Genomic DNA, 98,177 nt, shown 5'->3' with positions numbered 1-98,177 from the left:
CTATAGTGTGCAACTGAAAAAGTTCTCCACAGGCTTTCCTGAGAAAAACTTGCGTTGTGGTGCGGATTCGGTACTATGGCGCGCCCGCGCGAGGCACCCTCATGGTGGGCGGAAAAACTACGGCCCGGCGGCCTGCAGAAGACCGCCGGGCGGATACGGATCTAGATGGACGCGACGGAGTCGGAGCCGTCAATGAACGCCAGCGGCGACTCCGGGAATGAGTCGCGGGAAACGACCTCCGTGACGACGTCGGCGACAAGCTCGCGCGAGGTGTGCGTGTCCTTGGCGCCGGAAGCCTCGTCCGGCACGACCTTTAGGCCGCCGGCGGGTTCCTCGGTGAGCGCGGAGGGGCCGAGAATGAGGTAGTCGAGCGAAGAGATGTTAAGGCGGGCATCGACAGTCTTCTTCGCCGAAACGTAGGCGTCCCAGGAGTTGCCCTCCAGCGACGGGGAATTCTGAGTCGCCCCGATGTAGGAAATCATGACCAACTTAGGGACAGCGCGGTCCGAGGCGGCGAGAGCCTCCAAGGCGTCGATGACGGTGAGCGCACCATCGCGGTCCACGGCGGTGGTCAGCTCAGCGCCGCCGCGGCCGCCGTTGCCGGCGCCCCAGACCACGACGTCGACGCCGTCGAAGAGCTTCTCCCAGTCCGTCTGCGTCAGCGAAGTAATGTCGCCGAGTACCGGCTGCGCCCCCAACTCCCGCAGCTCGTCGAAGTATTCTTTCTTGCGCACGAGCGAGCGCACGGTGTGACCCGCGGAGACGAGCTTCGGTGTGGAAAGTAGCCCGATCTTGCCGTGGCCGCCGATGTACATGACAGTTTTAGTAGTAGAGGGCATGCCGCCCCACCGTACCACCGACGTAGGAGCGCAGCCGTATAGAATACACAGACATGTATGCCATCATGACTGTCACCGGTGCAGACTCCACCGGCATTATCGCCGCCGTCACCACCGCGATCGCGGAGAAGAACGTCAACGTCGTCGACGTCTCGCAGACCCTCATGTCGGGTTTCTTCACCATGATCCTGCGCGTCGAGTTCGACGAGAAGGAAACGACCATCGCGGACCTCCAGACGCACATGGCTCCGGTCGCCGAGGCCACCGGCCAGGCCATTCGCCTGCAATCCGAGGCCATCTTCACCGCTATGCACGAGGTCTAAGCAGCCATGTCGACACGTTTTAATACCTCCGGTGTCATCGACACCATCGAGATGATCGACAAGTACCGTCTCGATATCCGCACCGTGACCATGGGCATCTCCCTGCTCAGCTGCGCGCGTTCCACCATGGCGGAGACCGCGCAGGCCATCTACGACCACGTCACCCGCCAGGCTTCCCGCCTCGTCGAGGTGTGCGAAGGCATCGAGGCCGAGCTTGGCATCCCCATCGTCAACAAGCGCATCTCCGTCACGCCCATCGCGCTCGTCACCGCCGGCGTGGACGGCAGCCCGGTTGAGGCCGCCAAGGCGCTCGACAAGGCGGCCAAGGAAGTCGGCGTCAATTTCGTCGGCGGCTACTCCGCCCTCGTCGAGAAGGGCGCGACCACTGCGGACAAGCGTCTCATCAACTCCATCCCGGAGGCCCTCGCCAACACGGACGTCGTCTGCTCGTCGGTCAATATCGCGTCGTCGCGCGCCGGCATCAATATGAACGCCGCCAAGCGTCTCGGCGAGATTATCAAGGAGTCCGCGGAGCTTACCAAGGACGATTCCGCCATCGCGTGCGCGAAGCTCGTCGTCTTCGCCAACTCCGTAGGCGATAACCCGTTTATGGCCGGCGCCTTCCACGGCATCGAGGAGCCGGATTGCGTCGTCTCCGTCGGTGTCTCCGGCCCTGGCGTCGTCGACCGCGCGCTCGGCTCGCTCGAGGGCGCCACCCTCGACCAAGTCGCCGAGGAAATCAAAAAGGCCGCCTTTAAGATCACCCGCGCCGGCCAGCTCGTGGGCAACCTCGCGGCGGAGCGTCTCGGCGTGCCGTTCGGCATCATCGACCTCTCGCTTGCCCCCACCGCCGAGCTCGGCGACTCGGTAGCGCACATTCTCGAACACATGGGCCTGGACCAGGTCGGCACGCACGGCACCACCGCGGCGCTCGCGCTGCTCAACGACGCGGTGAAGAAGGGCGGCATGATGGCCTGCTCCCGCGTAGGTGGCCTCTCCGGCTCCTTCATCCCGGTCTCTGAAGACAAGGGCATGATCGACGCCGTGCGCTCCGGCAGCATGAAAATCGAGAAGCTCGAGGCCATGACGGCCATCTGCTCGGTGGGCCTCGACATGATTGCGATCCCGGGCGACACCTCGGCCGAGCTTATCGCCGGCATGATTGCGGATGAGGCAGCCATCGGCGTCATGAACCATAAGACGACCGCCGTGCGCGTCATCCCGGTTCCGGGTACGCAGCCCGGCGACGAAGTCAACTTCGGCGGACTCCTCGGCTACGCCCCGGTCATTCCGGTCAACCAGGTGGGCAATTCCACCTTCATTCACCGCGGCGGCTTCATCCCTGCCCCGGTCCACGGTTTCCGCAACTAGCTTGCCGATGCCCCCTTCTCCCCGCCGCCGCAGCCCAGCGCGAGCCCAAGGACGGTCACACGGTGTTGATGCTGCACTCGCGCACCGTGGCATAGGCCGTGATCTCTGCGACGAATGCTGGGTCATGGCACGTGATGATAAGCGCGGAGCCGGCGCTGAGCGCGCGGTGCAGGAGAGAGTGCAGGGCGGTGCGGCCGGTGGCATCGGCAAGCGTGTCGGGCTCGTCGAAGACCACGACTTCGCGGCCCTGCGCTACGGTGGCCGCGACCTGGGCTACGCGCAACTGCGAGGCCGACGCGTCGAGGGGATGCTCGTCCGGCGGAAGCCCTAGCTCTGCGGTGAGCGCGGCGTCGCCCACGAGCTGCGCGAGCGTTGGGGTAATCGCCTGGTCCATGGGCGATTGAAGGGCCATGCCGAGCGAGGAGTGCGCGGGCTCGTGGCCGTCGAGTCCCGCGGCAGCGCGCAGAAGCGTCGTCTTGCCCGAGCCGTTGCCACCGCGCAGCCACGTGACACCGCCATGCTGCACCGGGATGGTGACGGGGCCGACGGCAAACTCGGCGTGCTCGGGGGCTTTGAGCTTCCACCAGCGTCGGCGCTGCGTGCCGCGGGTGGCGCTGAGCGGCCCGAGGGTGAATCCGTCGCCGGGCGCGACGGGCGTGAGGTCGGGTCGGGTGGAACGGGTGTCCGCCTGGACGAGGACGACGGCGGTCTCCCCCAGCCCGTGGAGCAACAGTTCGACTTGGGCGCGCGAGTTGGGATCGAGGCCGGCGTAGGGCTCGACGACGATAAGCACCTTGGGATGTGCGATGGCGACGGCCGCGCAAACAAGGCGGCGGGTCTGGCCGCCGGAGAGCCGGGCCGGGTCGCGTTCGGCCAGCTCGGTGAGACCGACGGCGGCGAGCATGTCTTCGACGCGTGCGGCCATCTCGGCGCGCGGGGTTCCGCGGTGCTCGAGGGCCAGGGCGAGTTCTTCGCGGACGGTGGCGCGCAGGAGCGAGACGTGGGCAGAGGCGTCGGCGCCGATGACGGTGTCGACGCCCCACTGCGTCGCGAGCTGGTGGGCGACCTCGTCGGCGTTTTCGTCGAAACCGACCGTGACGGTCGTGACCTCGCCGGGAATGGGTTCTAGAACCATGCGATAACCACCGTAGCGAGAACGAGGAAGCAGCGCAGCGCGCGTTGTGCTGCAGAGTCTGGGACCGGTTGAAGGAGGGTGCGCGGGCCGGGCTCGTCGAAGCCGATGGCGGCGAGAGCGTGGCCTCGCTGGGCGCCCTGCGTGAGCAGTCGCGCGATGACCGGGATGATGACGCGCGGACCGACGTTGCGCAGGCCGATCTTCACACCGGCGAGGCGATTGGCGTCGCGGACTGCGGACATGGCCTGGCGGCCCTGCGGCAGGGACTGCAGGGACGCACCGACGACGTAGGCGGCCTTATATCCGACGCGAGAGACCTGCATCCACTTGGAGACCTCGGAGACAGACAGCGCGGCGGCCGCGGCGAGGACGCAGCCCATAAGGGCGGCGAAGCGCAGGGACAGCGAGCCTGCGAGCGCCAGGCCATCGCTGGTGAGGAGGGGTGCGATGCGGTGCTCGCCGTAGGGGGCGTGGATGAGCACCATGGACAGCGCCGCCGGCACGGTAAGCGCCAGCGTCGTGGCGATGACGGCGACCGAGCGCGCAGCCCAGGTGCCGAGCACGAGTGAGAGGGAAAGGATAAGCGCCGAGGATAGCGGCGTATTAACCGCCACCACGAGGAACCAGCCGCACGCGGCGGCGAGCAAGACGGTGGCGGGGTGTGGGGACATGGGGCTAGGCGGCATCGGCAGGCTGGGGGCGCAGGGAGGCCAGCGTGCGCTTGGGCAGGGCCTTGAGCGCGGCCCAGACGATGAGGAAGACGATGGCCTTATCCAGCGGATCCGAGATGAAGGACTGCATGGTCACCGAGGCGAGCAGCGAATTGCCGAGCTCGCGGAAGAGCGAGACCACGGCGCCGGTACCTACGCCGGCGGTGCCGCCGTAGACGAAGGCCGCGACGGGGGCGGCGATGGCGCCGGTGATAATGCCGATGATGGCGCCGGAGACGATGACAGACCACCAGTGCTTGAACGCGCCAGACTTGACGGCCAAGCCGGCGAGCCAACCGGTGGCGGCGGCGCCTGCGGCGAATGGGAGGGCCGCGGGGTTAATGAGGCCCCAGACGACGGACGAGAGCGTGCCGGTAGCCAGGCCCGCAATGGGGCCGGCGAGCGCGGAGACGAGGACCGTGCCCACGGAGTCGAGGTAGAGCGGCAGGCCGATGGTACCGACGATCTCGCCGACTACGATGTTGAGCACGAGCGCGACGGGGATGACGGCGATGGTGCGTGCGGGCAGCGACGGCAGGGAACCAGCGAGGAGCAGGATGGCGCCTCCGACGTAGCCGCCGAGCGTAATGAGTGCGGAGCTCGAGCCCGCCACGGATTCCCAATCGGTGGGTCGGGCGAGGACGAGGTACAGCCAGGTGAAGAGAACGAGCAAGCCGCCGATAACGACGAGCGTCCGGCGCGCGGGAGTAAGCGAGAGTTGTGACATGTGTTCCTTAAGAGGTCGGCCGCGCGGGGCGCGGTACACGAATGGAGCACGTGCGCGTTCCTATGTCACCTCGGACGCGGCGTGCAAACAGCCCATAGTTTACGACGCGAGCGCGGTGGCACAAACTTGAGGCACGCGGGGGTGACGAGAAAGGCCGAAGGCCTGCCGCTGGTTGTGCTGGCGGCAGGCCTTCTTGGAGTTGAGCTTCTTCTTGTCCGGTATCCGTGTTGCGCGGGCACGCAGGACAAGATGCTCCTGGAGTTGCTCGGGGTTCATCTTCCACATGGAGCGGTCTTTCTTTTGCGCCATCACACCTCCTTTCGCGGTCAGAGTCTTCAGAGACGTGGCTTAGTCTAGCGTCTGCGACGTGTCCGCGATGTACAGGTCAAGCGCCTTCCAGACTTTTCCTGCCGAAGAGGATGATGCAGAACAGCTCGGGAAGCCCAATGGTCATGGTCTTTCGCAGAAAGGGGTGGACTCCCCGACCCTAACACCCGCTACTCGGCGAGGAAACGGGCTGCGCGGAGAAGTTCGGTGTGGGCGGCGTCGATGTCGGCGGCCGTGACCAGACGGGCGTTGTGCGGGGCGTCCCAGTGACTGCGGAGGTCGGCGACGGAGGTGCCGCGCAGGAGCGGCGAGTCGGCCTCGACGGCGATGGTGGTATCGACGGCGTCGAAGGTGATGCGGTCGAGCGCGATCATCGTCGTGAGGAGATCGTGAATCTGGGCTTGGTAGCCCTCGCCTTGGGCCTCGTGGAATTCGAAGTAGAAACGCAGCAGTTCGGGCAGGACGGTCGCGATGGGCGCGTCGCCTAGGACGTCAATGAGTTTGTCGAGACGCGGCGAGTCTATGAGGAATTGTTCGGTGACCTCGAGCGAACACAGCGTGGCTAGGTGGCCGGAGTGCCCTAGTTTCTCAAAGAAGCGCGCGGCTGCGTGCGGATCCACATGGAAATTCCACTCCGCCGTGGGCGTCGTGTTGCCGCGGTAGTTCACGGCGCCGCCCATGACGGTGAGCGACGCGAAGTCGTCGAAGCTGCGGCCGGCGGCCCACGTCGCGGCGTTCGTAAGCGGCCCCGTGATAATGAGGTGCGCGCCGACTGCTTGCGCACGCCTCCAGATGGCCCGCCAATCCGCTGCAAACTCATAGGAGTCCGGCGGCGAGAGATAGCCCACGCCGTGCGGGCCGTGGGTCTCCGGCGTCGTGACAAGCGGGACGGCGAGGGGGCTGGGCTGGCCGGGAGCAACGGGGACTTGGCTGAGGCCGAGAGTTTCCAACGCCCACGCGGCGTTGCGCGCGGTCTCCCCCACGCTCACATTGCCAGCAGACGTGGTCACGCCCACGAGCTCAATCTCGCCGACGTGATGGAGCGCGGCGAGGTAGGCCAACGCGAGGGTGTCGTCGATGCCCGGGTCACAGTCGAGAAGAACGCGCTGCATTAGGCGAGCTCCACGATCTCCATGTACTCATCGTTCCACAGGTCCTCGTCGCCGTCGGGCATGATGATGACGCGCTCAGGCTTGAGGGCTTTGACCGCGCCCGGGTCGTGGGTGACGAGGACGACGGCGCCGGTGTAGGTGCCCAGCGCCTCGAGGACCTGTTCGCGCGATTGCGGGTCGAGGTTATTGGTGGGCTCGTCGAGGAGCAGCACGTTGGCACGGGACGACACGAGCGTGGCCAGGGCCAGACGCGTTTTCTCACCGCCGGAGAGCGTGCCTGCGGGCTGTTCCAGCTTGTCGCCGGAGAACATGAATGCGCCGAGCAAGCCGCGCAGGTCCTGCTGGCCGGCGTCGGGGCAGGCCTCGATGGTGTTTTCCCACACCGTCTTGTCCGGGTCGATGGTGTCGTGTTCCTGCGCGAAGTAGCCAATGCGCAGGCCGTGGCCCGTAACAATGCCGCCCTCGCCGTCCGTGCGCTCGACGCCCGCGAGGAGTTTGAGCAGCGTGGTCTTTCCGGCACCGTTATAGCCGAGCACGACGACGCGGGAGCCCTTGTCGATAGCGAGATCGACGCCCGCGAACACCTCGAGGGAGCCGTACATCTTGGTAAGCCCGTGCGCGTTCATAGGGGTTTTGCCGCAGGGCGCCGGCTCCGGGAATTCGATGTGCGCGACCTTGTCGGCGACGCGGACGTCGTCAAGCTGGTTCATCATGCGGTCGGCGCGCGCGAGCATCTGCTTGGCGGCGGCGGCCTTCGTGGCCTTGGCACCCAGCTTGGCGGCCTGCTTTTTCAAGGCCGAGGCCTTCTTCTCCGCGTTGGCGCGCTCGCGGCGACGGCGGGCCTCGTCCGTGGCGCGGGCGTCGAGGTACTTCTTAAAGCCCATGTTGTAGACGTCCGCCTCGCCGCGCACGGCGTCGAGGAACCACACCTTGTTCACAACGGCTTCGAGCAGCTCGACATCGTGGGAAATCATGACGAGCCCGCCCTCGTGCTTAGCGAGGAAGCCGCGCAGCCACGTGATCGAGTCCGCGTCCAGGTGGTTGGTGGGCTCGTCAAGGAGCAAGGTGGTCTGGGACTTGCCTTCGCCTGACGATGCCGCGAACAAAATCTGCGCCAGCTCCACGCGACGGCGTTGGCCGCCTGACAGGATCTTTAACTGCTGGTCGAGGATGCGCTGCGGCAGGCCTAGATTGTCGCAGATCTGTGCGCACTCCGCGTCAGCTTCGTAACCGCCGAGGCCGTGGTACTCCTCCTCGAGGCGGGAGAACTTGCGGATGGCCTTGTCACGGTGCTTATCGTCCGTGGCGGTTTCCATGATCTCCTGTTGCTTGGCCATGCGGCGTTTGATGTCGTCGAGGCCGCGGGCGGAGAGCACGCGCTCGCGCGCGGTCTGCTCGATATTGCCCTCGCGGGAGTCCTGCGGGAGGTAACCAATGGGGCCCGAGCGGGTCACGGAGCCGCCGTAGGGCTCCGTCTCCCCTGCCAGGATGCGCATGGTCGTCGTCTTGCCCGCTCCGTTGCGGCCGACCAGGCCGATACGATCCCCAGGCTGGACGCGTAGGTGCTGGCCCGGGGCGTCGAGCAGGGTACGGGCGCCGACGCGCACTTCGAAATCATTGGTCACAATCACAAGGAGCCAGTCTATCAACCCGGATTTCTAGGTGGAACTCGCCACCAACTCGCTAGCACAGCTATATTGTGCGGCTATCGCGCACAGCGGCACGGCGGCCCACCGCCGGCTGGCACCGAGTAGACACAGACGTTTCCCTTTGGACATGCGCGTCCCCCAATCTGCCTAGTGCGCTGCGTCCCATCGCTGCCGATGAACAGGATGTGTTCACGACGGCGGGACACGAAGCCTTTCAACGAGGACTCGAAGATGCCGTCGGCCCTATCGACGAGCCTGGCCGTCGCGGCCGCGCATCATAATCGGGGAATCGAGGAACGCTTCCCGGAAGTCGCCGTATGTGGATAAGCGGAACGTCCACTTCTACGTCAACCGCCTGGGGTTTCACATCGTCGAGTTCTACAACCCGCACCATCCGGAACCTCACGCGCCGACTGACGGTCATCGCGAGGACTGCGAGAAGCGCGAAACTCCCCTCCTCCACAGCATCGATGACTACTTCTTCCGGTTCGAAAAGCGGCGCGGTGAGGCCCCCGATACGCGACAACCCGCGCTCACGCGTAGGTGCGCAAGTGCGAGTTGGTGCGTTCGGACTGCTTAGACCGCGAAGCCGAGGGCCTGGAGCATTTCGCGGCCCTCCTCGGTGATCATGTTCGGGCCCCACGGCGGCATCCAGACCCAGTTAATCTGGACGGCTTCGGCCAGCTTGTTGCCGACCACGGCGTCTTCGACCTGTTCGCCGATGACGTCCGTGAGCGGGCAAGCTGGCGACGTGAGCGTCATATTGATCATGACAGTCTCCTTGCCGTCGACCTCTTCGAACCAGAGGTCGTAGACGAGGCCGAGATCGACCACGTTGATGCCGAGCTCGGGGTCGATGACGTCACGCATATATTCGGTGACGTCAAAAGCCTTGGAAATCTGTTCCTCGGTCTGCGGCGGGCGCTGGCCGCCGCCGTCAAAGTTCGAGCTTTCGTTCTGGTACGGATCGATGAGTTCGTCGCTCATTGTTTATTCTCCAGTTCGTTGAGGGCGTCCGCAGTGGCGGCCTGGAAGGCCTTCCAGCCGAGGAGTGCGCATTTCACACGGGCTGCATATTTCGCCACGCCGGCAAAGGCAATGCCGTCGCCGATGAGGTCCTCGTCGCCTTCGTACTCGCCACGCGAGGTGACCATGTGGTCGAAGTCCTCGAGTTTCTTCATGGCTTCCTCAACGGGCAGGCCGACGACTTCTTCTGCCATGACGGACGTGGAGGCTTGCGAGATGGAGCAGCCTTCGCCGTGGTACGAAACGTCCTCGACGGTCGTGCCGTCGTCCGAGAGCTGCACGCGGAGGGTGAGCTCGTCGCCACAGGACGGGTTGACGTGGTGCACCTCGGCCTGGAACGGGTCGCGCAGGCCAGCATGATGCGGGTGCTTGTAATGATCCAGGATGACGTCCTGGTACATGGAATCAAGGTTCATGGTGCACTTCCCTACTTTGCGTCGTCTTCGTCGACGCCATCGACGCGGAAGAACTTACGTGCGTAGTGGATGGCCGCGACGAGCGCGTCCACTTCCTCGCGGGTGTTGTACAGGTAGAAGCTCGCGCGGGTCGTCGACTGAGCGTCGAGAGCGCGGTGCACAGGCCACGCGCAGTGGTGGCCGGTGCGCACGCACACGCCCTGATCGTCGAGGACCTGGCCGAGGTCGTGCGGGTGGATGCCCTCTACGCTGAAGGACACGGCGGAACCGCGGTTTTCCGGGGTGGTCGGGCCGTAGATGCGCAGGCCCGGAATCTTCTGCAGCTCCTCAAGCGCGTAGGCGGTGAGTTCCTGCTCGTGCGCATGGATCTTGTCCATTCCGATCTCACTGAGGAACTCGACGGCGGCGCCGAGGCCGACGACCTGCGAGGTCATCTGGGTGCCGGCCTCGAAGCGCTGCGGCGGCTCGGCGAAGGTGGTGCCTTCCATCTTCACGATCTGAATCATGGAGCCACCGGTGAGGAAGGGCGGGAGCTGATCCAACAGTTCGCGCTTGCCGTACAGGACGCCGACGCCGGACGGGCCGCACATCTTGTGGCCGGAGAACGCAGCGAAGTCGACGTCGAGCGCGTGAAAGTCGACCGGCATGTGCGGCACGGACTGGCACGCGTCGAGGACCACCATGGCACCCACGGCGTGGGCGCGGCGAACGAGCTCCTCGACGGGAGCTTGGGCTCCGGTAACGTTCGACTGGTGGGTAAACGCGACAACCTTGACAGAGTCGTCGAGCTCGAGCGAGTCGAGATCAATGCGGCCATCGGCGGTCGCCGAGTACCACTTAAGGGTCGCGCCAGTCCGGGCGGCGAGCTCCTGCCAGGGCACTAGGTTCGCGTGGTGCTCGACCTCGGTGATGACGATGGTGTCGCCTTCGCCGACGTAGAGGTCGCCCGCACGCTTATCGCCAAGCACGAAGGCGACCTCGTTGAGGGCCTCGGTGGCGTTCTTGGTAAAGGCGATCTCGTCGCCGTCGGCGCCGACGAACTTCGCGATGTTCTCGCGCGCGGTCTCGTAGGCATCCGTGGCTTCCTCCGCGAGCTGGTACGAGCCGCGGTGCACGGGAGCGTTGGTATGGAGGACAAAGTTCTCCTCAGCCTTCCACACCGACAGCGGGCGCTGCGAGGTGGCACCCGAGTCGAGGTAGACCAAGGGCTTATCCTCGCGCACGGTGCGCGAGAGGATCGGGAACTGTTCCCGGATGGCGGTCACGTCTAGGTCAGACATGACACCTCCTTGTTGAAAATCACGTCTAAGTTTGTGTCTAAATATTCGGTTATGCCGCCATGCGGCGGTGGGACGCGAAGGCCCGCCGGGAATGGTCCTGGCGGGCCGGGCGCGGGTGCTACTTGATGAACTTCTCGTAGCCCTCAGCTTCAAGCTGGTCTGCCAGTTCGGCACCGCCCGTCGTGATGATGTGGCCGTTGGCGAAGACGTGGACAAAGTCCGGCTTCACATAGTTGAGGATGCGCTTGTAGTGCGTAATCATGAGAATGCCGCCGCCGGTCTCCTCCTGGTAGCGGTTAATGCCCTCGGAGACGATGCGCAGGGCGTCGACGTCAAGGCCGGAGTCGGTCTCGTCCATGATGGCGAACTTCGGCTTGAGCAGGTCGAGCTGCATGACCTCGTGGCGCTTCTTCTCGCCGCCAGAGAAGCCCTCGTTGACGGAACGGTGTGCAAACGACTTATCGATGTCGAGCTTCTCGCGGGCGGAGGTGAGCTCCTTGTTCCACTCACGAAGCTTCGGGGCCTCGCCGCGGACGGCGGAGACGGCGGAGCGCATGAACTGTGCCATCTTCACGCCGGGGACCTCGGTCGGGTACTGCATAGCGAGGAAGAGGCCGGCGCGAGCACGCTCGTCGACGGACATCTCGAGGACGTTCTCGCCGTCGAGGAGGATCTCGCCGGAGGTGACCTCGTACTTGGGGTGACCAGCGATGACGTAGGACAGCGTGGACTTGCCGGAGCCGTTGGGGCCCATGACGGCGTGGGTCTCGCCGGAGTTAATGGTGAGGTTGACGCCCTTGAGAATCTCCTTGGGAGTCTCATTCTCATCGGACGGAACGACCTGCGCGTGGAGGTCTTTGATTTCCAGGGTAGACATATAAGTTTTCCTGCTTTCGCTAAAAGGCGTGTGGGTGCGTGACGCGGGGTGTTTTAGGCGTTGATCTTGGCAAGCTCAGCAACGACGCGAGCCTCGAGGTCCTCGCGGAGGGACTCGACCGGAATGCGGCCGATGACCTCGGAGAAGAAGCCGTGGATGATGAGGCGGCGGGCCTCAGCCTCCGGAATACCGCGAGACATAAGGTAGAACAGCTCGAGGTCGTCGAAGCGGCCGACGGTGGCGGCGTGGCCGGCACCGACGATCTCGCCGGTCTGGATCTCCAAGTTCGGGATGGCGTCTGCACGCGCGCCCTCGGTGAGGATGAGGTTGTTATTGGTCTCGTAGGTGTCGGTGTTCGTGGCAGACGAACGGATGAGCACGTCGCCCACCCAGCAAGTGCGAGCTTCGTTGCGGTTCGAGGCGCCCATCGCGGCGACGGGGTTCGCGTCGTCTTGGCCGGCGACACCCTGGAGCGCGCCCTTGTAGAACACACGGGAACGGCAGTTCGGCACGTCGTGGTCCACGAGCAGGCGGTTCTCGAAGTACTGGCCGGAGTCCGCGAAGTAGACGCCGAGCATTTCGGCATCGGCACCCGGGGCGTCGAAGACGACGCGCGGGACGAGACGGACGATCTCGCCGCCGAAGACCGCAGTGTTGTGGCGGAAGACGGCGTCGCGGCCGAGCTTGACCACCTGGTGGCCGAGGTGGACCGCGTCATCTTCCCAGTCCGCGTCGACGACGACGGTGACGTTTGCGCCATCACCGAGGATGAACTCGACGTTATCCGCGTGCGTGCCGGAGCCAACGTACTTGAGCACGACGGTGGCCTGCGCGTGGTGGCCGACCTGGATGGAGGTCGCGCCAAAGGAGGTCACTCCCTCGCCAGCACCCGTGATGGTGATTTCCACCGGCTCGGCCGGGGTGGCCTCAGCGTCGATGGTCACAAGCTGAGCCTCGGGCATGGAGGTCCATGCCTGCGCCGCGACACGGTCGGCGGGGGCACCGGCAGTGCCCAAGCGGGCATCGGAAGGCTCAAGCCTCTCCGTGGAGACGCCAGCCGGCGTGGTGACCTGAATCTTCTGCGCGACAACCGGGGCGAACTGGCCGTTGTGCAGGCCGCGGAGCTTGCGCAGCGCGATAAAGCGCCAGACCTCGTCGCGGCCGTGCGGGACCGGGAAGTCCTCGACGTTGAAGGAAGTAAACTGATCGCCCTTCGTGACGTCAGCCGGGTTGAATTCGTTGGAGGCGACCACTGTCTAGCCCACCGATCCTTCCATCTGCAGTTCAATAAGGCGGTTGAGCTCGAGGGCGTATTCCATCGGGAGCTCCTTGGCAATCGGCTCGACGAAGCCGCGGACGATCATCGCCATGGCTTCCTCTTCCTCGAGGCCGCGGGACATGAGGTAGAACAGCTGCTCCTCAGAGACCTGGGAGACCGTTGCCTCGTGGCCGAGCGTGACGTACTCGTTGCGGATGTCGTTGTACGGGTACGTGTCCGAACGCGAGGTGTTATCCACGAGCAGGGCGTCACACTCGACGTTGGCCGTGGAGTGGTACGCGTTCGTGTTGACCTGGACCAGGCCGCGGTAGGCGGCGCGGCCACCGTTGCGGGCCACGGACTTAGAAATGATGTTGGACGACGTGCGCGGTGCCATGTGAACCATCTTGGAGCCGGTGTCTTGCACCTGGCCTTCACCTGCGAACGCCAGGGAGAGGACTTCGCCTTTGGCGTGCTCGCCGGTCATCCACACGGACGGGTACTTCATGGTGACCTTGGAGCCGATGTTGCCGTCGACCCATTCCATGGTGCCGCCCTCTTCGACCTTGGCGCGCTGGGTCACGAGGTTGTAGACGTTGGTGGACCAGTTCTGAATGGTGGTGTAGCGGCAGCGTCCGCCCTTCTTCACCACGATCTCGATGACACCGGTGTGCAGGGAGTCCGAGTTATAAATCGGGGCGGTGCAGCCCTCGATGTAGTGCACGTACGCGTCCTCTTCGACGATGATGAGGGTGCGCTCAAACTGACCCATGTTTTCGGTGTTGATGCGGAAGTAGGCCTGGAGCGGGATGTCCACGTGCACGCCCTTGGGGACGTAGACGAAAGAGCCGCCGGACCAGCAGGCGTTGTTCAGGGCGGAGAACTTGTTGTCGCCGGCCGGGATAACGGTGCCGAAGTACTCTTGGAGGATTTCCGGGTACTCGCGCACGGCGGTATCGGTATCGACGAAGATAACGCCCTGGGCCTCAAGATCCTCGCGGATCTTGTGGTAGACAACCTCGGACTCGTACTGTGCGGCGACGCCGGAGACGAGACGCTTCTTTTCTGCGTCCGGAATACCCAGCTTGTCGTAGGTTTCCTTAATGTCAGACGGGAGATCGTCCCAGGTCTGCGCCTGCTTCTCGGTGGAGCGAACGAAGTACTTAATGTTGTCGAAGTCGATGTCCGAAAGATCGGGGCCCCAGGTCGGGACCGGCTTCTTGTTAAAGATGCGCAGCGCCTTGAGACGGGACTCCAGCATCCATTCCGGCTCGTTCTTCTTCGCCGAGATGTCACGGACGACGTCTTCGCTCAGGCCGCGGTGTGCAGCCTGGCCAGCCTCGTCCGAGTCATGCCAGCCGTAGTCGTAACCACCGATGGAGGAGATGATCTCGTCATCACTCATCTTGGTTTCAAGCCCCGGTGCCGGTTGTGTTTGAGTCACAGCCCGCTCCTTTCACTTACTTTTTATCGATTACTGTCAGGGGGATATTTACGGGGATATTCGTGGTGCAGATGCCGTGACCGTCCGCAATAGAGGCCAAGGGCTGCACGTGTGTGCCTAATAGGGCGGAAAAGACTTCCTGCTCCGCCTCGCACAGCTCCGGGTGCTCCGCCGCGACGTGCACGACCGGGCAATGGTGCTGGCAGATCTGGATGCCGTGACCCGCGTTCGTCACCGTCGCGGCATAACCGTGGGCATCGAGCGCCTCGGCCAGCTTGCGGGCGGTGTCTTCCACGTCCTCGCCGGCGTCCGTCAACGGAGCGACGTCGTCGAGAAGACGCTGGAAGCGCGCCTTGGCGAAGAGCTTGACGGCCTCGGGTCCGCCCACGGCGCGCAGCGCGTCGAGGGCATCGGAAGCCAGCTCATCGTAGGCGTGGCCGAAATGGGCACGGCCCTGATCCGTGAGGCGGAAGTGTTTGGCCGGACGTCCACGCCCACCGGACCCGAGCTTGCCGGGGCGATGGACGATTTCGGTAAGGCCGTCTTCCACCAGAATGTCTAGATGCCGGCGCACGCCGGCGGCGGAAAGCCCAAGCTTCTTTCCCAGGTGGGATGCCGTCACAGGACCGTCTTTGAGCATGAGAAGCATAATCTGGCGGCGGGTGTCCCCCTCCGTCGACCGGGTTTCTTTCTGCACGTCTGCCTCGCGGGACGGCTGCGCGTGTTTCTTTTCTGCGCGTGCGGTGCGCGTGGAGCGCGTGCCGCGCGTAGCAGTTGTCTTCGAGGCGTTGCTGCTCGCCGAAACGGAGCGGGTCATCTCCTCGTCCACCTCCTGCTGGTTGTGGCGCCGTGTAGCGCGGCGCCGACATGAATAGAGAATCCTCATTCTGAGAAGTCCAAAGGGGCTTTACGCCTTTAGACAACACTAGTGTTCCCTAATTCATTCCCAAATGCCACCAGGGCTGCTCGACGGCGTGTCGTTGGTGCCCCCATTCCCCGTGTCGACCGGTATTCGGGCCCAAGTCGGCCTGCCCGCTAAAGTAGGGCGGGTGAAGGAGAACAACGCGGACCACGCGAGCACGACGGATACGTCGGCCCTGCGCGACGCTCTTCCGCGCCTCGGCGCCCCGGGCTCGCGTTCGGCGCTGCTCCATGCAGACGGCGCCACCGGAACCGAGTCTGACGCGCGCTTCGACCTCCTGCCTGTCGATGCCCCCGTGACGGAGCGCTCCACCATCAATCAGCTGCGCCGCTTCTTTGCGCTGCGCTGGATGGGTACGGCAGGCTCCCTGCTCATTGCATTCGGCGGCCTGGGTGCCGGCGCTTTGCCCGTGGTGGGCAATCCGTACGATAACGTGCCCTCGGGCGCGCTCATGTCGCGGCTGTTGCAGAGTTCCTCGGCGCTCGTCTTCGTCGGGATCGGCCTGCTCGTCGTGGCATGGGTAGGCATGGCGCCGTTTGTAGGCCACCGGATCCATCTGCCGCGCTACCGCTGGCGCGCGAGCGAGAAGGACCCGCGGGGTTGGTACCTCGTGCGTCCCGCCACGCCGCGCCGTGTACAACGGCTCGTCACCGAAGGTCAGATGTGGCGCACGTGGGCCGGCTGGGTCGTCCCGCTCATTTTCACTGCACCGTTGTTTACACAGGACATTTACTCGTACCTCGCCAACGGGTCCATCGTTCACCAGGGGCTCGACCCATACGCAGGCGGTCCGGTGGAGATCCTGGGCGCGGATAACCGGCTCGCGCGCTCTGTGCCCTTCATCTGGGCCAACTCTCCCTCGCCCTATGGGCCGGTCTCGCTCGGGCTCGCGGCTGCCATCAGCGTACTCACCCACGACTCGATTATGGCCGGGGTCATCGCGCACCGCCTCCTCTCGCTTGCAGGCATCGTCGCCGCGGGCTGGGCCACGGGACGCCTCGCCCGCCGCTGCCGCGTCTCCCCCGCCGCCGCCCTCTGGCTCGGCGTCCTCAATCCGCTCGCCATCCTCCATCTCGTGGGCGGCATCCACAACGAGTCCATCCTCTTGGGCCTCGTCCTCGTGGGCGTCGAGCTGGCGTTACGGGGCATCGATAAGCTGGGCCGCCTGGGTGACTGGCGCTGGCTGGGCTGGCTTATCGCCTCGGGCGTGCTCATAAGCTGCGCGGGCATGGTCAAGGTCACCGGCTTTATTGGGCTCGGTTTTACGGGCATGGCGCTTGCGCGCTGCCTCGCCCTGCGCCGCGGCTACTCGACGGCCCGGGCACTCGCGACCGCGGTCGCGGTCCAAGTCGTGACCCTGGCTGCATCCATTCTCGCGGTCTCGGCCATCACGGGGATCGGCCTCGGCTGGGTCACCGGTCAAGGTGGCGCTGCGACCATTCGTTCCTGGATTTCCATCTCCACGGACATCGGCGTCATCACCGGCTTCCTGGGCATGCTCCTGGGCCTGGGCGACCACACGGACGCCATCCTGTCTGTCACGCGCGCGGCCGGCGTGTTGCTCGCTGGCGCGTTTATGCTCCGCATGCTCTGGGCCACGTACCGCGGCGCCATCCATCCCGTGGGCGGCCTTGGCGTGGCCACCGCCGTCCTCGTCGCGCTCTTTCCCGTCGTGCACCCCTGGTACATCCTGTGGGCTGTCTTTCCCCTGGCAGCGTGGGCAAACCGCCATTTCTTTCGCACCATCGTCGTGGCGTATTCGGTGCCCATGAGCTTCTTCGTGCTGCCCCGCGGCTTGGGCCTGCCGCCGGGCACGGTGCTCGTCATCTACCTTGCAGCGCTGGGCGCCTTCGCGGTTGTTGCTGGGACATGGGCGCTTCTTTTGCGTCGCGCGGGGCTTCATGACTTAGACTGAGTGTCCGTGAATACAACTTTTGACGGACACGAGGCAGCGCTCATCGTCGACTCTGTGGTCAAGGCTTTCGGCGCCACCCGCGCCGTCGACGGCCTGAGCTTCCACGTGAGCCGCGGCGAGCTGCTGTGCTTCCTCGGTCCCAATGGCGCCGGCAAGACGACGACCATCGAAATGTGCGAGGGCTTTGCCGCCCCCACCTCGGGCTCCATCCGCGTGCTGGGCCTTGACCCAGCGACGAATCCGGACGGCGTCCGCGAGCGCATCGGCATCATGCTCCAAGGCGGCGGCTCCTACTCCGGCATTCGCGTCCGCGAGATGCTTGAACTAACCGCGCGCTACTCCCGCAACCCGCTTGACCCGGACTGGCTCATCGAGGTTCTCGGGCTCGAAGGCGTGGCGAAGAATACCTACCGGCGCCTCTCCGGCGGCCAGCAGCAGCGCCTCTCACTCGCGCTCGCGCTCATCGGCCGCCCCGAGCTCGTCTTTCTCGACGAGCCCACCGCCGGCATGGACGCGCAGTCGCGCCTCGCGGTGTGGGAACTCATTCGCGCTCTCAAGCGCGACGGCGTGACCGTCGTACTCACCACCCACCTCATGGACGAGGCCGAGGCCCTCGCGGACCGCGTCATCATCATCGACCATGGCCGCAAGGTCGCTGAGGGTACCCCCGCGGAGCTCATGGACGACAACCGCGGCGCGCAGCTCACCTTTGAGACCGATTGCGAGGTTGACCTCGCCGCACTTCCAGTCAAGGCCGTCGCGCAGCGCCCCTTGCACTACGCGCTTGCCGATGCCCCCACTCCTGCCACCATCGCCGCCCTCACCGCCGCACTCGCCGACCAGGGCGTGCTCCTGCGCCGCCTCGACGCGGCACACGCAACGCTCGAGGACGTCTTCCTCGAACTCACCGGCCGCGAACTGCGCAGCTAACTCACGTTCAAGTTTTGGAGACACCATGACGACATATCAACCCGGCACCTTCACGCCAGCGCCCCAGCGCGCCGGCGTGGGCGCCATCCTCAAGGCGCAGGGCGCCATCGAGTCGAAACTCTTGCTGCGCCACGGTGAGCAACAGCTGCTCAGCATCGTCATCCCCATCATGCTGCTCATCGGCGGCGCGCGTCTCGGCGACGCTGTCTCGCTGCCCGGCAGCGCCCAGGCCAACGGACTCGACGAGCTCTTCCCCATGGTCCTCGCCGTCGCGGCGACCTCGGCGGGCTTTACGGGCCAGGCCATCTCGCTCGCCTTCGACCGCCGCTACGGCGCGCTCAAGCGCACCGGCGCCTCGGGCGTGCCCGCGTGGGCCATCATCGGCGGCAAGATCATCGGCGTGGCCTCGATGGTCCTTGTCCAAGTGGTCGTGCTGGGCCTGACGGCTTATCTCGTGGGCTTTCGCACCTCACCGGGCGGCGTGCTGCTCGCGGCCGTCACACTCGTCTTCGGCGTCGCGGCGTTTACCGCGCTCGGCCTCATCCTAGGCGGCACGATGTCGAGCGAGCTCGTCCTCGCTCTCGCCAACCTCGTCTGGTTCCTGCTGCTCGGCGTCGTGGGCTGGGCCATGTACTCTACGGGCCTGGGCCACAACGGCGTATTCACGCTCGTGCCCACGGTGGCACTCGCCGGCGGGCTCACTGACGCCTTCCGCGGCGAGATTCCACTCTTCCAGATCCTCGTCCTCGTGGGTTGGGCGGTCGCCGCGTCGGCTATCGCGGTGAAATGGTTCCGGTTCGACGGCTAAAACCTGCTGAATGTGACTTTTATCTTGAATAGGTCCGGTACGGCCCTAATTGTTACGGGAAGTTCCGTGAAGAAAGGTAACCTCAAGAATCGTGAACATCTCTGAACGTATTCGTCTCTTCTTCCGCGAGGCCGTGCCCACCTTGCACCAGCAGCGCGTTATCGCGATGATCCTGCTGCTGTGCCAGGGCGGGATCACAGTGAGCGGTTCCATCGTCCGCGTCACCGGATCCGGCCTGGGCTGCGATACGTGGCCCAATTGCCAACAAGGCTCTCTCGTGCCCGTGCAGGGCGCGGCGCCTGCCATTCACCAGGCCATCGAGTTCGGCAACCGCCTCCTCACCTTCGTCGACGCCGCGGCCGCTGCCGCCGCTGTCATCGCCATGTACATGGCCTGCCGCCGCACCGAACTCAAGGTCTACGCCTGGCTCAACGTAGCCGGTATCGTGCTGCAAGCGGTCATCGGTGGCATCTCCGTCCACCTTGACCTGCGTTGGTGGGCCGTGGCGCTCCACTTCCTGCCGTCCATGGTCCTCGTCTGGCTCGCCGCGATGCTCTACAACCGTATCCTCCAGCCGGATGACGGCACCCCGGAGCACACCTTCCCGCAGTTCATCCGCTCGCTGGCCGTCGTGGCCACCGTTGCACTGTCCGTCGTCCTCATCACGGGCACGATGGTCACCGGCTCGGGCGTCCACTCCGGCGACGACGGCGTGGGCATGGAAGGCCGCCTCGAGGTCGACACCGAGTGGATGGCACTCACGCACGCGTTCTGCATGTACATCTACCTCATTCTCACCGTGGTCACCGTCATCATGCTCTACCGCCACCGCGCACCGCAGGTGGCGAAGAAGGCGGGCCTGGTGCTCATCCTGGCGATTGTGATTCAGTGGGCCATCGGCGTCATTCAGTTCCGCCTCGGCATTCCGCGGTGGACCGTCCCCGTCCACATCGCCATGTCGTCTGTGGTCACTGCCTTTACCGCACTGCTGTGGTCGAACGGCATGATCCGCTCCTACGGCACGCTGGATCTCATCACCGGCTCACCGCGCGGTGACGAAAAGTATGCCCTGCGCCGCGAATCTCTAGCGGCACGTGTCTAGGGTTCGGTAGCCTAAGTAGCATGTTTGCTATTCAGGTTTCCCGCCCCGGCGGCCCAGAAGTCCTCGAGTACGTCGAGGTCAACGCCCCCACTCCCACCGACGATCAGGTCTTGGTCGCCGTGGACGTGGCGGGCGTTAACTATATCGACACCTACTATCGCGAGGGCATTTATCACGCGAAGACCCCCTTCGTCCCCGGGTTTGAGGGCACCGGCCGTGTGCTCAAAGACCCGCGCGGCGAGATTGCCGAGGGCACCAAGGTGGCCTGGGACCAGTCCTTCGGCTCCTACGCGGAGCAGGTCTGCGTCGACCGCAACCGCCTCGTCGCCGTGCCCGATGATTTCTCCGACGAGGTTGCAGCCTCCATGCTCCTCCAGGGCATCACGGCGCACTACCTCACGCACGGCGTCTACCAGCTCGGTGAGGGCGCGTCCTGCCTCATCACCGCCGGCGCCGGCGGCGTAGGCCTCATCGCCACCCAGATGGCCAAGACGCTCGGCGCGACCGTCTACACGGTCGTCTCCTCCGACGAGAAGGAGCAGCTGTCCTACGACGCTGGCGCCGACCATGTCTTCCGCTACTCCGAGGGCCTGGCCGAGGAAGTCCGCCGCTTCAACGGCGGCCGCGGCGTCGACGTTGTCTACGACGGCGTGGGTAAGGACACCTTCCAGGAATCCCTCGAGGTCGTTCGCCCTCGCGGCACGGTCTGTCTCTTCGGCGCTGCATCTGGCCCCGTCCCGCCGGTCGACCCGCAGGTGCTCAACACGCACGGCTCTGTCTTCCTCACCCGCCCGTCCATCGGCGCGTGGACGTCCCAGGAAGGTGAGTTCCAGATGCGCGCCCAGGCCGTCGTCCAAGCGGTCGCCGACGGTCACCTCTCGTTCCGAGTCGCAGCGAGCTACCCACTCAAGGACGCAGCCCAGGCGCACCGCGACCTCCAGGACCGCAAGACCACCGGCTCCATCGTCCTGCGCGTCCACGACTAAGCATCGACAACCCAGAAGGGATCCGCCAGACGGGTTCTAGCCAGTTCCAATACTCGCTCGATACCCTCTGCGGATCCCTTTTTTGTGCGGAAGCCCCTAGAAGAGCACCGCCGACCAGCCGAGCATGCGGCCGATGGGCTCCCAGCCCACCACGGCGTCGATGGACAAGCCAATGAAGAGCACGGACAGGTAATTGTTCGAGTAGATGAACAAGCGCATGGGCTTGACCTTCTCGCCCTTCTTCACGCCTTGGTGCAGGCGCACGGCCATCCACAGGAAGACCGCGCCCGAGAGAATCGAAGCGACCAGGTAAATCCAGCTTGCCGCCGGAATGATGAGGAAGGACACGATGAGCGTGCCAATCGTATACCAGATGATTTGGCGGGTGACGACGACCTCGGGGGCGACCACGGGGAGCATCGGCACGCCCGCCGCCTTGTAGTCCTCGCGGTACTTCATGGCCAAGGCCCACGTGTGCGGCGGGGTCCAGAAAAAGATGATGAGGAAGAGCACGATGGCCTGCCACCAGCGGTCGGGCTCGGCGTCGGGCGCGTTATCGCGGATGACGGCCCAACCGACCATGGCGGGCATGCAGCCGGCGAGGCCGCCCCACACGATGTTCTGGCTGTTGCGCATCTTCAAAAACTTCGTGTACACGATGGCATAGAAAAAGTTCGTGAGGATGACGAAGAAGGCCGCGAGCCACGAGTGAGCGAGCACGCCCAGCCACAGCACGGACAGCGCCAGCATGATCCACGCGAAGATGGCGGCGTTGCGGCGCGTCACGGTGTGGCGGACTAGGGGACGTGCGCGGGTGCGCTGCATCTTCTGGTCGAGCTCGAACTCAAGCACGTTGTTAAAGGTGTGCGCGGCGGCCGCGCCCATCCAGCCGCCGAAGATGGTGGACACGATGAGCCACAGGTTGTCGGCTACGGCGTCGACGCCGCGCTGCGCCTGGAGCATGGCCGGGATGGCGGCGACGAGAAGGAGCTCGATGATCCTCGGCTTCGTCAGCGCAATATAGGCCTTGATTGTCTCCAAGGGATAGCCCTCCAGCTTTCCAATTCGCATGTGTATCCAGCGCCGCGGCCTGTACCCCGGCGGGAAGGTGCGCAGCCCCACAAGGCGCGCATTCTAAGTAGTCGCATGTGCTTATTCAAAAGTTCCCGTGGTCCGCGCGCTGATTTTCTACAGGTTGCCTCCGCAGGTCGGCCAGCGCGCAGCGCGAAAGGTGCGCCAACAGCACCCCACAGACTACCGGTAAGTGGGCAGAGATCCCGAATCTGGCGCGCGGAGGAATTATTGGTGGGGGTAAGCGGCGTGGCCGTCTACACTAAAAGGGGTCAGTTAATAGATATGTATACGAGAAGAGTGAGTGAGGTTTAAAGACTCTTATGTCGACGTCCCCCTCGAATTCCACCGCCCCAGCGCTGACCCCAGAGCTGGAAGCCAAGACGGTCCGCAACTATCCCGCCGACTGGAGCGATCTGGACACCAAGGCGATCGACACCGTGCGCGTGCTCGCTGCCGATGCCGTCCAGAACTGCGGCTCCGGCCACCCCGGCACCGCCATGTCCCTGGCTCCCCTGGCGTACACGCTCTACCAGCGTGTCCTTAACCACGATCCGAAGGACCCCGAGTGGGCTGGCCGTGACCGCTTCGTGCTGTCGGTCGGGCACTCCTCGCTCACCCAGTACATTCAGCTCTTCCTCGGCGGCTTCGGTCTCGAAATGGACGACCTTAAGGCACTGCGCACATGGGGCTCGCTCACGCCGGGCCACCCGGAGGTCCACCACACCAAGGGCGTCGAAATCACCACGGGCCCGCTGGGCCAGGGCCTCGCGTCGTCTGTGGGTATGGCGATGGCCGCCCGCAAGGAGCGCGGTCTATTCGACCCGGAGGCTCCCGCCGGCGAGTCCCCGTTCGACCACTTCATCTACACTATCTGCTCCGACGGCGATGTCCAGGAGGGCGTAACCTCTGAGGCCTCCTCGCTGGCTGGCACGCAGAAGCTGGGCAACCTCATCGTCTTCTGGGACGACAACAACATCTCTATCGAGGACGACACCAACGTCGCCTTCCAGGAAGACACCGCGGCCCGCTACGAGGCCTACGGTTGGCACGTCCAGACCGTCGAGTCCGGTGAGGACGTCGTGGCCATCCTCGAGGCCGTGAAGAAAGCCCAGGCGGAGTCCGAACGTCCGTCTTTCATTCGCGTAAAGACCGTCATCGGCTACCCGGCCCCGAACAAGATGAACACCGGTGGCGTCCACGGCGCTGCCCTGGGTGACGACGAGGTCGCCGCTGTCAAGGATGTCCTCGGCTTCGATCCCGAGCAGTCCTTCTTCATCGAGGACGAGGTCCTCGCGCACACGCGTAAGCTCACCGAGCGCGGCGCCGCCACCCACGCCGAGTGGCAGAAGAAGTTCGACGCGTGGGCTACGGCCAACCCAGACAACAAGGCGCTCTTCGACCGCATGACCGCCCGTGAGCTGCCGGCCGACTTCGACGCGGAGCTGCCCGTGTGGCAGGCCGGTGAAAAGCTCGCCACCCGCAAGGCCTCCGAGGCCGCCATCCAGGCGCTCGCTGCCAAGGTTCCGGAGATGTGGGGCGGCTCCGCCGACCTCGCTGGCTCTAACAACACGGTCATCAAGGGCGCGGATTCCTTCGGTCCGGACTCCATCACGACCACTACATGGACCGCGTCGCCTACCGGCCGCAACCTCCACTTCGGCATTCGTGAGCACGGCATGTCCGCCATCATGAATGGCATCGCCCTGCACGGCAATACTCGCGTCTACGGCGGCACGTTCCTCATCTTCTCCGAGTACATGTACCCCGCCGTCCGCCTGGGCGCGCTCATGTCCACGGATACCTACTACGTGTGGACGCACGACTCCATCGGCCTCGGCGAGGACGGCCCGACCCACCAGCCGGTCGAGACCCTCGCTGCCCTGCGCGCCATCCCGAACCTCTCCGTCATCCGCCCGGCCGACGCGAACGAGACCGCCCAGGCCTGGGCCGCCGCGTTCGAGTACAAGGCCGCTCCGAAGGGCCTCGCGCTCTCTCGCCAGGGCCTGCCAGTGCTTGAGGGCACCGCAGAGAAGGCTCACGACGGCGTGCGCCGCGGCGCCTATGTCTTGGTGGAGGGCTCCAAGGAGACCCCGGACGTTATCCTCATCGCCACCGGCTCCGAGGTTCAGCTCGCCGTCGAGGCCGCACAGACCCTCGAGGAGGCCGGCACCGCCACCCGCGTCGTCTCCGCGCCGTGCCTCGAGTGGTTCGACGAGCAAGACGAGGCCTACCGCGAGTCCGTCCTCCCGTCCGCCGTTCGCGCCCGCGTCTCCATCGAGGCCGCCGTCGCCATGCCGTGGTTCAAGTACACCGGCACCTTCGGCCGCAACGTCTCCCTCGAGCACTTCGGCGCTTCCGCCCCGGCCGAGGAACTATTCGAGAAGTTCGGCTTTACTGCCGATGCCGTCGTTACGGCCGCCCAGGAGTCCCTGGCCGCCGCAGCCAAGGCCTAAATTTTGCACCTACGCGCAAAGGAGTTTTGTTGAGTATGAGCAACTACATTGACACGCTGCACACCCTGGGCACCTCCACGTGGCTCGATGACCTCTCCCGAGATCGCCTCCAGTCAGGCAACCTGCAGGAGATCATCGACACGAAGTCCATCGTCGGCGTGACTACCAACCCGGCCATCTTCGCTGCGGCGATGGGCCAGGGCACGGCCTATGACGAGGACATCGCCAAGCTCAAGGCGGAAGGCGCGTCCGTGGACGAGGCCGTCTACTCGCTCGCCATCGACGACGTCCGCGCTGCGTGCGACGTCTTCGCGCCCATTTACGAGGCCTCTGGTCACAAGGACGGCCGCGTGTCCATCGAGGTCGACCCGCGCATTTCTGACGATGCCGCCGCGACCATCGCCCAGGCCCGCGAGCTGTGGGCCAAGGTCGACCGCCCCAACCTCATGATCAAGATCCCGGCGACGGACGGCTCCTTGCCGGCCATCTCGGACGCGCTGGCCGAGGGCATGTCGGTCAACGTCACGCTGATCTTCTCCGTGGCGCGCTACCGCCAGGTCATCGCCGCGTTCAAGGAGGGCATCCGCCGCGCCGCCGAGGCTGGCGTTGACGTGCGCACCATCCACTCCGTGGCCTCCTTCTTCGTCTCCCGCGTCGACACCGAGGTCGACAAGCGCCTCGAGGCGATCGGCTCTGAAGAAGCACTCGCACTGCGCGGCCTCGCCGGCGTGGCGAACGCACACCTCGCTTACGGCCTCTTCGTCGACGAGTTTGCGAACGCCACGGATCTGCCGGAGGGCACCAACGTCCAGCGTCCGCTGTGGGCGTCGACCGGTGTGAAGAACCCGGAGTACCCCGCCACGCTTTACGTCTCCGAGCTCGCTGGTCCCAACACGGTCAACACTATGCCGGAAAAGACCATCGACGCCGTTCTCGATTTGGGCAACCTGCACGGTGACACACTCACCGGCACCGCTGCCGCGGCCCAGGAGACCTTCGACAAGCTCGCTGCCGTCGGCATCGATTTCGACGATGTTTTCGCCGTCCTCGAACGTGAGGGTGTAGAGAAGTTCGTCGCCGCCTGGAACGAGCTGCTCGAGTCCATGAGCGCCCGCCTCTAGTCGCCGCCACGCGCGCTATTTACGGCCGACACCGCCTCACCGCGGTGCCGGCCTTTTCACGTTGTGGGCACCGTGGAGCCGCCGCGCGCCCCACGCTGTTCCTCTTGAGCGCCGTGAGGGGTTAGACTAACTGTCGTTCTTAGTGGCTGCCGCGATCCTCGCGGCACCCTCACTGTGGTGAAAGGAAGCATCTGCCCCGTGACTGCCCCACGACCCTGGGTCAATCCCCTGCGCGACGCCAACGACAAGCGCCTACCGCGCATTGCGGGCCCCTCCGGCATGGTCATCTTCGGCGTAACCGGAGACCTCGCCTACAAGAAACTCCTTCCCGCTATCTATGACCTGGCGAACCGCGGCCTGCTTCCTGCTGGTTTCACGCTCGTGGGCTTCGGCCGCCGCCATTGGTCGAAGCAGGATTTCTGCGACTACGTGCGCGGCGCCGTAGAAAAGGGCGCACGCACCACCTTCAGCGAAAACGTGTGGACGCACTTGGCCGAAGGTATCGAATTCGTCACTGGTAGCTTCGACGACGCCGGCTTCGATCTCCTCCGCGACCGCCTTGCCGAGCTCGACGTCGCCCGCGGTACCGGCAGCAACTGGGCCTATTACCTGTCGGTCCCGCCGGACTTCTTCTCCACGATCTGCCACCAGATGCAGCGCGTCGGCATGGCCACGCCCGCCGAGGGCACGGACGCCTGGCGCCGCGTCATCATCGAAAAGCCCTTCGGCCACGATCAAGAGTCGGCACGCAAACTCAACGCCATCGTCAACGCCGTCTTCCCCGAGTCCTCGGTCTTCCGTATCGACCACTATCTCGGCAAGGAAACGGTGCAAAACATCCTGGCCCTGCGTTTCGCCAACCAGATCTTCGAGCCGATGTGGAACGCCCACTACATCGACCACGTCCAGATCACCATGGCCGAGGACATCGGCTTGGGCGGCCGTGCAGGCTACTACGACGGCATCGGCGCCGCCCGCGACGTCATCCAGAACCATCTCCTCCAATTGCTCGCGCTCGTCGCCATGGAAGAGCCCTCTTCCTTCGAGCCCGCCGCGCTTCAGGCCGAGAAGATCAAGGTTCTGCGCGCCACGAAGCCCGAGTACCCGCTCAATAAGACGACCGCCCGCGGCCAATACGCCGCCGGTTGGCAAGGCTCCGAGTATGTCCAAGGCCTGCGCGAGGAAGAGGGCTTCGACCCACACTCCTCCACGGAGACCTATGCCGCGTGCACGCTCTCGGTGAACTCCCGCCGCTGGGCCGGCGTGCCGTTCTACCTGCGCACGGGCAAGCGCCTGGGCCGCCGCGTCACCGAGATCGCCCTCGTGTTCAAGCACGCGCCCTACCAGCCCTTCGGCGAAGGCCAAACCGAGGCCCTCGGCCAAAACGCCGTCGTCATCCGTGTCCAGCCGGACGAGGGCGTGACCATGCGTTTCGGTTCCAAGGTCCCCGGCTCCACGATGGAGGTCCGTGACGTCAACATGGACTTCGCCTACGCCGAGGCCTTCACGGAGGAATCCCCCGAAGCCTATGAGCGCCTCATCCTCGACGCCCTGCTCGATGAGTCCTCGCTGTTCCCCACGAACGCCGAGGTCGAGCTGTCCTGGTCCATCCTCGACCCCATCCTCAACTACTGGGCCGAGGCCGGACAGCCGGAGGAATACCCCGCAGGCACGTGGGGCCCGCGCTCGGCCGACCGCATGCTCGCGCGCCGTGGCCACGCCTGGCGCCGCCCCTAACCACCAGCTCGAGTCGTTCTCCACAGACCAGAAGGGTTTACTTCCAGCATGATTATCCCGCTGCCGCACACGAGCACCCGCGAAATTGCCTCGAAGCTCGTCGAGGCCCAGGAGCACTACACGCTCACCACGGGCCGCGTGCTCACGCTCATCGTCGTGGCTGATGTCGCGGACGATATCGAAGCGATTCTTGCCTCGGTGCGCGACGCCTCGCACGAGCACCCCTCGCGCGTGCTCGTTGTCGTCACCGGCGACCGCAGCGCCCCCACCGCGCTCGACGCGCAGCTGCGCGTGGGCGGCGAGGCCGGCGCCTCCGAGATGGTCGTCATGCGCCTCCACGGCTCGCTGGCAGACCAGGCCGAGGCCGTCATCACGCCGCTGCTGCTTCCCGATACCCCAATCGTCGCCTGGTGGCCCAGCCAGTTCCCCGAGGCCCCGTCCCACCATCCCGTGGGCGCGCTCGCCCAGCGCCGCATCACCAACGTTGGCGCCGCCGAGTACAACGTGGAGACCGTCTACCTGCGCCTGCAGCAACTCTCACGCGGCTACGCCCCCGGCGATTCGGACATGACGTGGGCCTCGCTCACCCTCTGGCGCGGCATCGTCGCTTCCGCGCTCGACCGCCACCCGCACGAGCCCGTCGAAGCCGTGGAAATCTCCGGCCCGGCTGGCGATCCCGCCGTGGACCTCGCCGCCGCGTGGCTCGCCGATCGCCTCGCCGTCGCCGTACGCCGCACCGACTGCGATATCACGCTCGGTGACACGGACCTCAACTCCGTCGCCGACCCTACCAAGGGCGACGCATACTTCCCCATCCGGAAGCTCGTCTTCTACCGCGCGAACACCGATATCACCGTCGAGGTTATCGACGAATCCACGGTGCGCGTCTCCGTCCCGGGCGCTCCCGAATCCCTCGTGGCTCTGGGCGTGCGCACCCAAGCCGAGGTCCTTTCAGAGGAGCTGCGCTACCTCCATGCAGATAAAACCTATGCCCACGCATTGCGCGCACTCAACCGCGTTTCATACTCATAACCCACATTTTTAAGGCACAATAGATAACCATGGTTACCGTTCACCGCGTCGACGACCTTCAGGATCTCATACGACAGACCGCCCTCGCTTTCATCGAGACTGTGGCCGCCGCACAGGCGCCTGGCGGCGGAGTCCATGGGGATGGCGTCGCACGCGTCGTGCTCACTGGTGGTGGCGCGGGCATCGGAATGCTCCGTGAGCTCGCCCGTCTCGACGCGGCGGCGGATTCCCAGGGCGAGGACTTCCCGGCCCTGCGCGTTGATTGGTCCCGCGTGCACATTTTCTTCGGCGACGAGCGCAATGTGCCTACCTCTGACCCGGACTCAAACGAGGGCCAGGCCCGCGGCGCGCTGCTCCAGCACGTCGACATCCCCGAGCCCCACATCCACGGCTATGACCTCGGCGCCATCGCCATGGAAGCCGCCGCCCAGGCCTATGAGGCCGAGCTGGAGGAATACGCGCCTCAGGGCTTCGACCTCCATCTGCTCGGCATGGGCGGCGAGGGCCACATCAACTCTCTCTTCCCACATTCCGATGCCGTCCGTGAGACCGAGCGCCGCGTCGTCGCCGTCTCCGACTCACCCAAGCCCCCGGCCGAGCGCCTCACGCTCACGCTCCCGGCCGTGCAGTCGGCAGATCGCGTCTGGCTGCTCGTCGCCGGCGAGGCCAAGGCCGAGGCGGCCGCGCGTGTCGCCCACGGCGATGACCCCGATTACTGGCCGGCCTGCGGCGCACAAGGCCGCGTCGAGACCATCCTTTACGTCGCTGAAGACGCCGCCGGCGATATCTAAAGCCCTCGCACAGCTTTCCCGCTCGCCCTCAATCGTGGTGGGCGGGTATTTTTTTGAACATAATCGTCGAATTACGTTCAGAGTTGAGAAGGCCTTACCCTAGTTGCCCGCCGGCCCAGCCGCGTCGGCGCGCGGCCCCGTCCTGCACAGAAGCTTTCGTGACCACGGCACCAGCTGAACCGTCATCGCCATCGACCCCCGCCCCCGCCACCGGGGACCCACGAATTTCAAGGACGTGACTACTACGCAGGCACTGCCCCCGAGGACGCCACGGCCGACTCCGGAGTGGCTCGAACACGGCAACCTTGACCGGAAAATTGCTTTCATTCTCAATGGCATTGCAGCCGGGCACGGCGTCACCCTGGCATAAATAATGCGGTGGTCAGCTCCCAAGTGGAGCTGGCCACCGCACGGTAGCGCGAGCTACGAGCCTATCCGGCGAAAGCCTGGATGAGGTTAAGACCAACGATGCACCCGAGCCACACGATAACCATCACGATGGTGTAGCGGTCGAGGTTCTTCTCGACGACCGTGGAACCCGACAGGTTGGACTGGACGCCGCCGCCGAAGAGGCTGGACAGGCCGCCGCCCTTGCCCTTGTGCAGAAGCACGAAGACGGACATCAGGATAGCTGCGATAACCAGAATGATCTGGAGGGTCAGAACCATGTAAACGTTCCTTGTTTGGGTGTATAAGTCTCTTCCGCGCCACGCGCCGTATGACGGCGGGCACGATTGCTTCCCTCAACAATACACGAAGCACGGGCCGGATTGAGTACCGGTCCGTGCTGGTGTTGTGCGAGTCCTACCGCTTGGCGGTCTAGAAACTACGCATTGATAGCAGCGTTAGCTGCGAGCTTAGCGAAGTCTTCGCCGTTGAGGGAAGCGCCGCCCACGAGGCCGCCGTCGACGTCCGGCTTGCCCACGATCTCGGCGACGGAGTCAGTCTTCACGGAGCCGCCGTAGAGGATGCGGATTCCGTCAGCGACCTCGTCGCCGGCGAGCTCGCGCACGAGCTGGCGAATAGCAGCGCATACTTCCTGTGCATCGTCCGCAGACGCAACCTTGCCGGTGCCGATGGCCCAGACAGGCTCATAGGCAATGACGGTCTTCTTCAGATCCTCGGCAGACAGGCCCTCGAGGGAGAAACGGGTCTGGTTGACAACGTAGTCAACGTGGGTGCCGGCCTCACGGACAGACAGCGGCTCGCCCACGCAGACGATGGGCGAAATGCCGTGCTTGATAGCAGCGGCAGCCTTCTCCGAGACCAGCTTGTCGGTCTCGCCGTGGTACTCGCGACGCTCGGAGTGGCCCACGACAGCCCAGGTAACGCCGAGCTTGGAGAGCATCTCTCCAGAAACCTCGCCGGTGTAGGCGCCGGAATCATGCTTGGAGATGTCCTGAGCGCCGTAGGTGATCTGCAGCTTGTCGCCATCGACGACAGTCTGGACGGAGCGCAGGTCGGTGAACGGGACCATGAAGGCCACGTCGACCTTCTCGTAGTAGTCCTTAGGCAGGGCGAAGGCGAACTTCTGGACCTGGGAAATAGCCTCGAGGTGGTCGAGGTTCATCTTCCAGTTACCAGCAATAAGCGGGGTACGTGCCATGGTGTGAGGTGTCCTTTTCTAGTGGAGTTCGATTAGCGAAGTCGAGTGCGTGACGCGAGGCTTTACTTAAGCCTGCAGAACCTTGACGCCCGGCAATTCCTTGCCCTCGAGGAATTCGAGGGAAGCCCCGCCACCGGTCGAGATGTGGCTGAAGCCGTCCTCATCCAGGCCCAGCAGACGGACGGACGCGGCGGAGTCACCGCCGCCGACGACGGTGAAGGAGCCGTTGTTGGCGGTGGCGTCGATGATGGCCTGTGCGACACCCGCGGTGCCCTTGGAGAAAGCTTCCATCTCGAACACGCCCATCGGGCCGTTCCAGAACACGGTCTTGGAGGTGGCGATGACCTCGGCGAAGTGCTTGACGGACTCCGGTCCGATGTCGAGGGACATCCAGCCCTCCGGAATACCGTCGAGGCTGACGACCTTGGTCTCGGCGTCAGCAGCGAACTCGGACGCAGCGGTGAGGTCGACCGGCAGAACGAGCTTGTCGCCGAAGCGCTCGAGCAGCTCCTTGCAGGCATCAATCTGGTCTTCCTGCAGCAGGGACTTCTGAACGTTGTATCCCTGAGCGGCGAGCAGCGTGTAGCACATACCGCCACCGATGATGACCTTGTCTGCCTTGCCAGCGAGGGCCTCGATCACGCCGAGCTTGTCCGAGACCTTGGCGCCGCCGAGGACGACGACGTACGGGTGCTCTGGGTTCTCAGCGACTGTAGCGAGGGTCTCAACTTCCTTCTGCACGAGCTTGCCAGCGTAGGCCGGCAGACGCTTGGCAACGTCGTAGACAGATGCCTGTGCGCGGTGGACAACGCCGAAGCCGTCGGAGACGAAGGCGCCATTGTCAGCAGCCAATGCGACGAGCTCATCGGCAAAGGCACCGCGCTCAGCCTCGTCCTTAGAAGTCTCGCGAGCATCGAAACGAACGTTCTCGACGAGCAGGACGTCGCCGTCGTTGAGACCGTTGGCGCGCTCGTGTGCGTCCTCACCGGAGACGTCGGATGCCAGCGCGACGTACTGGCCAAGGGCCTCAGACAGCGCCTCCGCAACTGGTGCGAGTGAGTACTTCGAGTTGACTTCGCCCTTCGGGCGACCAAGGTGGGCGGTGAGGATGACCTTTGCGCCACCGTCGACGAGAGCCTTGATGGTGGGCAGCGAGGCGTTGATACGACCCGGGTCTGTGATGTTGCCGTCCTCGTCGAGCGGGACATTGAAATCAGAACGGACGAGGACGTGGCGGGACTCCACGCCTTCGGCGAGCAGATCATCGAGGGTCTTGAATGCCATGAGCATATCTCCTTGGAAGTGATTTATTAGTCGACGTTGTCGTTCGAGCTATGCAGTTTTAAAGCTAAAGGAGACGCGAATGTCGATGTGATGACGGGGCGCGCCTAGCCCCTAAAAGAATACCGGCCCGCGCGAGCCCTGGAGGGCGTTCGCGAGGGCCGGTAACTCATATCAGGTGCTTATCCGCCGAGCCGGTAATGGATGCGTGTACGTTCATGCGATTCACGAAGCGCGGCGGTGAGCAGCCTGACTCTTACAGCTTGGAGGCAACGAGCTTGGTGGTGCGGACGAGCTGGCTGGTGTAGCCCCACTCGTTGTCGTACCAGCCGAGGACCTTGACCAGGTTGCCGTTGGAGACCTTGGTCATGCCAGCGTCGAAGATGCAGCCGTGGGAGTCGGTGACGATGTCGGTGGAGACAATCGGATCCTCGGTGTAGCCCAGGGTCTCACCGAACTCGCCGGTGGCAGCTTCCTTGATGGCGGCGTTGATTTCCTCAACAGTGACGTCGCGGGATGCCTGGAAGGTCAGGTCGGTTGCGGAGCCGGTGATCACGGGAACGCGCATTGCGTAACCGTCGAGCTTGCCCTCGAGCTCCGGAAGAACCAGGGACACGGCCTTGGCAGCGCCGGTGGAGGTCGGAACCATGTTCTGGGCTGCGGCGCGAGCGCGGCGCAGGTCGCGGTGCGGAGCATCCTGGATGCGCTGGTCACCGGTGTAAGCGTGGACGGTGGTCATGAGGCCCTTCTCAATGCCGAACTTGTCGTTGAGGACCTTGGCCATCGGAGCCAGGCAGTTGGTGGTGCAGGAGGCTGCGGAGATGACGTTGTGGTTTGCAGCGTCGTAGGAGTCGGAGTTGACGCCGTAGACGAAGGTTGCGTCCACGTTCTTCGCCGGAGCGGAGATGATGACCTTCTTGGCACCAGCCTCGATGTGAGCCTTAGCAGCCTCGCCATCGGTGAAGAAGCCGGTGGACTCGATGACGACGTCGACGTTGAGGTCGGCCCAGTTCAGGTTCTTCGGGTCGCGCTCAGCGGAAGCGTGGATTTTCTTGCCGTCGACGGTGATGGACTCGTCATCGTAGGAGACCTCAGCACCGAGCTTTCCCAGCACGGAGTCGTACTTGAGCAGGTGAGCCAGGGTGTGGTTGTCGGTCAGGTCGTTAATGCCGACGATCTCCAGGTCGCCCGGGTTCTGCTGGACGGCGCGGAAGAAGTTGCGGCCGATGCGGCCGAAGCCATTGATGCCTACGCGGATAGTCACGTTAGTGTCTCCTCAAAAATTGACGTTCGTTATTCCATGGGATTACCGAGGTTTCAAGCGTCATTGTGGTCTCTCCCGCTCAACGCGCTGAGCGCCGTGCGGATTACCTATGGTGTTCTTCTGTGTGACGAAGTCCTCGACAACTTCCCAACGCTTCCGAGTCTACCGACTGTTTCCGAATGCTGCAGCAAGAAACTGCCCGTCCCCACTAAAAACCACATCAGAGTACCAGTTTCGCTATGGGATACATCACGAATCACGACGAAACACGCCGCAAATCACCAGCTAGATGGACGTATTTCCCCAATGCCCGTTTGTGTTGATTTACGTTGCGATAAATATCACCCCACACTCTGACTAAAACAAGGTAAGGCAACACCACTGAGAAGGGACTGCACCCTGGATCGTCTACCGCAGTGCTTCAAGCGGAGCAGCATCGCACCAGCCCAGGCCCAATTTCTGTATCTTTGGCTGGTTGCGCCCTTGTGAACCCCCATCCTCCATCGCGCCACAATGTGCACTCTGTCATCGGAAGCACTGCGCCCGCGTCTCGGACATGAACATTAGGCAAACACTCGGCGTTCTTCACGCCTACATACAGGAAAACGGACGCACACGGACATAAAGAAATGCCTCACGAAGTCGTGAGGCGCGTCCACAGCGACTACTCGCTGTCGTTCTTCGGTCCGTGTGCGTACTCATGCGTATCCGGAATACCGAGTTCTTCCGCACGCTTGTCGGCCATCGATAGTAGGCGTCGAATGCGGCCGGCGACGGCGTCCTTGGTCATGGGCGGATCCGCGTGGCGGCCGAGCTCCTCAAGCGACGCATCGCGAAATTTCACGCGGAGGTAGCCGGCATCTGCCAGATGCTCGGGCACGTCGTCGCCCAGAATGTCCATCGCGCGGGACACGCGATTGGCTGCGGCCTCTGCGGCACGCGCGGAACGACGCTGGTTGGCATCGTCGAAGTTCTCCAGACGCGTGTTGGAGGACTCGTGAGCCTCCGAGCGCAAGCGCTTGCGTTCCCACTCTAAGCGCGTGCGGTGCGCGCCCATCCTGGTGAGCAGGGCACCGATGGCATCCCCTTCGCGCACGACCACGCGGTCGGCGCCGCGAGTTTCTTTCGTCTTAGCGGCAATGCCCAAACGGCGCGCGCAGCCAACGAGCGCTAACGCAGCCTCTTGACGCGGGCACACAATTTCCAGAGACGACGAGCGTCCAGGTTCCGTGAGCACGCCCTGAGCAAGAAAAGCGCCGCGCCACGCAGCCTCGGCGTCGGCGACAGAACCGGAAACGACCTGCGGTGGCAAGCCGATGACGGGGTGGCCAGAGCGCGTAATGAGACCAAGGCGGCGCGTGAGTTCCTTTGCCTCGCCCACGCGCATCTGTACGCGCGGACGTTTTGACGTCGAGCCCGGTCCCACGATGTGGGTTGAGGACTTCACGCCGTAGAGATCGTCGAGGAATTCCGCGAGCCGCTTGGCCGTCACTTCATCATCGAATTCGAATTCGTAGCTCATGTGGTCGCCGTTGACGTGCAGTTCGCCAGCGAACCGAAGCATGGCCGACGCCTCTGCCGCACGCGCCGACTGACGCGGCAGCGTGACCTGGGCCAGCTCCTGTTTGACCTTTTCTGTAAGCGACAAAGCCACCTCGACGCTCCCTTTCTTCCTCGCCTTGGGTGCGAGGCTGCGGTCCGATGAATACGACATGCTTTCCTTACCTGGGGCGTAGAAAGCTGCCGGGGCACGCAGCTCCGGCACTTAAAGCGAACAATAGTCTAGCGCGCCGGGCTAGACCTCGCCGCGATAGATCTCGCCGAAGACGCGCGCAAGTTTCGCGGGATCGTGGAGATTACGGCGCCCGCCGTCCTCGTCTTGTGCGCTCACTTCAGCGAAAACCACCGCGGCGCCGAGAGAATCAGCAGCACGTTGCAGATACTTCTTCTCCGTATCCGCCAGCGGTGCAGCCGAGTCAACGACGATCCGGTCAATGTGCAGTCCTGCAGCATGCTGTGCAAGTACCTGTACATGGCGCTCCGCGGAAAAACCGTGGGTCTCCCCTGGCTCAGCGGACAGATTCAACACCACGACGCGCGGTGCGCTGGAAGCGTTAATTGCATCGACAATGTCGGGCACCAGCACGTGCGGGATGACGGAGGTGAACCACGAGCCGGGGCCAAGCGTGATGAAGTCCGCACGTGACAAGGCTTCGAGGGCTGCGGGGTTAGCAGCCGGCGCCTGCGGAAGAATGCGAACGCGGCGCACATTACCCGGCGTGGTGGCGACGGCGACCTGTCCGCGGACTGGGCGCATGACCGTCGGGTCCTCATCGAGCCCGGCGACCTCAGCCTCTATGTCAAGCGGCTGCTCGACGACCGGGTAGACGCGGCCATGCGAGCGCGTGAGACGCGCGACGATATCGAGCGCCTCCTGCATCTCCCCGACCACTTCCGTGAGTCCGGCGATGAGCAGATTGCCCACGGCGTGACCGGCAAGAGCGCCGGTTCCGCCAAAGCGGTGCTGCAACGTGGTGGCCCACAACCCTTCTTGCTCGCCGTCGTCGGCGAGGGCCGCCAGCGCCATGCGCAGGTCTCCGGGCGGGATAAGATCGAGCTCACGGCGCAGCCGGCCGGACGAGCCGCCATCATCTGCGACGGTGACGATCGCCGAGATTTTCTCCGAATCAAGGTCACGGGCGGCAAGTAGGGTTTGAAAGAGGCCATGCCCGCCGCCCAGGCAGGCGATGTGATGGGGAGTGGCAGGGAGTCGAGCCATGGGGAGTTCGCCGCTCCTTTCTAACAAGTAAGGGGTAGCGCACAGGGAGCGCACTAAGTTGGGGAAATCCTATACAATTATTATGCCGTTATTAGTAATCGGCCAAAAAGGTCGCGTCGTTACGGGGTAAGGAGTAAAGGAAAGGTTCCCCGTGAGACGCATCTGAATTTAATCGCGTGTGATGTCGCGGTGGAGAACGCTGACATCGACGCGATCTTCGTCGCGCAAGCGGCGCGCGATCTCTTCAGTGACGGCCACCGAACGGTGATGCCCGCCGGTGCAGCCGATGCCGATGGTGATAAAGTTCTTTCCTTCGTGCCTGTATCCAGCAAGCATGGAGTCCAGCATGTTGATGAAACGGTCAACGAAATCCGCGGCACCTGGCTGCGAGAGAACGTAGTCGCTCACGGGCGCATCCGTGCCGCGGTATCCACGAAGCTCCGGCACCCAGTAGGGATTAGGGAGGAAACGCACGTCCATGACGAGGTCGGCGTCGCGCGGCGAACCGTGCTTGAAGCCGAAGGACTCCAGCGTGATGTGTTGCTTTTCGGAGCCCATGTTGCCGAATGCGGCCTCGATGGCCCGGCGGAGGTCATGCACCGAGAGGTTCGTGGTGTCGATGATGACGTCGGCGCGGGTACGCACGGGAGCGAGCTGCACGCGTTCGCGCTGTATGCCGTGCTTGAGGGTATCCCCGCCCTGGAGCGGGTGCGTGCGGCGGACGCCATCGAAACGACGAATGAGTACGTCGTCGCGCGCGTCCATGAACAGCACCGTCGGGCGCATATCGGCCTCTTCGAGGCCGTTGATGGTGTCGATGAGCGAACCAGGGAAGACACGGCTGCGCACGTCGACAACAACGGCGACTTTGGTCACCGGCGAGTCCTCTTGGGCGCAGAGTGTGAGCAGCTCGATGACCATGACCGACGGAATATTTTGGGCCACGTAATAGCCTTTGTCTTCAAGGACCTTGGCGGCGGTAGACAAGCCACCGCCAGACATACCCGTCAACAGGATGGGGGGAGTTTCAAACTGCGTCATATGCCCCATAGTAGACGCGGGGCGTACCCGCGCGCTCTAATGAAGGTGTTCGTAGACAGTTTGCGCCAATTTGGGACCAAATCCCTTGACTTCTCCAATCTCTTCCACCGATGCGAGCTTCAGCTTCTTCACGGAGCCGAAGTGCTTGACCAGATCGGTCCTGCGCTGCGGGCCAAGGCCTGGGATGGAATCGAGTACGGAGGAGCGCATGCGCTTCGAGCGCTGTTGGCGGTGGTACGTGATGGCGAAGCGGTGCGATTCGTCACGGACCTGCTGAAGCAAGTACAGCGCCTGGGAGTTGCGCGGCAGAATGACGGGGTCCTCCTCCCCCGGCACCCAGATCTCCTCGAGACGCTTGGCCAGGCCGACGAGGGTGACGTCGACGATGCCGAGCTCGTCGAAGACCTCCTGGGCCGCGGCGACCTGCGGTGCGCCACCGTCGACGATGAAGAGTTGCGGCGGGTAGGCAAAACGGCGACCGGCCTCGGCGGAGTCCTCCGCCACGGCCTCGTCACTAAACGTGGACTCCTCGACTTCCTCGTCGGGGTTCGCCAGCTTGTCTTCGTTATGCCGCTTGAAGCGGCGGCGCGTGACCTCTGCGATAGAGCCCACGTCGTTGGAGTGGCCGTCGCCGGCGGCTTCCTTGATGCGGTATCGCCGGTAATCCGACTTGCGTGGCAAGCCATCCTCGAAGACGACAAGGGAGGCCACGACGTCCGTGCCCTGGATATGCGAAATATCCGTACATTCGATGCGCAGCGGCGCCTGCTCCATGCCAAGCGCCTCTTGGATGTCCTGGAGTGCGGCCGAGCGTGCGGTGAGATCGCCCACGCGCTTGAGCTTGTGCTGGCGCAACTGTTCCTTCGCGTTCTTGCGCACGGTCTCCATGAGCGCGCGCTTGTCGCCACGCTGCGGCACGCGCAGCGAGACATGGGTGCCGCGCAGTCGCTCCAGAAGCTCTTGGACTTCCGTGGCCTCGTCCGGCATGGCCTGGACCAGGATTTCGCGTGGGATGACCTGCACCTTCTTTGCCTCCTCGTGGGAGGCTTGGTCGACGCCGCGGCGTGCGAAGTCTCCCTCGAGGGGCGCGGAGGCGCCCTCGGGCGACGGCAACGCGGTGGAGGGGGCATCGGCAAGCTTGGCGTCCTCGGCGTCCTCCTGGGCTTGACGCTCGACGGCATCGGAGTAGAACTGGATGAGGAAGTTCTGGATGACGGCGCCGACCGCCGGGTCTGGCTGGCCCTCCTCGAGGGGCTCAGAGCTGGCCTGGTCCCCGACCTTGTCCACGACCCAGCCGCGCTGGCCGCGGATGCGCCCGTCGCGGACGTGGAAAATCTGGACGGCGGCCTCGAGCTCGTCCGTCTCGACGGCAATGAGGTCCGCGTCCGTGCCGTCGGTGAAGACGACGGCTTGCTGCTCCATAATTTTATTGATGGCACCCAAGTCGTCGCGCAGGCGGGCGGCACGCTCAAACTCGAGGCTTTCCGCGGCCTCTTCCATCTCCTTGGTGAGACGACGCGTAACCGGCGCGGTATTGCCGTTCATGAAGGAGACCAGGTTATTGACAGTCTCGCGGTGCTCGGCGGGGCTCACGCGGCCGATGCACGGGGCATCGCACTTGCCAATGTAGCCAAGGAGACATGGGCGGCCGAGGGTCTGGTGACGGTTATAAACGCCCTTGGCGCACGTGCGCATGGGGAACACGCGCGTCAATAGATCGAGGGTCTCGCGCACAGCCCACGCATGGGAATACGGTCCGAAGTAGCGCACGCCCTTGCGGCGCGGGCCGCGATAGAAGAAGGCACGCGGAATCTGCTCCCCAACGGAGACGGCCAGCATGGGGTACGTCTTGTCGTCGCGGTACATGACGTTGAAGTGGGGGTCGAAGCGCTTGATCCACGTGTACTCGAGCTGGAGGGCTTCGACCTCGCTGGCGACGACGGTCCACTCCACGCTCGCAGCAGTGAGCACCATCTGGCGGGTGCGCGGGTGGAGCTGCGTAATGTCCTGGAAGTAGTTGGACAGGCGCGCGCGAAGATTCTTCGCCTTCCCGACGTAGATGACGCGCCGGTTGTCGTCACGGAATTTATAAACGCCCGGGTCCGTGGGGATAGCCCCCGGCGCCGGGCGGTACGTGGTGGGGTCGGCCATAGAGAGGCTTAATCCTCCGGCATGTAATCGGCCTCAAGGTCGCGGAAGGCCTGCACGTCGCGGATAACGGTGGCCTTATCGCCGGACTGCAAGGCCCAGACGGGAACGAATTCGAAGTTGGGCAGCTCGATGTGTGCCATGCGCGAGCCCTCCGGGAAGGACAGGCCATAGATGAGCTGCCACGGGTAGAAACGCGTGCCCACGAGGTTGCGGACCTCCACGCCGTCCGAATTCGCGCGCAGGCGCGGACGAGTGAGCATGAGCCACACGAAGAAGGAAATGATAATGCCCACGCCCGGGTAGGCGAAGCGGTCGATCGTCGTCACCGACGCGCCGGTATACGACAAGCCGACGGTCACGCCCATAAAGATATGAACGGCCATGATGACGATGACGCAGATGATAGCGATCTTGCGCAGGTACGCGGACTTTAAGGTGAGCTCCCACGGCTTGGTGGACGTCGACGCGAACGGGTCCGCGGCGGTGTACTCCAGGACTTCTTCATCCGTGAGCTCGATGCGACGCTGGGCGTCTTTCGACTGTTCAGTCATATGTAGCAGTGTCTCCTGGGCTAGGCGCGCGTGCGCGCGGTCTCTTCTACCTTACGCAGGGTGGCAACGGTATCCAACGCGGCGACCATGGCCTCCGCGCCCTTGTCTTCCACGGAGCCGTCGAAGCCCGCGCGATCCACCGCCTGCTGGTGATCGTTCGTGGTGAGCACGCCGTTGGCAATCGGCTTACCGGTATCGAGCGCAATGCGCGTAAGCCCCTGCGTGACGGAGTCGCAGACGTACTCGAAGTGTGGGGTGCCGCCGCGGATGACGCAGCCGAGCGCCACGACTGCGTCATAGTTTTGTGCTGCGCGCTGCACAACGACAGGCAGCTCGAGCGCGCCCACGACGCGGAAGGAATCCACGGTGGCGCCAGCCTCCGTGCCTGCCGCGATGGCGCGGGCTTCGAGCTGGTCGCAGATCTCCGCGTTCCACGTGGAGGTGACCACGGCGACGGTCATTCCTTGCGCGTCGACGGCCTTGACCTCGGGCAGTCCTTCTTTGCTCATTGTGGGTCTCCTCTACTTGGCGTGGTCCGCATCCCAGCGCGCGACCTGCGGTAGGTCGTGGCCCATGCGGTCGCGCTTGGTGCGCAGGTACTCAATATTATCGGCGTTGGCCTCGATTTCCAGCGGGGTGCGGCCGGTAATCTCCACGCCGAAGCCCGCCAAGCCCTCGCCCTTGGCCGGGTTATTGGTGAGCAGGTTGACGCTCTTGATGCCTAGGTCGCGCAGGACCTGGCCCGCAGCCGAGTATTCGCGCGCGTCCTCGGGCAGGCCCTGTTCAAGGTTGGCGTCAACAGTGTCGCGCCCGTTGTCCTGCAGCTCATAGGCTTTCAGCTTATTGAGCAAGCCGATGCCCCGTCCCTCCTGGCCCCGCAGGTACACGATGACGCCGCTGCCGGCGTCGTGAACTGCCTTCTGCGCGGCGTGGAGCTGCGGGCCGCAATCACAACGGTGCGAACCAAAGACGTCGCCGGTGAGGCACTCGGAATGCACGCGCACGAGGACATCCTCGGCGCCGTCGAGGGCCTTGAGGTCGCCCGCGACGAGCGCCACATGCTCTTGGCCGTCCAGGATATTACGGAAACCGAGCGCGGTGAACTCGCCGAACTCGGTGGGCAGTCGCGTCTCGACAACGCGGTCGACCTGGTTCTCGTGGTGGCGACGCCACTCGATGAGCTGCTCGATGGAGATCATCTTCAGGCCGTGGGAGTCGGCGAAGCGGCGCAGCTCCGGCGAGCGCGCCATGTCCGTGGGGTCTTCCTCGGAGACGATTTCGCACAGCACGCCAGCCGGTCGCAGGCCTGCCAGGCGGGCCAAGTCTATCGATGCCTCCGTGTGGCCGTCGCGCTCCAGCACACCGCCCGGGCGCGCGGCGAGCGGAACCACGTGGCCGGGGCGCGTGAAGTCGCCCGGGTGTGACTCGGGGTTGGCGAGCGCGAGAATGGTCTCGCAGCGCGACTTCGCGGAAATGCCCGTGGAGCCCGTCGCGAGATCGACCGTAACGGTATACGCGGTGCCGCGCACGTCCTGGTTCTTCGCCATCATGGGCGGCAGGTTGAGGCGGTCGCAGTCATCCGGGGTGAGCGGCGCACAGATGTAGCCGGAGGAATACCGCACCATGAAGGCGACGAGTTCTGGCGTGGCCTTTTCCGCGGCGAAGATGAGGTCGCCTTCGTTCTCACGGTCCTCGTTATCAACGACGACGACGGCTTTACCGACTGCGATATCTGCAATGGCTTCCTCGACGGTATCGAGGCGCACGCTCTGTTCACTCATGTCTGTCAACTCTAGTCTGGAACGCTCGTACTACTTACTTTCGGGGTGCATGTCCGCTGTATCCACGGTGAGCTGCATTTTCTCGACGTATTTGGCCAGCACGTCAACTTCAAGGTTGACGCGTGCGCCAGGTGTAAGCTCGCCCAGAATGGTCTCGCGCAGCGTGGCTGGAATAAGGGAGACCTCAAACCACGGCTCGCTCGCCCCTGGCTGGGAGATAGCCGCGACCGTGAGCGACGTACCGGAGACTGCGATGGAGCCTTTCTCCACGACATAGCGCTCCAGCTCGCGCGGCAGTTCGAAGCGCAGAACCTCCCAGTGCTCGGACGGCGTACGGCTGAGCAACCGCGCCGTGCCGTCGACGTGGCCCTGCATGATGTGGCCACCCAGGCGCGTGGTGGGTAGCAGCGCGCGCTCGAGGTTCACCGGCGCGCCCACGGTGAGCTCCCCCAGCGCCGTCCGGTTGAGCGACTCCTGCATGACATCGGCCGTAAACGTGTCGCCGTCCAGCGTCGCGACGGTCAAGCACACGCCGTTGACGGCAATGGATGCGCCGAGTTCCGCATCACTCGTCACGAGCGGACCCGTGAGGCTCAGACGCATCGCATCGCCCTGCGGCTCCATCGCGCTCACGCGGCCGACCTCTTCCACCAATCCGGTAAACAATCCCAAGCTCCTTTAATCAATTCGATTCTTCCAACGCCGCTGTGGGCGTCCTATTCCGGTTCGTTCCCTACGTGGCTGCCAAAAATCGTCTTCTGCGAACGACTTTCTCGACAATTTTCGGCAACTACGACCGCTCGACCGTGAAATCCACGACGAGATCCGCACCCAGTTCCTCCACGCGGGTGCGCCGCAACGCCAACGCATCCGTCAGAGTCGATGCGACCGGTTCGGCAAACACGCCACGCCCGGCCCCAAGCAACGTCGGCGCGATATACGCGCGCACGGCGTCGACGAATCCCTCCTGCACGAAGGAACTCGCAAGCCCCGCGCCGCCTTCGACGAGCACGTCCCGCGCCCCAGACTCCCACAGCGCGTCCAGCGCCGCGGACGGCGAGGCGTATTGCTCAAAGCCGAGCTCCTCGAGGTGCGCGGCACGCCCCTCAAGTGAACGCGCGCCCACCACGACGCGGCGCGGCTGTGCCGCGTAGAGCGAGCCATCCGCGCGGCGGGCGGTGAGCGAAGGATTATCCGCCAAAGCGGTGCCTGTGCCGATGAGGATGGCGTCGCGACGCGTACGGTCCACATGGACGTGCGCCCGCGCGTCCGGGCCGGTGATCCACTGGCTCGTGCCGTCCACCGCGGCGGTGAGACCGTCGAGGGTCTGCGCGAACTTGAGGGTCACGTGCGGGCGCCCCATCCGGATGGCGGCGAGCCACGGGACAAGGGCGTCCTCGACGGACGCCGCCGCGGCACGCTCCTCAACGGATGCGAGGCGCGCTGGAATGCCGCGCGCGGCGAGAGTCTCGGCCCCGCCTGCGGCCTGCGGATTCGGGTCTGGATGCAAGTAGACGACAGACGCTACGCCTGCGTCCGCGAGCGCCACCGCGCACGGACCGGTGCGGCCGGTATGCGAACACGGCTCGAGCGTGACGACGGCCGTTGCGCTCTCCGCTAAAGGCCCAGCCTCGCGCAGCGCCATGACCTCGGCATGCGGCCCGCCCACGGGTTGGGTGCCGCCTACGCCCACAACCTCGCCGTTCGGAGAGACAAGCACTGCGCCCACGGGCGGGTTGGGGCTCGTCGTGCCCTTGACGCCCAGGCCCGCGGACTTGGCGAGCGCGAGCGCCTCTGCAATCGAGGCCACTACAGGGTCGCCAGCTCGCGCAGTTCAGCGACGGCCGCGGCGCGGTCATCCTGCTTGAACACGGCGGAACCGGCGACGAACGCGTCGCAGCCGGCCTCGGCGCAGGCGCGAATGGTCTCGGCGGAGACGCCGCCGTCAATCTCAATCACCGTGTCGAGCCCGCGCTCATCAATCGTCGAGCGCAGCGCACGCACCTTGTCGAGCATCTCCGGCATAAACTTCTGACCGCCGAAGCCCGGCTCCACGCTCATGACGAGCACCTCGTCAAAGTGCTCAAGCTTATCCAGCCACGGCTCGATGGGCGTGCCCGGCTTAACGGAGAACCCAGCGCGCACGCCCAGATCGCGAATCTTGCGAGCGAGCGCCAGCGCGGCCTCCTCGTTGGCGACGGCCTCGACGTGGAAGATGATGCAATCCGCGCCGGCCTTGGCGTAGGTCTCGACCCACTTCTCCGGCTCCTCGATCATGAGGTGCACGTCGAGCTCCTGCGCGGTGAGACCGTCCACCGTGGAGGTAACGTCTGGGCCAAAGGACAGGTTGGGCACGAAGTGGCCATCCATGATGTCGACGTGGAGCCAGTCGCCCGAGGCGACGGAGGCGACCTCCGTGCCCAGCTGGGCGAAGTCGGCGGCGAGAATGGACGGCGCAATAATCGGTTCAGACATGCCTAAAGTCTAGCGTGCGTGACCGCGCGCCACGGGGAACTTAGGCCCCGCGACACAGTGCGGCGAAGAACATCGCGTCCGTGCCGTGACGGTGTGGCCACATCTGCACGGACAGCTCACGGCCGGTGTCCCCCATGTCAGGGATGAGCTCGTGCGCATCGAGCTCGACGGCGCCGAGCTCTTGCTTGGCACGGTCGACGATGGCGCGGGTCTCGCGCAGGTCCGGCGAACAGGTCGAGTACACGACGATGCCGCCCGGGCGCACGAGGTTCAGCGCCGAGCTCAGGAGCTCGAACTGCAGGGGCGCGAGCTTTCCGATGTCCTCTTCTTCCTTGCGCCAGCGTGCCTCCGGGCGTCGGCGCAGGGCGCCAAGGCCCGAGCACGGCGCGTCGACGAGGACGCGGTCGAAGCCGGGCTCAAGGTCCGGTGTGCGCCCGTCGGCGACATGGACGTCGACGGGCAGGCCGTCCGTGGTTTTACGCACGAGTTCGGCGCGGTGGGGCGAGACCTCAACGGCGTCGACGCGCGCACCCTCGATACGAGCGAGCGCACCCATGAGTGCCGCCTTGCCGCCGGGGCCAGCGCAGAGATCGAGCCAGCGTCCGCCATCGGTGCCCTCGATGGGGGCCTCCGCGACGGCGCGGGCGATGAGCTGCGAGCCTTCGTCCTGAACCGCGGCCAGGCCCTGCTTCACGGGTTCGAGGTCGCCCGGGTCGCCGTGCTCCATGTAGACGGCGTACGGCGAATACTTGCCTTCCTCGAAGCCGGTCATAAGCGCGAGTTCCTCGGCGGAAATTTCGCCGGGGCGGGCCACGAGGTGGACGAGCGGGCGCTGTGAGTCAGCATCGAGCGCCTCCTCGAGCTCACCGAGTCCGAGCACGCGAGAGAAGGACTCGGCGATCCAGGCCGGGTGCGCATGCTTGAACGCAAGCGCTGGAATTTCTCCGGCGGGAGCCAGCCGGTTGAGCCACGCCTCCGGAGTCGTGCGGGTAATTGTGCGCATGATGCCGTTGGCAAAGCCTTTGGCCTGCTCGTGCCCGGCGGCTTCGACGAGGCGCACCGTCGTGTCGACCGCGGCGTGCGGTTCCACGCGGGTGTAGAGCACTTGGTAGGTGCCCAGGCGTAGCGCGGTGTGAACCTCGCGCGCCATGGCCTCGAGACCGCGGGTCGCGCAGCGCGCGATGACCGCATCGAGGACGCCGAGGGCGCGCAGCGTGCCATAGGTCAGTTCCGTAGCAAATGCCGCGTCACGGCCCTCGAGCTTCGCTTTACGCAGCGCCTTGGGCAGCACGAGGTTGGCAAAGGCGTCATCGGTCTCGACGCGCAGCAGCGTATCGAAGGCAACGGCGCGCGGTGCGTCGACGCCTACCTGGCGCGCGGAGCGCAGGAAATCCTTGGCGGCCTGCTCACGGGAAGTGCCGCGGCGCTGCTGGCCCTGGCCCTTGCCGCGATCGCGGTTACGGGAACCGCGGTGGTCATCGCGGCGCTGGCCACGGTCGCGGCGCTCCTCGCGCCGTTCGCGGTTGTCGCGCTCGGGTTTGGGCTTGTCTCCCGACTTCGAACGGGAACGGAATCCTCCGGTCATTGGAACGTCACCTCTCCACTTTCGACATCCGCGAGCGCACCACGCGCCCAGTCTGCGGCGTTCATCATTTTCTTTCCTGGCGGTTGAATCTGCCCCAAGCGTACGGTGTCCGTCGCTGTTCCGACGTAGACTGCCTTCTTGGTGACGGCGAGCTGGCCTGGGGCCAGCGGCGAGGGGGCATCGGCAAGCTGGATGGGGCCAATCTTGATGCGATCCGCCCCCAACATGGTCCAGGCCCCGGGGCCTGGGGTGTGTGCGCGGATGTGGCGATCGACGGCGAAGGCAGGCGTCGACCAGTCGATGCGCGCGTCCTCGGTCGTAATCTTGTGCGCGTACGTCGCCTCCCCCTCCTGCGGGCGCGGATCGATGATCCCGGCAGCGAGACCGTCCATTGTCGCGACAAGGAGATCGCCGCCGGCGTAGGCCAGGCGCGTGAGGAGATCGTCAGCGGTGTCCGTGTCGCGGATAGCCTCGGTCATCGTGCCGAGGACGACGCCGGTGTCGAGCCCCTCGTCGATACGGAAGGTGGTGGCACCCGTGATGTCATCGCCAGCGGCGATGGCGGCCTGGACCGGAGCGGCGCCGCGCCAGGCGGGCAACAGCGAGAAGTGCAGATTCACCCAACCGTGCGTAGGCACGTCGAGGAGATCCTTGGTAATGAGATTGCCGTAAGCGACAACCGGAATGCACTCGGGCTGGAGTTCCGCGAGACGGGCGCGCAGGGCCTGGCCGTCCTCGGTGCCGGGCCCCAGCGTGGTGGGCGTAAGCACCTCAATACCGTGCTCCATGGCCAGCGCCTTGACCGGGCTGGGGTGGAGCGTGCGGCCGCGACCCCGGCGCGCGTCGGGACGAGTAATGACGGCCACGACCTCGTGCTCGGAGGCGATGAGCTTCTCTAAAGCCACGACGGCGGGTTCGGGCGTGCCAGCAAAAATCAGTCGCATGTGGGATCTCCTTTTTACGCGTTGAACCAGTCGGAGGCGCGGACCTCGGCCATGGCCTGCTTGCGCACGTCGCCTTGGAGGCGGTCGAGGAAGAGCACGCCGTCGAGGTGATCCGTCTCGTGCTGAACGCAACGCGCCATGAGTCCGGAGACGGCCATGCCAACGGGGCGGCCGAAGACGTCGAAGCCGGAGACGCGCACCGTTTCATGGCGCACAGTTTCCGCCGAGATATCCGGAATGGACAGGCAGCCCTCGGGGCCGACCTGGAGCATGTCCCCCAGCGGCTGCCACACGGGGTTGATGAGCGCGCCACGCATCCCCGGCTGCACGTGCGAGCAGTCATAGACGAAGATGCGCTTGGTGAGCCCAATCTGGTTGGCGGCCAGGCCCACGCCGCCAGCGTCTTCCATGGTCTCGAACATGTCATTGGCGAGCCGCTCGAGACTCGAATCAAACGTGTCGAATGGCGTGGCGATGCTGGTCAAGACCGGATCGCCGTAGATGCGGATATCGCGAATGCTCAAGGTGCTGCTCGTTCTCCTGCGTAATAGTTTTTGGTAATAGACAGTCAAGTGACCAGAATAGTGCACGTCGGACCCGAAAAGCGCGACGGCCCCGCGCCGTGGGCTCTTCCTTCTCGAGAAAACTCGCAGGGCGGCGTGGACTCACGCGACAACTGAGTTGTTGCCCAGTTGCTACCTCGTCGCAGGCTGGGTACAGCCTGGCTGCTGCGTCGTTGCTGCGTCGATGCTGCGGCGGCGGACCAGGAAGAGTCCAGCCAGGGCGAGCACGAAGCCAACAAGGATGAGCATCCAGACGGTGGCGCAGGGTTGGCCAGCTCGTCCTTATCGGACGCAATTCCATGCCAGGCTATTCATTAAACGCCAAACACACGCTACGGGGGTGAAAATAAACCGTGTGAAATGCATGGTGTCATTAACACCATTAGCTTGAGAAACAACCTATTCCGATTTAACCGATGTTTATGGGGTCTACTTGGATACGCAGCGGGAGGTCGTCTTTGCGGATGCTGCGAGCGGCATTCGCTTTCCGCAGCGCGGTGCCCAGCTGTGCACGCGGCCCCAGCGGGATGCGAATGAGGACGCGTTGCGCCGGGCCGTACTTCTCCTCGTCATACTGTCCCGGCGGGGTCACTCCGACAGGCAGCAGGACCGGACCAAGGACTTCGGCATGATCGGGAAGCTCAGCGGTGCGTAAGAACTCTTCGAGCGACGCATGGGCGCCATCGACGGCAGCCATGTGGACCGCGGGCGGGAAACGCACTTCACGGCGGGCGGCGAGCTCCGCCTGCGCGGCGCCCACCATGTCCCACCGGCACAGGTAGTCGACGACGGGCAGCTCCGGCTCCGCGGTAATGATCACTTCCCCGCCCTTCATGGCAGGACTCACGAGGGTGACGGCATGCGCCCACGTATCGAGGGCGTCCTCGGTGGCGCGCATATCCTGGCGCCCAAGCAGCGCGCCGGGCTCGAGGAGCAACGCTGCGCCGTAGCGCTCCCCGCCCTCCACGTGGGGCTCGGCGCCGGGCGTGGCGATCACAAGCGCCGGCTTAAACGGGATCTCGTCTATCACCTTGTTACCGCCGGAGACGATGATCCGCGTCTTCGTAAACGCACGGCCGAGTTCCTCGGCGGTGCGCTCAGTGCCCAGGACGATGGCGCGGAGTTTGGGCGATCCGCACTCGGTGCACCGGTGCTTGGCGTCGACGCGGCCGCACCAGGCGCAGGTGGGCAGCGAGCCGCGCTCAGGGTCGGAGCCCTGCTGACTCATGCCCAGTGGGCCGCCACAGTGACGACAGCGAGCGGGGTTGCCGCAGTTGCCACACGAGAGGATGGGCGCGTAGCCCTTACGTGGGACCTGGACTAGGACGGGTTCGCCGCGTTCGAGCGCACCACGGGCGGCTTGGTACGCGGGGCCGGACACGGAGGTCGTGCCGCCGCGCATGTCGCGGGAGATAGTAAGGCCGTAGCGGCCCACCGCGGCAATCTGCGGGCAACGGGCATGCAATGTCGCGGCGCTCGCCACAAGGTCATGAGCCCAGCCAGACTCGACGAGGAGCTGGGTCTCCGCCGTGCGCGCATGGCCGGCGAGGATAAGGCTGGCATGTTCCAACGCGGAGCGCGTTGTGAGAACCTCACGGGCGTGCACGTAAGGCTTGAGCGGATCGACAAGGTTATCGTCGCCATCGTCAAGGATGACCGCCAATCGCAGGTCGTGTACAGGTGCGAAGGCGGCAGAACGCGTGCCCAGCACAATACGCGCCTGGCCCTGGAGAGCCGAAAGGTAGCGTCGGTAACGCGCCTGAGGGCCCAAGGAGTTCGCCAACGTGGTGACCTGCTTGGCGCCTACGACGGCGCGGAAAGCTGCTTCGAGACGATCGAGGGACTTCTGGTTTGGAACGACCATGAGCACTCCTCCCCCGTCGCGGGCGACCTTCGCGCCTAAGGCCGCGAGCGCGCTGGCCCAATCATCGCCGGGCGCGATCTGCCACGCGGCGCGGGCGACGTTTCCGGCGAGGACGGCATCGACAAAGGATTCACCATGGAGATAAGCGGACCATCCGGACAGGTCAGGCTCGACAGACTCGCCGAGTTCCTCCCATGGCGTGGTGAGATCTGACTCTTCCGCCTTCGCGTGGCGCGGCGGGATTGCCACGCGAATGATATCCGAGCGCGCGCCGCCGTAGCGTTTGGCAAGCGACTCCACGAGAGCAGAGAGTTTCTCCGTATAGACGGGATATGGCGAAACCACGCGGTCGATAAAGCGCAGCGTTCCTTGGAATTCAGTCTCCGCGCCGCGGGCCAGGATGATGCCGTCCTGAAGTTGGCCATTGAAGCGAATGCGCACGCGAACGCCGGGTTGGGCGACCTCGGACTCCGCCTCGTCGACGTAGTAGTCGAACGCCCGGTCCAAGTGCGCCACCCGCAACAACGGCAACACCCGCACGACCGGGTCAACGGCGGCGGGTGTTTTCTTAGGCATAGCGCTCGATTCTAGCGCGTGCGGGGGCTAGAGACCGGCGGCGGCGCGCAGCAGCGGCGCACGCGAGGTGTCCTCCCAGGGCAGGTTCACGTCGGTGCGGCCAAAGTGACCATACGCGGCGGTCGCGCGGTAGATCGGACGCAGCAGGTCAAGGTCCGCGATGATCTTGTGCGGGCGCAGGTCGAAGACCTCGTTGACGGCGGCCTGAATCTGGCCGTCGGTGAGCCCGTTCTTGGCGGTGCCGAAGGTCTCGACGTAGAGGCCGACCGGCTGGGAGCGGCCAATGGCGTAGGCCACCTGGACCTCCGCGCGGTCCGCGAGCTCAGCGGCGACGATGGTCTTCGCGACCCAACGCATGGCGTAGGCCGCAGAACGGTCGACTTTGCTCGGGTCCTTACCGGAGAAGGCGCCGCCGCCGTGGCGGGCCATGCCGCCATAGGTATCGACGATGATCTTGCGACCGGTGAGGCCCGCGTCGCCCATAGGGCCGCCGAGAATGAAGGAGCCCGACGGGTTGATGAGCAGCTTCGTCTGCTCGTCGTAGTAGCGATCAAGGTCGTTGGCCTTGATGACGTACTCGACGACCTCGGTGCGCAGCGGCTCGACGAGCCACTCGCGGTCGACCTCCGGATCGTGCTGGGTGGAGATGACGATGGTGTCGATGCGCACCGGGTTTTCGTCTTCGTCGTAGGCGAAGGTGACCTGTGTCTTGCCGTCCGGGCGCAGGTGCGGGACGATGCCCTCCTTGCGCACGGCGGTGAGGCGGCGTGCAAGGTGGTGAGCCGTGGAGATAGGCAGCGGCATGAATTCCGGGGTCTCGTTCGTGGCGTAGCCAAACATGAGGCCCTGGTCGCCGGCGCCGGTCTGCTCGAGGTCGTCACCGGCCTCGCCGGAGCGAATCTCGTCCGCGACATCGACGCCTGCGCCGATCTCCGGGGACTGTTCGCCAATGGCGACGTTGACGCCACAGGTGGTGCCGTCGAATCCGACGTCGGAGGAGATGAATCCGATGTCGACGAGGGTTTTGCGCACGAGTTGCGGGATTTCGACATAGCCCGTCGTGGAAACCTCGCCCACGACGTGGACCTGGCCGGTCGTTACGAGGGTTTCCACGGCGACGCGGGCGTGGGGGTCTTTCTCGAGCAAGGCGTCGAGGATGGTGTCGGAAATGGCGTCACAGATTTTATCGGGGTGGCCTTCAGTGACCGACTCAGACGTAAAGAGTCGGGTCGCGGTCACGGCGTTATTCGTCACGTTATGTGTGTCCTTTGTATAACAGGGGTGAATAGACGGCGCATGGTTCTGGCCCCAAGCGTTGACAAAGGGCAATATTAGACCAAGCGGTCTATCTTGGCAATTAACGCGGCCTACTCCGAGGCAATTGCATTCACGGCATCCAAGATCTGGGCCGCGACCACCTGTTTACTGCCCAGCTCCACAACGGTCGGCTCAGCACCGCGACGCAGAATCCAGCCCGAGTTCGTCGTCTGGCCGAATACTTTGCCCACGCCGACCTCATTCGCCATGAGCACGTCGCAGCCCTTGCGTTCAAACTTCGCGCGCGCGTAATCGAGCGCCGAATGCATCGCATCGCCCGTCTCCGCAGCGAAGCCAGCGATGACGACGCCGTCTTTGAGCTCACCGGCGTCGCGGCGCGCGACGAGCCCTTTGAGGATGTCCGGATTCTCCACGAGGTGCAGCGTCGCAAGCTCTTCGTCCGCGCTCCCCTTCTTCATCTTCGAGTCGGCGACGTCCGCGGGACGGTAGTCCGCCACAGCCGCAGCCATGATGATGACGTCGGCCTCCGGCGCGCGCTCGTTCATGGCGGCTTCCATCTCCCGCGTCGAGCCCACGCGTACAATCTCTGCGCCCGAGGGAGTCTCCAACACGTCCGTCGCGCCAGCCACGATGGTCACGCGCGCGCCACGCTGCGCGGCAATCTCCGCCAACGCATAGCCCTGGCGCCCCGACGAACGGTTGCCAATATAACGCACTGGGTCCACGTTCTCCTGGGTGCCGCCAGCCGAGATAAGCACGCGACAACCCTCCCAGTCGAAGGGCGTGCGATAACCGGCGAGCTCCGTGCGGACAAACTCCGCAATCTGGGACGGCTCCGGCAGGCGTCCTGGGCCAGAGTCCTTGCCCGTGAGTCGGCCATGTGCAGGCTCCATGACGGTCACACCGCGGCGGCGGAGCGTGGCGACGTTCTCCCGCGTGGCCGGGTTGTTCCACATCTCCGTGTGCATGGCAGGCACGACAATGACAGGACACGTGGCCACGAGCACCGTCGCAGTGAGCAAATCATCGGCGCGTCCGGCCACGAGGCGTGCAAGGACGTCGGCGGTAGCGGGCGCGATAACGACGGCATCGGCATGCTGGCCCACGTTGACGTGCTGGACCTCGTCGACGGCATCGAAGACCGTCGTGGAGACAGGATGGCCGGACAGGGCCTCGAAAGTCGCGGCACCGACAAACTGCAACGCGTTGGGCGTAGGCACGACGCGCACGTCGTCGCCATGCTCTTTCAAGTCGCGCACGAGATGGCAGGCTTTATAGGCGGCAATGCCTCCGGCGACGCCGACAACAATTTTTCGAGGTAATGCAGAAGCGGAAGAAGTCACGGGCCAATACTACGCGAAACCCCGCGTCCGGCCCGTGAAACGGGTAGACGCGGGGTGGTCGCGACGGAGCGAGCGGCTTACTTTCCTTCCTCGTGGTCGAGGAGGCCAGCCTGAATCTCGCGCAGGGCGATAGACAGCGGCTTCTCGCCCGGCTCCGGGGTTACCAGCGGGCCGACGAACTCGAAGACGCCGTCGTCCTGCTCCTGGTAGTAGCTGTTGATCTGTCGCGCGCGCTTCGCGGCGAAGATAACCAGCGCGTACTTGGAAGAGACCTTCTCCAGCAGCTCATCGATCGGCGGGGCGGTAATGCCCGTGGGCGGATCGAAGACCGGCTCGACCTTGGCCTCGTTGTTCACGGCGGTCACGTTAGTCACATGCACCTTTTCGTCAATTGTGGTTGTGAAAGAATTCTTTGGGCAGTCTCCGCAGCTTAAGCGGACTCTCCTTGCAGGATAGCACTGATAGCTGCGACGGCGTCATCGAGATTTTCGTTGACGATGACGGTGTCGAACTCATCTTGTGCCGCCAGCTCCTTGCGGGCTGTCTGCAGCCTGCGCTCAATGACCTCCGGCGTTTCCGTACCGCGGCCGGTGAGACGCTCGACGAGCACCTCCCAGGACGGCGGAGCCAGGAAGACAGTGTGAGCATCGGGCAACGCAAGCTTGACGTTGCGTGCACCCGCCAGGTCTACTTCCACCAGCACGGGACGGCCGGCCGCGCGGGCCTCCGCCACAGGGCCTGCCGGCGTTCCAGAACGCTGCAGGCCTCCGTGAATCTCTGCCCATTCCAGCATGGAGCCGGAATCGATCTGAGATTGAAACTCCTCCGGAGTAACGAAGAAGTAGTCGACCCCATCGCGTTCGCCGGGACGGGGCTGGCGCGTCGTCATGGACACGCTGAAGTAGAGCTGGTCTACGTCGTTGCGCAGGCGCTGGACCACAGAGGACTTACCCACGCCGGCAGGGCCCGCCAGAACGACGAGCTCACCGTGTGTTTGTGCTCCAGACACTTCTGCCTTCTTCTAGGTCCGGGGTTTAGGACTCGTAGCCGAAGTGCTCGAGCAGGGCACGACGCTGACGGTCGCCCAGGCCGCGCAGACGGCGGGTCTGAGCGATCTCGAGGTTGTCCATGATCTCCTTGGCCTTGACCTTGCCGACCTTCGGGAGAGCCTCGAGGAGTGCGGACACCTTGGTCTTGCCGATGATCTCGTCGGTCTCGGCCTTCTCCAGGACCTCCTTGAGGTTGGTCTCGCCGCGCTTGAGTGCTGCCTTCAGCTCAGCACGAGCCTTACGGGCCTCAGCGGCCTTTGCGAGTGCTTCCTTGCGCTGCTCGTCAGTCAACTTAGGGAGTGCCACTTCGGTATCCTCCGATATTTCTAGGTGATTAATGGGTCTGCTTGGCGCTACAGGCGCCGAAGTTCTCGGTAAAAACTGCCTCTCAACGGGGCAACTCGTGCAAGTTACATCCATGGAAGCATACCGACTTCTGGCAATCCTAGCACCGGTTTTGTTCCTGCGACGATAACAGGGCCGAACGCGCCGCCACTAGTGCGACGTTGTGGCACGTCATCGCGCTGCGTGTCATAAAATACCAGCACAACGGCCTAAGGATTAAATCGAGCTGGGATTTTCTTGAAAAAACTCCCCTACCTGCGCAAATACTCCGGCCCGAAAACGCACAAAGAGCCCGGATGGCCTGCATCCGGGCTGCTCAAGGCGGTAAAAACTCTAGGCTTCCGCTCTAAACTCCGCGGCCTGGCTGCGCACCGCGTCGCACAGCGCGTCGACGCTCGGCCCGTGGCGCAGGACGGAGCGCGAAACATTGGCAAAGCCAAGCTCCGGCGCCGCCTGGGTAATAGCGAGCACGTCGCTTGCCGATGCCCCCTGCGCGCCGACGCCCGGCAAGAGCACCGGGCCGCCCAGGGCGTCGAGGACCGGCGGCTGCGCGAGGGTCGCGCCGACGACGACACCGACGTTGCCGGGGCGTCCAACAGCCGCGTGCGGCGCGTTATACGTTGCCGCCTCGTCGACCATGCGCTGGGCGATGGTGCGGCCGTCCGCGTCCGTGATGGACTGCAGCTCGACAGCCTCCGGGTTCGACGTCGCGGCGAGGACGAAGACGCCGCCGCCCACACGCTCGGCCGTCTCGAAGACCGGTGCCAGCGCGCCAATGCCGAGATACGGCGAGACCGTCACCGAGTCTGCGCGCAGCGGCGAGGTCTCCCCCAGCCACGCATCCGCGTAGCCGACCATGGTGCTGCCGATGTCGCCGCGTTTGGCGTCCGCAATCGTGAGGCAGCCCGCGTCGCGCAGGTCCGCGAGCGCGCGCTCGAGAACCGCGAAGCCCTGCGAGCCGAAGCGCTCGAAGAACGCGACCTGCGGCTTGACCACCGCAGCCGTCTCGGCAAACGCCTCGACACACGTCTGCGTGAACGTGCGAAGGCCATCGACGGTGTTGTCGAGGCCCCAGGCCTCGAGCAGGTGAGCGTGTGGGTCAATGCCCACGCACAGACGCCCACGATCGCGGCCGGCGGCGACGAGACGCTCACCGAACGTCGCATCGCTCCGCGTCACCGCGCTGTGCTCGGTGACGGAGTTATTTGGCTGGGGCATGCTCGAGCTCCTGGAGGGAACGCACGGTGAGGTTGCCCTGGCGCAGGGCCTCGATGCCCTGGACCGCGGCCGTAACACCCTGGACCGTGGTCACGCACGGGATGCCAGCCTTGACGGCAGCCGTACGAATCTCGTAGCCGTCGTGGCGAGCGCCTGCCGAACCGGCCGGGGTGTTGAGCACCAGGTCGATGTCGCCGGAGAGGATCTGGTCACGAATGGTGGCCTTGCCCTCGGGGTTCTCGGAGACCTTGACCGCGACCTCGCACTCGACGCCGTTGCGGCGCAGCATCTGGGCGGTACCGCGGGTAGCGACGATTTCGAAGCCCATGAGCGCCAGGCGCTGAATCGGGAAAATGAGCATGCGCTTGTCGTGGTTGGCGACGGAGACGAAGATGGTGCCCTCGGTGGGCAGCGCACCGAACGCGGCGAGCTCGCCCTTGGCGTAAGCCGCGCCGAAGTTGCTGGCCAAGCCCATGACCTCGCCGGTGGACTTCATCTCCGGGCTGAGCAGCGTATCGAGCGGCTGGCCATCCGGGCGACGGAAGCGGTTGAACGGCAGGACGGCTTCCTTGACCGCGATGGGGTGATCGAGCGGCAGCGAGCCGCCGTCGTAGTTCTCCGGCAGCACGCCCTCGGCACGCAGCTCCTTGATGGAGGCGCCCATCATGATGCGCGCGGCGGCCTTCGCCATCTGCACGCCCGTCGCCTTGGAGACGAATGGCACGGTGCGCGAAGCACGCGGGTTGGCCTCGATGACATAGAGGATGTCGTCCTTGAGCGCGTACTGGACGTTCATGAGGCCCTTGACGCCAATGCCGTGGGCCAACTTGCGCGTGGACTCGCGGACGTTCTCAATGTCCTCCGGGCCGAGCGTCATCGGTGGAAGCGCACAGGAAGAGTCGCCGGAGTGAATGCCGGCTTCCTCGATGTGCTCCATAACGCCGCCCAGGTAGACCTCGTCGCCGTCGCACAGCGCGTCGACGTCAATCTCGATGGCGTTATCGAGGAAGCGGTCGACGAGCACCGGGTGGTCCGAGGTGATCTCGGTGGCGCGGTCGATGTAATCCTGCAGGGAGGCCTCGTCGTAGACGATCTCCATGCCGCGGCCGCCCAGGACGTAGGACGGACGCACGAGCACCGGGTAGCCGATTTCCGCGGCGACAGCCTTGGCCTCGTCGAAGGAGGTGGCGGTGCCGAACGCCGGTGCCGGGAGCTCCGCACGGCTAAGCACCTGGCCAAACTCGCCACGATCCTCGGCGAGGTTGATGGCGTCGGCCGTGGTGCCGACAACCGGGACGCCAGCCTCGGTGAGCTTCTCCGCGAGGCCCAGCGGGGTCTGTCCGCCGAGCTGGACGATGACGCCCGCGACGGTGCCGGAGGTAGCCTCGGCGTTGTAGACCTCCATGACGTCTTCGAAGGTCAGCGGCTCGAAGTAGAGGCGGTCGGCCGTGTCGTAGTCGGTGGAGACGGTCTCCGGGTTGCAGTTGACCATGACGGTCTCGTAGCCCGCGCGGGAGAGCTCGAGGGCTGCGTGGACACAGGAGTAGTCGAACTCAATGCCCTGGCCGATGCGGTTCGGGCCGGAGCCCAAGATGATGACCTTTTCGCGGTCGCGCTGCTCGGCAACTTCGGACTCTGCATTCGGGTCGAGCTCGTAGGCCGAGTAGTGGTACGGCGTCTGCGCCTCGAACTCGCCGGCACACGTATCAACCGTCTTGTAGACCGGGCGAATGCCCAGCGACCAACGCAGGCGGCGCACGCCGTCCTCGCCCGCGAACTCGGGGCGCACGGCGGCAATCTGAGCGTCAGACAGGCCCATGTACTTGGCCTCGCGCAGGAGGTCTTCGTCGAGCACGGGGGCATCGGCAAGCCGCTCGCGGAAGTCGACGAGGGCTTTGAGCTCGGCAAGGAACCACGGGTCAATCATGGAGTGCTCGAAGACCTGCTCGACGGTCGCGCCCAGGCGCAGGGCGAGCTCGACGTCGTACATGCGGCCCTCGGTCGGGGTCTCGAGGTCCTTGAGAACGGCCTCGACGTCGGTGGCGCGGTCGCCCGCGAAGTACTCGTCCGGTCGGGTCCAGAAGCCAGCCATCTTGGTTTCCATGGAACGCATGACCTTGTTGAGGCCCGCAATGTAGTTGCGGCCGATACCCATGGCCTCGCCCACGGACTTCATGGTGGTGGTGAGCGTGTCGTCCGCACCCGGGAACTTCTCGAAGGCGAAGCGCGGAGACTTAACGATGACGTAGTCGAGGGTCGGCTCGAAGGCGGCCGGGGTCACGCCGGTGATGTCGTTGGTGACCTCGTCGAGGGTGTAGCCGATGGCGAGCTTGGCAGCGAGCTTCGCGATCGGGAAACCGGTGGCCTTGGACGCCAGCGCGGAGGAACGGGACACGCGCGGGTTCATCTCGATGACGATGATGCGGCCGTCGTTCGGGTTCACGGCGAACTGGATGTTGCAGCCGCCGGTATCGACGCCGACGGCGCGAATGATGGCGATGCCGAGGTCACGCATCTTCTGGTACTCGCGGTCCGTGAGGGTAAGCGCCGGGGCGACCGTGACGGAGTCGCCGGTGTGAACGCCCAGGGCGTCGACGTTTTCGATGGACGCGATGACGACCACGTTGTCGTCACCATCGCGCATAAGCTCGAGCTCGAATTCCTTCCAGCCGAGAATGGACTCCTCGATGAGTACGTTGGCTTCCGGCGAGGCGGCCAAGCCACCGCCGGCGATGCGGTCGAGGTCTTCGTTGTTAAACGCCAGACCGGAGCCCAAGCCACCCATGGTAAACGACGGGCGGACGACGACGGGCAAGCCCAGTTCCTTGACGGTCTCGTGGACTTCGTCCATGTTGTGGCACACGCGGGAGCGCGCGGACTCGCCGCCGACGGAGGCCACGATGTCCTTGAACATCTGGCGGTCCTCGCCGCGCTCGATGGCCGGAATGTCCGCGCCGATGAGCTCGATGCCGTACTTCTCAAGGATGCCAGCACGGTCGAGCTGGATGGCCGCGTTGAGCGCCGTCTGGCCGCCCAAGGTGGCGAGCACGGCGTCGATCTTGTGGCCCTCTTCGATTTCCTTCTGGAAGACCTTCTCGATGTAGGCCGGATCGATGGGCTCGATGTAGGTGTGGTCCGCGAACTCCGGGTCGGTCATGATGGTGGCCGGGTTGGAGTTGATGAGCGTAACGCGCAGGCCTTCTTCTTTGAGGACGCGGCAGGCCTGGGTGCCGGAGTAGTCAAACTCGCAGGCCTGACCAATAACGATCGGGCCAGAACCGATGACCAGGACGTGGTTGATGTCGTTGCGCTTAGGCATGAATTTCTTTCTCTTCCCTTTTTCCTGGTTGCTTACTTGTGGTCGTCCATAAGCTGGATGAACTGGTCAAACAGCGGGTTGGCGTCGTGCGGGCCGGCGGCGGATTCCGGGTGGTACTGCACGGAGAAGGCCATGCCGGACTTGAGCGCCACACCCTCAACGACGTCGTCGTTGAGGCAGGTGTGCGTCACGAGAGCCGGGCCGAAGTCGGTGTCGAACTCGGCGCCGCCGGCGGGCTTGCCCTCGCCAGCCGGGTTTTCGAGCGCGAAGCCGTGGTTCTGTGCGGTGATATCGATCTTGCCCGTGAGGTGGTTCTTCACCGGCACGTTGATGCCGCGGTGGCCGAACTTGAGCTTGTACGTGCTCAGCCCAAGTGCGCGGCCCAGAATCTGGTTACCGAAGCAGATGCCGAAGAACGGGGTGCCAGACGCGAGGATGTCGCGGGTGATGGCGACCATCTTGTCTGCGGTGGCTGGGTCACCCGGGCCGTTGGAGACGAACACGCCGTCTGGGTTGTACTGCTTGATGTCCTCGTAGGGCGTATTCGCCGGAACGACGACGGTTTCGATGCCGCGCTTGGCGAAGTTATTCGGCGTCGAGGTCTTAATGCCCATGTCATAGGCGACGACGGTGAACTTCTTCTCCCCCTCCGCCGGGACGGTGTAGGGCTCAGTGGTGGAGACGTCCTCGGCCAGGTCGAGGCCCGCCATAGACGGCTGTGCCTTGACCTCGGCGAGCAGCTCCTCGACGGGGCGCTCGGCAGCCTCGCCGGAGAAGACGCCGGCGGCGATGGAGCCGAAGTTGCGCAGATGGCGCACAAGAGCGCGGGTGTCGATGCCGCGGATGCCGACGATGCCCTGCTTCTCCATCTCCTCAGGCAGCGAGCGCGCCGCACGCCAGTTAGAGACGCGGTGTGCAAGGTCGCGGATAACGAGGCCGGCGACCCAAATCTTCGAGCCGTGCGACTCGTCGTCCTCGTCGTTCCAACCGGTGTTGCCAATCTGCGGCGACGTCGCGACCACGATCTGGCGGTGGTAGGACGGGTCGGTCATGGTCTCCTGGTAACCGGTCATGCCGGTGGTGAACACTGCTTCGCCGAGCGTGGTTCCGGTCTTGCCAAAGCCGAAGCCGCGGAAGACCTTGCCATCGGCAAGAACGAGCACGGCGGGGATAGGAGCAGAAGTCAAGGTTTCATCCTTTGATATTGCGTTCTGTGATGTAGATCGGGTTGTGCTATTCATTATGGTCTGGTTCCGCCTACTCGGCAGCAGATTCGTCAGCAGCCACGTCGTACGTGAGCGTGCCGCGCAGGAAGGTGTGCGTGACGCGGGCGTTGAAGTCCTCGCCGGCGTACGGGTTGTTCTCGGCCTTGGACGCGAGGTGCTCGACGTCCGAGGTCCAGGGGCGCTGCGGGTCGACGATGGTGAGGTTTGCCGGCTCCCCCACCGCGATCGGGCGACCGTGGCCCGGCAAGCGGGTGATTTCGGCCGGTCGCTCGGACATGACGCGAGCGACGAAGCGCCAGTCGGCCAGGCCAGACTCGACGAAGACCTTCGCGATGACGGCGAGCGAGGACTCGAGGCCCAGCATGCCGGGCTTGGCGTGCTCGAACTCCACGCACTTGTCTTCCGAGCCGTGCGGCGCGTGGTCCGTGGCGACGCAGTCGATGGTGCCGTCGAGCAGCGCATCGCGCAGTGCGAGGGCATCATGCTCCTCGCGCAACGGCGGGTTGACGCGGAAGAGTCCGTCGTAGTCGGCGATCTTCTCGTCGGTGAGCATGAGGTGGTGCGGGGTGACCTCGGCGGTGAGCGGAATGTCCTGGCCCTTCGCCCACTTGAGCAGCTCCACCGTACCCGTCGTCGAAGCGTGGCAGATGTGCATGCGATTGCCGTAGTCGCGTGCAAGCAGCGCGTCGCGCGCCACGATGGATTCCTCGGCGACGCGCGGCCAGCCACGCAGGCCCAGGCGTGCGGCGACCTCGCCCTCGTGGGCGACAGCACCCTCGGTCATACGGGAATCCTCGGCGTGCTGCGCGAGCAGGACGTCCTGGCCCTTGGCGTACTCGAGGGCGCGACGCATGATCTGCGGGTCCTGGACGCACTTGCCGTCGTCGGAGAACATGCGGACCTTGGCGTCCGAGTTCTTCATCATGCCGAACTCGGTAATGGTCTTGCCCTCGAGACCCTTCGTGATGGAGCCCACCGGGTGGACGTCGCACACGCCGAGCGCCTGGCCCTTGGCCCACACAGACTCGGCGATGATGGGCTGATCCATCACCGGCATGGTGTTCGCCATGGTAAACACGGCCGTGAAGCCGCCCTTTGCCGCGGCGCGAGAGCCGGTCTCGATGGTCTCGGTATCCTCGCGGCCCGGCTCACGCAGGTGCACGTGCATGTCCACGAGGCCCGGCAGAAGCACGTGGCCCTCGCCGTCCACGACGCGGTCTGCACTCGCGTCCGCGTCGGCGTTCACGGACTCGATGAAACCGTCACGCACGAGCACGTTGACGGGCTCGCCCTCGCCGTACGGGCGGACGTTGGTGATAAGCAGCGTGCCGGCGGCGGGTGCGGACAGGCGACCGGTCGCCGGGAAGTTCTCAGGTGAAGTCATAATCTACTGAACGTCTTTCTGTACTCGAACCGGTTAGAATCCAGCATTCTCGCCGTTGGCCAGGAGGGTAAACAGGACGGCCATGCGCACGTGCACGCCGTTGTTGACCTGCTGCAAAACAGCGGAGCGCGGTTGATCCGCGACCGCGTAGTTGATCTCCATGCCGCGCAGCATGGGACCTGGGTGCATGACGATGGCGTGGTCCTGCATCTTCTTCGCACGGTCCTTGGACAGGCCGTAAAGCGCCGCGTATTCGCGGTGGGACGGGAAGAAGCCGCCGTTCATGCGCTCGGCTTGGACGCGCAGCATCATGACCACGTCGGCATCGACAAGCTCGGCGTCGAAGTCATAGGAGACGCGCACCGGCCACTTCTCCACGCCAAACGGCATAAGCGTAGGCGGGGCGACGAGGGTGACCTCGGCGCCGAGCGTGGTGAGCAGGTCGACGTTGGACCGCACGACGCGGGAGTGGAGGCAATCGCCCACGATTTTGACGCGCAAGCCTCGGAAGGAGGCGGCATCGGAAAGCCCGAGACGCTGGCGCATGGTGGTGGCGTCGAGCAGTGCCTGCGTGGGGTGCTGGTGCGCGCCGTCGCCGGCATTGATGACGGACGGGCCGTCGCCATTGGGGGCGACCCAGCCAGCGAGCTGCTTTGCTGCGCCCGAGGACGGGTGGCGAATGATGATGGCATCCGTGCCAATCGCCGAAATAGTCAAGCCGGTGTCCTTGAGGGACTCGCCTTTCTTCACCGACGAGCTCGCCGCGGAGATATTGATGACGTCCGCGGACATCCACTTGCCGGCCGTCTCGAAGGAAGAACGGGTACGCGTGGAGTTCTCATAGAACAGGGTGTAAACCGTGCGCCCGCGCAGGGTGGGCAGCTTCTTCACTTCGCGGCCATTAATGGCCTCGCGGAAGCGGTCGGCCTCGTCCATGAGCCCCAGGATCTCGTCTGCCGTGAGATCCGCGATATCGATGAGGTGCTTCATTTACTTGTCCTCTTCTGCTTTGCGCGTTAAAACAACCGCATCGCGGCCGTCAATGGCCTCGATGAAGACGGTGACATCCTCGTCGCGGGCCGTGGGAATATTCTTGCCCACGTAATCGGCGCGGATGGGCACCTCGCGGTGGCCACGGTCAACGAGGCAGGCGAGTTGGATGATGTCCGGGCGTCCAATGTCGCGCAGGGCATCGAGTGCTGCGCGGATGGTGCGTCCCGAATACAACACGTCATCGACAAGGATGACCGTGGCGTTATTAATGCCGCCGTCGGGGATCAGCGTGGGGCGCAACGCGCGGTGCGGCTTGCCGCGGAGATCGTCGCGGTACAAGGTGATATCGAGTGCCCCGGCCGGAATTTCCACCCCCGAGAATTCCTTGATTTTTTCAGCCAGGCGCTCCGCCAACGGCACGCCACCAGAGGGAATGCCAAGGAGCACGACGCGTGGTGCGTCGGCCGAATCGAGCGCCGTCTTTTCAATGATCTGGTGCGCGATGCGTGCAACGGTGCGCGCGACGTCATCCGAGCTGAGCAGCTCAGTTGCGTCCGCGGTAGCGTTATCAACACTCATCGTGACCTCCTTCCCCGCCTCACGGTGCGGTCTTTAAAGGATGCCTATATATGTGTGTCCTCAAATCGAACGACTCCAACTGTAGCACCCACCCGCCGTAATGGGGGTACCTCGACTAGAGTGGACGGAGTTCTTACGGCGCCGCCGCGCGTCCTCCCCGTCCAAGGAAGAATCCACCCCGTTGAGTTTTGAGGCTTCCCACGTCATCGACGCACCCCGCGAGCTCGTGTGGCAATGGCACACTCGCCCCGGCGCCTTAGCGCGTCTTACCCCGCCTTTCTTGCCCGTGACCCCGCGCCGCCAGGCCGAACGGCTCTCCGATGGCACCACGGTCCTCGGCTTTCCTGCGGGTCTCACATGGGTCGCGCGCCACGATCTCTCCCGCTACCAGCGCGGCCGCAGCTTCGCCGACGTGTGTATCAACGCGCCCATGCGCAAGCTCGCGAACTGGCGTCACACCCATACCTTCGCGGACCTTGAGACGGCCAGCGCCGCCCTGCGAGGCGAGCGCACACTCATCACCGACACCGTCGACACGCGTATTCCGGCATCGGCGCTGACGCCGATGTTTGCCTACCGCCAGCGCCAGCTCATCGCGGACTTCGACTTCCTCGCGCGAGTGCAGAGTATCAACGGTGCGGCCCGCCCGCTTACCGTCGCTATGACCGGCTCCCGCGGCGCCGTGGGTCGTGCCCTGACGGCACAGCTCACCACCGCCGGTCACACCGTCATCCAGCTCGTGCGTTCCAAGGCCAAAGAGGGCCAACGCGTCTGGAACCCCGCGAATCCTGCGCCCGATCTCCTCGCGGACGCCGACGTCCTTATTCACTTGGCCGGCGAGCCCATTTTCGGCCGCTTCAACGACTCCCACAAGGCGGCCATACGCGACTCCCGCGTGGGTCCCACGCGCAAGCTCGCAGAGCTGGTCTCCCGCACGCAGTCTGTCAAGACCTTCGTCTCCGCCTCCGCCATCGGCTACTACGGCCCTGACCGTGGCGATGAGCTCCTTACGGAGTCCTCGGACTCCGGCGACGGCTTCTTGGCCGAGGTCTGCCGCAACTGGGAGGCCGCCACGGCGCCTGCTGCCGATGCCGCCCGCGTTGTCCAGGTCCGCACCGGCGTCGCGCTCACCGGCAACGCCGGGTTGCTTCCGCTGCTCCGCGCGCTCTTCCACACAGGCCTGGGCGGCACCTTCGGCGACGGCGACTTTTGGCTGAGTTGGATCGCGCACGACGACCTCACCGATATCTATTTCCGTGCCGCGATCGACGACGCGCTCACCGGCCCCGTCAACGCCGTAGGGCCTGAACCCGTTCTCAACCGCGACATGGCGCATCTGCTGGCAAAGGAGCTCGGCCGTCCCGCTATCATCCCCATCCCCACCCTCGGTCCGGCCCTGTTGCTCGGCCGCGAGGGTGCTCAGGAGCTGGCGCTGGCGAACCAGCGCGTCGCGAGCGAGAAGCTCACGCCTGCGAACCACACGTACCGCTTCGAGACGATAGCCGCGGCGCTCGCCCACGAGCTTGGCGGCGAGGAACTCGTCGCGCTGCCTGCCGTCTAAGGCCGCTCGCCACGCCACACGCCCGCATGCCTTAAGCTGGTGGGCGCACTTTATCGACACAAGTTAAGGATTCACGTGACTTCACCCGAGCAGAAGATCCTGCCGGATACCGAGGTATCCCCCGCGACGGTCGCCCGTATCGCGGAGATTTTTGACCAGCAAGGACTGCAGTACCGCACCGAGGAGCACCAGCACGAGGACGGCTCGACCGTCGAGGTCTTCCGCTCCGGCTTCGCGAACACCGCGATTGCCATGCAGGTGCGCGAGGACACCCTCATCATCGACTCCATCTGGCGCGGCCAGGTACCGGTTTCCGAGGGCCCGACCATCCTCACCCACATCAACCAGTGGAACGCCGAGCACTTCGCGCCCACGCTGCGCTTCTACGAAGGCGGCGCGGACGAGAAGGCACTCGTCGTCTCCGCCGTGCGCGAGCTCACCATCTCCGAGGGCGTTTCCCGCAATCAGCTCGGCGCCTTCGTCATGTCCTCGCTCAACTCCATCCTGGAGGCGTGGACCTTCATCGAATCGCAGTACCCGCAGCTCGTGACCTGGGAGGAACACAAGCATGACTAATCAGCAGACCCTCAACCCGGAGGATCCGAATTCGTTGCCCGTCGTGACGCTCGAGCGCGTTATCGACGCCATGGCGACCTTCGACGTCACCCTCGACAAGATCGAGGGCCGCGACGACTCCGCCACGGCGAACCTCAACGGTCTGCCCTGCCTATTCGCAGTGCTCGACTCCGTTCTCATCGTCCGCTGCGACGTGCAAACGGACGCGACCTTCTCGCAGGCGGACGCCGGTCTCTTCCTCGCCGCCAACCAGATCAACTCGGTGCAGATGGGTGCCCGCGCCGCCATCACTGATTTCGACGACTCGCTCGTCGTACGCACCGAGCGCGACATACCGGTCGCCGCCGGCATGAACGACACGCAGCTCGCCGCCGCCCTCAAGGCCGCCGTCGACGGCGTCATCGGCGCCCAGAATGCCATGGTCGCCGCCGCAGAGGAGATGGCAAAACTCGGTTCTGAAGCCGCCAACCAGGCTCAGAACGGCGAATAGCAATGGCCTCCAACGCTCCGTCTCACGCGGCCGACACCGAGGTACAGCCCGTCAACATTCACCGCCTCGTGGAGATCTTCGAGCTCCTCGGCGCAGACTACGTGCTCGTCTCGGCGCCCAACGACTCCGAGACTGACCCCGAGACCGACACGGATGCCGATGCTGCGGCCGCCGCGCCGGAGGACGAGCGCATCGTCCTCCAGACCGGCCTGCCGCATCTCACCATCCACTTCGACATTCAGGATGACACCCTGAGCGCCTTTGCGACGTGGGAGGGCCGCCTCGACGCGTCCGCGGAGGAAACTGTCGCGCCCATCATTGCGGACTTCAACTGGCAGATGGTTGCGCCGACGCTGAGCTACGCCTTCAGCGACGGTCAGGGCAAGCACCCCACCGAGCAGATCGTCATCAACGGCAACCGTGCGATGGCCATCGGCGAAGGCCTCAGCCGCAACCAGCTGGGCACGTTCATCCTGAGCGTCTTTGGCAGCTTCTCCGCCGCTTTTGAGGCCGTCGCGCAGGCCTTCCCCCAGGCCGTCACGTGGAACGAGGAGGACTAGTTCATGACTGATGCAACTCAGCAAGCACCAGAGTTCGAGAACCCCTACGAATTCTTCTCCCACACTGACCTTCCCGCCGTCACCCTCGAGCGCGTCATTGCCTCGCTCAACGAGGACGACTTTGGCGCCGTCGCCCACCCCGAGACTCCGAATATGGCCGTCGCTCAGCGCAACGACCTTGACTGGGTGTTTAGCATCACCGACGAGCTCGTGCGCGTCGAATGCGTCCTGCCCACCGAACTCGACTTCGCCGAGATCGCCCCGGTCTTCCACGTCATCACCAACGAGCTCAATGCCGCCGCCTTCGACGGCCGCGCGCTCGTGGGCGACGTGGACGGACACGCGGAGCTGCGCGGCGACGCCACGTTCACGGCCGGCCCGGGCATGAACGATGATCAACTCTTCCACGCACTTAACTACGCCGTCGTCGCGGCGCAGGAAGCACTGCTGGGCACGCTCGACAACTTCAACGAATTCGCCCGCACCGTCCAGGAGCGCGACGCCGAGTAATACGCACACCCGCTCACACGCTCATCCAAAAAATCCCTTCCGCACATATAAGCTCTGCCCGCCGCACCGAGCGGGCCCGTTATATGTCCTGAAGGGATATGTACCACCTAAGACTCCTCGATACGCGTGCGCACGGTCTCTGGATCACACTCCGCCGCCGGCCATGGCAGGTCCGGGTGACGCAGCACGTCGACGATGAGGAACATGAGCGCCATGCGCGCGTACTTCTTATTGTCCGTGGGGATGACGCACCACGGCGCGTGGTAGGCATCGGTGCATCGAATGGCGTCCTTATAGGCGGCCATGTAATCATCCCAATAGGCGCGTTCCTCGACGTCGGACGGGTCGTACTTCCAGAACTTGTACTCACGCTCGGTGCGCTCGAGGAGGTTCTCTTTCTGCGCCTTCTTCGACAGGTGCAGGAAAACCTTAATGATGTGGACGCCGGACTTGGCGAGCTCACGTTCGTAGTCCTTGATGGCCTCAAAGCGGCGGTCGATCTCGTCTTCATCAACCCATGTGTGGACACGCTGGATCAGCACATCCTCGTAGTGCGATCGGTCAAACGCGACCACGTGGCCCGGCTTGGGGTCGTGCTTGCGGATGCGCCAGAGAAAGTCGTGCTTCATCCCTTCCTCGGTCGGCTTGCCAAAGCCCACGGAGTCCGTGCCCTGCGGATCAAACGTACTGAACACGTGGCGAATGACACCCCCTTGCCGGAGGTGTCCATGCCCTGCAGAATGACGAGCACCGAGGGGGCCTTCTCCCCGTAGGCACGACCATTGGCGTAGAGCTCCTCGTCGTAGTGACTGGGGCGCGCGGCCAGTTCGTCCTTGTCTCCGTCAAAGCCCGGCGTGGAGCTCGGATCGACGGAGGACAGCTCGACGTTCTTTCCGGCGCGCAGCGCTAGCGCGTCGGCAATCTTAAATGTCGACATTCCCCCACTGTAAGCGTGAGCCCTTCCCTTTTGCCTCGAATCACGCTACTATGCAATACATAGTAGTTGGCACAACAAAGGAGCTTGCATGGCAGATACACAGCTTCGCAAAGGCGTGTTGGAACTCATCGTTCTGCGTTCCCTTCACGTCAGCCCCGGCTACGGAGGCGCGCTTCTCGAGCGGCTCAACGCGCAAGGGCTCGAGGTCTCCTCCGGCACCCTCTACCCGCTCCTCGCGCGTCTAAAGAAAGCCGGATACCTCACCAGCCGCTGGGAGGAATCCCCCAGCGGGCCACCACGCAAGGTCTACGTCGTCACCGACGCGGGCCGCACTCAGCTCGCCGCTCTCACCGCCGAATGGCAGACCCTCACCACGATCGTCGACACCATCCTGAAAGGGCAGTAACCATGAAACTCTACGATCCCACCACCCACCGTTTCCTCGGTATCCCGGCCGACTTCTCGGGCCTTACCAACCCCGCCGCGCGACTCGGCGCCTTCGAACCGGAGAACCCGAAGCTCCTCGTCCCGCGCGCCGCAGGCATCGGCTGGGACTTCAACATCGGCGCCATTGCCAGCCGCCTAGGTCTCATCCGCCCCGACGACTCGCTCCCCGACCTCGAGGCCCACATCCCAGCCACCACGATCGCCGTCCTGCGCGGCGCACCGTGGACGCTCCTCGCCCTGAGCACCGCAGCGGCCCTCCCCGCCATCAAGGACGGTCGCCCGCTTCCCCGGAAGTGGTCAGCCACCTTCGCCCCCAAGAAATGGACGAGCCCCGCCCGCGCCATGCTGAGCTCCATCCTCCCCGCCGCAGCCGTCGCTGGCTTCGCCGAGTGGACCACGCGCCGCGACAACAAGCTGGATGTCACCGGCAGCCTTCTCGCGACCAGCCTGGGCGCCATGTCCCTGCTGCTCACTCTCGCCGCCCGCCAGGCTGCCGATGCCCCCGCTACCGCCCGCGCGCTCAGCGCCGCCGGCACGCTCGCCCTCCCCGTCGTCGAGGTCGCAGGCTTCGTCGCCGTCATCAAGTCGGCGCTCGCTCAGGTCGACCGCGAGCTCAAGCGCCCAGCATCGTCCGTAGCTGCGGCGTAAGGCCCGCGCATTCGACGCGCGCCGCCGGCGTGTAGTCGGCGGCACGCAGCCGTCCGCGTCGCACGGGCCTAGGCTTACCTTCCGGACCGCACGGCGTGGTCTCCCCGTCGTCCGGCAGCAGCTCGTAGCCCAGCTTGCGAGACACGCTTTCCGATGCCGCGTTCCCCACGACCCAGTCACTCGCAATGCTCGCCGCTCCCAGGTGGTCAAAGCAGAACTGCGCGACGGCATGGCGCACCAACGTTCCGAAGCCTTGGCCCTGGAACCGGTGGAAGACCCACGAGCCGGTGCTGACCTCGCGCGTATGCGCGAAGTCGCTGCTACGCATGTCGACGACGCCAATAGGCTCGCCGCCTGCGGTCACCAAGAAGTCGAGCGACCACTCTTCGGAGCTCAAGTTCGCACGGTTAAACCAGCGATGCTGCGCCGAAGACTGCGGCGAATTATGGAAAACCCACGGAAACGCGTGTTCGGGCACATCGTCGCCGTAGACGTCGTGGACGCCCACGCCTGCAATACGCGCGACGTCTTCGTCGCGCAGGACGCGCACAGCAATCTCGTGCCGGTCATCGCGCGCCGCAATGCGCAATCCAAACGGCGGCCACATGTCCACCAGTGCAGCTTCGGAATCAACAGTCATGCGCAACATCGTACTGCGCGCACCACTACTAAAAGCGAAAACCCACGCCAAGCGGCGTGGGTTCGGCTCACAGCCGGTTACTTCTCAGCATCGTCCTCGTCGAGCGGAGGGAACTCAGGATCCCCGAACTCGTCGAGCGGCTGCGCCTCCGCAACCTCGTGGTCTGCTGGGGCTTCGCCTTCTCCGAGACCCGACTCGTTCATTGGGTTCGACAGCGAGCGCGACTGGGCGATGTCGTCGAGGACGGCATGCACGTAGGGTGCCGCCTTGTCTGTCGAGTACTCGCTGGCGAGCTCGACGCCTTCCACGATGGCCGTCGCCGTGGGCACGTCTGGGTTGAACAGCAGCTCCCACGCCGCGACGCGCATGATGGCGCGGTCGACGGCCGGCAGGCGATGGAACTCCCAGTCCTCTGAGAGGAAGCGGGCGATATTCTCGTCGATAATGTCGAGTTCCTCGGCCGCGCCGCGGACGATCTCTGCCGTGTACTCCGCGATGGGAGCCACACCGGACTCCTTGTCGCGGGCAAGCTGAATGCGGTCCTCCACGATCGCGACGGGATCGATATCGCGAGTCTCGGCCTCGAAGAGGATGTCGGCCGCGCGGCGACGCGCGCGGTAACGTGCGGTGTGTCGCTTGTAGTTGATGTCGCGCGACTTCTCTTTATCACTCACAGCGAGGGGGTGCCTTAGTTATTGACGCGGGAGAGGTACTCGCCGGTGCGGGTATCGATCTTGAGGACGTTGCCGATCTCGATAAACAGCGGGACCTGGATCTCAGCACCGGTCTCGAGGGTGGCAGGCTTGGTGCCGCCCGAGGAGCGGTCGCCCTGCAGGCCCGGCTCGGTGTGCTCGACCTTGAGGTCGACGGAGATGGGCAGCTCGCCGAAGAGGATCTCGCCCTCGTGGAAGGAGACCTGGACCTGCATGTTCTCCAGCAGGAACTTGCCAGCGTCACCGAACTTGTCGAACGGAACCTCGAACTGCTCGAAGGTCTTGTCGTCCATGATGACGTAGTTGGAGCCGTCGTTGTACAGGTAGGTCATCGTGCGGCGGTCCACCGTGGCGGTCTCGACCTTGACGCCCGCGTTGAAGGTCTTATCCGTGACCTTACCGGTGACGACGTCCTTGAGCTTGGTGCGCACGAACGCAGGGCCCTTGCCCGGCTTGACGTGCTGGAACTCGATAATCTGCTGCAGCTTGTTGTCCATCTTGAGGACAAGGCCGTTCTTAAAGTCGGTGGTATCAGCCATGGAAGGTTTTTCTCCTGGGTCTTTTACGAATGAATGGGCGTGTGAAAACAGTGTCTAAGCCTACCACCGCGCACGGTCCCTGCTGGAATGGGACCCGCGCACGGGGACGCAGGCATTAAATCTCGCGCATATCCTTCGGGTACTGCGTAATGATCTGCGGCGCGCCCGAGGTGATGATGAGCGTGTCCTCGATGCGCACGCCGCCCTTACCCGGCACGTAGATGCCCGGCTCGATGGTAAGCGTCATGCCCTCGGCCAGCTCGCCCGTGCCGGTCTTCGCAGCGTACGGCCCCTCGTGGACGTCGAGACCCACGCCGTGGCCGGTGGAATGGACGAAATACTCGCCGTAGCCTGCGTCCTCGATGACGGTGCGGCTCGCGGCGTCGACGTCGACGAGCTTCGCGCCCGGCACCGCGGCGCGCACGCCGGCCAGCTGCGACTCGAGCACGACGTTGTAGATTTCCTTGGCGAAGTCGTTGGCCTCGCCCACGACGAAGGTACGCGTGCAGTCCGAGTTGAAGCCTCGGAGGTGCGCGCCGAAGTCGATGGTGACGAGGTCGCCGTTTTCAATAACGCGGTCGTCCGCGCCGTGGTGCGGCTTCGCGGAGTTCGGACCGGAGGCAACGATGGTGTCGAAGGACACGCGCTCCGAGCCGAGGGTGCGCATGCGGTACTCGAGATCCGCGGCGACCTGGCGCTCGGTGCGTCCCGCGGCGAGCTCGCCCGCGTCGATGAGCTGGGTGAGCGCCGTGTTGGCCAGCTCCGCGATCTCGGTGAGGCGGCGCAACTCGTGCTGGTCCTTGACCAGACGGATGTCTTCGATAACACCGGTGACGGGCACGAGCGTGATATCGGAGGGCGCGGCTGCGGTGAGCTTTTCCAGCTGGGAGACGGAGACGTAGTCCGCCTCGTAGCCCACGCGCATGGGGCCGGTGAGGGTCTTGAGCAGCTCCTCGCCTACCGCGCGGCCCAGAATGGCCTTGAGATCCGGGACCTCCTCGGCGATCTGCGTGGTGTAGCGGCCGTCCGTCGCCATCGTCGCCGTGAGATCCTTGCGCAGCAGCAGGCCGCCGTTGGATCCGGAAAAGCCGGACAGGTAGCGCACGTGCGTGAGGTGGGTGACCAGCATGGCGTCGATGCGCTGGCCGGCGAGCTGCGCGGCGAGCTTGCGGCGACGGTTACTAAAACGGGTATCAGCCAGGGCCATGGTGGTCTCCTCTGTCATACAACGGCCGGGACCCCAGCGCGTGACGCGCGGGGTCTCGTGCGGACGAAACGAACGCCCTCTATGGTAGCCCGGTCCACGGCCGGAAATGCTCGATTGGGGGGTAATTGACGCCGCGCCGCTGCGCCTACGCCGACTGCGCGAAGTATTCGAGCGCCGCGAGGTAGCCAAAGGTGCCGAGACCCGCGATAACGCCGCGCGCAATCGGTGACAAATACGAGAAGTGACGAAATTCCTCGCGGGCGTGGACGTTGGAGATGTGGACCTCGACGAAGCCCGCGCCGTCAGCAATCTCCGCCAGCGCGTCACGCAAGGCGACCGAGGTGTGGGTAAAGCCGCCGGGGTTGATGATGACGCCCGCCTTCGCGTCCGCCGCGGCGTGGACTCGGTCGATCAAGGCACCCTCGTGGTTGGACTGGAAAAACTCGACCTCCAGGCCCAGCTGGGCGGCGCGGTCGGCGACCATGGCCTCCACGTCCGCGAGCGTCGTCGAGCCGTAAATCTCCGGCTGGCGCTTGCCCAAGCGGTTGAGATTCGGTCCGTTGAGAACGACAATCTTCATGAATTCTCCTTTACTCCGAAATGGCCTCGTACGCCGCACGCATCTCATCCTCGGTGGCGTCTTCAATGCGCGTCGTCGCGCCGATATCCGTGAGCGCGACGAAGCGGATATGGCCGCCGCGGTTCTTCTTATCGTGCGTCATGCCGGCGTAAAGCTCCTCGAAGTGGCCGCCCTCATACGTCGTGGGCAAGCCTATCGCGGTCAAAATAGCGCGGTGCGTTGAGAGCAGCTCAGGCATAATAAGCCCGCGCGCCGCCGAGAGATTCGCGATAAACATCATGCCCACCGCGACGGCGTTGCCGTGGCGCCAGGTGTAGTGCTCGCGCAGCTCGACCGCGTGGCCGAAGGTGTGGCCGTAGTTGAGGGTTTCGCGCAGGCCCGACTCTTTGAGGTCCTGGCCCACGACGTGGGCCTTAACCGTAATCGAGCGCGTGACCAGCTCGGGCAGGAAACCGTCCACGTCGAGGCACGCAGCCGGATCTACGAGATAACGCTCGATGATGACGGGATCGTGGATGAAACCGGTCTTAATGATTTCCGCTGAGCCGGCGCGCAGCTCGTCTTCCGGCAGCGTGCGCAGGAGGTTGAGATCCACGAAAACGGAGTCCGGCTCATGGAACGCGCCCACGAGGTTCTTGCCTGCTGCGGTGTTGATGCCGGTCTTGCCGCCCACGGCGGCGTCGACCATGGCCAGCAGCGTCGTGGGAGCTTGAATGACCTTGATGCCGCGCATCCAGCCAGAGGCCACGAAGCCGGCGAGGTCCGTCGCCGCGCCGCCGCCCAGGCCGATGAGCGCGTCGGCGCGCGAAAAATTCGCCTCGCCCAGCTGGTCCCACAGCTCGCCGCACACGGCGAGCGTCTTACCCGCCTCCGCGTCCGGGATGGGCAGGAGCACCGGCGTCACATTGAGCGATTCCAACGCCGAAGCGATCTGGCGCGCCGCCGCCGCAAGCGCCGGCTGGTGGACGATGCCCACGTTACGCGCACCGATGGTGCGCACCCGCGCGACGATATCGTCAGACAAATCGTGGCCAATGCTCACCACATAGGGGCACGGGCCGTTGACGGCAACGGTGTCCTGGATCATGTCTTCTCCTTAGAGGCTTTCGAGGAAGCTCAAAATATCGCCCACCACTTGCTGCGGCGAGCGGCCGTCGGTACGCGCGCGGAAGTCCGCGACCTCGCGGTAGTACGCGGCGCGGTCCTCGAGCAGCTGGCGGTAATGCGCGACGGGATCTGCAGCGGCGAGCACCGGCCGGGTGTTCTCGTTGGCCGTGCGGCGCACGCCTTCCTCCGCGCTCACGTCGATGAGTACGACGGTCATCGCCTCGAGCAGATCGCGGTTGGCCTGCGAGATCACGGCGCCACCGCCCAGCGAAACCACGCCATCCGACAGCAGCGCGTTGGCCACGTGCTTTTCTTCCAGCTCACGGAAGGCCGGCTCGCCGAGAGCTGCGAAGACCTCGCCACAGGAGCGGCCCTCGGCGGCCTCGATGAGCGCGTCCGAATCCACGAACTCACAGTTGAGCGCACGAGACAGGCGGCGGCCGATGGTCGACTTTCCCGCCCCCGGCGGGCCCACAAGCACGACGCGCGGACGGTGACCGAAGTGGATGGCCTTCTCGACGGTCTCCGGCCCCGCGGCCGTGACCTCGTCCGCGACAGGCTGCGGGCTATTGAGTCGGTCGGTCATCTACTCCCCCTCCGGAAAGCTCAGGCGTTTAGCGACATACTCCTGGTACGCCGCGATATTGCGCTTCGTCTCGGCGAGCGAATCCCCACCGAACTTCTCCAGGACCGCACGCGCGAGCACGAGCGCCACCATGGCCTCGGCGACCACGCCGCCAGCAGGCACCGCACACACGTCGGAGCGTTGGTGAATACCGCTCGCTGCCTTGCCCGTGGCCATATCCACGGTCTTCAGCGCGCGCGGCACCGTCGAAATCGGCTTGAGCCCCGCGCGCACGCGCAGCGTCTGGCCATTGGTCATGCCACCTTCCAGGCCGCCCGCGCGGTTCGTGAGGCGCGTGACGCCGCCCTCCGCGCGCACCATCTCGTCGTGCGCCTCGGAGCCACGGCGGCGAGCTTCCTCAAAGCCGTCGCCAATCTCTACGCCCTTGACTGACTGGATGCCCATGAGCGCGGCCGCCAGCTGGGCATCCAGGCGATCCTCGCCCGAGATGTGCGAGCCCAGCCCGATGGGCAGGCCGTCCACGATGACCTCCACGATGCCGCCTAGCGTGTCTCCCTGCTTCTTCGCCGCCTCAATCTCGGCGACCATGGACGCCTCCGCGCTTACCGATGCCGCCCGCACCGGCGAAGCGTCGATACCCTCCAGGTCAGCGAAGGTAGGGGTGGCATCGGAAGGCTCAGACGCCCCGATGGAGATGACGTGGGAAAATACCTCGACGCCGAGGGTCTCGCGCAGGAAATTGCGCGCGACGGTAGCGGCCGCAACGCGGGCGGCGGTCTCGCGTGCAGAGGAACGCTCGAGGATGGGGCGCGCGCCATCGTGGTCATACTTCACCATGCCGGCGAAATCGGCGTGGCCTGGGCGCGGGCGGGTGAGCTTGGCGCCGCGGCCCGACTCCATGCCCTTGGCGACCTCCGGATCGTCCATGTCCAGCGGTGCCGGGGACATAATCGTGGTCCACTTGGGCCACTCGGTGTTGCCGATCTGGATGGCGATGGGGCTGCCAATCGTCTTTCCGTGGAGGATGCCGGCGAGCAGCGTGAGCTCATCCTGTTCAAACTTCATGCGCGCGCCGCGGCCATAACCCAGACGACGGCGGGACAGTTGCAAGGCAATCTCTTCTTCTGTGATGGGAACGCCAGCGGGCATGTGCTCAATCATCGCGATGAGCGCCTGGCCGTGGGATTCTCCGGCAGTAGTCCAACGAAGCATGCGGATTATTATCGCACGCCGCGCGGGCCCATGCTGGCACTAGGTCGCCAGTGCTTTTAAATTCATATGCCGTGCGGCCCCCACATACCCCACGCGAGGACGCTGCCCGCCGCAGCAAGCATGCCAGGGCCATGCGCGGGAGCGGGATCACCTGCGCCAGCCCAGTGCCACCGCGCTGCCTGCGCGACGAGCGTCGCAACGTTCGCGAGGAAGACCGCCGCAAGCACGCCCGGCCACCCCGTTACGTGTGCCACGGCGATGCCCAGCGATAGCGCAAGCTTGATATCCCCGCCGCCGATGCCGCCCCGGGCCACCCCCAGCGCCAAATACAGTCCCGCCCACGCGCAGCCGGCGAGGCTTATCCAGGGCAGCGCGCCAGCCGCGGCGGGCAGCGTGAGCCACGCGGGCAGCCGGCGCTCGCGCACGTCGAAGCGCCACAACGCAGCCGCCCAGGCTACGACGAGTATCCCCACGAGTCCACCCCACATGCCGCCCGATACTAGCGGTCCCGAGCGTGACGCGCAGGCTTAGCCGATCTGCAGCACGCTGCGCAGCTCGGGCTGCTCTACACCATCGTCGTGCTCTTCTGTCTCCAGGGGTGAGTACGTCATAGCGCAGCCCTGGGCCGTCGCGCGCGTCGCGCTGCCGCTGCTGTGCTACTTCGTCGTGATGTTCGGCGTCGCACTCGTCGAGGCCCGGGCCGCGGGCATGCCCTACGATCGCTCCGCGTCCGTCGCCTTTACGGCAGCGGGCAATAATTTTGAGCTTGCTATCGCCGTGGCCATCGGTACCTTCGGCGCCGAGTCCGGCCAAGCGCTCGCCGGTACGGTGGGCCCGCTCGTCGCGCTCGTCTACTTCATGCGTTGGGCGGGCCCACGCTCTTCCCCGCTGACGCGACGTTGCCACCGGCGCGCGTTTAGTCGCGCTTCTTCAGCGCTTCGAGGAGCGCGTCCACCATCGCTGCGCGCGGCGCCGAGAGCCCGGTGAACTGCTCGAATTGGCTGAAAGACTGGTGCGCCAGCATGATGTGCCCACCCACGGTGGGATAACCGTCCGCCGCAGTGTATGCCATGAGCGGTGTGGGTAGCGTGTCGTAAATGACGTCGAGCACCGGCGCATGGCTGAGCGCCTCGAGGTGGTCCGTGAGTGCAGCGGACGGCACTGTCGAGACGATGACGTCAGCCTGCTTGACGCGCGCCCGCAGATTGTCGGCGTAGCTCACCGGGGTGAGGTTGAGCTCGAGGGCATCGGCAAGCTTGGCAAACTCTGCCGTGCGGTCCCGGCGGTTGAGCACATCGATGTCGCGGTAGCCGCGTTGCGCCAAGCCCCACAGTGCCGGGCGGGCCGTGCCACCGGCCCCAATGACCAGTGCCCTGCGGCCCGTGCCAGGCGTGGCCCCCATGAGCTCAGCCAAGGCGCCGGCGATGCCCTCGGTGTCTGTGTTGTCCGCGCGCCAGCCGCCGCCCTCGAGGCGCACGAGCGTATTCGCCGAGCCCATAAGCCGCGCGCGATCGGTGACCTCCGTCGCGAAGTTGAGGGCAGCGAACTTGCCGGGCATCGTCACCGAGAACCCACGGAAGTCGGACTCGGACTCCCCCACGCGCTCCGGCAGCTCCTCGGCGGTGGTCTCGAAGCACTCATAGCTCCAGTCGTCGAGCCCCAAGGCCGCGTAACCCGCATTGTGCAGGACGGGCGAGAGCGAGTGCGCGATGGGTGAACCAAGAACGGCGGCGCGGGGCATGGAAAGGGCCTTTCACTAGGACGAACGTGAGCGGCAGACGGCGGAGGGTCCCGGCGAGAACCTACGGTTCCGTATCCACAGTCTGGATCTTTGCCCATTATATTGGGCAAGAAAATCGGGGTTATCCACAGGCGCACGCACGGGCCATTGCCGCGGTAGTGACGCTGGCCATAGCGTCGCAGGCATGACTATCTCCTATGTTGAAGCGACCACCATTGGCGTCGACTCTCTCCGCGACCTCGTCGGTCTCGAATCCAAAGACCTCCGCGCCCAGGGCGTGCCGAAGACCGATGCCTTCGACGGCGTGAAGCTCGCCCACATCTACTGGGGCCCGACGCACGCGACGCGCTTACAGCGCAAGGCTCGCGATGCTGCGCGCACCCGCAGGCATACCGTGAAAACGTTGAAGAAGATCGAAAACCACGTCAAAAAGGAAAAGAAAACTCCCGACCGGCTGCGCGTGAAACTTTGCGATACGCCCGCCGAGAAAATCGACGAGGTGGCCGCGAAATGGCTGCCCGCGCCGGAGAAGAAGCCAACGGCGCGCCACACGTACCGCAAGGACGGCTGGCACAAGCTCGTCCTCGACACGAACGAGCCGTGGCTCATCGACTTGTTCAATCTTCTACCCGGAGTCAACGAATCCGGGCCGCAGAATTTCGACAACCTATTAGAAGGATTCAAGGCGCTCACCGAGGGCAAAGCCAAAGACACCGTGCCCGGGCGCGCGGCGCATATCGTCATCACTCTCGATGATGTTGAAGAGATCCTCGATGGAACCGCGGGCGAGAAGAAGTTTCGCGCCACGGACGGGACGGTGCGCACGGGCAAACAGCTCGTCGAGGAGAAGCTGCTCGGCGCGGGGCTTGTCACGCTGGCCACGCGGTGGAACGAGCCGGTGGATTGCTACCGGGTCACGCCGCTGTTCAATCGGAAGCAGACCGCCATGGCGTGGGCGCTATGGCCGCAGTGCATCCACCCGGGTTGCAAGGCGCCTGCCATGAAGTGCCAGCGCGACCATCTCATCGCCTGGGCGAAAGGCGGGATGACGAACGCGTCGAATCTCGTGCCGCTGTGCGCCCACCATAACGGCAAGAAAGCAGATGGGAATTCCTATTTTCGAGACGAAGATGGCGTGCTGTGGTTCGTCACACCGTACGGCAAGCGCATCGAGTGCACGGTGGACTAACACGGCAAGCGCCCCGCCCGCGGAGTGCGGACGGGGCGGCATGCGGCGGCGTTACTGCTCGGCGTTGCCTGACGCGCCGGCGCCTTCGCCCTCGCGCTGCGAGTCGAGAATGCCGGAGTTGATGGCGCGGTCGACGTTGGCCAGGTGCTCATCGTAGTTGTTGCTGAACACCGTGGTGCCCTGCTCGTCGACGGTGACGAAGAACGTCCAGTCGCCCTCAGCCGGGTTCTCCATGGCCTGGATGGCGTCTTCGGATGGCGACGCGATCGGAGTATCCGGCAGACCGTCCTTGGCGTAGGTGTTCCACGGGGTCTCGCGGGCGCGGGCCTCGTCCGTCGTGGCGAGTTCGACGTCCGCGAGGTCATAGTTAACCGTGGAGTCGAACTCGAGGCGCATAGGCTCGGCGAGACGGTTGAGGATGACGCGGGCGACCTTGTCGAACTCGCCGGCTGGCGCCTCGCGCTCGACGAGGGAGGCTGCGGTGAGCAACTCGTAGGGGCTCAGGTTCATCGCCTGCGCGCGCTCCACGATATTGGTCTCGTTGTACTGCTTCGTCGAACGCGTGATGAGGTCGGTGAGGATCTCCTGGGCCGACATATTCGGGTCCAGCACGTACTGGCCAGGGGCGATGAGGCCCTCAAGGCGCTTCGGGTCGTTGCCGCGCGCACGGATAGCGTCAAGTGCCCACTCCGGGGCACCAAGCTCGGCCGGATCGACGTTGGCCGCGACGCGCTCCAGCTCTGCCTTGTCCACGCAGGAACCGTCAGAGCAGGAGACCTTGGAGATCTTCGAGTAAATGCCGTAGCGGATATCGCCACCGACGACGACCACGTCGCTGAGCGTGAGGCCGCCGGGCACGTCGAGCATGTCCACCTTGTTCTCGTCGTTGAGCAACGCGGAAACGGCGGACTTCGCGCTCATCTCCTCCTGTAGGCGGAAGAAGCCGGGCTGAATTTGCGAGGCCATCGGGTTGTTGCCGACGGCGGTCTGGAAGGACTCCTCCGAGGCGACGACGTTCTTCTCCACGAGCTGGGGTCCCAGCTGCGACATGGAGCTGCCCTCTTCGACTTGCACGAGCTGCGTCACGCCGTTGCCCTCGCCTTCGTAGTCTTTAGGCACGCCGAGATCGCGCAGGTTATGCCACGCGACATAGCCGATCGTTCCGACGATCAGCACGATGGACGCGACGAGCACGGCCAAGCCGTTTTGGCGTCGCTTGACGTACTTCGGTTCCATGCGCTTGCCGATGCGCTGTTCGTTGCGGCTCACTGAAGCTTCAATCTCCTCGTTTCCGGGGTGCCGCGGCCAGGCGTCGCGCCGAGCCACGAGCGGGGACTTAGTCCGCCAGGGCGTTAGCGCGGCCGTCTAGCCACGACTGCAAAATTTCTACCGCCGCCGCTTGGTCGATGACCGCGCGGCCCTTGCGCTCGCTCACGCCAGACGCACGCAGTGCATGAGTCGCAGCGACTGTGGTGAGACGCTCGTCCGCCATGCGTACGGGAGGTAGAACTTTATCCATAGTGGCACCTGCGGCCAGCCTACGGCGGATGCGAAACGCGATTTCTTTGGCATGTTTCACACTTTTTGACCCATTGGCGTGCAAATCACGGGGCAAACCGACCACGACTTCCACGACATCGTAGTCCTCGATGAGTTCGAGGATGCGGTCGATGTCGCCTTTGTCGCGGTCCTTGAACCCCGTCTCGCGCGGCACGGTCTCCACGGGCGTGGCGAGCTTCGCGTCACGGTCGGACACGGCGACACCAATGCGCACCGTGCCCACGTCGAGCGCAAGGCGGCGGCCCAGGCCCGGGTCGTCGACGCCGGGCTTATCGGGTTCGACTTTCGCCATTGGCTTAGAGCGACTCGACGTAGCTCTTGAGGGCGGCGAAGCCCTCTTCGATGCCGGCGGCGTTGGAGCCGGAGCCCTGCGCCATGTCCGGCTTGCCGCCGCCCTTGCCGCCGACGAACTCGCCAAAGCGCTTGACGAGGTCGCCGGACTTGACGCCGCGGGCGATGGCGGCATCGGAAGCAGCGGCGATGAACGGCACCTTGGGGCCGTCCTCGGCAGCGAGGAAGATGATGGCAGCCTCGTCGCGGACGCGGTTGCGAATCTCCGTCGCGACGGTGCGCAGGTCCTTGCCGGACGTGCCCTTGGGCAGGCGCGTGGTGAGCACGCGGAAGCCGTTGATGTCACCGGCACCGGCGAGGAACTCCGAAGCCTTCGCTGCGAGCTGGGCGGAACGCAGATGCTCGATTTCCTTCTCCGCGGCCTTAAGCTTCTCTGCCAGCTGGGCGACGCGCTCCGGCAGGTCCTCGGTCTGGACCTTGAGCTCGCGGGAGACGCCCTCGATAAGCGCGGTCTCCTTAGAGTAGTAACGGAAGGCGTCGAGACCCGAGTAGGCCTCGATACGGCGTGCGCCGGAGCCCACGGAGGACTCGCCGAGCACGGAGACCGGGCCGATCTGAGCCGTGGCGCCGACGTGCGTACCGCCGCAGAGCTCGAGGGAGAACGGGCCGCCCATCTCAACGACGCGGACCTTCGAGCCGTAGTTTTCGCCGAAGAGCGCCATGGCGCCCATGGCCTTGGCTTCCTCGAGCGAGGTCTTGATGGTGTTGACCTGGAAGTTCGCGTCGACAGCCTGGTTGGTAATCGTCGCGATTTCCTGCAGCTGCTCCGGAGTGAGCTGCTCGGTGTAGTTGAAGTCAAAGCGCAGGTAGCCCGGGCGGTTCATAGAACCGGCCTGGACGGCCGTGGGGCCGAGCACCTGGCGCAGGGCGGCGTGGATGAGGTGCGTGGCGGAGTGCGCCTGGACGGCGCCATGGCGCCACTCTTCGTTGACCTCCGCCGTGACGGACTGGCCGAGGTCCAGGCCGCCAGCCGTGACGGTCGCCTTGTGGACCCACAGCTTCTTGCCGATTTTCTGAACGTCGCCGACCTCAAGCAGGGTCTCGCCCGCAAAGAGGCGACCACGGTCAGCCATCTGGCCGCCGGCCTCGGCGTAGAGCGGCGTCTGGTCGAGGATGACCTCGACCTCGTCGCCCTCGGAGACCTCGGTGACCTTTTCGCCGCCGCGCAGCAGGCCGATGACCTTTGCGTCGGAGGTGAGCTCCTCGTAACCGGTGAATACGGTCGGGTTATTATCGACCCACTCGCGGTAGATGGACAGGTCCGCATGGCCGTGCTTCTTGGCCTGATTATCGGCCTTAGCGCGGCGACGCTGCTCGCCCATTGCCTCGTTGAAGCCGTCCATGTCGACCTCGAGGCCGGCCTCGTTAGCCATCTCAAGCGTGAGGTCGATCGGGAAGCCGTAGGTGTCGTGCAGCTCGAAGGCCTTGTCGCCAGAAAGGACCTTCGGCGTCTTGGCGCGTGAGGTGTTCTTGAGCTCCTCGACGGCCTCGTCGAAGAGCTTCGTGCCGGACTCGAGGGTCTTGAGGAAGGCCTTCTCCTCGGTGAGGGCGACGCGCAGGATGCGCTCGCGGTTGTCTGCAATTTCCGGGTAGGACGGCGTCATGGTGTCCATGATGGTGTTCATGAACTGCTCCAGCGTGGCGCCCTTGGCACCCAGCAGGCGAGCGGAACGCACGATGCGGCGCAGCAGGCGGCGCAAGATGTAGCCGCGGCCCTCGTTGGACGGGGTGACGCCGTCGAGGATGAGCATCATGCCGGTACGGGAGTGGTCAGCGATGACGCGGAAACGGATATTGTCTTCCTTCGGCGCGCCGTCGCCGTACGTGGAGCCGGTAAGTTTCTCCGCCTCGTCAATGACGGGGCGCAGGAGGTCCGTCTCGTAGACGTTGTCCACGTCTTGGAGGATGCAGGCCACGCGCTCGATGCCTAAGCCGGTATCGATGTTTTTCTTCGGCAGCGGGCCCACGATCTCGAAGTTGCCCTTGCCGATGCCCTCGCCGCGCTCATTCTGCATGAAGACCAGGTTCCAGATCTCCATGTAACGGTTATCGTCAGCAATGGGGCCGCCCTCAGCACCGTACTCCGGGCCACGGTCGTAGTAGATTTCCGAGCACGGGCCGCACGGGCCGGGAATACCCATGGACCAGTAGTTGTCTTCCATGCCTAAACGCTGGATGCGGTCTTCGGGCACGCCAATCTTGTCGCGCCAGATGTCGCGCGCCTCGTCGTCGTCGAGGTACACCGTCACCCACAGCCGCTCCGGGTCGAGGCCGAAGCCGCCGTCCTCGAGCGAGCCGGTGAGCAGCGCCCAGGCGTGCGTGATGGCGCCTTCCTTGAAGTACTGGCCGAACGAGAAGTTGCCGGCCATCTGGAAGAACGTGTTGTGGCGCGTCGTAATACCGACTTCCTCGATGTCGAGGGTGCGCACGCATTTCTGGATGGACGTCGCCGTGCCGTTGGGGAACGGCGGGTTCTGCTGCCCCAGGAAGTAGGGCTTAAACGGCACCATGCCGGCGTTGACGAACAGCAGGTTCGGGTCGTCGAGGATCAGCGAGGCGCTGGGCACGGCCTGGTGGCCGGCTTTGACGAAGTGCTGGGTAAAGCGTTCCCGAATCTCATGGGTTTTCACGTCGCAAACATCCTTATGTGCGGTAGCGTCAGCGGGGCGCAGCGCGCCCCTGGGTTTAACTCGCACAACTTTACCCGCTCCCCGCACATCGGGCGGAACCGGGGCGCATACGCGCCGCTATTTTTTCCCGCGAATGAGGTTGCGCAGCCGCCCCAGGTAATCGCGGATGCGCGACTCGGCGCCGTGATTAGTGGGCTCGTAGTAGACCGCACCCGCCAGCTCGTCCGGCAGATACTGCTGCGCGACGACGCCGCGCGGGTCATCGTGCGGGTATTTGTAGCCCACCGCGTGGCCGAGCTTTTTCGCGCCTTCGTAGTGGCCGTCGCGCAGGTGGGGCGGGACGTGGCCAATCTTGCCCGCGGCGACGTCCGCCTGCGCCGCAGAAATCGCCGCGATAACCGCGTTCGACTTCGGCGCCGTCGCGAGATGAATGGTCGCCTGCGCGAGCGGAATGCGCGCCTCGGGCAGACCGATAAGCTGCGCCGCCTGCGCGGCCGCAACGGCCGTGTGCAGCGCCGTGGGATCCGCCATGCCGATGTCCTCAGACGCATGCACCATGAGCCGCCGCGCAATAAATCGCGGGTCCTCCCCCGCCTCAATCATGCGCGCGAGGTAATGCAGCGCCGCGTCAACATCCGAGCCACGGATGGACTTAATAAACGCGCTCACGACGTCGTAGTGCTGGTCACCGTCGCGGTCATAGCGAACGACGGCGCGATTGACGTTGTCCTTAATCGCCTGCGGGGTGATCTCCCCGCCGTCCGGCACAGCCTCCGCCGCGGCCTCCAGGTAGGTCAGCGTGCGCCGGGCGTCGCCGCCCGCGAGCAGGACCAGCTGGTCCAGCGCCTCTTCCGTGGCTCCCACGCGCTTGCCGATGCCCCGTTCGTCCTCCAAGGCCCGCCGCGCCAAGGTTTTCAGATCCTCCGGCTCCAACGAGTTGAGCTGGAGCAGCAGCGAGCGCGAGAGCAACGGCGCCACGACCGAGAACGACGGGTTCTCCGTCGTCGCGGCGACGAGCAGCACGGTGCGGTTCTCCACGGCGGCAAGCAGAGCATCTTGCTGCGTCTTGGAGAAACGGTGGACCTCGTCGATAAAGAGCACGGTGCGTCGGCCTTGGATGAGCTCTTGGCGCGCGTGCGTAATGACCTCACGGAGTTGTTTTACGCCCGAGTCGAGCGCGGACAGCCCCACGAAGTTCTGGCCCATCGCCGACGCGATGAGCGAGGCGATGGTCGTCTTCCCCGTACCAGGCGGGCCGTAGAGGATGACGGAGGCCTCGCCGGAGCCCTCAACGAGGCGACGCAGCGGCTTACCCTCGCCGAGCAGATGGTCCTGGCCGAGTACCTCGTCGAGCGTGCGCGGGCGCATGCGCGCGGCGAGCGGGCTGCCGGCATGCGTAGCGAAGAGATCGCGGCCGGGGCGGGGCGCTGCGCCGGAGGGGGCATCGGCAGGCGCACCGAAGAGGGATTCCTGTGCCATATCAGTACGTGGATGGCGGGAGAAGGCGTGCGGCGACGTTCTGCGCGAAGACGGAGACGGGCAGGCATTCGTCAGTCTCACATTGTGCAGCGAAACGGCCGAGCGCCTCGAAGGTCTCGAAGAGGTCCTGGCGCACGAGCAGTTCGTCCTCGCTGAAGTGGCCCTCATCCGGGCTGCGGAGGATGGACTCACGGTTTTCCGTGGCGAGGATGTCCTCGCCGCGCGCGAGCGCGAGGATGCCCTCCAAGCTATCGGCGTAGAGCATCGTCACCGAAGACAATGCCCAGCCGATGAGCGAGGAAACAAGCAGGCGGTGGAGCTTATGCTCGTCCGCGTAGCGTGGCCAGGTCTCCGCGATTTCGCGGGCCCACGCGCCGACGAAGACGTCGGCCTCTTCGTTGGAGATGGGGCGCGAGAAGAGGAACTGCGGGAATCCGGCGATGACACACGCGACGTCGAATCCGACGTTGCGGAAACCGGCCCACTCGTAGTCGAGGAAGTAGATCTTGTCGCCGACCACGATATTGTCCGGCGAGAGATCAAAGGGCGTAAACGCGCGGGAGCGGCCGGACTGCTGGATTTCGGTGGCGTGCGTGGCCAGCTCCGTGAATTCAGCGGGCGGCTCGAGACCCGCGTCGCGCAAGAGGTCAAGGCCCATGAGAATAGAGCGCTGCAGTGCATCGTCGCGCTTAGCCTGGTTCGCGCGGTAATCGGGGTGCTTGTGCAGCATCCGCGCGAGCAGCGCCTCATAGTCCTGTTCGCGGCCCGCAGTGCCCGCATGCATGAGGCCGAGCTGCTCGCCGAGCAGGCGCACGATTTTGATGCGCTCCGCGTCATCGGCGGCGCGCAGGCGATCGACGAGGGTGTCGGCATCGCCGATGTCGGTGAGCACGACGATGCGCTGGTCCATGTCATAGGCCAGCAGCACCGGACCAGGGCGCACCTCCTCGGGAAGCGAGGTCGTGAACTGGTACGCAACGACCTCACTCATGAACGCCGAGTCGTCGATGGCGTGGCCTGTGACGGGCATGTGCTTGACCACGACGGAGCGATGCGGAAGGAACGCCGACGAGGACAGCCGCGCGCGGACGACCGTGGCGTTGCCCGAGCCACCCAACAGCTCGACGTCGCCAAGGTCCGGCGTGCCACCAAAGCGCCGCGCCAAGAGGTCGCGGGCGATGGCGACGACGCGATCGACGTCGAGGTCTTCTTGGGGAGCGTGCGGTGCGCCTAACGCGCCGTCTGGCGCGGGACTACCCGTCGCTGCGTCCATGATCTCTACAGCCTCCTGTACGAGTGCGTGCGGCGTGGATGCGCACGCGAAATAGAAAGTCTTGGCGGCGCGGCTGCGTAGGCCGCGCCATGGGCGTGGGCTCAGGCTACCTGCGACCGGTTCGCGTGAAGCACGCCGGTCCGCGGCAGCCGAAGCCTCGACAGGCTCGCCTTAAGCCTGGGCGGCGTCCTTCTTCGCCTTCTCCGGCTTGAAGTCCACGCCGGTCTCCTTGCGCTGCGCGGCCGGAATCGGGGCCGGGGCATCGGTAAGCGGGTCGACGCCGCCGCCGGACTTCGGGAAGGCAATGACGTCGCGAATGGACTCAAAGCCACCGAGCAGGGAGACGATACGGTCCCAGCCGAAGGCGATGCCGCCGTGCGGCGGAGCGCCGTACTGGAAGGCGTCGAGCAGGAAGCCGAACTTCTCCTGGGCTTCCTCTGCGCCAATGCCCATGACGTCGAAGACGCGCTTCTGGACATCATCCTGGTGGATACGGATGGAGCCGCCGCCAATCTCGTTGCCGTTGCAGACAATATCGTAGGCGTAAGCCAGCGCGGAGCCCGGGTCCTTGTCGAAGGAGTCGAGGAACTCCGGCTTCGGCGAGGTGAACGCGTGGTGCACAGCAGTCCACTTGGAGTGGCCGAGCGCGACGTCGCCGGAGGCGGTGGCGTCTGCGGACGGCTCGAACATCGGGGCGTCGACGACCCAGGTAAAGGCCCAGTCGCCGTCCTTGATGAGGTCGAGCTTCTTGGCGATCTCGCCACGCGCGGCGCCGAGCAGCGCGCGGGAAGACTTGGTGTCACCGGCAGCGAAGAAGATCGCGTCGCCCGGCTTCGCGCCGACATGGGCAGCGATGCCCTCGCGCTCAGCGTCGGTGATGTTCTTAGCGACCGGGCCGCCCAGCGTGCCGTCCTCGCCCACCGTGATGTAGGCCAGGCCCTTAGCGCCGCGCTGCTTCGCCCACTCCTGCCACGCGTCGAACTGACGGCGCGGCTGCGAGGCACCGCCTTCCATGACGACGGCGCCGACGTACTCGTTCTGGAACACGCGGAAGGTGGTGTCCTTGAAGAAGTCCGTGCACTCGACGATCTTGATGTCGAAACGCAGATCCGGCTTATCGGAGCCGTAGTACTTCATGGCGTGGTCGTAGGTCATGCGCGGGATCGGCGTGGTGATCTCGTAGCCGATGAGCTTCCATAGCTCGACGAGGATTTCCTCGGCCAGCGCGATGATGTCGTCCTGGTCGACGAAGGACATCTCAACGTCGAGCTGGGTAAACTCCGGCTGGCGGTCAGCGCGGAAGTCCTCATCACGGTAGCAGCGGGCGATCTGGTAGTAGCGCTCCATGCCAGCGACCATGAGCAGCTGCTTGAACAGCTGCGGGGACTGCGGCAGGGCGTACCAAGAACCCGGCTTCAGGCGAGCCGGCACGAGGAAGTCGCGGGCGCCTTCCGGCGTGGAACGGGTGAGCGTCGGAGTCTCGATTTCCGTGAAGTCGTGAGAGTCGAGGACCTTGCGCGCAGCACGGTTGGCGGCAGAGCGCAGTCGCAGGGCATCACCTTGGGACTTGCGGCGCAGGTCGAGGTAGCGGTAGCGCAGGCGGGCTTCCTCGCCCACCTCACCGGAGGTGGAGGGGTCATCGATCTGGAACGGCAGCGCAGCAGACTTGTTGAGGACCTCGAGGTCAGACACGTTGACCTCGATCTCGCCCGAGGCGAGGTTCGGGTTGGCCGAGCCCTCCGGGCGCGGCTCGACGACGCCGGTGACCTTGACGCAGTACTCGGATCGCAGATCGTGGGCGCGCTCAGCAACCTCGGACTCGCGGAAGACGACCTGGGCAATACCGGAGCGGTCGCGCAGATCGATAAAGATCACTCCGCCGTGGTCGCGACGGCGGGAAACCCAGCCCGTCAGCGTCACGGTCTCACCGGCCAGATCCTTGCGAAGCTCGCCTGCCAAATGGGTACGCAGCACTAGTGCTCATTCCTTTCAGATTTTTATTTCTCGGGGCCATCCGCCACGCGTAAACGGCGCGCGCAGTATGACCCACAAGTCGTGTTCCCGCCGAATGGGTCCTCGTTGGCCCCGGGGCGGCACCCCGCCTGGCGGCGTGCTCCGCGGCGCGGCGCACTGTGTCATAAAGGGCGGCCCTCAAGTTTACCCGCCCTCGCCCCACCGGGCAGTGATGAGGTCACCCCACCCGTCCGGGTGAGTGGCCTGCAGACGCCGGATACACACTCGTCACTTATCTTTTACCCCAACCTGCGGGACGCGCAGTCCGAAACTGTGGTTGGATTGATTTTATGACATTTCGCTCAGGAGCAAATTACGAAGGCAGGCGCGCACGATCGGGTTCAGGCGGTCGCCGCGGCGGAACCATTGCGGCCGGCGGCGGCATTGGCACCCTGCTCCTCATCGGCCTGTTCCTGCTCATGGGCGGCAACCCCGGTGATCTAGGCGGGATGCTGGGCGCGAACGATTCTCAGGGCCAGATCGAGTCCGGCGAATCCACAGACGGAACCGATCCGCTCGCGCACTGCGACTCTGCAGAAGCTGCCAACACGTACGACGACTGCCGCGTCGAGGCGACGGCTCGTTCCGTCGACCAAGTGTGGACGGCCATCCTGCCGGAGCAGGCGGGGCTCGACTACACGGAGCCGGGACTTGTCATCTTCCAAGACGCCACCAATTCCGGCTGCGGCTATGCCAGCGCACAGACCGGCCCCTTCTACTGCCCGGGCGATCAGTCGGCGTACTTCGACACGTCCTTCTTTGACCAGCTCACCCAATTCGGCGCCGAGAACGCTCCGCTTGCGCAGGAGTACATCGTCGCGCACGAGTTCGGTCACCACATCCAGCAGATTGAAGGCACGCTCGGCCTGTCGAACTACAACCAGCCGGGCGAAGACTCCAACGCGGTGAAGATCGAGCTGCAGGCCGACTGCTACGCCGGCATCTGGGCGCACCATGCCTCTGAGCCAGGCGCCAACGGCGAGGAGCCGTACATCGAAAAAATCACGGACGAGCAGGCGCAGTCCGCCATCGATACCGCCCGCGCCGTGGGCGACGACAATATTCAGCGTCGCTCCGGTGGCCAGGTCCGCCCCGACCAGTGGACGCACGGTTCTTCGGAACAGCGTGGCAACGCTTTCCTCACGGGTTACCGTGAGGGCACGATGTCCGCATGCGACTACTTGGAGCGCGGCGCCTACAACTCTTAAACGTCACACTGTGAGAGTCACGCATCATAGGCCCGCGACAACAGTGGGTAATCTCACGTGGTCACGGGCCGTTATGTATACAGTAGCCAACTCCACGCCACTGTCCGTTAACCTCCTGGCAACCTTGATCTTTTAGGTTTGACGGGTCCCGTTCGCGGGCTCTCGACTTAGAAGGAAAGGAAAGCCGTTGTCCCAAGCGATACACGCTGCCGCCCCCGCACCCAACAGTGCGCCGGGCAGCACAAAATCCAATGACTGGATATGGCATCTCTCGTTCGGCTTGCTCACGGCCGTCACGCTCGTCTGGTTTCTGCTGTGGACGAACGGTTACGTGGCCGAAGGCTCCAACAAGCTCGTCTTTATCACCGCCGTCATCTTCGCGATGTTCATGGCGTTTAACATCGGCGGTAACGATGTCGCTAACTCCTTCGGCACCTCCGTGGGTGCTGGCACGCTGACTATGAAGCAGGCGCTCGCCGTCGCCGCCATCTTTGAGGTCTCGGGCGCCATCCTGGCAGGCGGCGAAGTTACAGACACGGTGCGTTCCGGCATCGTGGACCTCGACGCCATCAATGGTCTCGATCCCATGGAGTTTGTCTACATTATGATGGCCGCACTCCTCGGCGCAGCAGCCTGGCTCTTAGTCGCCACGCGCATGGGCTGGCCGGTTTCGACGACACACTCGATCATCGGCGGCATCGTCGGCGCGGCTCTCACCGTCGGCTTCACCACCCACAAGGGCGGCTGGGAGATGGTCCAGTGGGGCGGCATCGGCACCATTGCTATCTCCTGGGTCCTCTCCCCCGTACTCGGCGGTGTGGCGGCCTGGCTGCTTTTTGGCTGGATTAAACGCTCCATCCTCTACTACAACGACGAAGCTGACGCAAAGCTGCGGGAAATTAAGACCCGCCGTTATGAAATGCGCGAAAAGCACAAGTCCAGCTTCGACCGCATGGACGAGCTGCAGAAGATTTCCTACACCAACGCCATGGCCCGCGACGCCGCCCTCGTGGCTGAAGAGAACTTCGACGCTGACCAGCTCGAGTCTGATTACTACCGTGAGCTCTACGCCATCAACATGGAGCAGTCGAGCGTCAACGCGCACCGCGCCTTGGAAAACTGGGTGCCCATTCTCGCCGCCGCGGGCGCTGTCATCATTTCCGCGATGATGCTCTTCAAGGGCCTCAAGCATGTGGGCCTTGACCTATCCTCGCTCCAAAACTTCCTCATCATGGGCATGGTGGGCGCCGTGGTGTGGATGGCCGTGGCCATCTTCGCGCGCACCCTCAAGCGCCACTCGCTGCAGCGCTCGACTTTCCTGCTCTTTAGCTGGATGCAGGTCTTTACCGCTTCCGCCTTCGCCTTCTCTCACGGCTCCAACGACATCGCCAACGCGATTGGCCCCTTCGTCGCCGTCATCGACGTGCTCAAGACCGGCCAGATCTCGGATGAGGCAGCCGTCCCTCCGGCCGTGATGATCGCGATGGGCATTGCGTTGATCGCCGGACTGTGGTTTATCGGTCGCTTCGTTATCCAGACCGTGGGTTCCGGCTTGACCCAAATGCACCCTTCCTCCGGCTTCGCCGCTGAGCTTTCCGCCGCTGCAGTCGTCATGGCCGCGTCCCTGTTGGGCCTGCCGGTCTCCTCGACCCATATCCTCATCGGCGCCGTCCTCGGTATCGGTATCGTCAACAAGGCAGCCAACTGGAACCTGATGAAGCCCATCGCCTTGGCATGGGTCATCACGCTACCGGCCGCCGCAGGTATCGCCGCTGTGACGGTGTCCATCCTTCGCGTCGTCTTCTAATAATCACCTCAGTCGCCTAAGCCGCCGCCCGGTCACCCGGGCTGGCGGTTCCGTCGTTTTCGCGCGCTGTCAGCGTGTGGTCACGCAGGTAGACTCGGGCACCATGACGCACACCTCCGCAGCCTTCTTCGCCGCATTCAACGACATCGAACAACATCTGCGCTCCCGGCTCAACGCCAAGAATTCAGACTCCTTCTGGTGGATGGCGGACCGCGCCGTAGAGCGGCACATCCTCTCAGGCAAGCAGGCGGAAACGCTCAAGGACTATTCCAACCTGCGCAACGCTATCGCGCATGGCCGCTACTACGACGGCGCCCCCATCGCAGAGCCGCACCCGCGCGTCGTCGAAAGCATCGAAGGATTGCGCGACCTGCTTACTAATCCGCCCACGGCCTTGAGAATCCTGGGGGGACAGGACGTTGTCGTGCTGGAACCCAATGCATCCATCTCACAGGCGCTAAGCCTCATCGCCCAACACGACTTTTCGCAAATCCCCATCTATGAGAATGGTTCGTTCCTCCAGCTGCTCACCACCAACGTCATCACGCGGTGGGTCGCCGCGGACCTTGAGGATAATAGCCAGCTCGACGCCGTGACCGTGCGAGAAGTCCTCGCTTTCGGCGAGCCTGCAGACCGCGCCGTGTTCCTTGACCGCCAGGCCACCGCGCAGGAGGCCATAGACGCATTGACGGATCCCGCGAAGGACGGCACGCACGCATGTGCAGCCGTCATGACGGAGCACGGTAAGAAGAACCAAAGCCCCATTCGCATCATCACCCCCTCTGACCTGTCTGAACTCATCGACGCCGTCGAGTGGGAATAGATGAATTTCCGGTTGTTGTTACGTCATATAGAATTATTCAAGGATTAAACGTAAATAGCGAATGAATTAATTATAGGGAAAGGCCACGGCCATGCAGTTTGGTATTTTCACCATCGGTGACGTCACGAAAGACCCCACCAACGGCACCTCACCCACCGAGGCGCAGCGCATTAAGAACATGACGGAGCTCGCGCTCAAGGCCGAGGAAGTCGGACTTGACGTCTTCGCTACCGGCGAGCACCACAACCCGCCATTCGTGCCATCCTCCCCCACGACGCACCTAGCTTTCATCGCGGCGCAGACGAAGAATATTCAGCTCTCGACGTCTACGACGCTGATTACGACCAACGATCCCGTGAAGATCGCCGAGGATTACGTCTTCCTTCAGCACCTCGCTGGCGGCCGCGTGGATCTCATGATGGGCCGGGGCAATACCGGCCCGGTCTACCCGTGGTTCGGCAAAGATATCCGCCAGGGCATCCCGCTCGCCGTTGAGAATTATCACCTCCTTCGTCGCCTGTGGCGCGAACCCGTCGTCAACTGGCAGGGCAAGTTCCGCACGCCGCTGCACTCGTACGTCTCCACCCCGGCCCCGCTCGACGGCGTGCCGCCGTTTGTCTGGCATGGGTCCATCCGCTCCCCACAGATTGCAGAGCAGGCCGCGTATTACGGCGACGGTTTCTTCCACAACAACATCTTCTGGAACAAGGAACACACCGCGAAGATGGTCGCGATGTACCGCCGCCGCTACGAGAAGTACGGCCACGGCCGCGCAGATCAGGCCATCGTCGGCCTGGGAGGCCAGGTCTTCATCGCAGACACGGAGCAGGAAGCCAAGGACACCTTCCGTCCTTACTTCGACAACGCGCCGGTCTACGGCCACGGTCCCTCGCTCGAGGACTACACCGCACAGACGCCACTGACCGTCGGCACCGTGGAGCAGGTTATCGATCGCACCATGCAGTTCGCGGACTGGGTGGGCGACTACCAGCGTCAGCTCTTCCTTGTCGACCACGCAGGGCTCCCTCAGGAGCTCGCGCTCAAGCAAGTGGAAATCCTCGGCACTGAGGTCGTGCCCGAGCTGCGCCGCCGCATGGAGGCCCGCCGCCCGGACCACGTCCCGTCCGATCCGCCCACCCACGGCTGGCTCCAGGACCACCGCGACGCCCCGCACTTCCAGGTCGCACCCGCCAAGGAGGAAAACCATGCGTAACCTCGTCGTCATCACCGCCGGCCTGTCTACTCCCTCCTCCACCCGCAAGCTTGCCGATGCCCTCTCCGCAGCCACCGAGTCCACAATCGGCGCCCGCGGCGAGGGCGTTAAGACCACCGTCTTCGAGCTGCGCGAGCTCGCCGGTGAGCTCGCCGAGGCCATGACGAACTGGGGCGCGGTGACCCCGCACCTCGACGAAGCCAAGCGCGCGATCTCCACAGCGGACGGGCTCATCGCCGTGACCCCGGCGTTCCAGGGCAGCTTCTCGGGACTGTTCAAGATGTTCTTCGATACGCTCGACACGCACGCGCTCGACGGATTGCCCACGCTCATTGGCGCCACGGGCGGCTCGACGCGGCATGCGCTCATGCTCGACTACGCCATGCGACCGCTGTTTAACTACCTCCACGCCGTCGTCGTCCCCACGGGCATCTACCAGTCCACGGACTCCTTCGGCTCCGAGGAAGGCGCTCAGACTGCACGCCGCATCGAACGCGCCGCGGCCCAGCTGGCCGACCTCATGGTGGGGCCCTCGGACCGCGTCGGGGGACTCAGCGGCATCGGCAGCAATGATAACTCCTCCCCGCGCCGGAAGACCGGCCTCGACCTCGAGGAAGACTTCGTGCCCTTCGAACAGCTCTTGGGCGGTCATACCGGCGACTAGTCCGTCGCCGCCGCGGCCTTCTGCATTATTGCAGGCGGCCGTAAACTATGCATGAGCTGGGCGAACCTTGCGAATACCCCCATTTAACCCCACTCTCGTGAGCCAGCGCGGCGCGGTCGCGGCCACGCGTTAGGATGGGTCGTCATCCCTTTGGCAACCCCGAATTTTCCGAAGGACTCATCTTTCCATGACTATTAGCGTCACCGATATCTTTTCGATCGGCATCGGCCCCTCCTCCTCGCACACCGTCGGTCCCATGCGCGCGGCCAAGGTTTTCGTGGAGTCTCTGCCCGAGTTCCCGGCGAAGGTCCACACACAGCTACGTGGCTCGCTCGCCGCCACGGGTAAGGGCCACGCGACCGACCGCGCGGTCATCCTGGGACTTGCCGGCTGGGAGCCGCTTACCGTGCCGCTCGACGCCAAGCCCGCACCCGGCTCGATTATCCCCTCCGCCGGCCGCGTCAAGGGCCCGCTGGGCTCGCTCGACTTCTCTATCGGCTTCGACCCGACGCCGGTGCCAGAACACCCCAACTGCCTCATCTTCAGTGCCTGGGACGCGGACGGCAACCTCGTAGCGTCGAACTCCGAGTACTTCTCGGTGGGCGGTGGTTTTATCCTCTCGCGCGCCGAGCTCGACGCCCAGCTGCGCGCCTCGGACGAGGTCCCCGCGGGCATGGCCGCCGCCTCCGTCGATGACGTGGTGCCTTATCCGTTTACCACCGGTGCCGAGCTCCTCGCCCACTGCGAGCGCACCGGCTTGCCGGTGTGGAAGGTCGTCCTCGCTAACGAGGAAAAGCTCCATGCCGACGAGGGTGGCGCCCAAGCCGTACTCGACCATCTCGACCTCGTGTGGGATACCATGCGCGAATGCGTCACCCAGGGCATCGCGACGAAGGGCATCTTGCCCGGCGGCCTCGACGTCACGCGCCGCGCGCCGAAGCTCTACACGCAGCTCCTCAACCGCCAGGATGACGAATCCTGCGGCTTCTCCGCCATGGAATGGGTCAACCTCTACGCACTCGCCGTCAACGAGCAAAATGCCGCGGGGGGCCGCGTCGTCACGGCGCCCACGAACGGCGCGTGCGGCATTATCCCGGCCGTCCTCCACTACGCGCGCGATTTCCAGGCAGGCTTCACGCGCGAGTCTGCTCGCCGCTACCTGCTCACCGCGGGTGCCGTGGGCATGATCATCAAGCAGAACGCGTCGATTTCCGGCGCTGAGGTCGGCTGTCAGGGCGAGGTCGGCTCGGCCTCCTCGATGGCCGCAGCCGGCATGGCCGAGCTCCTCGGCTGCACGCCGCGCCAGGTCGAAAACGCCGCCGAGATCGCCCTCGAGCATAACCTGGGGCTCACGTGCGACCCGGTGGGCGGCCTCGTGCAGATTCCGTGCATCGAGCGTAACGCCATCGGTGCTGTCAAGGCCATCAATGCCGCGCGCCTGGCGAAGATGAGCGACGGCGAACACCGCGTCTCCCTCGATGACGTCGTGGAGACGATGGCGGAGACGGGCCGCGACATGATGGACAAGTACAAGGAGACCTCCATCGGCGGCCTGGCGAAAACGCTCGGCTTCGCCGTCTCTCAGGTCGAGTGCTAAGCAGTCCCGTTCTCACCAGTTTCTCTTCGCGCACACCCCGGAGCTGGGCTGTCGATTATAAACGACACCCCAGCTCAAAGCGGCAGACATCGAGCTGGTCTTAGAAAACATCGTCTTTCAAGAGCTGCGCTGACGCGGATTGTCCGTCACCGTTGGCCAGAGCCCGGCATACGGTGACCACCAGCCCAAGAAATCAACGTCGTCGCCGAACGCGATGGGCAACGTCATTACTACCAGGTCACGGACCTTCTTGCCGCGGAGAGCACACGCGAGCGCGAGTTCGGCGCGCTGCGTGCGGTCCCCGATAACATCCCCAAGACGGATCTGGGCCTCGACGGCACTGAGCACCGCAACCTCGTTGACCTTCTGCTCGGCCTGCTGCCCGATGCCGCCTCCCGCGCGCCAACGCAGTGACCAACCGGTAGCGCCCCTGGACCGCGCCGCGTCGTACACGAAACCCGTCTCGTCTATATCTAGAAAGTAGTGTCTCCACATGCGTGCCGATGCCCTCCGCCGCCGCGATGCCCTCATCGACGCCGCCATCGAGCTCTTCCGCGCCCAGGGTCCAGAGGTCACCCTTGACCGCGTCGCCGAGCGTGCCGGCGTGGGCATTGCCACGCTCTACCGCAACTTCGCCGACAAGGACGTCCTCGCCATCGCGTGTACCGAGCGCATGGGCCTCGCGTTTCTCGAGCGTCAGCAAGACATCAACCACCAGCTCGAGGACGCGGACGCCGCGGCAGCACAGGCACTCGTGCATGACTACGCCCAGGCCTTGCTCGATATCGGCGCGGCCACACTCGTCCCGGTATTCGTCCCCGAGCAACTCTCTGCGCTTGACCCGACGCTGCTGCCCGAGCTGGAGAAGCTCATCGCCGGCGGCGACCGTTTTATCGCACGCGGTCAGGCGGCCGGCGCCATCGGTCCGGGCGTGACCCACCTCGAATTCGTGACGGGACTGCTTGCCCTCACCCGCCCCCGCACGGTGGATCTCGCCGAGTATCAGCCCGACATCGAGGCGCAGATGGTTGACCTCTACCTCGCCGGCGTGCGCGCAGGACACCAAGAATAGGAAAATCCCCGCGCCACGCGGGCGCGGGGAGGACGAGTTGCTAGGCCAGACGCGAAGAAATCTCGGAGGCAACGTCCGCGAGCTGCACGTCGTGCTGCTCGTGGGCCGCGAGGTCCTTGAGCGCCACCGTGCCGTTGGCAAGCTCCTGGTCGCCGAGAACGAGGGCGAAGCGGGCACCGGCGCGGTCCGCGCCCTTCATCGCGCCCTTGAGGCCGCGGTCGCCGAAGGACATATCGGCGGAAATGCCAGCCTTGCGCAGGTCGTTGACGATGAGCGCCATCTTCTTCTTCGCCTCGGCACCCAGCGCCACGCCGAAGACGTCGACGCGGGAGGAAGTGCCCTCGAGCTCAATGCCCTCGGCCTCGAGCGCGAGCAGCGCGCGGTCGACGCCCAGGCCGTAGCCGACGCCGGAAAGCTCCTGGCCGCCCAGTTGCGACATGAGTCCGTCGTAGCGGCCGCCGCCGCCGATGCCCGACTGCGCGCCAAGGAGCGGGTGGACGAACTCGAAGCACGTCTTCGTGTAGTAGTCGAGGCCGCGAACCATGCGCGGATTGATGGTGTACTCCACGCCCATGTCGTCGAGGAGACCCGTGACGGTCTCGAAGTGCTCCTGGCACTCCGGCGACAGATAGTCGAGCATGAGCGGCGCATCCGCGGTCATCTCCTGCACCTCGGCACGCTTATCGTCGAGCACGCGCAGCGGGTTGATCTCCGCGCGGTGGCGGGTCTCCTCATCGAGCGGCAGCTTGAAGAGGAACGCCTGCAGCTTCTCCCGGTAGGCCGGACGGCACGTGTTATCACCCAGGCTCGTGAGCTCGAGGCGGAACTGAGAGAGACCGAGGGCGCGGAAAGAGCGGTCGGCCAGGGCTACGACCTCAGCGTCGAGCGCCGGATCGTCGACGCCGATGGCCTCGACGCCCACCTGCTGGAGCTGACGGTAACGGCCGGCCTGCGGGCGCTCGTAGCGGAAAAACGGGCCAAAGTAGTTGAGCTTGACCGGAAGCTGGCCGCGGTCCAGGTTGTGCTCGATGACGGCGCGCATGACACCGGCGGTGCCCTCTGGGCGCAGCGTCACGGATCGGTCGCCACGGTCGGCGAAGGTGTACATCTCCTTCGTCACGACGTCCGTGGACTCGCCCACGCCGCGGGCAAAGAGCGCGGTGTCTTCGAAGATGGGCAGCTCGATGTGCTGGAAGCCAGACAGATGCGCCTCGCGCACCATGGTCTCGCGGACCTTGTAGAAAGTAGCCGACTGCGGCGGAACATAATCCGGCACACCCTTCGGCGCGGACAGGGCCTTAAACTGCTTCTTATCACTCACGGCCACTTACATTACCTCCCCAATCTGGATGAGGAACGGATTGGTCGCCCTCTCCGCGCGCATGGTGGACGTGGGCCCGTGGCCAGGCAGAATAGCAAGCTTATCGTCAAGCTCCCACACAGGTCCGCGCAGCGAGGCCTGCATAGCCTCCGGATCCGAACCAAAAAGATCCGTGCGGCCGATGGAGCCGCGGAAGAGCACGTCGCCCGTGAGCGCAAAATCCTCGCCGATAATGAGCACGCACCCGGGCGAGTGACCGGGGGCATGGCGGAGGGTAAAGGGGGCATCGGCAAGCTCCAGGGTGGAGCCGGAAAGATAGCGCAGGTCCTTGATGGGGAGCATATTCTCCGCATCGAAGAGCTGGCGGGACTGCTCGGACATGCCCTTGGCCTTGTCGAGGAAGAATTCATCGTCCGGGTGAATATAGACCGGAATATCGAGCTCCGCCGCGAGGTCCCCCGCCTCGCGCGAGTGGTCCACGTGGCCGTGCGTGAGCACAATAGCCTCAAGCGTCAACGAGTGCTCCGCCACGAGATCGAGCACACGCTGGCGCGCATGGAGGCCAGGATCGACAACAAAGGCGCGCACACCGTTGGCGACAACATAGGTATTCGCCTTGTAGGGGCCGGCTCCGAATCCATAAATATCCATGGAGACGAGACTACCGCGCGGTGAATAGAGCGCGTCGATGGCTGCGTCGTCATCGGACTGGCGCTCAAACTCAGAGACTGAGCTCCGAATAGGGGTCTATGACCACAACACCGCTCGCACGCAGGCCGTTCGCCGGCGAAGTGGGGATGGTCTTGCCGCAATCATCACCACACGTGAAGCGGAAGTCCGTCACAACGTTTTCACTATTCTCCGCCGAGCAGAAACGCGCCAGCGCGAACGGCAGGTGATTCGATATACACCTCCATGCAGGCCGCGCGCTCATTCAACTCGCGTACAGAGGAACTGCACGCTTCCGTATCAATCAACGGGAAGATGGACAGCACCAGGCGCTTGCCAGCGAAGCCCGAGTCCTTCATCGGCTTGAAGTGAGCGCCCACGAGCTCGAACGGGAGAAGACTTCGGCACCTCGCCATTCGGCGCTGCGGAGTTTTTGTAAAAGTGATTGCGGCCATACCAAGGGGCAATACAGTTAACGTCAATCCAGCGATAAGGGATGATCAGCGTGCCCACGTGTGAAACCGTGGACACCGCGTCGCGTAAGATAATGGCGCTAGCTTCCTCACGCCGCGGGCCCCACCGCACGCGGCGCGAACGGAGGCCCCGAAACGTGCCCGTTACCTACAGAAAGCGTAGAACTCCAGTGGCTGATAACTCCCAGCGCGGCGCAGAGGCGCTCAACCAGCTTGAGCGC

Annotated in this window: 92 protein-coding genes and 2 pseudogenes (1 of these 94 cut by a window edge); 29 read left to right on the top strand and 65 right to left on the bottom strand. The window is 64.7% G+C overall.

Features of this window, described 5'->3' with window-relative positions:
* Positions 1–161 precede the first annotated feature (161 nt).
* Positions 162–839 carry an NAD(P)H-binding protein gene (locus HMPREF0307_RS11840; protein ID WP_066493275.1) on the bottom strand — a complete coding sequence of 226 codons (678 nt, stop codon included), beginning with the start codon at positions 837–839 and terminating at the stop codon, positions 162–164.
* 53 nt (positions 840–892) lie between these two features.
* Here HMPREF0307_RS11840 and HMPREF0307_RS13205 point away from each other — a divergent pair, with 53 nt between their 5' ends.
* Together HMPREF0307_RS13205 and HMPREF0307_RS11830 are read left to right on the top strand one after the other, a co-directional pair.
* Positions 893–1,162, top strand: a complete 270-nt coding sequence (locus HMPREF0307_RS13205) for an ACT domain-containing protein (protein ID WP_066493272.1) — start codon at positions 893–895, stop codon at positions 1,160–1,162.
* A gap of 6 nt (positions 1,163–1,168) precedes the next feature.
* A complete protein-coding gene (locus tag HMPREF0307_RS11830; protein WP_066493269.1) occupies positions 1,169–2,533 on the top strand; it encodes a PFL family protein in 1,365 nt (454 codons plus the stop codon).
* Positions 2,534–2,588: 55 nt separating this feature from the next.
* On the opposite strand, the gene HMPREF0307_RS11825 is transcribed toward HMPREF0307_RS11830, so the two are convergent.
* The 13 genes from HMPREF0307_RS11825 to HMPREF0307_RS11760 form a co-directional block, all read right to left on the bottom strand.
* The gene (locus HMPREF0307_RS11825) at positions 2,589–3,668 is read right to left on the bottom strand and encodes an ATP-binding cassette domain-containing protein (protein ID WP_066493267.1); all 1,080 of its coding nucleotides are present in this window, start codon (positions 3,666–3,668) and stop codon (positions 2,589–2,591) included.
* The gene (locus tag HMPREF0307_RS11820; protein WP_066493265.1) at positions 3,659–4,339 is read right to left on the bottom strand and encodes a CbiQ family ECF transporter T component; all 681 of its coding nucleotides are present in this window, start codon (positions 4,337–4,339) and stop codon (positions 3,659–3,661) included. Before HMPREF0307_RS11820 ends, HMPREF0307_RS11825 begins: the two co-directional genes overlap by 10 nt.
* Positions 4,340–4,343: 4 nt before the next feature.
* Entirely contained in the window at positions 4,344–5,105 is a 762-nt protein-coding gene (locus HMPREF0307_RS11815; RefSeq protein WP_066493263.1) for a glycosyl transferase family 9, read from the bottom strand.
* Positions 5,106–5,204: 99 nt separating this feature from the next.
* Positions 5,205–5,414, bottom strand: coding sequence for a hypothetical protein (locus HMPREF0307_RS11810; protein WP_066493261.1), 210 nt, complete (start codon positions 5,412–5,414; stop codon positions 5,205–5,207).
* Between the two features lie 188 nt (positions 5,415–5,602).
* Positions 5,603–6,544, bottom strand: a complete 942-nt coding sequence (locus HMPREF0307_RS11805) for a nucleoside hydrolase (protein WP_066493259.1) — start codon at positions 6,542–6,544, stop codon at positions 5,603–5,605.
* Positions 6,544–8,175: an ABC-F family ATP-binding cassette domain-containing protein gene (locus HMPREF0307_RS11800; protein ID WP_066493256.1), complete on the bottom strand. Its 1,632-nt coding sequence runs from the start codon at positions 8,173–8,175 to the stop codon at positions 6,544–6,546. Before HMPREF0307_RS11800 ends, HMPREF0307_RS11805 begins: the two co-directional genes overlap by 1 nt.
* Positions 8,176–8,769: 594 nt before the next feature.
* Positions 8,770–9,180, bottom strand: a complete 411-nt coding sequence (locus HMPREF0307_RS11790; RefSeq protein ID WP_066493253.1) for a metal-sulfur cluster assembly factor — start codon at positions 9,178–9,180, stop codon at positions 8,770–8,772.
* Positions 9,177–9,635, bottom strand: a complete 459-nt coding sequence (gene sufU, locus HMPREF0307_RS11785) for a Fe-S cluster assembly sulfur transfer protein SufU (protein ID WP_066493252.1) — start codon at positions 9,633–9,635, stop codon at positions 9,177–9,179. The genes HMPREF0307_RS11790 and sufU overlap by 4 nt, the downstream gene beginning before the upstream one ends.
* Positions 9,636–9,646: 11 nt before the next feature.
* On the bottom strand, positions 9,647–10,915 hold the full coding sequence (locus HMPREF0307_RS11780; RefSeq protein ID WP_066493250.1) for a cysteine desulfurase: 1,269 nt from the start codon (positions 10,913–10,915) through the stop codon (positions 9,647–9,649).
* A 118-nt stretch (positions 10,916–11,033) separates the two neighbouring features.
* On the bottom strand, positions 11,034–11,792 hold the full coding sequence (gene sufC / locus HMPREF0307_RS11775) for a Fe-S cluster assembly ATPase SufC (protein WP_066493245.1): 759 nt from the start codon (positions 11,790–11,792) through the stop codon (positions 11,034–11,036).
* Positions 11,793–11,845: 53 nt separating this feature from the next.
* Entirely contained in the window at positions 11,846–13,045 is a 1,200-nt protein-coding gene (gene sufD, locus HMPREF0307_RS11770; protein WP_066493244.1) for a Fe-S cluster assembly protein SufD, read from the bottom strand.
* A 3-nt stretch (positions 13,046–13,048) separates the two neighbouring features.
* Positions 13,049–14,455: a Fe-S cluster assembly protein SufB gene (gene sufB, locus HMPREF0307_RS11765; protein ID WP_141629215.1), complete on the bottom strand. Its 1,407-nt coding sequence runs from the start codon at positions 14,453–14,455 to the stop codon at positions 13,049–13,051.
* A 55-nt stretch (positions 14,456–14,510) separates the two neighbouring features.
* Complete coding sequence (locus HMPREF0307_RS11760; RefSeq protein WP_082723336.1) at positions 14,511–15,311, bottom strand: helix-turn-helix transcriptional regulator; 801 nt, start codon at positions 15,309–15,311, stop codon at positions 14,511–14,513.
* 232 nt (positions 15,312–15,543) lie between these two features.
* Here HMPREF0307_RS11760 and mptB point away from each other — a divergent pair, with 232 nt between their 5' ends.
* The 5 genes from mptB to HMPREF0307_RS11735 all read left to right on the top strand — a co-directional run bounded on the left by mptB (position 15,544) and on the right by HMPREF0307_RS11735 (position 21,157).
* Positions 15,544–17,331 carry a polyprenol phosphomannose-dependent alpha 1,6 mannosyltransferase MptB gene (gene mptB / locus HMPREF0307_RS11755; RefSeq protein ID WP_066493239.1) on the top strand — a complete coding sequence of 596 codons (1,788 nt, stop codon included), beginning with the start codon at positions 15,544–15,546 and terminating at the stop codon, positions 17,329–17,331.
* A 6-nt stretch (positions 17,332–17,337) separates the two neighbouring features.
* Positions 17,338–18,261: an ABC transporter ATP-binding protein gene (locus HMPREF0307_RS11750; RefSeq protein WP_066493325.1), complete on the top strand. Its 924-nt coding sequence runs from the start codon at positions 17,338–17,340 to the stop codon at positions 18,259–18,261.
* Positions 18,262–18,286: 25 nt separating this feature from the next.
* Positions 18,287–19,069: an ABC transporter permease gene (locus HMPREF0307_RS11745; protein ID WP_066493235.1), complete on the top strand. Its 783-nt coding sequence runs from the start codon at positions 18,287–18,289 to the stop codon at positions 19,067–19,069.
* A 166-nt stretch (positions 19,070–19,235) separates the two neighbouring features.
* Positions 19,236–20,171, top strand: coding sequence for a COX15/CtaA family protein (locus HMPREF0307_RS11740; protein WP_082723340.1), 936 nt, complete (start codon positions 19,236–19,238; stop codon positions 20,169–20,171).
* Between the two features lie 20 nt (positions 20,172–20,191).
* On the top strand, positions 20,192–21,157 hold the full coding sequence (locus HMPREF0307_RS11735; RefSeq protein ID WP_066493232.1) for a quinone oxidoreductase family protein: 966 nt from the start codon (positions 20,192–20,194) through the stop codon (positions 21,155–21,157).
* A 96-nt stretch (positions 21,158–21,253) separates the two neighbouring features.
* Here the strand turns inward: HMPREF0307_RS11735 and HMPREF0307_RS11730 are convergent, their stop codons facing one another.
* Positions 21,254–22,198, bottom strand: coding sequence for a heme o synthase (locus HMPREF0307_RS11730; protein WP_066493320.1), 945 nt, complete (start codon positions 22,196–22,198; stop codon positions 21,254–21,256).
* Between the two features lie 353 nt (positions 22,199–22,551).
* Here HMPREF0307_RS11730 and tkt point away from each other — a divergent pair, with 353 nt between their 5' ends.
* From tkt to pgl, 5 genes are all read left to right on the top strand, one after another.
* Positions 22,552–24,684 carry a transketolase gene (tkt, locus tag HMPREF0307_RS11725; protein ID WP_066493228.1) on the top strand — a complete coding sequence of 711 codons (2,133 nt, stop codon included), beginning with the start codon at positions 22,552–22,554 and terminating at the stop codon, positions 24,682–24,684.
* A 35-nt stretch (positions 24,685–24,719) separates the two neighbouring features.
* Entirely contained in the window at positions 24,720–25,805 is a 1,086-nt protein-coding gene (tal, locus tag HMPREF0307_RS11720) for a transaldolase (RefSeq protein ID WP_066493226.1), read from the top strand.
* A gap of 198 nt (positions 25,806–26,003) precedes the next feature.
* The gene (gene zwf / locus HMPREF0307_RS11715) at positions 26,004–27,542 is read left to right on the top strand and encodes a glucose-6-phosphate dehydrogenase (RefSeq protein WP_082723335.1); all 1,539 of its coding nucleotides are present in this window, start codon (positions 26,004–26,006) and stop codon (positions 27,540–27,542) included.
* A gap of 48 nt (positions 27,543–27,590) precedes the next feature.
* Positions 27,591–28,574: a glucose-6-phosphate dehydrogenase assembly protein OpcA gene (locus HMPREF0307_RS11710; protein WP_066493224.1), complete on the top strand. Its 984-nt coding sequence runs from the start codon at positions 27,591–27,593 to the stop codon at positions 28,572–28,574.
* Positions 28,575–28,603: 29 nt separating this feature from the next.
* A complete protein-coding gene (gene pgl, locus HMPREF0307_RS11705; RefSeq protein ID WP_066493219.1) occupies positions 28,604–29,365 on the top strand; it encodes a 6-phosphogluconolactonase in 762 nt (253 codons plus the stop codon).
* Between the two features lie 431 nt (positions 29,366–29,796).
* Here the strand turns inward: pgl and secG are convergent, their stop codons facing one another.
* From secG to pyrR, 29 genes are all read right to left on the bottom strand, one after another.
* Positions 29,797–30,033 carry a preprotein translocase subunit SecG gene (gene secG / locus HMPREF0307_RS11700; protein WP_066493216.1) on the bottom strand — a complete coding sequence of 79 codons (237 nt, stop codon included), beginning with the start codon at positions 30,031–30,033 and terminating at the stop codon, positions 29,797–29,799.
* 158 nt (positions 30,034–30,191) lie between these two features.
* Positions 30,192–30,971, bottom strand: coding sequence for a triose-phosphate isomerase (gene tpiA, locus HMPREF0307_RS11695; RefSeq protein WP_066493214.1), 780 nt, complete (start codon positions 30,969–30,971; stop codon positions 30,192–30,194).
* Between the two features lie 66 nt (positions 30,972–31,037).
* Positions 31,038–32,255 carry a phosphoglycerate kinase gene (gene pgk, locus HMPREF0307_RS11690; RefSeq protein ID WP_066493312.1) on the bottom strand — a complete coding sequence of 406 codons (1,218 nt, stop codon included), beginning with the start codon at positions 32,253–32,255 and terminating at the stop codon, positions 31,038–31,040.
* A 253-nt stretch (positions 32,256–32,508) separates the two neighbouring features.
* Positions 32,509–33,516: a type I glyceraldehyde-3-phosphate dehydrogenase gene (gap, locus tag HMPREF0307_RS11685; RefSeq protein WP_066493213.1), complete on the bottom strand. Its 1,008-nt coding sequence runs from the start codon at positions 33,514–33,516 to the stop codon at positions 32,509–32,511.
* A gap of 664 nt (positions 33,517–34,180) precedes the next feature.
* Entirely contained in the window at positions 34,181–35,164 is a 984-nt protein-coding gene (whiA, locus tag HMPREF0307_RS11680; protein WP_197418413.1) for a DNA-binding protein WhiA, read from the bottom strand.
* Positions 35,165–35,311: 147 nt separating this feature from the next.
* Positions 35,312–36,295: a gluconeogenesis factor YvcK family protein gene (gene yvcK, locus HMPREF0307_RS11675; RefSeq protein WP_066493207.1), complete on the bottom strand. Its 984-nt coding sequence runs from the start codon at positions 36,293–36,295 to the stop codon at positions 35,312–35,314.
* 168 nt (positions 36,296–36,463) lie between these two features.
* Positions 36,464–37,345 (bottom strand): RNase adapter RapZ, encoded by an 882-nt coding sequence (rapZ, locus tag HMPREF0307_RS11670; RefSeq protein WP_066493206.1) that lies wholly within the window; start codon positions 37,343–37,345, stop codon positions 36,464–36,466.
* Positions 37,346–37,372: 27 nt separating this feature from the next.
* Entirely contained in the window at positions 37,373–39,487 is a 2,115-nt protein-coding gene (gene uvrC / locus HMPREF0307_RS11665; RefSeq protein WP_066493204.1) for an excinuclease ABC subunit UvrC, read from the bottom strand.
* A gap of 8 nt (positions 39,488–39,495) precedes the next feature.
* Positions 39,496–40,038 (bottom strand): PH domain-containing protein, encoded by a 543-nt coding sequence (locus HMPREF0307_RS11660; protein WP_066493202.1) that lies wholly within the window; start codon positions 40,036–40,038, stop codon positions 39,496–39,498.
* A 20-nt stretch (positions 40,039–40,058) separates the two neighbouring features.
* Complete coding sequence (ribH, locus tag HMPREF0307_RS11655) at positions 40,059–40,547, bottom strand: 6,7-dimethyl-8-ribityllumazine synthase (RefSeq protein ID WP_066493198.1); 489 nt, start codon at positions 40,545–40,547, stop codon at positions 40,059–40,061.
* A 12-nt stretch (positions 40,548–40,559) separates the two neighbouring features.
* The gene (locus HMPREF0307_RS11650) at positions 40,560–41,819 is read right to left on the bottom strand and encodes a bifunctional 3,4-dihydroxy-2-butanone-4-phosphate synthase/GTP cyclohydrolase II (protein ID WP_066493196.1); all 1,260 of its coding nucleotides are present in this window, start codon (positions 41,817–41,819) and stop codon (positions 40,560–40,562) included.
* Positions 41,820–41,849: 30 nt separating this feature from the next.
* Positions 41,850–42,485 (bottom strand): riboflavin synthase, encoded by a 636-nt coding sequence (locus tag HMPREF0307_RS11645; RefSeq protein WP_066493193.1) that lies wholly within the window; start codon positions 42,483–42,485, stop codon positions 41,850–41,852.
* Positions 42,486–42,609: 124 nt separating this feature from the next.
* A complete protein-coding gene (gene ribD, locus HMPREF0307_RS11640; protein ID WP_066493192.1) occupies positions 42,610–43,629 on the bottom strand; it encodes a bifunctional diaminohydroxyphosphoribosylaminopyrimidine deaminase/5-amino-6-(5-phosphoribosylamino)uracil reductase RibD in 1,020 nt (339 codons plus the stop codon).
* A complete protein-coding gene (gene rpe / locus HMPREF0307_RS11635) occupies positions 43,629–44,294 on the bottom strand; it encodes a ribulose-phosphate 3-epimerase (protein WP_066493190.1) in 666 nt (221 codons plus the stop codon). The genes ribD and rpe overlap by 1 nt, the downstream gene beginning before the upstream one ends.
* 40 nt (positions 44,295–44,334) lie before the next feature.
* Positions 44,335–45,879 carry an RsmB/NOP family class I SAM-dependent RNA methyltransferase gene (locus tag HMPREF0307_RS11630; protein WP_066493189.1) on the bottom strand — a complete coding sequence of 515 codons (1,545 nt, stop codon included), beginning with the start codon at positions 45,877–45,879 and terminating at the stop codon, positions 44,335–44,337.
* Positions 45,876–46,823, bottom strand: coding sequence for a methionyl-tRNA formyltransferase (fmt, locus tag HMPREF0307_RS11625; protein ID WP_066493185.1), 948 nt, complete (start codon positions 46,821–46,823; stop codon positions 45,876–45,878). Before fmt ends, HMPREF0307_RS11630 begins: the two co-directional genes overlap by 4 nt.
* 14 nt (positions 46,824–46,837) lie before the next feature.
* Entirely contained in the window at positions 46,838–47,347 is a 510-nt protein-coding gene (def, locus tag HMPREF0307_RS11620) for a peptide deformylase (protein ID WP_066493184.1), read from the bottom strand.
* A gap of 448 nt (positions 47,348–47,795) precedes the next feature.
* Entirely contained in the window at positions 47,796–49,826 is a 2,031-nt protein-coding gene (locus tag HMPREF0307_RS11615) for a primosomal protein N' (protein ID WP_066493183.1), read from the bottom strand.
* Positions 49,827–49,853: 27 nt separating this feature from the next.
* The gene (metK, locus tag HMPREF0307_RS11610) at positions 49,854–51,080 is read right to left on the bottom strand and encodes a methionine adenosyltransferase (RefSeq protein WP_066493180.1); all 1,227 of its coding nucleotides are present in this window, start codon (positions 51,078–51,080) and stop codon (positions 49,854–49,856) included.
* Between the two features lie 113 nt (positions 51,081–51,193).
* Positions 51,194–52,447, bottom strand: coding sequence for a bifunctional phosphopantothenoylcysteine decarboxylase/phosphopantothenate--cysteine ligase CoaBC (gene coaBC, locus HMPREF0307_RS11605; protein ID WP_066493176.1), 1,254 nt, complete (start codon positions 52,445–52,447; stop codon positions 51,194–51,196).
* Between the two features lie 77 nt (positions 52,448–52,524).
* Positions 52,525–52,821 carry a DNA-directed RNA polymerase subunit omega gene (gene rpoZ / locus HMPREF0307_RS11600; protein WP_066493173.1) on the bottom strand — a complete coding sequence of 99 codons (297 nt, stop codon included), beginning with the start codon at positions 52,819–52,821 and terminating at the stop codon, positions 52,525–52,527.
* A gap of 56 nt (positions 52,822–52,877) precedes the next feature.
* On the bottom strand, positions 52,878–53,456 hold the full coding sequence (gene gmk / locus HMPREF0307_RS11595) for a guanylate kinase (protein WP_066493168.1): 579 nt from the start codon (positions 53,454–53,456) through the stop codon (positions 52,878–52,880).
* A gap of 25 nt (positions 53,457–53,481) precedes the next feature.
* Positions 53,482–53,802 (bottom strand): integration host factor, actinobacterial type, encoded by a 321-nt coding sequence (gene mihF / locus HMPREF0307_RS11590; RefSeq protein ID WP_066493167.1) that lies wholly within the window; start codon positions 53,800–53,802, stop codon positions 53,482–53,484.
* A 372-nt stretch (positions 53,803–54,174) separates the two neighbouring features.
* A complete protein-coding gene (gene pyrF / locus HMPREF0307_RS11585) occupies positions 54,175–55,020 on the bottom strand; it encodes an orotidine-5'-phosphate decarboxylase (protein ID WP_197418412.1) in 846 nt (281 codons plus the stop codon).
* Between the two features lie 22 nt (positions 55,021–55,042).
* Positions 55,043–58,378 carry a carbamoyl-phosphate synthase large subunit gene (carB, locus tag HMPREF0307_RS11580; protein WP_066493161.1) on the bottom strand — a complete coding sequence of 1,112 codons (3,336 nt, stop codon included), beginning with the start codon at positions 58,376–58,378 and terminating at the stop codon, positions 55,043–55,045.
* 32 nt (positions 58,379–58,410) lie between these two features.
* The gene (carA, locus tag HMPREF0307_RS11575) at positions 58,411–59,565 is read right to left on the bottom strand and encodes a glutamine-hydrolyzing carbamoyl-phosphate synthase small subunit (RefSeq protein WP_231725181.1); all 1,155 of its coding nucleotides are present in this window, start codon (positions 59,563–59,565) and stop codon (positions 58,411–58,413) included.
* Positions 59,566–59,635: 70 nt separating this feature from the next.
* Positions 59,636–60,988 carry a dihydroorotase gene (locus HMPREF0307_RS11570; RefSeq protein WP_066493153.1) on the bottom strand — a complete coding sequence of 451 codons (1,353 nt, stop codon included), beginning with the start codon at positions 60,986–60,988 and terminating at the stop codon, positions 59,636–59,638.
* A 33-nt stretch (positions 60,989–61,021) separates the two neighbouring features.
* Positions 61,022–61,978 (bottom strand): aspartate carbamoyltransferase catalytic subunit, encoded by a 957-nt coding sequence (locus HMPREF0307_RS11565; RefSeq protein ID WP_066493151.1) that lies wholly within the window; start codon positions 61,976–61,978, stop codon positions 61,022–61,024.
* The gene (gene pyrR, locus HMPREF0307_RS11560; protein ID WP_066493149.1) at positions 61,979–62,560 is read right to left on the bottom strand and encodes a bifunctional pyr operon transcriptional regulator/uracil phosphoribosyltransferase PyrR; all 582 of its coding nucleotides are present in this window, start codon (positions 62,558–62,560) and stop codon (positions 61,979–61,981) included.
* Positions 62,561–62,741: 181 nt separating this feature from the next.
* Between pyrR and HMPREF0307_RS11555 the strand changes: the two genes are divergently transcribed.
* The 5 genes from HMPREF0307_RS11555 (at position 62,742) to HMPREF0307_RS11535 (ending at position 66,257) form a co-directional block, all read left to right on the top strand.
* Positions 62,742–64,121 (top strand): TIGR01777 family oxidoreductase, encoded by a 1,380-nt coding sequence (locus tag HMPREF0307_RS11555; RefSeq protein ID WP_066493146.1) that lies wholly within the window; start codon positions 62,742–62,744, stop codon positions 64,119–64,121.
* A 75-nt stretch (positions 64,122–64,196) separates the two neighbouring features.
* Entirely contained in the window at positions 64,197–64,697 is a 501-nt protein-coding gene (locus tag HMPREF0307_RS11550; protein WP_066493144.1) for a YbjN domain-containing protein, read from the top strand.
* Positions 64,690–65,187: a YbjN domain-containing protein gene (locus HMPREF0307_RS11545; RefSeq protein WP_066493143.1), complete on the top strand. Its 498-nt coding sequence runs from the start codon at positions 64,690–64,692 to the stop codon at positions 65,185–65,187. Before HMPREF0307_RS11550 ends, HMPREF0307_RS11545 begins: the two co-directional genes overlap by 8 nt.
* A 2-nt stretch (positions 65,188–65,189) precedes the next feature.
* Entirely contained in the window at positions 65,190–65,747 is a 558-nt protein-coding gene (locus HMPREF0307_RS11540; RefSeq protein WP_066493138.1) for a hypothetical protein, read from the top strand.
* Positions 65,748–65,750: 3 nt separating this feature from the next.
* A complete protein-coding gene (locus tag HMPREF0307_RS11535) occupies positions 65,751–66,257 on the top strand; it encodes a hypothetical protein (RefSeq protein WP_066493137.1) in 507 nt (168 codons plus the stop codon).
* A 107-nt stretch (positions 66,258–66,364) separates the two neighbouring features.
* Here HMPREF0307_RS11535 and HMPREF0307_RS11530 read toward each other — a convergent pair.
* Positions 66,365–67,194, bottom strand: a pseudogene (locus HMPREF0307_RS11530) (PPK2 family polyphosphate kinase).
* 88 nt (positions 67,195–67,282) lie between these two features.
* On the opposite strand from HMPREF0307_RS11530, the gene HMPREF0307_RS11525 reads away from it, so the two are divergent.
* Together HMPREF0307_RS11525 and HMPREF0307_RS11520 are read left to right on the top strand one after the other, a co-directional pair.
* Complete coding sequence (locus tag HMPREF0307_RS11525; RefSeq protein ID WP_066493136.1) at positions 67,283–67,600, top strand: PadR family transcriptional regulator; 318 nt, start codon at positions 67,283–67,285, stop codon at positions 67,598–67,600.
* A gap of 2 nt (positions 67,601–67,602) precedes the next feature.
* A complete protein-coding gene (locus HMPREF0307_RS11520; protein WP_066493135.1) occupies positions 67,603–68,289 on the top strand; it encodes a DUF5808 domain-containing protein in 687 nt (228 codons plus the stop codon).
* Here the strand turns inward: HMPREF0307_RS11520 and HMPREF0307_RS11515 are convergent.
* The 9 genes from HMPREF0307_RS11515 to HMPREF0307_RS11475 form a co-directional block, all read right to left on the bottom strand.
* Complete coding sequence (locus tag HMPREF0307_RS11515) at positions 68,255–68,929, bottom strand: GNAT family N-acetyltransferase (protein ID WP_168164057.1); 675 nt, start codon at positions 68,927–68,929, stop codon at positions 68,255–68,257. The two genes, HMPREF0307_RS11520 and HMPREF0307_RS11515, sit on opposite strands and share 35 nt — an antisense overlap.
* Positions 68,930–69,006: 77 nt before the next feature.
* The gene (nusB, locus tag HMPREF0307_RS11510; protein WP_066493129.1) at positions 69,007–69,603 is read right to left on the bottom strand and encodes a transcription antitermination factor NusB; all 597 of its coding nucleotides are present in this window, start codon (positions 69,601–69,603) and stop codon (positions 69,007–69,009) included.
* Between the two features lie 14 nt (positions 69,604–69,617).
* Complete coding sequence (gene efp, locus HMPREF0307_RS11505; RefSeq protein ID WP_066493128.1) at positions 69,618–70,181, bottom strand: elongation factor P; 564 nt, start codon at positions 70,179–70,181, stop codon at positions 69,618–69,620.
* A 115-nt stretch (positions 70,182–70,296) separates the two neighbouring features.
* Positions 70,297–71,388: a M24 family metallopeptidase gene (locus tag HMPREF0307_RS11500; RefSeq protein WP_066493125.1), complete on the bottom strand. Its 1,092-nt coding sequence runs from the start codon at positions 71,386–71,388 to the stop codon at positions 70,297–70,299.
* Positions 71,389–71,533: 145 nt separating this feature from the next.
* Positions 71,534–71,968, bottom strand: coding sequence for a type II 3-dehydroquinate dehydratase (gene aroQ, locus HMPREF0307_RS11495; RefSeq protein WP_066493119.1), 435 nt, complete (start codon positions 71,966–71,968; stop codon positions 71,534–71,536).
* A 10-nt stretch (positions 71,969–71,978) separates the two neighbouring features.
* Complete coding sequence (gene aroB / locus HMPREF0307_RS11490; RefSeq protein ID WP_066493117.1) at positions 71,979–73,055, bottom strand: 3-dehydroquinate synthase; 1,077 nt, start codon at positions 73,053–73,055, stop codon at positions 71,979–71,981.
* 9 nt (positions 73,056–73,064) lie between these two features.
* Positions 73,065–73,661: a shikimate kinase gene (locus HMPREF0307_RS11485; RefSeq protein WP_082723333.1), complete on the bottom strand. Its 597-nt coding sequence runs from the start codon at positions 73,659–73,661 to the stop codon at positions 73,065–73,067.
* Complete coding sequence (gene aroC, locus HMPREF0307_RS11480) at positions 73,662–74,873, bottom strand: chorismate synthase (RefSeq protein WP_066493113.1); 1,212 nt, start codon at positions 74,871–74,873, stop codon at positions 73,662–73,664.
* Between the two features lie 62 nt (positions 74,874–74,935).
* A complete protein-coding gene (locus tag HMPREF0307_RS11475; protein ID WP_066493112.1) occupies positions 74,936–75,361 on the bottom strand; it encodes a prepilin peptidase in 426 nt (141 codons plus the stop codon).
* 60 nt (positions 75,362–75,421) lie between these two features.
* Between HMPREF0307_RS11475 and HMPREF0307_RS13400 the strand changes: the two are divergent.
* Positions 75,422–75,793 (top strand): annotated as a pseudogene (locus HMPREF0307_RS13400) (arsenic resistance protein); the annotation flags it as partial.
* Here the strand turns inward: HMPREF0307_RS13400 and HMPREF0307_RS11470 are convergent.
* Positions 75,790–76,614 (bottom strand): shikimate dehydrogenase, encoded by an 825-nt coding sequence (locus HMPREF0307_RS11470; RefSeq protein ID WP_066493111.1) that lies wholly within the window; start codon positions 76,612–76,614, stop codon positions 75,790–75,792. The pseudogene HMPREF0307_RS13400 and the gene HMPREF0307_RS11470 overlap by 4 nt on opposite strands.
* Positions 76,615–76,798: 184 nt before the next feature.
* Between HMPREF0307_RS11470 and HMPREF0307_RS11465 the strand changes: the two genes are divergently transcribed.
* Entirely contained in the window at positions 76,799–77,803 is a 1,005-nt protein-coding gene (locus HMPREF0307_RS11465; protein ID WP_066493106.1) for an HNH endonuclease signature motif containing protein, read from the top strand.
* A 51-nt stretch (positions 77,804–77,854) separates the two neighbouring features.
* On the opposite strand, the gene mltG is transcribed toward HMPREF0307_RS11465, so the two are convergent.
* The 6 genes from mltG to aspS form a co-directional block, all read right to left on the bottom strand.
* Positions 77,855–79,039, bottom strand: a complete 1,185-nt coding sequence (mltG, locus tag HMPREF0307_RS11460; protein ID WP_066493306.1) for an endolytic transglycosylase MltG — start codon at positions 79,037–79,039, stop codon at positions 77,855–77,857.
* Positions 79,040–79,139: 100 nt separating this feature from the next.
* Entirely contained in the window at positions 79,140–79,655 is a 516-nt protein-coding gene (gene ruvX / locus HMPREF0307_RS11455; RefSeq protein WP_066493103.1) for a Holliday junction resolvase RuvX, read from the bottom strand.
* Positions 79,656–79,659: 4 nt separating this feature from the next.
* Positions 79,660–82,344, bottom strand: a complete 2,685-nt coding sequence (alaS, locus tag HMPREF0307_RS11450) for an alanine--tRNA ligase (RefSeq protein WP_066493100.1) — start codon at positions 82,342–82,344, stop codon at positions 79,660–79,662.
* 117 nt (positions 82,345–82,461) lie between these two features.
* Positions 82,462–83,823, bottom strand: coding sequence for a replication-associated recombination protein A (locus HMPREF0307_RS11445; protein ID WP_066493096.1), 1,362 nt, complete (start codon positions 83,821–83,823; stop codon positions 82,462–82,464).
* A gap of 1 nt (position 83,824) precedes the next feature.
* Positions 83,825–85,096: a phosphotransferase family protein gene (locus tag HMPREF0307_RS11440; RefSeq protein WP_230384125.1), complete on the bottom strand. Its 1,272-nt coding sequence runs from the start codon at positions 85,094–85,096 to the stop codon at positions 83,825–83,827.
* Between the two features lie 171 nt (positions 85,097–85,267).
* Positions 85,268–87,070: an aspartate--tRNA ligase gene (aspS, locus tag HMPREF0307_RS11435; RefSeq protein WP_066493095.1), complete on the bottom strand. Its 1,803-nt coding sequence runs from the start codon at positions 87,068–87,070 to the stop codon at positions 85,268–85,270.
* 329 nt (positions 87,071–87,399) lie between these two features.
* Here aspS and HMPREF0307_RS11430 point away from each other — a divergent pair, with 329 nt between their 5' ends.
* The 6 genes from HMPREF0307_RS11430 (at position 87,400) to HMPREF0307_RS11405 (ending at position 94,421) form a co-directional block, all read left to right on the top strand.
* A complete protein-coding gene (locus tag HMPREF0307_RS11430; RefSeq protein ID WP_066493091.1) occupies positions 87,400–88,317 on the top strand; it encodes a KPN_02809 family neutral zinc metallopeptidase in 918 nt (305 codons plus the stop codon).
* Positions 88,318–88,504: 187 nt separating this feature from the next.
* On the top strand, positions 88,505–90,124 hold the full coding sequence (locus HMPREF0307_RS11425; protein ID WP_230384124.1) for an inorganic phosphate transporter: 1,620 nt from the start codon (positions 88,505–88,507) through the stop codon (positions 90,122–90,124).
* A gap of 103 nt (positions 90,125–90,227) precedes the next feature.
* A complete protein-coding gene (locus tag HMPREF0307_RS11420; protein ID WP_066493086.1) occupies positions 90,228–90,947 on the top strand; it encodes a CBS domain-containing protein in 720 nt (239 codons plus the stop codon).
* Positions 90,948–91,038: 91 nt separating this feature from the next.
* Complete coding sequence (locus HMPREF0307_RS11415) at positions 91,039–92,160, top strand: LLM class flavin-dependent oxidoreductase (RefSeq protein ID WP_066493084.1); 1,122 nt, start codon at positions 91,039–91,041, stop codon at positions 92,158–92,160.
* The gene (locus HMPREF0307_RS11410; RefSeq protein ID WP_066493083.1) at positions 92,153–92,824 is read left to right on the top strand and encodes an FMN reductase; all 672 of its coding nucleotides are present in this window, start codon (positions 92,153–92,155) and stop codon (positions 92,822–92,824) included. The genes HMPREF0307_RS11415 and HMPREF0307_RS11410 overlap by 8 nt, the downstream gene beginning before the upstream one ends.
* A 187-nt stretch (positions 92,825–93,011) precedes the next feature.
* On the top strand, positions 93,012–94,421 hold the full coding sequence (locus tag HMPREF0307_RS11405) for an L-serine ammonia-lyase (RefSeq protein ID WP_066493081.1): 1,410 nt from the start codon (positions 93,012–93,014) through the stop codon (positions 94,419–94,421).
* Between the two features lie 117 nt (positions 94,422–94,538).
* Here HMPREF0307_RS11405 and HMPREF0307_RS11400 read toward each other — a convergent pair whose 3' ends face one another.
* On the bottom strand, positions 94,539–94,916 hold the full coding sequence (locus HMPREF0307_RS11400; protein ID WP_066493079.1) for a hypothetical protein: 378 nt from the start codon (positions 94,914–94,916) through the stop codon (positions 94,539–94,541).
* Between HMPREF0307_RS11400 and HMPREF0307_RS11395 the strand changes: the two genes are divergently transcribed.
* Positions 94,915–95,493, top strand: coding sequence for a TetR/AcrR family transcriptional regulator (locus HMPREF0307_RS11395; protein ID WP_066493077.1), 579 nt, complete (start codon positions 94,915–94,917; stop codon positions 95,491–95,493). The two genes, HMPREF0307_RS11400 and HMPREF0307_RS11395, sit on opposite strands and share 2 nt — an antisense overlap.
* A 40-nt stretch (positions 95,494–95,533) precedes the next feature.
* Here HMPREF0307_RS11395 and hisS read toward each other — a convergent pair whose 3' ends face one another.
* The 3 genes from hisS to HMPREF0307_RS11380 form a co-directional block, all read right to left on the bottom strand.
* A complete protein-coding gene (gene hisS / locus HMPREF0307_RS11390; RefSeq protein WP_066493297.1) occupies positions 95,534–96,814 on the bottom strand; it encodes a histidine--tRNA ligase in 1,281 nt (426 codons plus the stop codon).
* A gap of 6 nt (positions 96,815–96,820) precedes the next feature.
* A complete protein-coding gene (locus HMPREF0307_RS11385) occupies positions 96,821–97,465 on the bottom strand; it encodes an MBL fold metallo-hydrolase (RefSeq protein ID WP_066493076.1) in 645 nt (214 codons plus the stop codon).
* Between the two features lie 203 nt (positions 97,466–97,668).
* Entirely contained in the window at positions 97,669–97,938 is a 270-nt protein-coding gene (locus HMPREF0307_RS11380; RefSeq protein ID WP_141759195.1) for a thioredoxin domain-containing protein, read from the bottom strand.
* Between the two features lie 188 nt (positions 97,939–98,126).
* Between HMPREF0307_RS11380 and HMPREF0307_RS11375 the strand changes: the two genes are divergently transcribed.
* A protein-coding gene (locus HMPREF0307_RS11375) for a peptidylprolyl isomerase (protein WP_066493074.1) crosses the window boundary here: on the top strand, positions 98,127–98,177 show its 5' end (the start). It continues 801 nt past the right edge of the window; 51 of the gene's 852 nt are visible here — the first part of the coding sequence; the start codon lies at positions 98,127–98,129; the stop codon falls past the right edge of the window.

Origin of the sequence: Corynebacterium sp. DNF00584 (assembly GCF_001552965.1) — a bacterium.
In the GTDB taxonomy this organism is placed as follows: domain Bacteria; phylum Actinomycetota; class Actinomycetes; order Mycobacteriales; family Mycobacteriaceae; genus Corynebacterium; species Corynebacterium phoceense.
The sequence above is the reverse complement of the archived record's forward strand: the minus strand, read 5'-3'. Positions and strand labels throughout refer to the sequence as shown.

Bases quoted from the DNA above. Each gene is read 5' to 3' on its own strand.
- HMPREF0307_RS11840 (WP_066493275.1), bottom strand. From the start codon at position 839: ATGCCCTCTACTACTAAAACTGTCATGTACATCGGCGGCCACGGCAAG.
- HMPREF0307_RS13205 (WP_066493272.1), top strand. From the start codon at position 893: ATGTATGCCATCATGACTGTCACCGGTGCAGACTCCACCGGCATTATC.
- HMPREF0307_RS11830 (WP_066493269.1), top strand. From the start codon at position 1,169: ATGTCGACACGTTTTAATACCTCCGGTGTCATCGACACCATCGAGATG.
- HMPREF0307_RS11825 (WP_066493267.1), bottom strand. From the start codon at position 3,668: ATGGTTCTAGAACCCATTCCCGGCGAGGTCACGACCGTCACGGTCGGT.
- HMPREF0307_RS11820 (WP_066493265.1), bottom strand. From the start codon at position 4,339: ATGTCCCCACACCCCGCCACCGTCTTGCTCGCCGCCGCGTGCGGCTGG.
- HMPREF0307_RS11815 (WP_066493263.1), bottom strand. From the start codon at position 5,105: ATGTCACAACTCTCGCTTACTCCCGCGCGCCGGACGCTCGTCGTTATC.
- HMPREF0307_RS11810 (WP_066493261.1), bottom strand. From the start codon at position 5,414: ATGGCGCAAAAGAAAGACCGCTCCATGTGGAAGATGAACCCCGAGCAA.
- HMPREF0307_RS11805 (WP_066493259.1), bottom strand. From the start codon at position 6,544: ATGCAGCGCGTTCTTCTCGACTGTGACCCGGGCATCGACGACACCCTC.
- HMPREF0307_RS11790 (WP_066493253.1), bottom strand. From the start codon at position 9,180: ATGAGCGACGAACTCATCGATCCGTACCAGAACGAAAGCTCGAACTTT.
- sufU (WP_066493252.1), bottom strand. From the start codon at position 9,635: ATGAACCTTGATTCCATGTACCAGGACGTCATCCTGGATCATTACAAG.
- HMPREF0307_RS11780 (WP_066493250.1), bottom strand. From the start codon at position 10,915: ATGTCTGACCTAGACGTGACCGCCATCCGGGAACAGTTCCCGATCCTC.
- sufC (WP_066493245.1), bottom strand. From the start codon at position 11,792: ATGTCTACCCTGGAAATCAAAGACCTCCACGCGCAGGTCGTTCCGTCC.
- sufB (WP_141629215.1), bottom strand. From the start codon at position 14,455: ATGAGTGATGACGAGATCATCTCCTCCATCGGTGGTTACGACTACGGC.
- HMPREF0307_RS11760 (WP_082723336.1), bottom strand. From the start codon at position 15,311: ATGACCCGCTCCGTTTCGGCGAGCAGCAACGCCTCGAAGACAACTGCT.
- HMPREF0307_RS11745 (WP_066493235.1), top strand. From the start codon at position 18,287: ATGACGACATATCAACCCGGCACCTTCACGCCAGCGCCCCAGCGCGCC.
- HMPREF0307_RS11740 (WP_082723340.1), top strand. From the start codon at position 19,236: ATGATCCTGCTGCTGTGCCAGGGCGGGATCACAGTGAGCGGTTCCATC.
- HMPREF0307_RS11735 (WP_066493232.1), top strand. From the start codon at position 20,192: ATGTTTGCTATTCAGGTTTCCCGCCCCGGCGGCCCAGAAGTCCTCGAG.
- tkt (WP_066493228.1), top strand. From the start codon at position 22,552: ATGTCGACGTCCCCCTCGAATTCCACCGCCCCAGCGCTGACCCCAGAG.
- tal (WP_066493226.1), top strand. From the start codon at position 24,720: ATGAGCAACTACATTGACACGCTGCACACCCTGGGCACCTCCACGTGG.
- HMPREF0307_RS11710 (WP_066493224.1), top strand. From the start codon at position 27,591: ATGATTATCCCGCTGCCGCACACGAGCACCCGCGAAATTGCCTCGAAG.
- pgl (WP_066493219.1), top strand. From the start codon at position 28,604: ATGGTTACCGTTCACCGCGTCGACGACCTTCAGGATCTCATACGACAG.
- secG (WP_066493216.1), bottom strand. From the start codon at position 30,033: ATGGTTCTGACCCTCCAGATCATTCTGGTTATCGCAGCTATCCTGATG.
- tpiA (WP_066493214.1), bottom strand. From the start codon at position 30,971: ATGGCACGTACCCCGCTTATTGCTGGTAACTGGAAGATGAACCTCGAC.
- pgk (WP_066493312.1), bottom strand. From the start codon at position 32,255: ATGGCATTCAAGACCCTCGATGATCTGCTCGCCGAAGGCGTGGAGTCC.
- yvcK (WP_066493207.1), bottom strand. From the start codon at position 36,295: ATGGCTCGACTCCCTGCCACTCCCCATCACATCGCCTGCCTGGGCGGC.
- rapZ (WP_066493206.1), bottom strand. From the start codon at position 37,345: ATGGGGCATATGACGCAGTTTGAAACTCCCCCCATCCTGTTGACGGGT.
- uvrC (WP_066493204.1), bottom strand. From the start codon at position 39,487: ATGGCCGACCCCACCACGTACCGCCCGGCGCCGGGGGCTATCCCCACG.
- HMPREF0307_RS11660 (WP_066493202.1), bottom strand. From the start codon at position 40,038: ATGACTGAACAGTCGAAAGACGCCCAGCGTCGCATCGAGCTCACGGAT.
- ribH (WP_066493198.1), bottom strand. From the start codon at position 40,547: ATGAGCAAAGAAGGACTGCCCGAGGTCAAGGCCGTCGACGCGCAAGGA.
- HMPREF0307_RS11650 (WP_066493196.1), bottom strand. From the start codon at position 41,819: ATGAGTGAACAGAGCGTGCGCCTCGATACCGTCGAGGAAGCCATTGCA.
- rpe (WP_066493190.1), bottom strand. From the start codon at position 44,294: ATGTCTGAACCGATTATTGCGCCGTCCATTCTCGCCGCCGACTTCGCC.
- HMPREF0307_RS11630 (WP_066493189.1), bottom strand. From the start codon at position 45,879: ATGACCGGAGGATTCCGTTCCCGTTCGAAGTCGGGAGACAAGCCCAAA.
- fmt (WP_066493185.1), bottom strand. From the start codon at position 46,823: ATGCGACTGATTTTTGCTGGCACGCCCGAACCCGCCGTCGTGGCTTTA.
- HMPREF0307_RS11615 (WP_066493183.1), bottom strand. From the start codon at position 49,826: ATGCCTAAGAAAACACCCGCCGCCGTTGACCCGGTCGTGCGGGTGTTG.
- carB (WP_066493161.1), bottom strand. From the start codon at position 58,378: ATGCCTAAGCGCAACGACATCAACCACGTCCTGGTCATCGGTTCTGGC.
- HMPREF0307_RS11570 (WP_066493153.1), bottom strand. From the start codon at position 60,988: ATGACTTCACCTGAGAACTTCCCGGCGACCGGTCGCCTGTCCGCACCC.
- HMPREF0307_RS11565 (WP_066493151.1), bottom strand. From the start codon at position 61,978: ATGAAGCACCTCATCGATATCGCGGATCTCACGGCAGACGAGATCCTG.
- pyrR (WP_066493149.1), bottom strand. From the start codon at position 62,560: ATGAGTGTTGATAACGCTACCGCGGACGCAACTGAGCTGCTCAGCTCG.
- HMPREF0307_RS11545 (WP_066493143.1), top strand. From the start codon at position 64,690: ATGACTAATCAGCAGACCCTCAACCCGGAGGATCCGAATTCGTTGCCC.
- HMPREF0307_RS11540 (WP_066493138.1), top strand. From the start codon at position 65,190: ATGGCCTCCAACGCTCCGTCTCACGCGGCCGACACCGAGGTACAGCCC.
- HMPREF0307_RS11535 (WP_066493137.1), top strand. From the start codon at position 65,751: ATGACTGATGCAACTCAGCAAGCACCAGAGTTCGAGAACCCCTACGAA.
- HMPREF0307_RS11525 (WP_066493136.1), top strand. From the start codon at position 67,283: ATGGCAGATACACAGCTTCGCAAAGGCGTGTTGGAACTCATCGTTCTG.
- HMPREF0307_RS11520 (WP_066493135.1), top strand. From the start codon at position 67,603: ATGAAACTCTACGATCCCACCACCCACCGTTTCCTCGGTATCCCGGCC.
- HMPREF0307_RS11515 (WP_168164057.1), bottom strand. From the start codon at position 68,929: ATGACTGTTGATTCCGAAGCTGCACTGGTGGACATGTGGCCGCCGTTT.
- efp (WP_066493128.1), bottom strand. From the start codon at position 70,181: ATGGCTGATACCACCGACTTTAAGAACGGCCTTGTCCTCAAGATGGAC.
- HMPREF0307_RS11500 (WP_066493125.1), bottom strand. From the start codon at position 71,388: ATGGCCCTGGCTGATACCCGTTTTAGTAACCGTCGCCGCAAGCTCGCC.
- aroQ (WP_066493119.1), bottom strand. From the start codon at position 71,968: ATGAAGATTGTCGTTCTCAACGGACCGAATCTCAACCGCTTGGGCAAG.
- aroB (WP_066493117.1), bottom strand. From the start codon at position 73,055: ATGATCCAGGACACCGTTGCCGTCAACGGCCCGTGCCCCTATGTGGTG.
- HMPREF0307_RS11485 (WP_082723333.1), bottom strand. From the start codon at position 73,661: ATGACCGACCGACTCAATAGCCCGCAGCCTGTCGCGGACGAGGTCACG.
- aroC (WP_066493113.1), bottom strand. From the start codon at position 74,873: ATGCTTCGTTGGACTACTGCCGGAGAATCCCACGGCCAGGCGCTCATC.
- HMPREF0307_RS11475 (WP_066493112.1), bottom strand. From the start codon at position 75,361: ATGTGGGGTGGACTCGTGGGGATACTCGTCGTAGCCTGGGCGGCTGCG.
- HMPREF0307_RS11470 (WP_066493111.1), bottom strand. From the start codon at position 76,614: ATGCCCCGCGCCGCCGTTCTTGGTTCACCCATCGCGCACTCGCTCTCG.
- HMPREF0307_RS11465 (WP_066493106.1), top strand. From the start codon at position 76,799: ATGACTATCTCCTATGTTGAAGCGACCACCATTGGCGTCGACTCTCTC.
- mltG (WP_066493306.1), bottom strand. From the start codon at position 79,039: ATGGAACCGAAGTACGTCAAGCGACGCCAAAACGGCTTGGCCGTGCTC.
- ruvX (WP_066493103.1), bottom strand. From the start codon at position 79,655: ATGGCGAAAGTCGAACCCGATAAGCCCGGCGTCGACGACCCGGGCCTG.
- HMPREF0307_RS11445 (WP_066493096.1), bottom strand. From the start codon at position 83,823: ATGGCACAGGAATCCCTCTTCGGTGCGCCTGCCGATGCCCCCTCCGGC.
- HMPREF0307_RS11440 (WP_230384125.1), bottom strand. From the start codon at position 85,096: ATGGACGCAGCGACGGGTAGTCCCGCGCCAGACGGCGCGTTAGGCGCA.
- HMPREF0307_RS11430 (WP_066493091.1), top strand. From the start codon at position 87,400: ATGACATTTCGCTCAGGAGCAAATTACGAAGGCAGGCGCGCACGATCG.
- HMPREF0307_RS11420 (WP_066493086.1), top strand. From the start codon at position 90,228: ATGACGCACACCTCCGCAGCCTTCTTCGCCGCATTCAACGACATCGAA.
- HMPREF0307_RS11415 (WP_066493084.1), top strand. From the start codon at position 91,039: ATGCAGTTTGGTATTTTCACCATCGGTGACGTCACGAAAGACCCCACC.
- HMPREF0307_RS11410 (WP_066493083.1), top strand. From the start codon at position 92,153: ATGCGTAACCTCGTCGTCATCACCGCCGGCCTGTCTACTCCCTCCTCC.
- HMPREF0307_RS11405 (WP_066493081.1), top strand. From the start codon at position 93,012: ATGACTATTAGCGTCACCGATATCTTTTCGATCGGCATCGGCCCCTCC.
- HMPREF0307_RS11395 (WP_066493077.1), top strand. From the start codon at position 94,915: ATGCGTGCCGATGCCCTCCGCCGCCGCGATGCCCTCATCGACGCCGCC.
- HMPREF0307_RS11400 (WP_066493079.1), bottom strand. From the start codon at position 94,916: ATGTGGAGACACTACTTTCTAGATATAGACGAGACGGGTTTCGTGTAC.
- HMPREF0307_RS11385 (WP_066493076.1), bottom strand. From the start codon at position 97,465: ATGGATATTTATGGATTCGGAGCCGGCCCCTACAAGGCGAATACCTAT.
- HMPREF0307_RS11380 (WP_141759195.1), bottom strand. From the start codon at position 97,938: ATGGCCGCAATCACTTTTACAAAAACTCCGCAGCGCCGAATGGCGAGG.